The organism is Corynebacterium hesseae, from assembly GCF_037850265.1.
Lineage (GTDB): Bacteria > Actinomycetota > Actinomycetes > Mycobacteriales > Mycobacteriaceae > Corynebacterium > Corynebacterium hesseae.
The window spans coordinates 282,366-397,708 of the sequence record NZ_CP137211.1 but is presented as its reverse complement, the minus strand read 5'-3'; the positions used below and the strand labels follow the sequence as shown (position 1 = coordinate 397,708).

Here is a 115,343-nt window from a genome sequence, read left to right as displayed (position 1 = left end):
GTTGATTCTGCTGTGGGCGGCGTGCGCGCCGCGGAAGGCAATGCACGTGCAAATTGGGTCTGAGGACGCGTCGATGTGGCTGCGCGCGGTGGATATTGCCCGCGTGGCGTCGGCGACGGCGCGGCGGGTGCCGGGAACTGTGGCGGCGCGGAGTCGGGCGAAGATTTCACAAGGCCGCTCTCAGATCACGGTGACCGCGACGGGCGATACTGACGACGCCCAGCTCAAGGCCCGCGTCACTGAAGCCGTAACGGCGGCGCTTGCGGCGATTACCCCGCCCCCAGACATCACCGTGGTGATTGAAAATGATGAGGAGGTTGCCAATGTCTAAGACGCTCGCGGGTATAGACCGCACGATTCTCGCTGTCTTGGGGCTCCTGCTCATAGCATTGGGCGCGTGGCCGATTCTTATACACTTCGAGGTCCCCTTCGCCACATATTTGGCGTCCTGGGTGGACCACGATACGTGGGCTGGTTTGCCGGAACAGTCATGGTGGCCGTATGCGCTGTGCTTGGCGACGATCATCTGCAGCCTCGCCGGCCTGTGGCTCGTCATTAGCAACCTGCGGCACCATCGGTTTAACGCGGTGCCCTCGGATGCCTCCGATGAGGAAGGCGCGATTAAAACGGAGATGTCTGCGATTGCGGGTGCGGTGGCGGATACCCTCGCGGCGGTAGAAGGCGTTGAGAAGGTTTCGCGGCTCGTGGCCTACGACCGCTCGCGGCCGACGCTGCAGTATGAGGTGTTGGCGGATCCTGATACACCCTTACTGCGTATCAAGGACGCCATTGAGGTCAATGACAGTGACTTCCGCGCTGCGTTTCCCGGCATGGATGTGGATACGCGGTACAAGGTCCACTTCACGAAGGTCCAGTCAGCCTAAGCGCAGCGCACGCGTTGCGCCTTTAAGCCCCTCACCTGAGGGGCTTTTCTTATCCCTCCGCTACCCGCGACCAGGTAGTTTCTTCTTCCGGTTGCGGGGCCCACGGTGCTGTTTTAGTCTCTGTGCTCATGGGGGATATTGAAACCTACATCCGCCTACGCAATTCGGGGATTGCGCTGGTGGAAAACATTCCTGGCTCACCCGATGAGCTCCGCGCGCTCGGTGCTTCTGCTTCCGATGCCGCCGAACTTGCAGGCCTACACCAGGTTTATTTCGGCCCCACCCGCTTTAGCGGCAAGCAACGCAAAGCCCGCCACGCAGCGCTCACCCAACGCCACAGCCTCGGCACCCTCACCCTCATCGAGTCCTACACCGCAAAGGTGAAGAAAACCCTCGACGCCTGGAACCTGCGAGTCAAACTCGCCGCCACACCCGCACACCGTATCCCCACCGTCGCCGCCACACACCTGAAAGAACTACGCTCTAAACGCATAGCCAAACCAGGCGTACGCATCACCTACCGGGAACAAGGCCCCAACACACTCTCCATTACTGACGATGCCACCACGATTGCCAACATGCGCGGCGTCCTCGAATCCACCAACACCACCGACCTGCTTCAAGCCGCCAACGACGTCTTCTTCAAAGAAAGCACCGGTTCCAAGCCTGCGGTGCGTACCCAAGTCATCGTCACCCTGAACGAGTTGGACCAGATCATCAACGGCGACGGCGACGAGATCGAACTCAACCTCACTAACGGCGGGCGAATGACCGGGGCGGAATTCCTCACCCACAAGTTTGCCGAAATAGGGTATGCCACCATCGTGCACCCCATTGAAGGACCCATCGACACCTGGCGGCTATCACGAGGGGCAAACTTCAAACAACGCCTTACCCTGCATGCTGAATTCCACACGTGTTCTAGACCAGGCTGCAATAAGCCCGCTGATTACTGCCAAGTGCATCACCTCATCCCCTGGCAGGCAGGAGGCTACACCAACATCAAGAACCTGACGTTCTTGTGCGCCTACCACAACGGCATCAATGATGATGACCCGCAAAGGCCTACCGGACGTGGCTACATGTACCGCCTCCACACCGGGGTCAGCTTCATCCCGCCCTGGGGCACACCAATCACCGCAATGCCCGAATACCAAGAAGCACTAGCCAGACTCAACACCGAACAAGCAGGGCAGCCACCAGAGGAACCACCCGACAGCAGTTAACGCCCACAGCCACCACACGCAGCAACGGCAGAAAGGAAACAGCTAACCACCAGTGACAACACTGCCACCCGCGGACCACATCAAGGCACGCGGGCATATCGGCGATCCTTGAGCACAAGTCACGCGCTTCCCGCCGGGAGTTAAGCCCTTAAAGGGCCAAACCCGCCAACCGGATAAAGGCTAACGGGCACATCGGTGATCCCTAGTCGCGGTCAATGTCAAGACGCCCACACACGCGGATTACTCGGAGGAGCTCCACGGCTCAGACTCCGCGAGGATGAGTTCCTTTATGGTGCCGAACGTGTGCATGGTGCCGCGTGAGAGGTGGACACGGAAAGGTTTTCCGACTTCCCCCTCCTCGATGCGGTGCCATGAGAAATCGGTACGGACAAGCTCTCGATTCTTGCGCTCGATGATGTGCAGGCCGTGGTCGAGGAGGATTGTTTCCGCGTCAGTGCGGATGAACCACACGCGGTCCCCCACGCTGCGGCGCTTGAGGCCTGAAAGGGCTCGATGGTCCTCGCGCAGGCGGGTGACGGACTCGACAACACCGAAGCGGTGCTCAAAGCCCTCGGCATCAGTTATAACGAGCGGCCGGCCTGGACCGACAGGGCGCAGCGCGGAAACCCGCCACGCCACCGGCTGCCCACACTGGCCATCCTTAGAGACCGGGCGCACAACCGCCACGCAATCGGACGGAGAAGTGGGCTCGATGTTCGCCCGGTGTTGAGTCGGGGCTGGTGCGGTGGACGGCTGCGTCGAGGTGGATGCGGTAGGCGCCTGAGGAGCCAACGTCACCCGGTGAGACGGCGTGATGACGAGCCAGAGGCCTTCGGTGACGAGGTTGGCGTCGAGAGGCACAAGCGGTGGGTGGACGGCAGCCATGGATTCCAAGCGGGCCGTGAGGTCGTCGTCAGGCACGCCCCAGCCGTACCCTTCAGCCGCCAGCATGCCGAACAGGGTTCCCAGGGGAAGATCCGGCTGGCCTTCCCACGCAGCGCGCAAGGCGGCGAGGGTGCGGTCAATGCGGGTTGGGTCAAACATGACTCCTAAGCCTAGTCGGCCCGCGATCACCAAAGCCGCCCAACCCCAACAGGGATTGAGCGGCTTTCAGACCTGCTAATCAGGAAGGGCCTTAGGCCCTAGCGAGAATTAGTCGAGGATCTTGGTAACGCGGCCAGCGCCGACGGTGCGGGAGCCCTCGCGGATAGCGAAGCGCAGGCCCTCGTCCATAGCGACCGGCTGGATGAGCTCTACGGACATCTCAACGTTGTCGCCCGGCATAACCATCTCGGTGCCCTCAGGCAGCTTGATGACGCCGGTAACGTCGGTGGTGCGGAAGTAGAACTGCGGACGGTAGTTGTCCATGAACGGGGTGTGGCGGCCGCCCTCTTCCTTCTTCAGGACGTAGACGGAACCCTCGAACTTGGTGTGCGGGGTGTAAGCGCCCGGCTTGATGACAACCTGGCCACGCTCGACGTCCTCACGCTTGGTACCACGCAGAAGCAGACCACAGTTGTCGCCAGCCTCGGTGTAGTCCATCATCTTGCGGAACATCTCGATACCGGTAACGGTGGTGGAGGTAGCCTTGTCGCGGATACCGATGATCTCAACGTCCTCGTTGACGTTCAGGGAACCACGCTCAACACGGCCGGTAACAACGGTACCGCGGCCGGTAATGGTGAAGATGTCCTCGATCGGCATCAGGAACGGCTTGTCCAGCTCGCGCTCCGGATCCGGGATGGAGTCATCGCAAGCCTGCATCAGGTCAACGATGGACTGTGCCCACTTCTCGTCACCCTCGAGAGCCTTGAGAGCGGAGATGTGAACGATCGGAGCTTCCTCGTCGTAGTCCTGCTCGGCGAGCAGCTCGCGGATCTCCATCTCGACGAGCTCGATGATTTCCTCATCGTCAACCATGTCGCACTTGTTCAGTGCAACGAGGATGTACGGAACGCCAACCTGGCGAGCGAGGAGCACGTGCTCACGGGTCTGCGGCATCGGGCCATCGGTTGCAGCAACAACCAGGATGGCACCGTCCATCTGAGCAGCGCCGGTAATCATGTTCTTGATGTAGTCGGCGTGGCCCGGGGCGTCCACGTGTGCGTAGTGGCGCTTCGGGGTGGAGTACTCAACGTGGGAGATGTTGATGGTAATACCGCGCTCCTTCTCCTCAGGAGCCTTGTCGATCATGTCGAAGGCGAAAGCGGTGTTCTCCTCCGGGTAAGCGTCAGCCAGAACCTTGGTGATCGCTGCGGTGGTGGTGGTCTTGCCGTGGTCGACGTGTCCGATGGTGCCGATGTTCACATGCGGCTTCGTACGCTCGAACTTCTCCTTTGCCACTGTTTGTCCTCCTGGACTCTATGGCGGCTACGTATTTCGCAGCCACGTGGTTTGTATTGCCATTGGCACTTCGAGCCGAAGCTCATAAGCGCTAATGACGCTTTCTTACGTGCCAGTTACACGATCCTAGATTTATGCCGCAGTTTTTTCAAACTGCCCAAATAGGAGGTAACCCCGCCCATCAGGTGCGGACGTTGACCCTCGACAAGAATCAATTTAAAGGATCCTGGGAGGGTAACGGCCGGCTCAACGCGCAAAATGTTTACGCACTCAGCGGACCGCTACCTCCCCAGCGCTGGGGCTGGTGCCTACTGGCGAAGACTACCAGCCCCACAAGGCAGGGAGTCCATCGGACCCCCTTAAACCTTAGGCCTTGGCGCCGGTGCGCTCCTCGATGATGGCCTGTGCCACGGAGGACGGAACCTCAGCGTAGGAATCGAAGACCATGGTGAAGTTTGCACGGCCTGCGGTGGAAGAACGCAGGTCACCGATGTAGCCGAACATCTCGGACAGCGGAACCTTAGCCTTAACCACCTTCGCACCGGAGCGATCCTCCATGGCGAAGACCTGGCCACGACGGGAGGAGATGTCACCGTTGACGGTGCCCATGTACTCCTCCGGGGTCACGACCTCAACGGCCATGATCGGCTCGAGCAGAACCGGCTTTGCCTTGGCGACGGCCTCCTTGAGGACCTGAGAACCGGCCAGCTTGAAGGCCATCTCAGAGGAGTCGACGTCGTGGTAAGCGCCGTCCTCAAGGGTGGCCTTGATGTTCACCAGCGGGAAGCCAGCGACGAAGCCGTACTGCATAGCGTCCTGGATACCAGCGTCGACGGACGGGATGTACTCCTTCGGAACGCGGCCACCGGTGACGGCGTTCTCGAACTTGTAGGTTGCGGACTCGCCCTCTTCCAGCTCTTCCGGATCCGGGTTGTAAGGCTCGATGGTGACGATGACCTTTGCGAACTGACCGGAACCACCAGTCTGCTTCTTGTGGGTGTAGTCCAGGGACTCGACCTTCTTGCGGATGGTCTCGCGGTAGGCAACCTGCGGGTTACCGATGTTTGCCTCAACCTTGAACTCGCGCTTCATGCGGTCCACCAGGACGTCGAGGTGGAGCTCGCCCATACCGCCGATAACGGTCTGGCCGGTCTCTTCGTCGAGCTCGACGGTGAAGGTCGGGTCCTCGGCAGCCAGCTTCTGAATAGCGGTACCCAGCTTCTCCTGGTCGGCCTTGGTCTTCGGCTCGATGGAGACCTTGATAACCGGGTCCGGGAAGTCCATGGACTCCAGGATGATCTGGTTGTCCTTGTCACACAGGGTGTCACCGGTGGTGGTTTCCTTCAGACCAATGACGGCGTAGATGTTGCCGGCATCCGCCTGCTCCACCGGGTTCTCCTTGTTGGCGTGCATCTGGAACAGCTTGCCGATGCGCTCCTTCTTACCCTTGGTGGAGTTCATAACCTCGGTGCCCGGCAGAACCTGACCGGAGTACACGCGGGTGAAGGTCAGCTGACCGAAGAACGGGTGAGCAGCAATCTTGAAGGCCAGTGCGGAGAACGGGGACTCCACGGACGGCTTACGGGTGATGACCTCATCCTCGTTGCCCACAGCGTGGCCGGTGATCTCACCGACGTCGAGCGGGTTCGGGAGGTATGCCACGACGGCGTCGAGAAGCGGCTGGATGCCCTTGTTGCGGTAAGCGGTACCACACAGGACCGGGTAAATCTCAGAGGCGACGGTCATCTTGCGGATGGCGGTCTGGATTTCTTCCTTGGTCAGTTCCTCGCCACCGAAGTACTTCTCCATGAGGGCCTCGTCGGACTCAGCAACGGCCTCGAGCAGCTTCTCGCGGTACTCCTCGGCCTTCTCCTGCAGGTCGGCCGGGATCTCCTCGATGGTGGGCTCGGCGCCGGTCTCAACCTTGCCGCGCCAGGTGACGGCCTGCATGTCGATGAGGTCGACGACGCCGTCGAAGTCATCCTCAGCGCCGATCGGCAGCTGCAGAACCAACGGCTTAGCGCCGAGGCGGTCGATGATGGTCTGGACGGTGAAGTAGAAGTCCGCACCCATCTTGTCCATCTTGTTGACGAAGCAGATACGCGGAACGTCGTACTTAGCGGCCTGACGCCACACCTGCTCGGACTGCGGCTCGACGCCTTCCTTACCGTCGAAGACGGCAACAGCACCATCGAGAACACGCAGGGAGCGCTCAACCTCAACGGTGAAGTCAACGTGGCCCGGGGTGTCGATGATGTTGATCTGGTTGTTCTTCCAGAAACAGGTAACGGCGGCGGACGTAATGGTGATGCCGCGCTCCTTCTCCTGCTCCATCCAGTCGGTGGTGGAAGCACCGTCGTGGGTCTCGCCGACCTTACGGTTGATGCCGGTGTAGAAGAGAATACGCTCAGTCGTAGTGGTCTTACCAGCATCGATGTGAGCCATGATGCCGATGTTGCGGACCTTGTTCAGGTCCTTAAGCACTTGTTGTGCCACAGTAAATACCCCAACTTAATTGTCGTCGACGCCCGAGCCAGCTTGTGACCGACTCACATAGAATGACGTCTTCATGGATAGGTCTTGGTCTATTTTGCCACGTCCGGGCTTTCGCGTCAGCGTGAGGTCGCAGGGCTTTAAGCCCTACGCCATAAAAAATGGCCCGAACAACGCTATTAAGGTTTAGATTCCGCACCGACTAGCGTGCGCTGCTCCGCCGAAGGGAGCGCGTGCACGCACTGTCAGCGCAGGTAAACGATGATATCGCTGTTCGAGCCATAATGCCGTGTGGCGGGTTATACCGCAGGTATTACCAGCGGTAGTGGGCGAAGGCGCGGTTGGCCTCAGCCATCTTGTGAGTATCCTCACGACGCTTAACGGAAGCGCCCAGGCCGTTGGATGCATCGAGAATCTCGTTTGCGAGGCGCTCGATCATGGTGTTCTCACGACGCTGGCGGGTGAAGGTCACCAGCCAACGCAGAGCCAGGGTGTTGGAACGGGCGGGCTTAACCTCAACCGGAACCTGGTAGGTAGCGCCACCAACACGGCGGGAGCGAACCTCGAGGTCCGGGCGGATGTTGCCCAGGGCCTTCTCCAGGGTGCCGACCGGATCGGTGCCGGTCTTCTCGCGGCAAGCCTCGAGAGCACCGTAGACGATGCGCTCAGCGGTGGACTTCTTGCCGTCCTGGAGGATCTTGTTGACGAGCATGGTGACCTGCTCGGAGTTGTAAACCGGGTCCTTAACTACAGGACGCTTCGGTGCAGCATTCTTACGCATTGTTGATTACTGTCCCTTCTTTGCGCCGTAGCGGGAACGAGCCTGCTTACGGTCCTTCACGCCCTGGGTATCCAGTGCGCCGCGGATAATCTTGTAGCGAACACCCGGGAGGTCCTTCACACGACCACCGCGGACGAGCACCATGGAGTGCTCCTGCAGGTTGTGGCCCTCGCCCGGAATGTAGGCGGAAACCTCGATACCGGAGGTCAGGCGCACACGGGCAACCTTACGCAGAGCCGAGTTCGGCTTCTTCGGGGTGGTGGTGTACACGCGGGTGCACACGCCACGGCGCTGCGGGGAGCCCTTCAGGGCGGCCGTAGCAACCTTGGCCTTCTTGTCGTGGCGGCCCTTGCGGACCAGCTGCTGAATAGTTGGCATAAATCTAGTCTTTCTCTATGACTTCGGCTTGAACTGACCGCTTGACTCGCCCAAACATGCAAAAATAGGGGCTCTTCTCCGGGGCCCTACCGCATGTCCAGAACGCTTCTCAACCAGATGCCGGCTGAGATGTCGATCAGACTTTTCATCCATAAAGATGAAACCTTGGACAGACTACCACCAGCGCGCTGATCTGCCCAAATCCGGCTTGTGGCTCCTCCAGTTGCTTCAGCAGCCGGCGCGAACTAGCGCCACTCCCAGGTCAGGTCCGCGTCTACTGCGCGCTCGGCAAAGTGCTCTTTTTCCTGCCGCTCCCACGTTTCGAACCACTCTTCATACCCGGGGTCACGCTCAAGGGCGCGCTCGCGGCGCTTCTCGCGGGGGCCGTCGATGCGCACGGTCACCACGCAGCCACGCTGCTTGGCGACGTCCACGGTGGCCTCCGTGACTGAACCCACGCCCTCGACGATCAGATCATCGCGCTCATCCAAGCTGGCCCAATCCTTCGGCGCGTTGGCCTCCCAATCCCAACGCCAATACCCCGGGTTATTCTCGCGCAGCACTTGCTCCGCCACCATGGCGGAGCCTTCTTCCAACCCGTGCCAGCCGGGGTAGAACTCGTCCAGGTGGACTACCCGCCACCCAGTACGCTCCGCCAGGGCCGCAGCGGTCCAGGTCTTGCCGGCGCCGGAGGGGCCGTCGATAAGCACGGTGACCGGGCGCATCGGGCGCTTGCGCGCTGCCGCGAGTGACAGCACATCGTTTAAGAGCCTGTCCATCTCCGCGGCATGAGTTTGGGCAGTGTCCTTACCGCCTTCCCGATGGTCCGTGCGGTCCGTGTCCTGCATGTGTTCTTTCACCACTTCTGGGTACGTCTAGCGTGCAGCGTTGCGAGAGTTCGTCCTAGAGTCCGAAGAATCTCCAGGACCCACTGAGAACCGAAACTACCACCGGAAGCGCCGCGAGGCCCGCTCCCACCGCCATGGCCAGCCAGTCCCGCACGACTAGACGGGAGGGCCGCGCCCACGTGCGCTGGCCACCGCCCGGCGGGGTGCGGCCAAACCCGCGCGCCTCCATCGCCGTGGCCAGCTTGCCTCCGCGGCGCAGGGCTAGCACCAACAACCCGAAGGACATGGTGATGAGGTGCTTGATGCGGCCTTCGTCGCTCAGCCCACGCGCACGCCGCGCCATGGCGAGGTACTGCCAGTCGGATTTGAACAGCGTCATCATGCGCACCCCGGCCACCGCCCCAATGACAAACCGGGAGGGTAGCTTGAGGATTTGGGAGAGGGCGTCGCCAAGCTCTGTCGGGTCAATATCCCGCGCCAACACCACCATGGGCAACGCCACCGCCAGCACACGCAAGGTGATGGCGAGGGCCAGCTCCAGCGAGTTATCCGTGACCGTCATCAGCCACCAGCTGAAGTACTCCCGCCCGCCGGGCTCCCCGTAGAGCAGCATCGAGATTCCCGACAGCGGCGCAATAAGAAAGAGGAACCACCCTGCCTTAAACAACCGCGTCCACGACACCCCACACAGCGGCGCGAAGAGCAACGTCATTCCCAAGGACACGGCCGCGGAGACCCAATCCACGGAGAGCAACAAGGGCGTAACCCACACGAACATCAGGAAGATGCGCGTTAGCGGATTCATCCGGTGCAAAAGATCTGTACTAGCCACGGCTCACCTCCACTCGGTGGTCACCCAACGCAGAAATGAACAACGGATCATGGGTCACCGAGGCAATCGTCGTCCCCTCATCCGCCATGCGCCGCAGCAACCACACCAGCTCGGTGAAGGTGTGGGGGTCTTGGCCGAAGGTGGGCTCATCAAGAAGAAGCACCTCCGGCGCCGTGACCAACGCCGTGGCCACGGACAGCCTGCGCTTCTCCCCTCCGGACAGCGTAAACGGGTTGGCGTTGAGCACATGCCCCAGGCGCAACGACTCCACGAGCTGATCAATCCGCTTCTCTGGCACCTCGCGGCGCATGACCCGGGGTGCCACGCGCAGTTCCTCCGCCACGGTGCGGGCGACGAACTGGTGCTCGGGGTTCTGGAAGACGAACCCAATGCGGTCCGCCAGGTCCCGTGACTTCCACGTCAGCGGCGAGCCCTTCAGCCCCCGCCTCACGTACTCTGCCACACCAATCTCACCTGACTTTGCGGGAAGCAACCCCGCCACCGTCATCAGCCACGTGGTCTTGCCCGCACCATTCGGCCCAGTAATCACCGTGGATTTCCCCCGCGGCAGCCTAAAACTGCGCGGTGGACCGAAACGGGTCACCAGGTCGGTGCTCCACAACGCCGCCGATTCCGGCACTCCCCCAGCGCTGCTTGACGACGTCTCCCCGTCCCCCCGCGCCTGCGGCAGGCCGATCACCGAACGCTGAGCGACAACGCTATCCACCGGACCGTCAGCGACGATGCGCCCGTCCTTGAGCTCAATCGCGCGGTCGAGTACCCCTTCCCACGCCGCGTGTTGATGCTCGACCACGATGAGAGTCGCGCCGGTGCGCTCCACCATGGTGGACACCGCCTCGATGACTTCCAGCGCGCCTTCTGGGTCGAGGTTCGCAGTGGGTTCATCGAGCAGCACCATGCCCGCCCCCATCGCAATAACACCAGCTAAAGCTAGGCGCTGCTTCTGCCCTCCGGAGAGACGCTCCGTGGGGAACGACAAGTCAACATCAGGACCCACCATCGATAGCGCCGCAGACACCCGCTGCCAAATCTCAGGACGCGGATAAGCCAGATTCTCGCAGCCAAAGGCCACGTCATCACCAACGCGTGCAGCAATGACCTGCGAGTCTGGGTCCTGCAGCACCAGCCCCACCGGGATCGTGCGCCCTGGCGGCTCCACATAACCGGACGCATCCTCCAACAAAATCTCGCCGACTCGCGTACCTTCATCATCCCCGCCGAGCACACCCGCTATGGCCGCGAGCAGCGTGGACTTTCCTGAACCGGAATCACCACACAGCAGCACCTTCTCCCCCGGCTCAACCACAAGGTCGATATCCGCCAGCGCCGGCGCACGCCTACCCGCATGCGTCCAGCCATAGCCGCGGGCGACAAGTTTGGTTGCCCCCGTTGACATACCTCCTGGCACACCCGCACCGCCGCCGGGCCCCACACCCATGTTCTTCATGAGCGGTGCTAGGCGCTGTGCTGTTCGCGGCCGACTGCGAAGCGGTCTAGGGCGCCGGTCTTGGCCAACGCGTTGACGACAACATAGCCCACAGCACCCGCCAAAATGGCTCCAGAGATGCTCAGCGTCACCAGGTAGATGAGGTTGAATTGCAGGGTCTTGCCCAGGTTTCCGGAGGTAAACAGCTCCAGCACAAACGCGCCCCAGCCCGCAGCCATGCCGCCAAGCATCGCAATGACTAGACCAAAACGGCGGTACAGGAAGATAGCCAACACAATCTCCACGCCTATGCCTTGCGCGATACCGGAGTACACCGTGCTCGGGCCCCATTGGGATCCCAGCACCGCGGACACGATGGCTGCCAGCAGTTCCACGTAGAGCGCCGCGCCCGGCTTACGGATAATCAGGCCACCGATGACGCCACCAATCAACCAGATACCAGTAGCGATGCCTCCCAGCCCCGGGGTCAGCGCGTCCATGGCCTCGAACCAGGCGTATCCCACCGTGTTCCATACCAGGAACACGAAACCGCACGCCACGCCCAGCACGGAGGCCACGACGATGTCAACGATGCGCCAATTCAAGCTGCGCGGTGCAGCAGCACCAGCCGCAGATGCTCCATCAACGAATCCACCATGAGATACAGAGTTCATTTTTCCTCCCTTTCGCCGGCATTATCCGGATCAGGTTCGACGGTTTGCCGCTGCAGCGCGACATCTCAGCCTCCCCGCACAACGACGCTGCGACCCCCAAATGAATAACTTGGGGATAAACGCAGTGAAGGTATACGAGGAAGCACCCGTGACGATGTTTATTTTTCGTTTATGCATAGCCGCCGGGTCCCAAAAAGCAGCGGCTCAGCACGCTTAATAAGCCTTTATAAGCACCGTTAGCTTAGCAAGCCACAGTTAAGAGGGCACATCTACCTCTGCCGGAAGAGAGAGCTGCACCGAGCAGAAAAACGAACGTACCCCGCCGCGTCCTCTGACCTACGCGACGGGGTAGCTGCACACCGACGTCGAAGACCCCGGCGGCCATGAGCCTTTGCTCGAATCAGCTTAAGGAAAGGGAAAGCTTCGGCAAAGACCCAAGACTAGGGAAATAACTTAATGCATTTCGGAATTATCGAACAAAGTAACTCGAGCTCTAACGAAGAGCTCAACGAAGAGTTAGATGGAGCAGGCCACGCCGTCGAAGTCAAGACCGCGACCGCAGTGCCCCACTCCATCACTCTCGAGTTGGAGGGGAGGTTAACGCACCTCCCTAGGCGGTGGTTTTAGAGGAACCACATCCTGTGACGCTCCTACTTGGAGGAACCGGTGGAGGAGCCTCCACCAGCACCCGGTGCACACGCATCAGCGATAAGGCCGATAGCCAAAGCACCAGCAGCAATCAGAGCCACAGCACCAGCAACCTGCTGATACTCAGCACCGAAACGCTTCAGCTGCGCATCAATACCAGCAACCTTGCCAGCCAGCGGACCATTAAACACACCAGCCTGCTTCTGCAGCTGAGTATTCAGATTCTGAATCTGCTTGTTAATCGGAGCAACAAAATCCTTCAGACCCGGAATATTCATCTGGGAAGCCAGACCAACCGGAATCAGGAACAGCAGCGGGATACCAACACCCAAACCAGTGTTGATGCAACGCTGGGACAGGTTCGACGACAGGTCAGAGGAACCAGATCCATCGGACGAAGCACCCGGCTTCTCAACCTCAACGACTACCTTGTCGATCTCCTTGCCGTCCTTGTCCTTGACAACAACGACGACCTTGTCACCAGGCTTAGCGTCCTTATCGACGTCGACAATCAGCTTGCCGTTCTCATCGATTTCAGCCTTACCCGGACCCTCGGTCTCAACCGTGGTGCCGTCTTGCACCTTGCCACCGTTGTTCGGGATCTCAACCTTGTCACCAGGCTTACCGGAGCCGTCCTTCCAGTCAGGCTTCTCAGTCTCCGGAGCCTCAGGCTTCTCAACCTCAACTTCTACGCGGTCGATCTCCTTGCCGTCCTTGTCCTTGACAACAACGACGACCTTGTCACCAGGCTTAGCGTCCTTATCGACGTCGACAATCAGCTTGCCGTTCTCATCGATTTCAGCCTTACCCGGACCCTCGGTCTCAACCGTGGTGCCGTCTTGCACCTTGCCACCGTTGTTCGGGATCTCAACCTTGTCACCAGGCTTACCGGAGCCGTCCTTCCAGTCAGGCTTCTCAGTCTCCGGAGCCTCAGGCTTCTCAACCTCAACTTCTACGCGGTCGATCTCCTTGCCGTCCTTGTCCTTAACAACGACAACAACCTTGTCACCAGGCTTAGCGTCCTTATCGACGTCAACAATCAGCTTGCCGTTCTCATCGATTTCAGCCTTACCCGGACCCTCGGTCTCAACCGTGGTGCCGTCTTGCACCTTGCCACCGTTGTTCGGGATCTCAACCTTGTCACCAGGCTTACCGGAGCCGTCCTTCCAGTCAGGCTTCTCAGTCTCCGGAGCCTCAGGCTTCTCAACCTCAACTTCTACGCGGTCGATCTCCTTGCCGTCCTTGTCCTTAACAACGACAACAACCTTGTCACCAGGCTTAGCGTCCTTATCGACGTCAACAATCAGCTTGCCGTTCTCATCGATTTCAGCCTTACCCGGACCCTCGGTCTCAACCGTGGTGCCGTCTTGCACCTTGCCACCGTTGTTCGGGATCTCAACCTTGTCACCAGGCTTACCGGAGCCGTCCTTCCAGTCAGGCTTCTCAGTCTCCGGAGCCTCAGGCTTCTCAACCTCAACTTCTACGCGGTCGATCTCCTTGCCGTCCTTGTCCTTAACAACGACAACAACCTTGTCACCAGGCTTAGCGTCCTTATCGACGTCAACAATCAGCTTGCCGTTCTCATCGATTTCAGCCTTACCCGGACCCTCGGTCTCAACCGTGGTGCCGTCTTGCACCTTGCCACCGTTGTTCGGGATCTCAACCTTGTCACCAGGCTTACCGGAGCCGTCCTTCCAGTCAGGCTTCTCAGTCTCCGGAGCTTCACAGACCTCGTTCTGCGGGGTCGTGTAGGTCCAGGTCGTCTGAGCGCCCTCCGGGAAGGTGAAGCCCTTGGCCGGGGTTGCCTCGACCTTGACCGTCTGACCGTACTCGTAGACGTACTTGCCTTCAGCGTCCGGAGTCAACTCCTTACCCTCGACGGTCACCTTGTACTCGACACCCTCGGTCTCTTCAACGGTGACGAACGGCGGAACATCACAAGATGCCGGGTCATCAGCAGATGCACCCAGAGATGGGTTGTTCTCCTTCGGGGCAACAGGCGTAACCGGGGTAGCGTCCTTCTCGGTCACCGTAACGGTGACGTCAACGTTGTCCTTAGAACCATCTGGGTAGGTCACCTCAACCGGAACAGTGATCTTGTCACCAGGGTTAGCATCCTCAGGGATGGTGACCTTGATGGAACCGTCCGGATTGACGGTCGCGCCTTCAGGGGTGTCTGCACCTGGGCCGAAGGTGGTGCCGCTAGGAACGTCGACCTTGTTGTTGTCGCCGTCCTTGAAGGCCGGAGCGTCAATATTGACGTCCTCGCCAGGCTCGCCGGTGCCACCATTGTACTCAGGCTCATACTTCTCGTTGTCCGTAGCCTCGGGAGCGTCCGGCTGCTCAACCGTAACGGTGACGTCAACGGTGTCCGTAGAACCATCCGGGTAAGTCACAACAACCGGAACAGTGATCTTGTCACCCGGCTTAGCATCAGCCGGAACCGGAACAGTGATCTCACCGGTAGCCGGATCAACCTTCACACCATCAGGTGCATTGTCACCCGGGGCGAACTTGGTGCCCTCAGGAGCAGTAGTCGGGTTGCCATCCTTGTCCTTGAACTCAGGAGCCGGAACCTTGACATCATCGCCCGGCTTACCAGAACCATCCTTATAACCAGGCTCGAAGGTCTCATTGTTCTTAGCGTCCGGCTGCTCAACCGTAACGGTGACGTCAACGGTGTCCGTAGAACCATCCGGGTAAGTCACAACAACCGGAACAGTGATCTTGTCACCCGGCTTAGCATCAGCCGGAACCGGAACAGTGATCTCACCGGTAGCCGGATCAACCTTCACACCATCAGGTGCATTGTCACCCGGGGCGAACTTGGTGCCCTCAGGAGCAGTAGTCGGGTTGCCATCCTTGTCCTTGAACTCAGGAGCCGGAACCTTGACATCATCGCCCGGCTTACCAGAACCATCCTTATAACCAGGCTCGAAGGTCTCATTGTTCTTAGCGTCCGGCTGCTCAACCGTAACGGTGACGTCAACGGTGTCCGTAGAACCATCCGGGTAAGTCACAACAACCGGAACAGTGATCTTGTCACCCGGCTTAGCATCAGCCGGAACCGGAACAGTGATCTCACCGGTAGCCGGATCAACCTTCACACCATCAGGTGCATTGTCACCCGGGGCGAACTTGGTGCCCTCAGGAGCAGTAGTCGGGTTGCCATCCTTGTCCTTGAACTCAGGAGCCGGAACCTTGACATCATCGCCCGGCTTACCAGAACCATCCTTATAACCAGGCTCGAAGGTCTCATTGTTCTTAGCGTCCGGCTGCTCAACCGTAACGGTGACGTCAACGGTGTCCGTAGAACCATCCGGGTAAGTCACAACAACCGGAACAGTGATCTTGTCACCCGGCTTAGCATCAGCCGGAACCGGAACAGTGATCTCACCGGTAGCCGGATCAACCTTCACACCATCAGGTGCATTGTCACCCGGGGCGAACTTGGTGCCCTCAGGAGCAGTAGTCGGGTTGCCATCCTTGTCCTTGAACTCAGGAGCCGGAACCTTGACATCATCGCCCGGCTTACCAGAACCATCCTTATAACCAGGCTCGAAGGTCTCATTGTTCTTAGCGTCCGGCTGCTCAACCGTAACGGTGACGTCAACGGTGTCCGTAGAACCATCCGGGTAAGTCACAACAACCGGAACAGTGATCTTGTCACCCGGCTTAGCATCAGCCGGAACCGGAACAGTGATCTCACCGGTAGCCGGATCAACCTTCACACCATCAGGTGCATTGTCACCCGGGGCGAACTTGGTGCCCTCAGGAGCAGTAGTCGGGTTGCCATCCTTGTCCTTGAACTCAGGAGCCGGAACCTTGACATCATCGCCCGGCTTACCAGAACCATCCTTATAACCAGGCTCGAAGGTCTCATTGTTCTTAGCAGCAGGAGCAGCCAAGTCAAACTTCGCAGGAACCTCACGGGATATCGGGTCAGCCCCCTCACCAGGGGTCCAAGTAACCTTTACGAGGGCCTCGGTTTGGCCTTCAACCTGCTTATCTGCAGGCCACGTGACATTGCCGGTCTTCGGATCAATCTGCAGTCCGAGTTTCTTGGCTGCGGCAGGATCTACAAACTCAAAGGTTGCGCCTTCCGGCATTTTCTCAACGGCTTCAGTCTTCGGGTTGTCGAAGGACGGCTTTACTACAAGGTCCTTTTCCTGCGCCGTTCCCTTAGTCTCGTCGTACTTCACAACGGTCGGGTCAGCCAAGAAGGAGTCGGCCAAAAGGAGCGTGCCCGTTGGCTTGCCCGAGGCATCGGCGGCGAAAACCTGTGAAGAGTACACCGTCGGCTTCGACAGGTCGTTCGGCACGGTCAGATCACAAGATTCCAACTCACCAAGCTCATTGGCGGTCACGGTGCAAATCTCACCAGTCGGCTCACCGTCCGCGAACCACTGAATGGCGTACTGCTGGTTGGGAACCAAGCCCGTGGTCTTCGACTTAGCGGTATCACCCGGGGCCGCAATGGCGGAGCGGTTATCGTAGTTGAACACGTCGTGGATCGGGCGCGGAGTTAGCAGCGCGAAGTTCTGGACAGAAATATTCGCTGACTCAAGCTCGATACCAAGATTTCCGCCATGGGAGGGCTGGAACATGTTGTCCTGGTAGTTACCCATCCACAGATCACGATTGTCACCAACAACCGGATACAGGTACATGTAGTCCGAATTGATGTGGCGGTGACGCTGCCCCAGAGTACCGTTCCACTGCATCAGGCTGCCGTGCGCTTCATCCTGTGCGGAGACGACCTTGCCCCATTCCTCATCGGTAGTCTTTTTGCCCTTTTCGTCGTGGCTAACACCGTACAGGCCAGCAAACGGAAGGTAGAAGGACCCGTCATCCTTTACATAGGCAACGCGAGATTCTGCGATGTGGGAGCCGGGGCCGTGCTCAGCCTGGTATTTGTCGACGATTTCCTTTTGTGCAACACGGAACTGCTCACGGGTGTAGTTTTTGTTCGCGGCCTGCCAAGCATCAAACTCGCGAGCCACTTCGTCGTTGACATACGAGCCGACAACCTTGACATTTGTAGCTGCGCGATCGGTAGATCCCTTGAAGTACTGGTTCGAAAGCGATCCACCGGCCTCGTTGTTTTCCCACCAGACATTGCCGCGCGCGGTGCCATAAAGACCACCTTCGGGCCACTTCTTATCGGCAGTCGGCGCCTCGGTCCACTCAGATTCAGGCTTTGCAAGCCACCCATCCACATTCGGACGCTCCTGGAATACAACCTTGCCGTCCACGATGCGGTTAATGCCGGCAGTGAAGTCCCAGGTCTCCCACTTACGGGTCAAACGGTTATGGAAGCGACCGCTGTACATGTCGCCACCGGCTGCCAATGTGTACTTGGAAGGATCTGGGTTCTCAGCCCAGGTGCGTACCTGGAATTTTTCATCACCAGCCAGTTTGAACTCGATTGGGTTACCCAGGCCGTCCTTCGGTGCCTTGGACAGGTCAAAGACGAACTTACCTTCAGAGTCCGAGGTGGTGTAGTAGATTGGCGAGACTTGCCCCTTGCCGTTGACGTACTGCAAGAAGACCTTGACACCGGGCATAGATTCGTCAGCTTTATTTTGAGCCTCCGGACCTGAATCACGATCCAGATAGACCGTGCCTTGATAGCCCTGCTTCTGACCCCAAGTGCCGTCTGCCTTAATGGCAGTGGCCTCCGAGGTGCCTCGGGTATCTACACTGCGATCCTGACCGGCTGCTGCCTCCTGAGCGATAGCAGCCGGCGAAGAAGCCGGGCTGACTACCGGGTGGACGAAGGGCGCAACCATAGCGACGGAAAGAGCGGCGGCTGCAATCGTCGTGCCGCGGCGACGAGCAGAACCGTTGAAACTCTTCATATCCATGAAGAATCCTTTCATGAGAACGATTAGGGAATCGGTCAGCAGTCCGCCCTCGGTTAGATTTGGAAGCATCTTCAGCGTTCCTGAAGGCAAACTGGACTCAACCTGAGACGTTACCCGCCCCCGCCACCCTCTGCAAGGGCAAAATTTGCCCATGATTAACGGTGTCCATGCACGTCTTGGCTATTCCGTTGATGAGAAATTCTAAACTTGCAGGCCACAGGCAGCCCCAATGTTCATGGTGCTCACAGGGTTCTTTATGTTTGTAACTTTGGCCCCAAATAAAATACCCCCGCCACTACCCTGTTTAAGGGGGCAGTGACGGGGGCAACGGAAAGACAGCCTTTATTGGTTAACTTCGGCGCGCCTCACGCGGCTTTACACCTAGAAGGTGTAGTCCTCCTCCAGCGGGACAGAAGCACCGGTGAACTCACCGAAGCCATCGTCGCCGTAGATGGAATCACCGTAGGTCGGGATGGAATACGCAGCATTGCGTGCGGCCTCAGTCGGCTTGACGCTGATGTTGCGGTATCGGGAAATACCCGTACCAGCCGGAATCAGCTTACCGATGATGACGTTCTCCTTCAGACCAATAAGCTGATCCGAGCGCTTGTTGATGGCGGCGTCGGTAAGCACGCGCGTGGTCTCCTGGAAGGAGGCCGCAGACAGCCAGGACTCCGTAGCCAGCGAGGCCTTGGTAATACCCATGATCTCACTGCGGAGCTGAGCCGGCTGGCCACCCTCAGCGACCTGAGCCGCGTTAACCTGCTTGGCCTCAGAGAGGTCAATGAGGTTGCCCGGCAGCAGGTCGGTGGTACCGGCGTCGATGACGGTACCGCGACGCAGCATCTGACGGATGATGATCTCGATGTGCTTGTCGTGGATGGCCACACCCTGTGCACGGTAGACGGCCTGAACCTCGTCGATGAGGTGCTTCTCCACACCGCGGCGGCCGAGGACCTCAAGCACGTCGTGCGGGTCAGCCGCACCGCGCATGAGGCGGTCACCGGTGGTGACGTGGTCACCGTCGCGCAGCGAGCGCTCGATCATGGCATCCGGGTTGGACTCCATCGGGCGGCGGACCTGAGCCAGGCCCTGGCGCTTCGACAGCTTCTCGTAGACCACGTTGTCGGAGCCATCATCCGGGGTGATGGTCAGCGTCCAGAAGTTGCCCTCATCGGACAGAGACACGGTGCCATCGACCGAAGCGATAGGAGCGCGGTTCTTCGGGTTACGGGCCTCGAAGAGCTCCTGAACACGCGGCAGACCGCCGGTAATATCGCCACCGACACCACCCTGGTGGAAGGTACGCATGGTCAGCTGGGTACCCGGCTCACCAATCGACTGTGCGGCCACGATGCCGACTGCCTCGCCGATATCGACGAGCTTGCCGGAGGCCATGGACTTGCCGTAGCACTTGGCGCAGACACCAGCCGGGGTCTGGCAGGTCAGCACGGAGCGGACCTTGATCTCCAGAACGCCCGCATTGACGATCTTGCGGCTGAGCTCCTCGGTCAGGTCGGCGCCTGCCTCAGCGATGACCTCGCCGTTTTCATCCTTGACGTCGTTGGCCACGACGCGGCCGGATGCGGAGGTCTCCCACAGCTCGTGCAGGTCGTAGGAGCCTTCGGCGATCTCGACACCGAGCGGGACGCGCACGCCCTGGCGGGTGCCACAGTCCTCTTCGCGGACGATGACGTCCTGCGCCACGTCCACCAGACGACGGGTGAGGTAGCCGGAGTCAGCGGTACGCAGAGCGGTATCCGCCAAGCCCTTACGGGAACCGTGCGAGTTGTTGAAGTACTCCAGAACCGACAGGCCTTCACGGAAGGAGGTCTTAATCGGACGGGTGATGTAGTCACCCTTGGAGTTCACAACCATGCCCTTCATGCCGGCCAGGGTCCAGATCTGACGCATGTTACCGGCAGCACCGGACTTCACGATCATCGGAATCGGGTTGTCGTCGGGGTACAGCTCCTCGACGGCGTTACCCACGGTGTCCGTGGCGTCTTTCCACAGCTCAACCAGGCGGTCGTAGCGCTCGCGCTCGGTCAGAGCACCCTGCTCCCAGTACTTACGCTCGATGCGCTCGGCTTCCTTCTCGTAGGACTCAAGCACCTCGTGCTTATTCGGGAGGACCAGCACGTCGTGCATGGTGATGGTCACGCCGGAACGGGTGGCCCAGTAGAAGCCAGCGTCCTTCATCTTGTCCAGAACCTGGGCAACGGTAATCATCGGGTACTTCGCGGCGAGGTCATTAATGACGTCACCGAGCAGCATCTTGTTGCCAGCGCCGCCCTTACGGACCATGACGCCCTCGAGGTACGGGTAGTTCCACGGCAGCAGGTCGTTGAACATGATGCGGCCCAGGGTGGTCTCAGCGAGCCATGCCTGGCCCTTCTGCCAACCATCCGGGAAGTGCTCTGCCTCGATGTCTGCCGGCGGGCGCAGGTGGGAGATGCGGACCTTGATCGGGGCCTGCAGGCCCAGAACGCCGCGGTCGCGAGCCATGATGGCCTCCGCGTAGGAGGAGTACACGCCCTGCTCCGGACGGTCCTCCGTGGCGGGGCGATAACGGCCCTCGCCACCGATCTCGTCCTCACCCTTGTCCATGGTGAGGTAGTACAGGCCGGTAACCATATCCAGACGCGGCATAGCCAGCGGCTTACCGGAGGCCGGGGACAGGATGTTGTTGGAAGCCAGCATGAGGACGCGTGCCTCAGCCTGTGCCTCGGCGGACAGTGGCAGGTGGACTGCCATCTGGTCACCGTCGAAGTCGGCATTGAAAGCCTCACAAGCCAGCGGGTGCAGCTGGATGGCCTTACCTTCGACGAGCTTCGGCTCGAAGGCCTGGATACCCAGGCGGTGCAGGGTCGGTGCACGGTTCAGCATCACCGGGTGCTCGGAAATGGCCTCTTCGAGGACGTCCCACACCTCGGGGCGCTGGCGCTCCACCATGCGCTTGGCGGACTTGATGTTCTGCGCGTAGTCGTTTTCTACCAGGCGCTTCATGACGAAGGGCTTGAACAGCTCCAGGGCCATGAGCTTCGGCAGACCACACTCGTGCAGCTTGAGCTGCGGGCCGACGATAATCACGGAACGGCCGGAGTAGTCCACGCGCTTACCCAGCAGGTTCTGGCGGAAGCGGCCCTGCTTACCCTTGAGCAGGTCAGACAGGGACTTCAGCGGGCGGTTGCCCGGACCGGTGACCGGACGGCCGCGACGGCCGTTGTCGAAGAGGGCGTCGACGGACTCCTGCAGCATGCGCTTCTCGTTGTTCACGATGATCTCGGGAGCACCGAGGTCGATCATGCGCTTGAGGCGGTTGTTGCGGTTGATCACGCGACGGTAGAGGTCGTTGAGGTCGGAGGTGGCGAAGCGGCCACCGTCCAGCTGCACCATCGGGCGCAGCTCCGGCGGGATCACCGGGATGGCATCGAGCACCATACCGGCCGGGTCATTGCCCGAGCGCAGGAAGGCCGCGACGACCTTCAGGCGCTTGAGGGCACGCATCTTCTTCTGGCCCTTGCCGTTGTTGATGATCTCCTTGAGAACCTCAGCCTCAGCTTCGAGGTCGAAGTTGCGGATGAGGGTCTGGATGGCCTCAGCACCCATGCCGCCGGTGAAGTAATCCTCGTAGCGGTCAACGAGCTCTTCGTAGATGGTCTCATCGATGATCATCTGCTTCGGAGCAAGCTTGATGAAGGTGTTCCAGATTTCGTCGAGGCGAGCAACCTCGCGCTCACCGCGCTCGCGGATGTGCTGCATTTCCTTGTCGGCAGCGTTCTGGACCTTGCGGCGGGCGTCGGCCTTGGCGCCGGCGGCCTCCAGCTCGGCCAGATCCTGCTCGAGCTTGGCAGCGCGCTCAGCGATCTCTGCCTCGACGTCATCCTCCACGTCCTTCTTCTCCAGAAGCATCTCTGCTTCCAGAGTGGACTGGTCATTGTGGCGAGCTTCCTCGTCCACGGAGGTGATGATGTTGGCAGCGAAGTAGATGATGCGCTCAAGGTCCTTCGGAGCCAGGTCCAGCAGGTAGCCCAGGCGGGAAGGAACGCCCTTGAAGTACCAGATGTGGGTAACCGGCGCGGCCAGCTCGATGTGGCCCATGCGCTCACGGCGCACCTTGGACTTGGTCACCTCGACGCCACAGCGCTCACAGATGATGCCCTTGTAGCGCACGCGCTTGTACTTACCGCAGGAGCACTCCCAGTCACGGGTCGGGCCGAAGATGCGCTCACAGAAGAGGCCGTCCTTCTCCGGCTTGAGGGTGCGGTAGTTAATGGTCTCGGGTTTCTTGACCTCGCCCTTGGACCAGCGACGGATGTCCTCGGCCGTGGCCAGCCCGATGCGGAGCTCGTCGAAGAGATTTACGTCAAACACGTAATGTCTCCCTTTCATCCCCCGTCAGGGGGAAGTTGATGGCTTTGTATGTAGGTGGTGTTTCGTTATGCCCGCCGCCAGTAAATGCGGCGGACCAAGAAGCTAGGCGATGTCTGCGTCGGAGCGCTCGTCGCGGGACAGGTTAATGCCCAAGGACGGAGCGCCGTCCATGTCATCATCGTCGGAGCCAGACAGTTCCATCGGGGTGCCGTCGGTGGAGAGAACCTCCACGTTCAGGCACAGGGACTGCAGCTCCTTGAGGAGGACCTTGAAGGACTCCGGAATACCCGGATCCGGGATGTTGTCACCCTTGACGATGGCCTCGTAGACCTTGACGCGGCCGACCACGTCGTCGGACTTGATGGTCAGGAGCTCCTGCAGGGTGTAGGCAGCGCCGTATGCCTGCATTGCCCACACCTCCATCTCACCGAAGCGCTGGCCACCGAACTGTGCCTTACCACCCAGCGGCTGCTGGGTAATCATGGAGTACGGGCCGGTGGAGCGGGCGTGGATCTTCTCGTCGACGAGGTGGTGCAGCTTGAGCATGTACATGTAGCCGACGGAAACCGGGTACATGTACGGCTCGCCGGAGCGGCCGTCGAAGAGGCGGGCCTTACCGTGCTCATCCACCATGACGTCACCATCGCGGTTCGGCTTGGAGGAAGCCAGCAGGCGGGAGATCTCCTCGTTGGTGGCACCGTCGAAGACCGGGGTTGCGGTCAGAGACTCCGGCGGGACGTCGTACAGCTCTTCCGGCAGGGTCTTGAGCAGCTCGGCGTTGGCCGGGTCCTCGGTGTCGATCTTCCAACCGGCGTGTGCCAGCCAGCCGAGGTGAACCTCGAGAACCTGGCCGATGTTCATACGACGCGGCACACCGTGGGTGTTCAGGATGATGTCCACCGGGGTGCCATCCTCCATGAACGGCATATCCTCCGGCGGCAGGATCTTGCCCACAACGCCCTTGTTGCCGTGGCGGCCGGCGAGCTTATCGCCGTCCTGGATCTTGCGCTTCTGAGCCACGTAGACGCGGATCATTTCGTTGACGCCCGGGGCTAGGTCGTCGTCATCCTCGCGGGAGAAGCGGGAGACGCCGATGACCTTACCGGTCTCACCGTGCGGCACCTTCATGGAGGTATCGCGGACCTCGCGGGCCTTCTCACCGAAGATGGCGCGCAGGAGGCGCTCCTCCGGGGTCAGCTCGGTCTCACCCTTCGGGGTGACCTTACCAACGAGGATGTCGCCCGCGCGGACGTCGGCGCCGATGCGGACGATGCCGCGCTCGTCGAGGTCACGCAGAACGTCATCGGAGACGTTCGGGATCTCGCGGGTGATCTCCTCCGGGCCCAGCTTGGTATCGCGAGCATCGATCTCGTGCTCCTCGATGTGAATCGAGGTGAGGATGTCCTCCTCCACGATGCGCTGGTTGAGGATGATGGCGTCCTCGTAGTTGTGGCCTTCCCACGGCATGAAGGCAACCAGCAGGTTGCGGCCGAGGGACATCTCACCGTTGTGGGTACCGGGGCCGTCGGCAAGCACCTGGCCTGCCTCGACGCGCTCACCCAGGGAGACCAGCGGGGTCTGGTTGTAGTTGGTGTTCTGGTTGGTGCGCTCGAACTTGCGCAGCATGTAGGTATCGCGCTGGCCCTCGTCATCCATGATGGTGATGAGGTCGGCGGTGACGTTCTCCACCACGCCCGCCTTCGGGGTGATGATGAGGTCACCAGCATCGTAGGCAGCGCGCTGCTCCATACCGGTGCCCACGTACGGGGCCTCGGAGCGCACCAGCGGCACGGCCTGGCGCTGCATGTTCGCGCCCATGAGGGCACGGTTAGCGTCGTCGTGCTCGAGGAACGGAATCATGGCGGTAGCCACGGAGACCATCTGGCGCGGGGAAACGTCAACGTAGTCAACGCCGGCGGCGTCGGTCACGCCGATATCGCCGTCCTTGAGGCGGACCTCGATGCGGTCGCCGGTCAGGGTGCCGTCGGCAGCCTTCTCAACCTCGGCCTGCGCGATGGCGTAGCGATCCTCTTCATCGGCGGTGAGGTACTCCACCTGGTCGGTGACCTTGCCGTCCACAACCTTGCGGTACGGGGTCTCGATGAAGCCGAAAGCGTTGACGCGGGCATAGGAAGCCAGGGAACCGATCAGACCAATGTTCGGACCCTCAGGGGTCTCAATCGGGCACATGCGTCCGTAGTGCGAAGCGTGAACGTCTCGCACCTCGATGCCGGCGCGCTCACGGGACAGACCGCCCGGGCCCAGCGCGGACAGGCGACGCTTGTGGGTCAGGCCGGACAGGGAGTTGTTCTGGTCCATGAACTGCGAGAGCTGGGAGGTACCGAAGAACTCGCGGATAGCGGCGGAGACCGGGCGGACGTTAATCAGGGAGGTCGGGGTAATCGACTCCGCGTCCTGGGTGGTCATGCGCTCGCGGACGACGCGCTCCATGCGGGACAGGCCCACACGGACCTGGTTCTGGATGAGCTCACCCACGGTGCGCAGACGACGGTTACCAAAGTGGTCGATGTCGTCGGTGTGGATGGCGATCATCTCACCGTTCGGGGCCTTCATCTCACGCTCACCGGCGTGCAGGCGCACGAGGTACTCGAGGGTGACGGCGATGTCTTCCTCGGTCAGGGTCATCAGACCGTCGTGGTCCCCGCCCAGGCCGAGCTTGCGGTTGACCTTGTAGCGGCCAACCTTGGCCAGGTCGTAGCGCTTGGCGCGGAAGAAGGAGTTATCCAGCAGTGCCTGCGCGAGGTCTCGCGTGGGCTGCTCGCCCGGGCGCTGCTTGCGGTAGATCTCCAGCAGAGCCTCGTCGGTGTTGGCCACGCCATCGGACTCGAGGGTGGACATCATGAGCTCGGAGAAGCCGAAGCGCTCCTTGATCTGCTCCTCGGACCAACCCAGGGCCTTGAGCAGCACGGTGACCGGCTGGCGACGCTTGCGGTCGATGCGCACGCCAACGGTGTCGCGCTTGTCGACGTCAAACTCGAGCCACGCACCGCGGGAAGGAATGACCTTCACGGAGTGCAGCGGGCGCTCGGTGGACTTGTCGATGGTCTGATCAAAGTACACACCCGGGGAACGCACGAGCTGCGAGACGATAACGCGCTCGGTGCCGTTGACGATGAAGGTGCCCTTCTCAGTCATCATCGGGAAATCGCCGATGAAGACGGTCTGGGACTTAATCTCCTGGGTGTCGTTGTTGATGAATTCTGCGGTGACGTACAGTGGCGCCGAGTAGTTGATGTCCTTCTCTTTGCACTCGTCCACGGTGTTCTTCACCGGCTCGAAGCGAGGCTCCGACAGGGACAGGGACATGTTGCCCGAGTAATCCTGGATCGGAGAAAGCTCCTCGAGGATATCCTCAAGGCCGCTCGTCACGCGTGCGTCTTCGCCGCGCTCTGCCTGCTCGCGCTCGCGCCACTCGGGGGTGCCGATGAGCCACGCGTAAGAATCGAGTTGTAGATCAAGGAGGCCCGGGACAGCGATGGGCTCGCTGATTTTAGCGAAGGAGTATCGCTTCGGGGCTCCAGGGATGTTGGCCACTGACTTGGTCTGGCGGGAGACTGCCAAGATGGGTCCTTCCAGTACCTCTGGCGGATTGCCTCCCCACCCTGGCCGGTGAGGTGCAAAACCGCTGGTAGATTTAGCATTCGGTCTGCTGTGGAACGACTGGGTTTAGAATGCACAAAATCACCTTGTCAAGTCGGTTTTGCCATCACCGCTCGAAAGGCTAAATGTGCACTAAAGATCCAGATTCCAGCGCAACGAAATAGCCTATAGCATAATGGCGGCCTTGTAAAGGCGAAACGTGCCGCCGGCGTGTCGCTTCGGAGATCCGCAGGCGCGGACCTCTAGCACGCGCGGCTAGCGGGAGTGGCGGTTGGTGGGACGGCGAAAAGCGCCCAGCGCCCCAAGCAGCACCAGAACGGCGCCGATGCCGAGGCCACCCCAGCGCACCCACTGCCCCACAGCATTCCGCGGGAAGCGCTCAGCTTGCTGGAGCAGCTCCGCGCGGGATTCCTCATCGGTCGCACCGTTGAAGGCGAACTGCACTTCGCGCTCATTGCCCTCGCGGTCTGCCCAGTAGTCCTTGATATCGACGTCCATGCCCACGACGAGTCCGGTGGCCTGGTCCACAAAGAGGTCCCGCGTTGCTGCGTGGAAGAGGTAGCCCTGCTCGGTGGAGCCGTCCTCATTGCTCAGCGTGGTGGTCGTGCTACCGGCATAGAGAGTAGCCACGTTAGTGGGCTCAACCTCCTGGTGATAGCGGTAGACCGTGCGACCGTCGATATCAAGGGATTCCTCGAAGACGGCGTCGGCCGCCTTGCGCAGGACCGGATCGAAGACCGGGTAGGTGGTCTGCTCAGCATCGGCGGGCAGCTTGAGCCAGTAGCCCTCGACGGGCACCTCCGCCGTGGGCGAGCCCATGGTGTGGGAGAGCGCCGCCGGGCCCGTGGCCTCACCGCTAAGGCGATCGACGGGGTAGTTCCACACGCGGGCAAAGCTCAAGTCCTCCACGTTGCCCGTGCCGCCGCGGATGGCAGACTCCCCCACTCGCAACGTTGCGGTGTCCTTGTCCGCCGGATCCTGGATGTCCAGGTTGAGCTGATAGGTCATCGGCCCCTCGTACTGCGTAACGCCCTCTTCGGACAGCGCCTGCGCGGTGGCGCTGTCATCCTGCATCGTCCACGTGGTGTCCTTGATATCCAGCGGCAAGCGCGGGCTAAAGCTCAAGAAGCTCGACGCCGCCAGGCCGGCGGCGATCAGCGCAACGCCGAGGCCGAGCAGGAGGACGGAGAAGATGCGGGACTTGGGCAGCATGGTGGCTTATCCTACCGATTCGTTTGTTCAAAACACATTTCCCCGGAGGGTGCGTTTCAGTTTTACGCAGCTACGGTGAGACTGCACCGACCCCGAAGTGAGCGCAAGTCAACTGATTCTATGAGTGAGAGTCGACTTCTTCTTTGTGATTCCACGGCACGATGGCGCTGACATCAGTGGTCTGGCGAGCTTTCCACAGATCGTATTCCTCTTGGAGTCCGAGCCAGAACTCCGCGGAATTCCCAAAGTAAGCCGACAAACGCAAAGCCATATCGGCACTGATCCCGAGCGCGCCGCGGGTGATTTTGGAAACTTGGGAACGGGTGGTGCCAATGTCACTGGCCAGGCGATACTGGGTGATACGGCAGGGTTTGAGGAATTCTAGGAGAAGGATCTCTCCGGGATGTGGAACGGGAACAACATCAACATGAGTGCGTTCTTCAGTGGTAGTCGATAAAGTCAACGTCAACAGCTCCTTCGGGTGTCCACTTGAATATGATGCGCCACTGCGAGTTGACGCGAATTGAGTAGTAGCCCTCAAACCCACGCCAATAGTGTCTCTTTTTGACCCTAGTGTCAAGATCTGACACGCAATCCTTAGAATCCGCTGGGCCATCAGAGTCCCAACAAAACGGGAACAACCCCGCACCGCGTAAAAGCGGAACGGGGTTGTTGGCGCGCAGCGAGTGCGCTGCGCGGGAAAGCTGAGTAGTTCAGGTGAATTACTTGAGCTCGACGGAAGCGCCAGCCTCTTCGAGCTTAGCCTTAGCAGCCTCAGCGTCGTCCTTGGAAGCACCCTCGAGGATAGCCTTCGGAGCGGACTCAACGAGCTCCTTAGCTTCCTTCAGGCCCAGGCCGGAGACGATCTCGCGGACAGCCTTAATAACGCCGATCTTCTTAGCGCCAGCGTCGGTCAGAACGACGTCGAACTCGGTCTTCTCTTCCTCAGCAGCACCGCCGGCAGCCGGGGCACCAGCAGCAACGGCAGCAACCGGAGCAGCGGCCTCAACGTCGAAGACCTCCTCGAATTCCTTAACGAACTCGGAGAGCTCGATGAGGGTCATTTCCTTGAAAGCTTCAATGAGCTCGTCCTTGGTGAGCTTAGCCATGATTGGCATCCTTTCTCATTGTGCCTGGCCGCGCTAAGCGGCCAGAAAAGTGTGTGTGTTTAAGTTGTGCGCCTTTAGTTGGCGTCTTAAGCTTCCGCAGCCTTCTTGTCCTGCAGGGCCGCAGCGGTGCGGACCATCTTGGTTGCAGGAGCGTTGAATACGGCGGCAGCCTTTGCCATAGAACCCTTCATGGCGCCAGCCAGCTTTGCGAGAGTGGTCTCGCGGTTGTCCAGCTTGGCGATGGCCTCAACCTGGTCGGCAGACAGAGCGTCGCCGTCCATGTAGCCACCCTTGATAACGAGTGCCTTGTTGTCATCAGCGAACTTGGTGATGACCTTCGCAGCATCCACTGCCTCGCCCTTGATGAACGCAATAGCGGTCGGGCCAGTCAGCTGCTCGTCAAGACCCTCGATGCCAGCTTCGTTGGCAGCGATCTTGAAAAGGGTGTTCTTGGCGACGGAGTACTCAACGTCAAAGCCGAGGTTGTTACGCAGCTCCTGGAGCTGACCCACGGTCAGGCCACGGTACTCGGTGAGCACGATGGAGTTAGCGCCTTCGAGCTTCTCCTTCAGCTTTGCCAGGTCTGCGGTGTTCTTCGGGTTTGCCATTTTCTACTACGCCTCCTTTCGAAACATCTCTTGTGTTTTCCGCCGGGACCTTTCCCACCTCGGTTGTCGTTAACGACAACCGAAATAACAAAAGCCCCGTGCAAGAGCACAGGGCGCGCGCGGAAATCCGCGGTAATTCGCAAAGTGTCTCCTGCGTGGGCCGCCCTCTAGAGCGAGGAACCTTCGATCCGATATTCCGGATGACCGACGGTCTTCGGTGAACTTTGACGCGGCCTCAGCGGGCCGTTCAAACTTCGCTAGGTACTCTACAGCCCGCACGGGCCAACTCCAAATCGCGGTCCTGGGGCTTTGCCTTAGTGCCCTTTAGTTCTTGAGCACACCGCGCGGAACGATGACGGGGGCATCGCTGCGAGGATCCTCCCAGATGTCCACATCGATGCCATAGGCCGCCGCCAGGACCTCTTTCGTCAACGCCTGCTGCGGCGTGCCCCGCGCGATGATCTCGCCGTTGTTCATGACCACCATGGTGTCTGAGAACTGCCCAGCCAACATGAGGTCGTGCAGCACGACGACGACCGTCTTCCCAGCGCGCGCTTGCTTGCGGACGAGCTCCAAGACACCCATCGCGTGGGCGGGATCGAGGAAGGTCGTGGGCTCGTCGAGAAGCAGCACCGGCGCGTCCTGAGCCAAAGCCAACGCGAGCCACACCCGCTGACGCTGGCCACCCGACAGCGCCGCGATATCGCGGTCGATGAAATCGGTGATGCCTGTCTCCACGCAGGCCTGCGCGATGATCTCGTGGTCCTGCGCTGACAGTCCCCTTCCCCACCCAAGGTGCGCGTACCGCCCGCGGGCGACGAGCTCGCCGACGCGCAGCCCATCCGGCGCCATCGGGTGCTGGGGAAGCAAGGCCACATGGGCCGCCGCTTCCTTCGGGCTCATGGAATGCACATCCAACTCGCCAATGCGCACGCTTCCCTGCCGAGGGCGAAGAATCTTCGACAAGGTCTTCAGCAACGTCGATTTCCCGCAGCCATTGGGGCCGATCAGCGTGGTGACCTCCCCTGGTTGAGCCGCGAGGTCAACCCCGGAGAGAATATCTTTCCCGCCCTGATAACCGGCATGGATGCCTTGGGCTTTCAGCTCGCAACTGTTCATGATTTTCATCCTTTCCGCCTTGCGGCATTCCACACCACGATGACCAGGGCGGTGCCGCCGATCACTGAGGACACAGCACCCACCGGCGCGTCCATCGGGAGCGCCCCGGCCACCACGGCGCAGGCGCTTAAGAGTGCCGCACCAGCAGCGCACGACACCACCGGCGAAGGAGTGGGGGTTCGGGCGATCATGCGTCCGAGGTGTGGGGCCAGCAGCGCGATAAAACCGATGGGCCCCGCCACGGATACGGTCACCGCGCATATTCCGGTGGCCGCAATGAGGAGCGCGGTGCGCGTCCGCGTGATGTCCACGCCCAAGGAGAGTGCCGAGAGATCATCATGGGCTAGAAGCGGCAGTTCCCGGGCATGCCACGAACCAAGCAACACGAAAGGCGCCAGTCCTACGAGAAGCGGAACAATGACGTCCACCCGTACAAAGCCCGTGGTTCCCGCCAGCCACAGCTGAGACTGTGCCGCACGGAGGAGCTCCGCAGCGCGCAAGAGATAGGCCACCATGGCTTGAAACAGCAGTGATAGCGCGATGCCGACGATGACGATGCGGTTGCTCGTGCCGATTCCCCCAAGCACCACCAGAAGGATGGCCGCCAACACCGCCCCCAGCAGCGCGAGCCCCGCCCGCCACCAGAACACGGAGACACCCTCTGCGAGAAGCGGCCGGGACATCACCGTCCCGATGACCACCATCACCGAAGCCCCACCGGTCACGCCAAGGATGTCGGGGGAGGCCAGCGGATTACGCGACATCGACTGCGTCCACGACCCCGCCAGTCCGAGCGCGGCGCCCACGATGAGGGTTGCTAGCGCTACGGGCATGCGCAGATCCCACACGACGCGGATTTCGCTTCGGCTCCCACCACCGTTGAGGATCTCCAGGACGCGCAGCGGACTCAGCCCCACGGGGCCTTGCCCGAGCATCAGGACGTAAGAAACTGCCGCGACCAGCACAAAGAAGCAGGTGGCTGACCATATCCATATCCGGCGCTGCCGTTGTTGGGAACGCAGGCGCTTGGCGACGCCCCCCTTCACCCCATCACTCATAGCTTCTGCTCCCCTCGGCGCACGGCCCAGATGAGGAAAGGTGCGCCCACGAAAGCTAGGACGATAGACATCTCCAACTCCGAGGGGCCAGCGATAAGCCGGCCTAAGATATCCGCAGCCAGCACGGAACAACCGCCCAGCAGCGCGGCGGGGGCAATCATGGCGGCAACCGCCGGACCTGTACACCGCCGGAGGAGGTGGGGGACGGCAAATCCCACGAAAGCGATGGGGCCTGCCGCAGCGGTAGCGCATCCGGCCAAGACAACTATGCTTAAGGCCGCGCCACGGCGCGCCAGTGCCGGCGAGCCGCCCAAGGCAACCGAAGACTCCTCACCCATGGCCAATAAGTCGAGCGGGCGCGCCACACGTGCGGCAATGATGAGCCCGACGAGCAGACCGCCGGCTGCAATCGCGACCTCCCCGGGGCCGCGCCCAAACGTGGAGCCGATGGTCCAGCGGCGCATGCTGTCGAGCACATCCGTGGAATACAAGCCGATCAGCATGGCGCCAGAGCTTAAGGCAGCCGATACTCCTGCACCCACGAGGAGCAGCGTCAGGGAATCAGGAAACCGCCGGGAAACACCCAGAACCACTACCGTGGCCAAACCGGCTCCCACCAGGGCGAGCGCCGTCCGCATCCCCAGCGAGGTGGCAAGACCCAACGCCGTCCCGAGCGCAACAAGGAAGGAAGCTCCCGCAGTGATACCAATGAAGCCGGGATCGGCCAAGGGGTTCTTGGTCCACGTCTGGGCGATGACACCGGAGACCGCAATGGCTGCACCCGCGAAGTACGCCAAGAAGGTGCGCGGCATACGCAAGTCCCACACGATATTTTCTATCTCCGGCTGGCTTTCATGGAGGAAGGCGGGAAGGAGCTCGGACATGGCGATGGACCGCGATCCCACCATCAGCGAGCAGGCGAGGAGAAGCAGTGAAACCACAACCAGAGCGCTGGTGAGGAGCACGCGTCCCCTCCCCCGCGAATCTAGTTCGCCGCGGGTGGCCCCGGCGTTTCTCGGTAATGCGAGCACTTAGAGTTGCTCTTCAAATTTATCGACAGCCCAAGGAATGGTGAGCGGGTTCGGCATGCTCATGGCGTTGCCGGTATCCGTTTCTAGGTAGCGGACGCGGCCATCCTTGACCACGTCTAGGCCTTGGAACGTCGAATCCTTCTTCAGCTCGTCGACTGCACCGTTGTAATCCAAGACGAACAGGTAGTCCACGTTGTTGAGCTGGGAGTAGTTCTCTGGGGCGTAGTCCACGAAGAAGCTCGAGCCATCACCCTCCAGCTCCTGCGGAATCTCAAAGCCAAGGTCTTCGATGAATTGACCGCGGCCATCATCGGAAGTGTAGAGGCCCAGCTTTCCGTCATAGGGCATGACGATGGCCGCGCGTTTGCCGTTAAGCTCCGGGTGAGATTCCTTGAATTCATCGAAGGAGCCTTGCGCCTTGTCAATAAGCTTGTCACCCTCCTCTTCCTTCTCCACGGCAGAGGCGATGGTCTTAACCTGCTCTTCCCAGGGAACCTGCCAGTCTTCGAAGCCCTCCGGCTTGATGGTCAGCGGCGCGATCTCCTCGAGGGATTTCTGTGCTTCCTGGTCCACTGCCTGATTGACAGCAATGATCTGCGTGGGGTCCGAAGCCGTGACCTGCTCAAGAACATCGGCCGTGAACCCGGAAGCGGTGTTATAGATAACCTCAGGCTGGGCATCTCCCAGAAGTTCTTTCGCCCATGGGCCCACACCGGAGGGATCACCATCACCCTGCGCTCCCCAGGGCGCTACGGCAACGGGGGTGATTCCGAGCGCGAGGACAGTATCGGCGTCGCCAAGCCCCAGGCTGGCAACCCGCACCTCCTCAGCGCTGCCTGCACCCGCACTGTCCTCACCGCTTCCGCGCGAGCACCCTGTCAGAGCAATCGCTGCCGCCGAGACAATCGCGAGCACGGCTTTCGCACGCCGGTGGATAACAACCATGGAATTAACCTTTCCTTCGATGGGAACGAGCACACAAGCCGTCACACCCCTAATCTACTTGAGGCAAGCCTAACCTCTGCTTTATGATGGATTCAAATTTCCCTTATACCTAGGAACAATTCCTTTGACGCATCACCGCTTATTACCCGTTACCCTCGCCGGGAATACCCGCCTCAAGCCGCGACTGCACCGCCTTACTTTTCACTCGCCCGCCTTCGGCTCCTACCCCCTCGCCGGGCCTGATGAGTATTTTGGGCTCCTCATGCCCCAGGACGGGCAGGAGTTTTCGTCCTTCCCAGTTGAGGATGCCAATGTGCGCGCCGCCGTCACTGGCTTGCCTGACGACGTTCGCCCGGCGTTGCGGTGGTACACAATTCGCAGGCTCAACCACGAAGCCTGCACCATCGATGTCGACGTGGTGACCCATGGCGATAATGGTCCGGGCTCGCGGTGGATCCGCAAGGCCCAGCCCGGGGATACCGCCGGAATCTATACGGGGCAAGCACGGTGGCAGGCACCCAAGAAATCACAGCTGTTGCTCGCGGACGCCTCCGCTCTCCCAGCACTGTGGCACATCCTGGAGCACTACGAAGCCTTCTCACCGCAAACCTTGAGCGGCGTCGACGTCGTTGCACTAATTGCAGACGACTCCGAAATTGAGGACGGCTTTGAGAAGACCTGGCGCGGCAAGGTTCGTTCACTCACCATGGTCGCCGCCCCGCACGAGGAACACAGCGCACGCGCCGTTCAGCTTCTTAGCTCTCGTTTCTCCGCGGATACAGCGCCGGATTCAGTGTGGGTATCCGGCGAAGGGGACCTGGCCAAAGAAGTGCGCTCTTTGGCGGTGCACGACTGGGGAGTGCCGCGCGAGGACGTCATCTGGTCCGTGTACTGGATGAACGGCAAGCCGCGGCCTTAAATCCTTCGCACGCATCTAGTCCTTTAACCGGCGGTGGGTAGCCGGTGAATAACACGGTGCGCTGCCACATGGTTCCCATCAGAAGGTTCCAGTCAAGAGGTTTCAGTCAGAAGGTTTACTTGCCCCCAAACGAACCTTCTTCGCTCCCCCAGATGGTTTGTTTGCCCCCAAGAGAACCTTGTGACTAGAACCATCTACATCCAGCGCCCGCGCTTGCCCCAGGCCTGATGCATCTCCGCTCAAGCCCATGTCCCGAATCCAAGCAGGGAGCACCTGGGGCACACACAGCACAACGCGGGCCCCGGATAATTCCGGAACCCGCGTTGCAAGGGGTCTTGACTATCAGGCGGTTTCTCACGCCGCCCGCCCTGCAAGACTCAGGGTGTTCTCTCTATCTCTCATGCGCCTCTCTCAAACGCACAAGGATTATTATGCGATACATTCCTTGAAAGCCCATCGAACCTGCCTGTATTTTACCTGTCAGTGGTTTTTAGCCCTCTGACCTGTACAAATAATTCGACACGCAAGGAAAAAGGCAATAAAAAATCCCGGCTCGTGAATGAGCCGGGACCTTTACGCCGTTAACACAGACATCAATTAGTCGGTGTAGTTCTTCTCCACGGAAGCATCGACCGGGATGCCCGGGCCGGAGGTGGTGGAGATGGTGATCTTCTTGGCGTAGATACCCTTAGCGGAGGACGGCTTCAGACGCAGGATCTCGTCGTACAGCGCGCCGTAGTTCTCAGCCAGCTTCTCAGCGTCGAAGGAAGCCTTGCCGATGATGGCGTGCAGGTTCGAAGCCTTGTCCACGCGGAAGGAAATCTTACCGCCCTTGACGTCAGCCACAGCCTTGGTCACGTCAGCGGTCACGGTGCCGGTCTTCGGGTTCGGCATGAGACCACGCGGGCCCAGGACGCGGGCAACGCGGCCGACCTTGGCCATCTGATCCGGGGTAGCGATAGCGACGTCGAAGTCGATGTTGCCCTCGTTGATAGCAGCGATCAGCTCTTCGGTGCCCACGATGTCGGCGCCGGCAGCCTTAGCGGCCTCAGCGTTGTCGCCCTCAGCGAAGACGGCCACACGGACGTCCTTACCGGTGCCGTGCGGCAGGGAAACGGTGCCGCGTACCAGCTGATCAGCCTTGCGCGGGTCAACGCCGAGGCGGAAGACTACGTCAACAGTAGCGTCGAAGTTCTTGGAGGAGGTCTCCTTGGCCAGCTTGGCGGCCTCGATCGGACGGTACTGGCGGGAGCGGTCTACCAGCTCAGCGGCAGCCTTGTATGCCTTGGACTTGGTGCTCATAAGTGCAATTCCTTTTCTTGGATTGATGTGGTGATAGCGGGCCGAAGCTGGCCCTGCCACGCGCGATACAGAACGTATCGCGCATTAAATCGAATTATTACTTAGCCGGGATTCCGTCAACGGTGATGCCCATGGAGCGAGCGGTACCAGCGATGATGCGGGCGCCGTTCTCGATGTCACGAGCGTTGAGGTCCTCGAACTTAGTCTGTGCAATCTCCTTGCACTGATCCCAGGTCACGGAGCCAACCTTATCGGTGTGCGGAACGCCGGAGCCCTTCTTGATGCCAGCGGCCTTGAGCAGGAGCTTCGCTGCCGGCGGGGTCTTCAGCTTGAAGTCGAAGGAACGGTCCTCGTAGACGGTGATTTCCACCGGCACGACGTTGCCGCGCTGTGACTCGGTCGCAGCGTTATAAGCCTTGCAGAACTCCATGATGTTGACGCCGTGGGCACCGAGTGCCGGGCCGACCGGCGGAGCCGGGTTAGCAGCGCCTGCTTCGATCTGGAGCTTGATCAGGCCAGTGACCTTCTTCTTGGGAGCCATCGAATTACCTCTTTCCTGTGGTACCGGAGTGCCGCCACGATGAATAACAGCGCCCCGTCCGGATGCTCACGCGTTGTGGGCCACCGGAGGATGAACGTTTGAACATGCGCAAAAGCGCACGGCGTTCAAGTTTAGAACACCGTGCGCCCAGCTCAAAATCGCTTTTTAGGAGATGCGCTCGATTTCCGTCGGGGACAGCTCCACCGGGGTCTCACGGCCGAAGATGGACACCAGGCCCTGCATCTTGCCGGTCTCCGGGTCGATCTCGGAGATGGTGGCGGACACGGAAGCCAGCGGGCCGGACAGGATGGTAACGGCCTCGCCCACCTCGAAGTCGTGAGCATAAGCCTTCGCGGCCTCCTTCTCCGGCATGGCAACAACCTGCTCGCCCTCGGAGTCTGCGGCGGAAGCCTCCGGGGAGACCGTCGTGTCATTCGGCATGAGGAACTTGGCCACGTCGCGGATCTTCACCGGGGTGGCGTTGCCCTCGTTGCCCACGAAGGAGGTCACACCGGGGGTATCGCGGACGACGGACCACGCAGCGTCGTTAAGCTCCATGCGCACCAGCACGTAGCCCGGAAGCAGCTTGCGCTTAACAACCTTCTTCTTGCCGTCCTTCTTCTCCAGAACCTGCTCGACCGGCACGACGACCTCAAAGATGGAATCCTCCACCTCGAGGGTCTGGGCGCGCATGTCCAGGTTGGTCTTCACCTTGTTCTCGTAGCCGGAGTAGCACTGGATGATGTACCACTTGCCCGGCTGCTTCTTCAGTTCGCGGGTGAATGCGCGCAGGCGGGTCTTGTACTCGGCGTCGGCGGCAGCGGCATCTGCTTCAGCGCTTGGCGACGTCTCCCCCGCTCCCTCAGCCTCAGCCTCGTCCGAGCCGCCGCCGAGGGCGGCCTCAGCGGCCTTGGTAGCAGCTTCCTTCTCGGCGGCTTCCTTCTCCTCGGCAGAAAGCTCCTCCTGCGGCTGCTGGGTTTCCTCAGTAGCCTCGACCGCTTCCGCGGCCTGTTCCTGGACGTTATCAATCATGGCCTGCTCGAGGGAGGTGCCAGTGTTTTCTTCGCTCATTGTCTGCTACTCCAAAATTGTGTTCATTCTTCTAGTCCCCAACCAGGTTACCCGGCGGGACTAGGGCAAAAAGTATCCCGCCGTTTCCCCTAGTCGAGCTAGCGGGAAGGCGGCGGGATGAAAGTATGAAATTAGTTTACTAAGGCGCGAGGATTGCTTCAACTCCGAGGCCGGTCAGCGTGTCTACGCCCCACACCAAGGCGGTGAGGACGATGAGGAAGGCGAAGGTCACGAGGACGTACTGCAGCATTTCCTTGCCGGTAGGCCAGACGACCTTCTTCATCTCAGAGACAACCTCGCCCGGGAAGGACCCGACGGAACCGCCGAAGGAATCTTCCTTCTTGTCCTCGACGCGTACGACGCGCTTGTCGGTGTAGGAATCGGTAGAGGTGGTCGCTGCGCCAGAGAGCTGACGCTTGCCGGTTGGGCGCGGAGCCCCGGTGCTCGGCTGCTTTTCATCGCTCACGGCGATTCCCTCCTTGAAGTGATGTGGCAGGGGCGACAGGACTCGAACCTGCAACCTACGGTTTTGGAGACCGTTGCGCTACCAATTGCGCCACGCCCCTTTGCGTGCCCTTTTGGGACAACGCACAACCCTACCAGAACGATGATTCCCCATGGAAACCACGTGCCGTATAAGGCTGGGAGTCGGTAATGAAAAAGCGCCCGTGTGCGGGCGCTTTTCTTTCCCGGTAGCGATGGCGAGAATTGAACTCGCGACACAGCGATTATGAGTCGCTTGCTCTACCACTGAGCTACACCGCCATATTCACCTTCTGGGACCTTCCAGAAACATGAATGGAGCCCCCTGACAGAATCGAACTGTCGACCTTTTCCTTACCATGGAAACGCTCTGCCGACTGAGCTAAGGGGGCACAGCCTCTTTGAGTAACGGACTTTCATCCGCTGTGCTCTCGTTGAAGCCTTGAAAAGATTAACCCGAAACGCTTAAACAACACAAATCGCCAGGATGGGACGTATTTTTAGGGCTTTTAAGCGCCCCAAGAACGCACCAAAACAACCACCGTGCCGAGCAGACGACAACTAAGCCGGGTACACGACCGTTCAATCGACGGAGCGACATTTCGATCAAATAGCGTCCCAATTTCTCGATGCTCGGGCCCCTTATTTGATCGAAATGACCCTTAACCCTCCCTTAGCCTTATGCCGCGGCCGGGCCGGGGATCGAAAAATCCCGCAGACACATCTTTGCGTCTGCGGGATTCATTCTGTGCCAGGTAGAAGATTCGAACTTCTGAAGGCAATGCCGGCGGATTTACAGTCCGCTCCCTTTGGCCGCTCGGGCAACCTGGCATGCACTCTTGAGTGCGGTTATGTACTTTACTACGAAGTCCCGCCCGACATGCAAATCGCCTGGCAGGAGCACCTATTAGCCCACGCGCTGGACCGTGTAGTCCGCCAACTGGCGCAGGGCTTCGCTGGCCGTGCATTCGGGCAGCAGGGAAAGCTGGTCTTCGACCACGCGCAGGTACGCGTTGACGTCGGCAAGCGCCTTGTCCCGGCCGCCGGACTTCCACAGCAGGTCGATGGCGCGCTTCACGGAGGCGTCATCGGTCAGCGGGCCCGTCAGGAGGGCACGGAGCTCGTCGCCGACCTCACCCTCCTCCTCCAGGGCATAGAGCACTGGCAGGGTGAACACGCCCTCGCGCAGGTCCGTGCCCGGGGTCTTCCCCGACTCCTCGGGATCGGAGAAGATGTCGATGATATCGTCGACGATCTGGAAAATCATGCCCACGGCCGCACCGATCTGTCGCAGCGCCTCGCACTGCTCCGGGCCGGCGCCAGCGTGGTAAGCACCCAGATAGCCGGCGGAGGCGATGAGCACCGCGGTCTTTTCCCGGATGACCGCCGTGTAATGCTCCACAGCATTAGCTTCGCCAGCACCGATGGTTTCGCGCATCTGGCCGGTGACGAGCTCCTCGAAGGTCTCCGCGAAGTGCTCCACCGTGTGGGTATCCAGCTGGCTCATCAGCCGCGAAGCGTGCGCCAAGAGGGCATCGCCCGCCAAAATAGCCACCGAGTTGGTCCAGCGGAAATTCGCAGAATCCACGCCGCGGCGGCGCTCCGCTTCATCCATGACATCGTCGTGATAGAGCGTGGCCACGTGGACCATTTCCACCACGGTTGCTGCCTTAATCACCTCGGGCGATTGCGAGCGTTCACCAAACTCGGAAGCCAGCAACGCCATCATCGGGCGGAAACGCTTGCCCCCAGCCAGGGAGAGGTGGCGCACCTTGTCTTTGATGAAGTCCTGCCCGCGGTCGAGCTCCGTATTCAGCAGGTCCTCTACAGCAGCCATCCCGGCGTTGATACGCTCGGTGAGCTGCGCATCCCCCAAGTCCACGTGCTTGGCGTGAGTTTGGCCGTGTGACATTAAACGTGTTCCTTTAAGCTCAAAAATCCTAGTGTTTACCTACCGTAGCCCATGGCACGGCCCTCAACACACTTGTGGCCACTATCCCGTGCAATGATAGTCCCCATGTCGGAGCAGATCGATTCCACCCTTGTTGACGTCGCCATCGTCGGTGCCGGGCCCGCTGGCGCTGCCGCCGCTATCCACGCCGCGCGCGCTGGCCATGACACACTGCTTGTCGACGCCTCCCCCTTCCCCCGCGACAAGACCTGCGGCGATGGGCTGACCCCTCGCGCCATGCACCAGTTGGAGCTCCTCGGCATCGAGGTCAACGCCTCCTACCGCAACCGCGGGCTCAAGCTGCACGGCTTCGGCGGCACCGTAACCGCCCCGTGGCCGTCGACATACCCCTCGCAGGTGGGAACGGCTCTACCGCGCTATGAATTCGATGCGCTGCTCGTTGAGGCCGCTCAAGAAGCCGGCGCGCAGCTTCTCACCGGCTCGGCAACGGCCCCGCAGCTCGAGGGCAACCGGCTGGTGGAGTTCTCCGTGGGCAAGCGCCGCGTGCGCGCGCGGTGGGTCATCGTGGCCGATGGCGTGCGCTCGACCTTTGGCAAGCAGCTGGGCCGCACCTGGCACCGAGAGGAGGTCTACGGCATCGCCGCGCGCGCCTACGCCGATTCGCCCCACGACGGCGAGGAGTGGATGCACTCCCACGTGGAGCTCAAGGACCCTGAGGGGGTCGTACAACCCGGGTATGGCTGGATCTTCCCGCTGGGACAGGGGGTCAACATCGGTTTGGGTGCGCTCTCCACTGCCGCCCGCCCGGCTCGTCTCAACACCAAAAAGGCGCTCGATTTCTACGCTGAGCAGCAGCGTTCGGAGTGGAGCTTGGGCGAGCTGCGCAATGTCACCTCGGCGATGCTGCCCATGGGTGGCGCGGTGTCCGGGGTGGCCGGCGCGAACTGGATGCTGATTGGTGACGCCGCCGCCTGCGTCAATCCGCTCAACGGCGAGGGCATCGATTATGGCTTGGAGACGGCAGCACTAGCCGTGGAGATGCTCGGCACTAAGGACCTGACCTTAGCGTGGCCGGAGCGCCTGCGCGCCGAGTACGGCGAGGCCTTCCTGCTCGCCCGCACCGCAGCGCGCCTGCTGACTTACCCGCAGTTCCTGCCGCTGGCCGGACCTGTGGCCATGCGCGGACCCATCGGCCGCATGCTCATGCCGGCCGCTGCGCGGCTGATGGGCAACCTCATCACCGACGAGGACAAGGACCTGCTTGCCCGCGCCTGGCGGCTGGCGGGCGGGGCGGTCTCCACGCTGCGCCGCGATACTCCCCTTTGGGCCTAAGGCCTTTAGGCCGGCTTCACCGCGGAGTGCAACGCCACGATGCCACACGTCAGGTTGCGCCAGCCCGCCTGTTCCCAGCCGTTGCGGTTGATGGCGGCGGCTAGCTCGTGCTGCTCCGGCCACGCGCGGATGGATTCTGCGAGGTAGATATAGGCCTCCGGGTTGGAGGAGACCACCTTGGCAATCGGCGGCAGCAGGCGGGTCAAATACTCCTTGTACACGGTGCCGAAGACCGGGATGACCGGCTTGGAAAACTCCGCTACCGCCAGGCGCCCGCCGGGTTTGGTCACGCGCGCCATCTCCCGCAGGCCCAGCTCGAAGTCGTGGATATTGCGCAGACCATAGGAGATGGTCACCGCATCGAAGGTGTTATCCGCAAAAGGCAGGCGCATTCCATCGCCGGCCACCTTGGACACATCGCGCTCCGCGCCAGCCGCGAGCATGCCGAGTGAAAAATCACAGGCCACGCACCACGCGCCGGACTTGGACAGCTCCTCCGTGGAAACAGCCGTTCCGGCAGCCAGGTCGAGGACCTTCTCCCCCGGCTGCAAGTTGAGCCGCTCGCGCGTCAAACGGCGCCAGCGCGCGTCCTGACCAAAGGACAGCACCGTGTTGGTGATGTCGTACTTCTTGCCCACCGCGTCAAACATGCGCGCGACATCGTAGGGCTTCTTCTCCAGATCTGCCTTAGACACAAGCGCCTAGTCTAGGCCACGCGCGCCCCCAGGGCGCGAGCGGCCCAGCGCGGCAGCTCCGGGCGCTGGCCCAAAATGGTCAGCGGCACCTCGCGGACACCCTCCAGAACTTCCTCGTAGTAGCCCAGCAGCTGCTCACAGAGAGCCGGCCAGGTTTTGGAGGCAATCGACTTCCGGGCGTTCTCCCGCAGCTCCTCGTGGACCTCCGGGTTGAGCAGAGCGTCCACTGCGTTGGGGAGATCCTCGACGAACGTGGGGACGTCGAGAAGCAGCCCGTTATAGCCCTCCTCAATGAGGTCCACCGGGCCGCCCGCGCGGGGGCCGATGGTGGGCACGCCCGAGGCCTGCGCCTCCTGGATGGCCTGGCAAAAGGTCTCGAACTCACCGGCGTGGACGAAGATGTCCAGGGATGCATAGGCTGCGGCGAGTTCTTCGCCGCCCAGCGCGCCGGTGAACACCGCGTCCGGCAGCTGTGCCTCCAGCAGCGGGCGCTCTGGGCCATCACCGACGATGACGAGCTGGATGTCCTCGCGACCGTTAAGCGCGGACAGGCGGTGCACGCCCTTCTCTGCGGCCAAGCGGCCCACGAAGCCAACGATCTTCTTCTTCCCCGTGGGCTCCCACTCGCGGCGCAGCGCCGCCGAGCGCTTCGAGGGGTGGAAGCGCTCCGAGTCCACGCCGCGGCCCCAGTGGCGCACGTTCTTGATGTGGTGCTTCTCCAAGTCACTGATGGTGAGCGAGGACGGCGCGAGAGTCATCTGGCAGGCGTTATGGATGGTGCGCAGCCACTCCCATACCCCATAGGCCAGCGCGGAAGCGTGGTACTTGGTGGCGAAACCGGCCACATCGGTCTGGTACAGCGCCACCGCCGGAATGCGCAGCTGGCGTGCAGAAAATGCTCCCGCCGCTCCCAGGACGAAGGGGCTGGCCAGGTGGATGATGTCCGGTTTGAACTCCCGCAGCGCCTCATCCACCGCGGAGGTAGGAACGCCGACCGGGAGCGAATCCACCAGCGGCACACGCACGGTGGGCACGCGCACGATGGTGAACCCGAGGTAATCGGGGATCTCCTCCTGCCCGTCCCGGGCGCCGGGAGCGATGACAATGGCCTCGTGGCCGTGCTCGTGGAGGTGTTCGAGGACACGCAGCACGGAGTTGGTCACTCCGTTGACATTAGGCAAGAAGGATTCCGCGACGATGGCTACACGCATGCGCCCCATCATTCCTTTTCTGAGTGCTCGGTTGGTAACGCACGTACTAAATTCCGGTTAATTTTCCCGCTCCCCCACCAGCACGCGCCGGCAATCAGGGTAGCCACGGCCGCGGAGGACAGCGCCGGAATAATCGACAGCGTCCATTCCCGGCCCTCTACCTTGACCAAGTCCGGGTTGCTCTTGGCGTAGAGCACCCACACCTGCTGGCCTTCTCCCAGCCCAGTGGGATAGAGCAGGCCGGTGGGCGGGGTGTGATAGATCCCTTCGGAGTCCTGAAAGTCCACGAAAGTACGCAAGGTGCCGACATCCGTCACCGTGGCCAGGGCGCGCCCGGGGTTGGCGCCGATGGTGCGGTCATTGAAGAAGGGGCCGATCACCATACCCGCCATGCCCACTAGTGCAGCGACATAGAGCACCAGGATCAGCTGGCGCACTCGGCGCCGCGGCATTTACTGACCCACCTTGGCGTTCAGAGCCTCCTGCAGCGCGCGGCGCGAGGACCGGGTGGTGTGTGCCTCCACGACGGTGATGCCGGTGGAGTATTCCTTGAGGTCTGCCAAAACGTCGAGCAGCTCCTGTGCCGAGCTCACCTCGCGGTGCTCAGCGCCGCAGGCTTCCGCCAGCTTGGCGACGCCTACCCCATGCGGCGTTCCAAAGGCCCTCTCGAAGGAGGGGCGCAGGGGCTCACGGCCTTGTTCAAGCACCTCGAAGATGCCGCCGCCGTCGTCGTTTGAGACGACGATGGTGAGGTTCTCCGGGCGCGGGTTGTCCTCGGGGAGGATGAGGGAGGTGGCGTCGTGGAGGAAGGTGACATCCCCCATGAGGGCGACGGTGCGCGGGGCGCGGGGCGCGTCGGCCTCGCGGGACTGGGTGGCCAGCGCGATGCCGATGGCCTGCGCGATGGTGCCGTCGATGCCGGCGGCCCCACGCGGCGAGTAGGTTTCCACGCCGTCGAAGGGCAGGCCGATGAAGGAGGCATCCCGCACCGCGTTGGAGGCACCCAGGACGAGGGTGTCGCCGACGGCGAGGGTGTCCCCCACCGCGGCGGCGACGTGGAGGCCGGTAAAGCCGATCTCGGGCTTGGTGGCGTCCTCGCCTGTGGCCTCCGCGAGGACCTCGCGCACACCCTCGGCCGCCATCTGCGCGGCCCCTTCACAGATCTTCATCCACTCGCGCGTGGGCTCGCCGCTGGTCTTGACGGTGGTGCCCAGCTGTGCAGCCGCACCGCGCGGGTTGGTGAAGTCCTCCGTGCGGGACAGGCAGATGAGGTCGATATCGGGATCGCTGATCAACGCCAGGACGCCGCGGTGCAGGGTGGGGTGGCCCACGACGATGACCTGCTCCACCTTGGTGTTGACCACGTAGTCATTGGCGGAGACTTGGGCGCGGCGGAAGAGGTGCGCCGCGGCCGGGTGCACCGGGTGATAGGGGGCGGGTGCAGTGGGCTCGGCAATGGTGGGGACGTCCTCCAGCCCCTCGACCTCCCAGGCCTCATCGCCCGCGATGACGAGCGTGTTGCGGCTGAGATCGACGGCCACCTCGCCGTGATTGGACCAGCGCGGGGTGCGCGCACGGTGCTGCGTGTAATCCGTCGGGGTGCTGGGCAGCTCCTCGCCCACGAGTGGGGCATCGAAGGCCACGTTGATGTGCACCTGGCGATCATTCAGGAAGCGCTCGGCAATAAACGGAACATCACTAGTGCTCTCCACCTGGGTGGTCTCTGCGTAAACCCCGAAGATGCCTGGCTGCTCGATGGTCTGGGAGGCCCCCGTGCCCACCAAGCGGGCCGGGCGGTCCGCGCTGATCACCGCCAGCGGGGTGTGCGAATAGTGCGCCTCCACCATCGCGGGCAGCGTATTGGCCACCGCGGTGCCGGAGGTCATGACGATGCCGACGTGCCTGCGCTGGACGCGAGCCAAACCTAAGGCGGCGAATGCGGCCGAGCGCTCATCAATGCGGGTATGCACGCGAATATCGCTGCGCGCAAGCAGCGCCAAAGACAACGGCGCATTGCGCGAGCCTGGGCAGAGGACGATGTCAGTCAGGTGACGCGAAAGCTGGGCTGCCAGAGCTTCGGCCAGCTGCATCGACTCCGGTTGTGAGGCTGCAGAGTTCTCAGCATGCGGCTCAGTATTAGGCATTGTCTGCACCGCCCGCACCGGGTTCGCCGTTGCCCGACTCTAGTTGCTCGAAGAGATCGTTGAGCAATCCATCCAGATCGGATTCTCCCTGGTCCAGTTGATCCTGGATCTCCGGCGGCAGATCCGTTGGAATCTCCGGTGCGATCTCCGTGGGGATGTCGGTGGGAAGGTTATCCCGCGGCGAATTCTTGGTGGTGGTCACCGTGGTGGGGACCTCGGTGGTCACGGTCTCGGTGACCGGCTCCGGGGCGGGCTTATCGGCATCCGCTGCCGCACCGCGCCACAGGAAAAACAGTACGCCGGCAATAACGACGGCGATGGCGGCAATGGCAGCGAAAACATAGGCCAGGGCTCCCCCGCCCTTCTTCGGTTGCTCCACCTGGTAGCTCGACGGGACGGGGTCGTACTGCGGCTGCTGATAATCCTGGTCATAGCCCTGCTGATAGGGCTGGCCAAAGGACTGCGTGCCCTGGGAACCGGGCTCCGGGAAGTGCTGCTGGGGGCGCTGCGGCGGCTGCTGCTGCGGCGCGCCGAACTGGCGGGTTTCATTCTCACCGGTGACGCGGCCGAACTGCCGCGTCTCGTTGTCACCGTTGTTGTGGGTCATGGGATTTACCTTATCGTGCACCCTTACCACTTAGCACCCGGCCGGTGGGGGTTAGTCCCGCGGCGACCTCGCCCGGCGTGCCATCCGCCACGATCTTTCCGCCCTCCGTGCCAGAGCCCGGGCCCATCTCAATGACTCGGTCCGTGCCGGCGATGAGGTGTCGGTCGTGGTCTGCCACCACGACGGTGTGGGAGGCATCCACCAGCGAGTGCAGCTCAGAAATAAGTAGGTCGATATCGGCCGGGTGCAAACCGACGGTCGGCTCATCCAACAGGTAGACGGTATGGCCCCGGCGCGAATTGCGGGAGCGCTGCAGCTCCGTGGCGAGCTTGATGCGCTGGGCTTCACCGCCGGAAAGCTCCGGGGCGCCCTGGCCTAAGCGCAGGTAACCCAGCCCCACCGCTTCCAGTGTTTGGAGCGCGTGGAGAATCGGTGCTTCATCCGCAAAGACTTCCAGGGCTTCTTCCACCGTGAGGTCGAGGATGTCCGCGATGGTCCGGCCCTGCCAGCGGATGGACAAGGTGTCATCGTTATAGCGCTGCCCCTGGCAGTCCGGGCACTGGGTATAGGAGCCGGGCAGGAAGACCAGCTCGACCTCGATCTGGCCGGCACCACCGCAGGTATGGCACTGGCCTTGCTTGACGTTGTAGGAAAAGCGCGAGACCGTCCATTTTTTCTTCTTGGCCTCCGGGGTGGCGGCGAAGAGCTTGCGCACGTTGTCGAAGAGGTTGGTGTACGTCGCCACCGTGGAGCGCGGGGTTCGGCCAATTGGCTTTTGGGTAATGGAGACCACGCGCTTGACCTGCTCCGGGCAGTCCGGGCCAGTGAGCGTGTCCTGGAGCGCGGCCAGCAGCGTGGATTTGCCGGATCCTGATAGCCCGGTAATGGCGGTGAACTGACCAAGCCCGAAGTCCACGTCAAGGCCATCGATGGTGTGCGAGTGTACCTTCCGCAGCGCGATATCCCCGTGTGCCGGGCGCGCATCGGCCTTGGGCGTGGGGCGCGGGCGGGCCAAGGCACGCGCGGTGGGGGTATCGGCGGAGTCCGCGGCCGCAATGTAATCGGCAACGGGACCCGAGTACACCACCTGGCCGCCGCGCTCACCGGCGAGCGGGCCGACGTCCACGATCCAATCGGCGTGCTTAACTAGCTCCATGTCGTGCTCCACCAGCAGCACTGAGTTACCCTCCGCGATGAAGCGCCGGCACATGTCGAGCACCGCGCCCCTCTCCACCGGATGGAGGCCCGCTGACGGCTCATCCAGGACATAGGTCACGCCATAGAGCCCTGAGCGCAGCTGCGCGGCCAGGCGCAGGCGTTGGACCTCACCGCCCGAGAGTGTCTCCGTCGGCCTATCCAAGCTAAGGTGCCCAAGGCCGAGTTCCAGGGCCGATTCAAAGGCGGGGAGAAGCGCTTTAAGCAGCAGGTCTTCAGCGTCATTCGGTTGCGGCTTTTGGGCTTTGAGGAGCTCGAAGGCTTCGCTGAGCGGGAGGGCATTAAAACGGTCGATAGGCAGCCCGGCATAGGTAACCTTGAGCGCCTTGACCGTTAGCCGGCGCCCCTGACAGGTATCGCAGCGGCGGGTTTCCATAAAGCTCAAGACGCGCGCGCGAAGTGTGTCCGACTTCGTCTCCGCATAAGTCTTGGTCAGGTAGCTGGCCACGGAGCGCCACGTGCCCTCATAGTTGCGCTGGATCTGATCCGCCCCGCGGCGCGGCTTGACGGTGACTACTGGGCGTTCCTCGGTGAAGAGGATCCATTCGCGGTCCTTCTTCGGCAGCTGCTCCCACGGCGAGTCCAGGTCATAGCCCAACTCCTGGAGGATGTCGTGGAAATTCTTGCCCGCCCAGGCCCCCGGCCACGCAGCAATCGCACCATCCTCAATGCTCAAGCTAGGGTCCGGCACCATGGAGGCCTCCGTGGGTTCATGTACCACGCCGGTGCCCTGGCACTCCGGGCACATGCCCTCCGGGGTGTTGGGTGAAAAGGAGTCGGAGTACAGGCCCTCCGGGTTGTCACCGCAGCGCGAGTAAAGCAGGCGCACGGAATTGGACATGGCGGAGATCGTGCCCACCGTGGAGCGCGCGCTGCTTGTCGACGCCGACTGCTGCAACGCCACCGTCGGCGGCAGCCCCTCGATGCGGCCGACCTGCGGGTCCACCGCCGAGGCAATGAGGCGGCGGGCGAAAGGCGCGACGGACTCGAGGTAGCGACGCTGCCCTTCGCCATGAATGGTGCCGAAGGCAAGAGAGGACTTACCGGAGCCGGACACCCCGGTCACGGCCACGAGCTGGCCGCGCGGGAGGTCCACGTCGACGTTGCGAAGGTTGTGCAGGTGCGCGTCTCTCACGGAAATGGTCATGCCCGCCAGCCTACGCTGCACCCCGGACATGGACCGTGAGCTGTATTTTTAAAGGTGCGGCCAGCACTGACGCACGCGCTCGAACCACCAGTCGCGCCGCGCAGCCGGTGCCGCCAGTGCGCTGAGGCGATCCGGGTCGGGGGCGAGGGATTCGGCGCGCAAGAAACCGTCGACAAGCTCGCGCGGCTCCGTCACGTCCTCCAGGAACAGCGACCCCGTGGCCAGACCCGCGGCGGCCGGGGTGACGTCGATGTCCTCGTCGTCATAGATCTGCGGCAGCGCGGCCACCGCGGCCAAACCCATGGAGATTCCCACCGAGGTGTCCAGGGCGGAGGCAACCGTGATGTCCATGTGGCGCTCGCGCAGGTGGGAGGCCACCTCGAGCACCTTGCGCACACCACCCAGCGGCGCCGGCTTGACCACGGCGACGTCTGCCGCCTGCAATTCCGCCACGCGGTAGGGGTCGCTGGCCTTGCGGATGGACTCATCTGCCGCCACGCGCACGAAAATCCCGGCGCGCATGAGCTGGGTGCGCACCTCCTTGAGCTCCTCGACGGTCCTGCACGGCTGCTCCATATAATCCAGCGGCATCATCTCCTTGGCCGCGGTGACGGCCTCTTCGACGCTCCAGCCGCAGTTGGCGTCGACACGCAGCACCGGCACGCGGCCCTGCGCCTCGATGTAGGCGCGGACAGCGTGAACGCGCGCGATATCGTCCTCTAGGGTCTGCCCCTTCTCCGCCACCTTGATTTTGAAGGTGCGGCAGCCGGGATAGCGCTCCATGACCTCCGGCACCTGCTCGGCAGGAACCGCAGGGACGGTGCCGTTGACTTCTACCCACTCGCGCACGGGTTCCGGAAAGCCTTCGTAGGCCGCTTCCAGCCCGGCGGCGAGCCAGCGGGCGGATTCCTCCGCCCCGTACTCCAGGAAGGGGGCGAACTCACCCCAGCCCGCGGGGCCATCGATAAGCAATGCTTCCCGGGTCGTAATGCCACGGAACTTCACGGCGAGTGGAAGGGAGACCACGTGGGCGCGGTCAAGGACGTCATCAATGTGCATGACGTTCATCGTACGTGTGGGGGGGTTGAGCGCGACACCTGTCATAGCCGGTGTTACCTTTAAACAGTAAGTGGATATAACCAGAAGAAGGATCTTTACATGCTCTACCTTCTCATCGCGCTACTGGCCATCGCCGCAGTTGTCTACCTCATCTATAAGAAAGTCCACGCCGCGGCCTCCATCTTTGCCGTTGGCGTAATCCTGCTCATGCTCGCCGCTCTCACTGGGCGCGCGGACTTCCGAACCACAGAAATTGAAGCGACCGGCAATGCCTTCTACGACCAGCTGCTCGTCGTGGACGCGCTGTTCAAGTCGCGCTTCTCCGGCATCGGTATGGCGATTATGGTGCTCTTCGGCTTTGTGTCCTATATGCGCCACATCGGCGCGGATGCCAAGACGGTCGTGGTGCTCTCCTCACCGCTCAAGCGCTTCAAAGGCTCCTACTGGCTGGTCCCAGTGGGCTTCATCCTGGGCACGCTGCTCTCACTGGTGATCCCCTCGGCCGCAGCGCTTTCCCTATTGCTCGTGGCCACGCTCCTTCCAGCACTCATCGCTGCGGGCCTGACACCCCTGACCGTGGGCGCCATCGTGGTGACCTCCTCCACCATCGTTCCCACCCCGCTGGAGGCCGGCCTCATTCAGGGCGCCGATCTCACCAACATGACTCCGACGGAATTCGTCTACGGCGCCGTCGCCTACGCCACGGTTCCCACGCTGCTCATCACGGCCTTCGTCCACATGTGGTGGCAGCACCGCTGCGATAAGGCGGATGCCCGCAAAGCCCTGGCCTCCGGTGAAGTCACCGCTGACTCGATGTGCGATAAAGCCACTGAGGAAGCCATCGCCCGCGCCGCCTCCCTGCCGGGTTACTACGCCGTGCTCCCGCTCATGCCGCTGCTGCTCATCATCATCTCCGCCATCCTCAACCGCATGGGCGTTATCCCCTTTGAGGGCGGCATCCTCCCGGTGACCGTGGTCTCCCTGTTCATCGCGATGATCATCGAGTCCATCCGCAAGCGCACCGTCACGGGTGCGGTAGATTCCATCTCCAGCTTCTTCAAGGGCATGGGCGAGGGCGCCGCGGGCGTCGTGGCCCTGCTGGTTGCCGCCGCCGTCCTGGTGGAAGGTATTACGCAGATGGGCGTCATTGACATGCTTATCGACGCCGCCGAAGGCTCCTCCGGCGCCGCCGTCCTCATCGTCCTCATCTTCGTCGCCGCCACCGCCGCGATGGCCGCACTCACCGGCTCCGGCACCGCGCCCTACTTCGCCTTCTCTGAGGTAGTGCCCAACCTGGCCTCGCAGACCTCCATCCACGCCCCGCAGATGCTCACCGCCATTTGGGGAACGTCCAACCTCATGCGCCAGGTCTCCCCGGTCAACGCCGCGGTGCTCATTGTTGCCGGCGCCATCAAGGTCAACCCCATCCAGCTGGTCAAGCGCACCTCCGTGCCCATGATTGTGGCGACGGTGCTCAACACGCTGTTTGCGTTCATGTTTATTGGGTAACACTCCCCGGCTGTGGCCTTAGCGCCCCTTTAAACCACCATGCGGGGCGCTAGGCTACACCTCATGCGAAAACTCTCTACTCTCTCTTTACTCGTTGCCGCCGGAATTGCATTGAGCGCCTGCGGCGATACTTCTGACTCCTCTACACCTGCTAGTGAGGCTTCTGCCGACAGCCAATTAACCTCCGTTGTGGCCCCAGTGACTGCCTCCACTTCCGAGGCCCCCGAGGACAGCGGCCCCGCGCCGACTCTTAACGATGCCCCGAGCGGCACTCCCGCCGCGGACGACAACGCCAACCCCAACCCGGGCGGCCACAACATCAACGTCGGACAAGTCGGCGGTGCATGCGGCTATACCAATCAAGGAGACAAGATCCACGCAGGAGAAAACACCTCCTGTGAGTTCGCCGCCGCTATGTTTGATGAGGCCATCAAGCACACCTTCACCTGGTCGCAGCGCAGTTCTACCGTGAATGGCTCCTACAACACCCGCATTTCTGTAGCGAGCCCGGCGACAAAGCAGAGCTACGACCTGTATTGCGCCATGGGCTCTGACACTCGAACTTTCTACTGCGGCATCGACGGCGACAACTCTGTCTACGCCAGCTTTGAAGAGGCCAATAGCCAGACGTGGACCAACCGGCTGTCTACCGAAGGTCAGCCGTAGCGAGCAACCGAACATGACGTACATATCGATCAAATAAGGCCCCAGATCATCGAAGTTTTCGGCCGCTATTTGTTAGAAGTGTCACGCCGCCAATGCGAAGCCTCCTGCCTGCCGTACAATTGCACAGACAATCAATCCCATTAAGGGTTAAAGGAGGAACCATGCTACTTGCTGAAGCCTTGGCCGAACGCGCCCAGGCGCAGGAGCGCCTCAACTCGCTGAGTGACCGACTCGCGGCAACCGTCCGCATCCAGGAAGGCGATGAACCGGATGAGAACCCGACGGATCTCCTCCGTGAGCTGGAGGGCGTAACCAAGCGCATCGATGAGCTCGTCATCGCGATCAACGCCACGAACACGGCTACCGCGTTCGACGATGAGATCACGCTGATGGAGGCACTCGCACTTCGTGATGGACTGCTGCGCAAGCGCCGCATCTACCAGGGGTTGGCAGAGCGCGCGGGTGCGCGCCACGACCGCTACTCCCGCTCGGAGATCAAGTTCGTGGCCACCGTGCCCGTGCCGAAGCTGCGCGAGCGCGCCGATGATCTGGCCCGCCAGTACCGCGAGCTCGATACCCGCATCCAGCAGCTGAACTGGAATACGGAACTGATAATTAAATAGCGACTGCCGCTAGTTGTGCCGCATTCTTGCGGCACGTAGTCATGTCGTTCGACATGTAGTCACGTCGCGCGCCTCATGCGCGCGACGGTAGCCCACACTCTTCGCAGCGAGCGCAACCCTTACTGGGCAGGGAAAAGTCCAGTGCTTCTCAGGCGCCTTCGTAGCGCAAGAAGGCAGGGAGGTTCGATTCCGTCCCACTGTATGGTGTACCGCGCTGGTACGGAGTACACGTGCACATTGACGGGGATAATCCCGCAGTATTGTTTATTGTTTATCACCGCCGCGCTGGGCGGAGAGTGTGGGTGAGGGTTGGGAATGGGGACTATACTTCCGGCGCACTGCTTTCCAATTAAGCTGGTGTGCCATGAGCGAGCAGAAGAATTACAGCACCGATAATCCGTTCAAACCGGAACTCTGGCGCCCCGTCGAGGGCTTTGAGGCCCTGACGGATATCACCTATCACCGGCTCATCAGCGACGGCCCAAAGCCACAGCGCAAGGACGGCATCGTCCGCATCGCCTTCGACCGCCCCGAGGTGCGCAATGCGTTTCGCCCGCACACGGTGGATGAGCTCTACCGCGCGCTGGACCACGCGCGCCGCACGCCAGATGTTGGCACGGTGTTGCTGACCGGCAACGGGCCCTCCCAAAAGGACGGCGGCTGGGCGTTTTGCTCCGGCGGTGACCAGCGCATTCGCGGCCGCTCCGGGTACCGCTACGCCACCGAGCACGCGCACGATGACGCGACTGCCGACGAATCCACCGTCGACACCGCCCGCGAAAAAGTTGAGGGCGGCCGCCTGCACATCCTGGAGGTCCAGCGCCTCATCCGCACCATGCCCAAGGTGGTCATCGCCGTGGTTAACGGCTGGGCCGCCGGCGGCGGGCACTCCCTGCACGTGGTGTGCGATATGACCATTGCCTCCCGCCAGGAAGCCCGCTTCAAGCAGACCGACGCCGACGTCGGCTCTTTCGACGCCGGCTATGGCTCGGCCTACCTGGCCAAGATGGTGGGCCAGAAGTACGCCCGCGAGATCTTTTTCTTGGGACGCACCTACGACGCGCAGCGCATGTACGAGATGGGTGCCGTCAACGAGGTAGTTAACCACGCCGAGCTGGAGGACGCCGCCATCCAGATGGGACGCGAGATCAACATGAAGTCCCCCACCGCCCAGCGCATGCTCAAGTTCGCCTTCAACCTCACCGATGATGGCCTCATGGGCCAGCAGGTCTTCGCCGGCGAAGCCACCCGCTTGGCTTATATGACCGACGAAGCCGTCGAGGGCAAGGAATCCTTCCTGGAAAAGCGCGAGCCCAACTGGGATGACTTCCCGTACTACTACTAGTTCCCCCAAGGAGAGCCTGACGTGCTTTATTTTTCCATTGCCCTCGCGGCCATCGCGCTCGTTGCCGTCATCGGTTCCCGCGTGTGGATGCTGCGCCACATCCAGCAGGCCCAAAAGGATGGTGAGCGCCCCTTCGATCAGGAGGATGAGCTCATCAACCCTTACGAACACCGCGGGCGGTAACCTAGCTAACCGTGACCATCCTCTCCCCTCTGCCTGTCAATCCACATGACCCCGCCGCCATCCTCCCTGATCTGGAAGCGGCCATCGCAGGACAAGCCACCTTCCTGCCCGCCCCTGCAGAGGACCGCACCCGCGCGCAGCTCCTGCGCAACCACATGCGCGCAGGAGAACCTATTGATTCCTCCATCGCGCTGGTCGTGGCCACCTCCGGGTCCACGGGCACGCCGAAAGGCGCGCAACTCACGGCCGCCAACTTGGTCTCCAGCGCCGATGCCACGCACCGCGCTCTCGGCGGCACCGGCCAGTGGCTGCTAGCCATGCCTGCCTCCCATATCGCGGGCATCCAAGTATTGGTGCGCTCCCTCGTCGCGGGAGTGGAGCCGCTGTGCCTTGATCTCTCAGAAGGGTTCTCCGTCCCTCATTTCGCCCGCGCCGCGCACGAGCTGGCCGCCACCGGGGATCGCTCATACACGGGACTGACCCCCATGCAGCTGGCCAAGGCCATGGATTCGCTAGTGGGAATCGAGGCCCTGCGCACTTTTGATGCCATCCTCGTCGGAGGTGCTGCCACCCACCCACAGTTGTTGGACTCTGCGAAAAAGCTGCGCATCAACATCGTCACCACCTACGGTTCCTCAGAGACTTCCGGCGGCTGCGTCTACAACGGCCGTCCCCTCGATCGCGCTCTTGTTCGCATCGGCGACGAGGGGCGCATTTACCTTGGCGGGCCCATGATTGCGCAGGGCTATCGAAACGTGGACTCAGATGCCTTCATGGTCGATGAGTCCGGTACCTCGTGGTTTGCTACCTCCGACGCCGGCGCGCTTCACGACGGCCACCTCACCGTCACCGGGCGCCTCGACAACATCCTGAACACCGGCGGGCTCAAGCTCCACCCAGAGCAGCTCGAGCAGCACATCCTTCGCGTGCCGGGAGTGGACGGCGTGTGCGTGGTCGGCATCCCCCACCCACGCTTGGGACAGATGATCGTCGCTGCCTATACCGGATGGGCGGATGTCGGCGATATCCTTGTGGCTCTCGACGATAGTGGCCTTCCCCGGTGGCAAATCCCCAAGGACTTCAAGCGCCTGGCCCAGCTCCCCACCACCGGTCCCGGCAAGGTTGACCGCCTCGCCGTCGCCCGCATGTGGGACAGCTAAGCCTCCGCTTCGCCAAAGCTGCGTACGGCAATGCCGCGCGCAGCGGATTCCCCGAGGGGGAAGTGTGAACCTTCATCGACGGCAACCTCGAGCACACCCGCAACCGAAGGGGCAACGACGGTCAATTCTACTCCCGGCCGCACTCCATATTTATCCAGGTAGCGCAAAAATTCGCCATCAGCGTCAGTGACCTGCTCCACGGTGACGGGGGTCTGCGCGGGGACGTCGATAAGCGTAATGCGCGAGACCGGCTCGGCAGTGCCATCCGGGGCAGGTATGGGATCACCATGCGGATCGCGGGCGGGGTTGCCCAGGAAAGAATCAAGACGTTCAACGAGCCTGTCGGACGTCGCGTGCTCTAGCATTTCTGCCTCATCGTGCACCTCATCCCAGGTATAGCCCAGAGTGCGCACGAGGAAGGTTTCCAGGAGCCGATGCCGGCGCACCATTGCCACAGCCAGCCGCCGGCCTTCCTCAACAAGCCGAACACCGAAGTAGCGTTCGTGTTCCACCAGCCCCTTCGCGGCCAGGCGCTTGACCGCCTCCGACGTGGTGGGCAGCTTCTGCCCCGCCGCTTTAGCTAGGTCCCCCAGCGGCATCGCGGTATTAGCGCCCTCTTTCTCCTCATAGGTCCAGAGGATCTTGAGGTAGTCCTGGGTGCGTTCGGGCAGCTCGCTGATGTGCATACCCCCATCGTAGTTCAGCCTATTGCTTCCAACGGTTTCAGCACTTATGCTCTTTCAAGTTCAATCTGTTGAACATCGACATTCACTTTTAATAAGAGAGGTTTCCCGTGAAGAAACTTATTGCGCTTCCCCTCGCTTCCCTCGTGGCTGCCACCGCGCTGACTGCCTGCACCAGCAGCGACTCCGCCGAAGCCCAGGACGACAATCTGACGATCTTCGCCACGACTGGTTACTTGGCTGATGCGGCCGCCAATATCGCCCCGGACGCCGACATCACCACCATGGTCGGTCCCGGCGGCGATCCGCACACCTACCAGCCCACCACGCGCGATATTGAAAAGATGCAGGACGCCGACCTCGTCCTCTGGAATGGCCTTCACCTCGAGGCGCAAATGGTGGACCAGCTCTCCTCCCTCGGTGAGAAGCAGCTAGCTGTCGGCGAACAGCTCGATACTGCTGACCTTCTGCCGTGGCCCGAGCAAGGTGACAAGGGCGAAAAACTCTACGACCCGCACATCTGGAATAGCCCCGAGCTGTGGAGCCAGGTCGTCGATCACATCGGCACCAAACTCGGCGAAATCGACTCTGACAATGCCGAAGACTATGCCGCGGCCGCCGATGAATATGAAGACAAGATTGCAGCCGCGCATGACAAAGCGGCTAAGGAACTCGAAAACGCCTCCCCGCGCGTCCTCATCACCGGCCATGACGCCTTCAACTACTTCGGCAAGACCTTCGACTTTGAAGTCCAAGCCACCGACTTCGTGACCACCGAAGCCACCAAGTCCGCCACTGAGATCTCCGAGCTCGCGGATACGATCGCGGAGAAGAAGGTCCCCGTTATCTTCCAAGATAACCAGGCGAACCCACAGGCCATCACTTCTCTCAAGGAAGCCGTAGAAACCCGCAACTGGACAGTCACCATCTCGGATGAAGAGCTCTTTGCCGATACCCTCGGCCCGGAAGCCCCAACCGATACCTACCTCGGAGCCTTCGAACATAACGCTAGCGCCGTGGCGAAAGCACTAAGCTAATGCTCAGCGTAGGAAACCTCACCGCCGGCTATCCCCGCACGCCGGTGCTTCACGACGCCTCCTTCACCCTCACCCCCGCGACTATCACCGGGCTGGTGGGTGCGAACGGGTCGGGAAAGTCTACTCTGGTCCGCACGCTGGTAGGGCTCCTTCCGCCTCTAGCCTGCGGGTCGATGACCTTCGATGGCGTCGATCTGGCACATTTTCGGCAGCGTCTCGGATATATGCCACAACATGCGGATATCGACTGGAATTACCCTGCCACCGCCTTCGACATCGCCCTGATGGGCCGCACCGCCGGGCTGCGCTGGTGGCAGTGGCCCAGCCGCGCTGACAAAGACGCCGCTCACGCCGCGCTTTCCCGCACCGGAATGCAGGCACACGCGCAGCTGCCGATTTCCGCCCTGTCTGGTGGTCAGCGCCAGCGCGTGTTGTTGGCGCGCACGCTCGTTAGCGAGCCGGAATTCATCATCCTCGACGAGCCCTTCGCTGGTGTCGATGCCGCGAGTCAGCGCGCCATCATGGATGTACTCAAGGAACTGCGCGAGAACGGCGTGACCATCCTGCTGGTGCATCACAACCTGGCGGAGGTCGCCGACTTTTGCGATGAGGTCCTCATGGTCGGCCACGGCCGGCTCATTGCTGCTGGCCCCACCGAGCAGGTACTTACCGAGTCCGCCATTGCCGACATGTTTTCCCTGCCATCATGAACCCACTCGAGCTTCTTCAGAACTACACCTATACCCAGGCACTCCTGGGCACCGTGCTCATCGGTGGCTGCGCTGGCGCGCTAGGCCCACTGGTATATGTTCGCCGCACCAGCCTGCTGGCCGATGCCATCTCGCATTCTTCCCTGCCTGGACTGCTCACCGCCTTCCTCGTGGCCACCGCCATTGGCTGGGACGGGCGAAATGTCTGGCTTCTTTCTTGCGGCGCCCTGCTCACCGGAACCCTCGCGGTGGGGTGCATTCACCTCATCCCGCGGTTAACTCCCCTGGGGCAAACCACTGCGATGGCGGCCACGCTAACCACATTTTTCTCGGTGGGAATGCTGCTCATGCAGTATATTTCCCGCCGACCATTGCCTGGCAAGGCCGGAATCCAGGATTATTTGCTGGGAAATGCCTCCACGCTCACTCGCGCGGATGTACGGTCCACACTCATCATCGGTGGCTGCGTGCTGCTTTTTCTTTTCCTCATTCACACCCGGCAGGCCGCAGTCACTTTTGATTCAAGTTTTGCCCAGGTAGCCGGCATCCGCACCTCGTTCCTCAACGCGGCTAGTTTCTTCGCCCTCACCGCCATCACGGTGCTCGGCGTCAAAGTCGTCGGCGTAGTGCTCATGGTCGCCGTGGTCATCAGCCCTGCCGCCGCTGCCCGCCCCTGGACCACGCGCTTGCTACCTTTCATCGCGCTCTCCGGGTTCTTCGGCGCGGCCACCGCTGCTCTCGGCTGCTATGTCTCCATTGCGCACGGCCCGCTGCCCACCGGTCCGGTCATCGTCCTGGCTCAGGCGGCGCTCGTCACTATCAGCCTCACCAGTAGAAAGCTAGCCTCATGACCCTCGCCGCGACCGCTTGTCTCCTTGCCGTTCTGACGGCCTTGGCCTGTGCTATCCCCGGCACCTTTGTTGTCCTCAAAGGCCAGGCCATGCTTATCGACGGCATCGGCCATGCCGTCCTTCCCGGAATTGCCGTCGGCTACCTCTTTACCGCAGATCTAGATTCACCCATCTTGCTCGTTACCGCGGCCGCTGGCGCCTTGGTGGTGGCGTTGGGAACTGACGCACTACAGCGCAGCCCGCTGGTGACTGCTGATTCCGCCCTCGGATTGGTCTTTCCCGCCCTGTTTGCCGCCGGAGTCATCCTGATTTCTACGCACATGAGCCACGTGCACCTTGATGTCCACGCCGTTCTCGTCGGTGATCTCAACCTCGCGGCCTTCTCCAATCCCAACTATTGCTACATCATGGCCGCAGTGCTGGGTATCAATGCTCTCTTCCTCGCCCTTACACTGCCGCGTTTATCCGCCACGACTTTTGACGCCGATTTTTGTGCCGCACGCGGGGTGCCCACGCGCGTTCTTCACATCATATTTATGACCGTGGTTGCCTGCACCGCCACCGCCGCCTTTCACGCTGCCGGTGCCATGCTGGTCATCGCTCTCATGGTATTCCCGACGATGACCGCGCGGCTGCTTACTCAGCGCGTGCCCACGCTGGTGTTGACCGCCTGTGGCGTTGCCGCTATCAGCGCGGTCGTGGGATTTTGGGTTGCCTATGTCCTTGACGCGGCTACCTCTGCCGCAATGACAGTCACCAATGCCGTTATTTTCGTTGCAGTGCTCATCATCTACCGCTTTCGCCAACGCACCAGCTCATTGCCGCAGCACACCACACCAGTGGCACAATAGTGAGCATGTCTGCCTATTCCGCCACTCCTGCCGATTGGCTCCAGGGTGCTCGCCCGCACACCTGGGCCAATGCCTTTGCTCCCGTTATCGCTGGTACCGGTGCCGCTGCCGCGGCCCACGGCCTGCACTGGGGCCGGGCGTTGCTGGCGCTCATCGTGGCCTGGGCGCTTATCATCGGCGTGAATTACGCCAACGATTACTCCGATGGCATCCGCGGCACCGATGATGACCGCACCGGCCCCCAGCGGCTTACCGGGGGCGGACTGGCCAAGCCGCAGCACGTCAAGTTCGCTGCTTTCGCTTGCTTCGGCGTGGCGGCTATCGCGGGCATTTCGCTCTCCCTGGCTGCCAACGCGGCTTGGTTCATCCTCGTCGGCGCTGTGTGTATCGCCGGCGCCTGGTTTTACACCGGTGGCAAGAATCCCTACGGCTACCGCGGGTTCGGAGAAATCGCCGTTTTCGTGTTCTTCGGGCTCGTCGCGGTCCTAGGTACCGAGTACACACAGGCCGGCCGCATCACGTGGACAGGCCTTGCCTTAGCCGTGGGTATCGGCGGTATGAGTGCGGCGGTAAACCTGGCCAATAACATCCGGGACATCCCCTCCGATGAGGCCACCGGCAAGATCACCCTGGCTGTGCGCCTGGGTGATAAGAAGTCCCGCACGCTATTCATGACCCTGTTGCTGCTCCCGGTGTTGCTCACCGTGGGCTTGGCCTTCGATTCCTGGGCAGCGCTGGCCTCCCTGCTCTACTTCCCCCTCGCACTGGGCGCTATCCGCACCGTCAACCGCGGTGCGCGCGGACCCAAACTCATCCCGGTGCTCGGTATGACTGGCCGCGCGATGCTGGTATGGGCGGTTGTCAACGCAGTAGCGCTGGCTCTGGTTTAGCCTCTGATTTAGCGGCCAGCCAGCTCCTCCTGGACCCACTTCTTGTGGGCCTTGCGCTGCGCGGAGTACTCCGCCAGGGATTGGGTTGCTTCCACGCGCCACGTGGAAAAGAGCAGCATGGACAGTGGCAGCGCCACGAACAACGCCAGCAGCGCGGAAACCAGCAGCGGAAAGGTCTGGAGCACCGCCATCGCCAGTAGCTGAATCACTACAGTCAACACGATAAACAGCACCACACGGGCCGCGCCATACTTCCACAAAGCGACGCGGGAGCGGCGCTTGAGCGCGGGGTCCGGCTGGGGCGGGTCGGGGTTCTGGGAGGCGTTGGTGGTGTTTTCTGTCTGGCTCATAATTCTCACTTTTGCTTCGCGGGCATTCCGTAGAATACAACGCATGGGTCGATTGATACTACTACTCTTGTTTGTCCTCGCGGCAGTCCTCGTCTGGAAGGCTTTTGGTCCGTCGAGTTGGAATAAGAAGGTGCAGCAGGCGCAGCAGCCGCAGCGCCCGGCAATCAAGGGCCCCGATGATGACGAGGAATTCCTGTGGAACCTAGAGAAGCAGCGCTTCAAGGAGCGCCGCGCCAAGGAGCGGGAGGCCCAGCGCAAAGAGGAAGAACGCCGGCGGCGCTCACAGGGGCAGCAGGAGCCCAAGGCCCCCGAGGACAAGGACATTGAAGGCAAAGACTCTAAGGGGAAAGAAGCCTAGTCCTTCGGCACGAAGGTCATCTCGAGGCCGAGGGCCTCGGCCACCGCAACGACCTTTTCCCAGCGCACGCCAGAGCCACCGTGCTCAATAGTATGCAGCGTGGAGCGCGAAATCCCGGCCTTCCCAGCCAGGTCCTGTTGCAGGATGCCCAGCTCGCGACGGCGCTGCGCAAAGCCCTCACCAAGGGCGATGAGCTGAGGGTTATCGCCCGCCGGTTTGCCGGGCTTGTGCCGCGGCTTATGGATATCCGCCATTTAGTTCAGCCCCGCATAGGAGTGCAGGCCGGAGACAACCATGTTGATGAAGAACAGGTTGAACACCATGAGCAGCATCGCCGCGATGTTGATGTAGGGAGCAGCCTTGCGGAAGGCCGGCGTGGCACGGGCGTGCAGGTAGGCCGCGTAGAGTATCCAGGTGGCGAAGGACACGGTCTCCTTCGGGTCCCAACCCCAGTAGCGGCCCCACGCGGACTCGGCCCAAATAGCACCCAGCACGATGCCCAGGCCCAAGGTCGGCAGCGCCACTACGCCCAAGCGGTAGGCCAGGCGGTCCAGCTTCTTAGCTGAAGGAAGCGGGCGGGCAAGCGCGCCGAAGAAACCGGATTCAACGCCTTTAGGCTGGAACTCACGCAGCACGCTGAGCAAAGAAGCGATACCGGAGACCACGCCGATGGATGCGCCCAGCGAAACCACGGTGACGTGGATGGGCAGCCAGTGTGACTGGAGCGCCGGAACCACCGGAGCGGATTCCGCATAGAGCTTGGTGGAGCCGTAGAACATCAGCGCCAGGATTGGCGTGAGCAGCCACGGCCACAGGGTGCGCCACTCCTTGCGCTGCATGGCAATGGTTGCCACCACCATGGCGCCGGCGGTCACCATGAGCATGTACTCGTAGAGGTTGCCAAACGGGAAGCGGCCGGTAGCCAAACCACGCAGCACGATGGCTGCCAGGTGCAGGGCGATGCCCAGCCACAGCAGCATCTGCGTCATGCCACCGAGCTTGTCGGCGTTCTCCTGCTTCTTCGCCAAATCATCGTCTGCGGTGCTGGACACTGGGGGAACGTCGCCAAGCACGGCGCCATCTGCCGAAGCCCCCACGGTGGCGAGCTCACGCTGCTGCGGTGCAGCTGCGGTACGGGCGCGCATGGCCTCAATGATGCTCTGCATCCGGCCGTAGTACACCAGGGACAGCACCAAGGCGAGCGCATAAACGACGAACGCGGTTTGTACCGCGATGTCTGAGAAGTTGGACAGATTCTGATCAACCTGCATGAGTGGGAAACCTTGCCTTCACAATCGTGCCTACCCCGTGCGCCACGCACGAGGCTGCATGAACGGAGAGATTTATGGTGTCCATAAGGCTACCCCCTTTTCCCAGCTGTATCCAACTTTTGAAGGATACGGTCCGCGCCTTTAGTCGGCGGAGTAGAGTTCGTCCTCCTCCACATCATCGGGATCCGGCAATTCCAAAAGCTCGCGGTGCAGCTTATGGAACTCCTCAGACCAGCCCGCGCGGTCGGTGCGGGCAAGCCCGCCCATCTCGATATCGGTACCGCCGTTGGCACCCGGGCGGATGCGCACCCAGACGCGGCGTCGCTTGATCACCAGGGAGCCGACGAGCGAAACCAACATCACGAGAGCAGATACCAGCACCCAACCCTGGAAGGGGTCATAGGACACCTGGTAGTTCGCAAACTCGGAGGCACCGTCGAAGGTAACCTTGGTGCCGTCGTCCAGCGTGACCGATTCACCCTGGGTCAGGTTGACGCGGTCGATCTTTTGCAGCTGGCCCGAGTGGACCAGGCTGGAATCGAGGGAGAAGAAGGACTGCGGCTTGCCCGTGTCCAGGCCGGCATCGCCGCGGTAGATATCGATAGCCACCGCCGGATCCAGCATCGCCGGGTAGGAAGATTGCAGCAGCTTACCGTTCTCACCGGACCACTCGGCGGTCGGCGCAAACAGGCCCTGGATAGCGATCTGGTTCTGGCGGCGCTCAAACAGGTCCGGGTACATGCCCGACGGCGGATCGAAACGCATCACGCCCGAGGAGAGGAAGAACGTGGTGTCATTGGGCTGGAACTGGATGGTCTGCGTGCGCTTTTCGCCGTTGGGCCACTCCACCGTCATCGTCGGCGCAAAACCATGGCCCTGCAGGTAGACGCGGTTGTTGTCAATGCGCAGCGGGTGGTTGACCTGCAGCTGGTAGTCCTCCCAGGTCTCCGGGTCCGTGAAGATATCATCGCCGGCGGCATAGGACACATCGGAGGTGAACATCTCCGCCTGGCCATTAGGCAGGTAGTCCGCGGTGAAGTCGTGGGCCTTAAAACAGAAGGGGTGGAGACCCGTGCCGTCGAAAAGCGGGCCTGCGCGGAAGGAGTCATAGACGGAGGTTGAGGTATTACAGAACTCCGTGGACTGCGGCTGCTCTTGGGTCTGACCCTGGGAGTTCTTCTCCGTCACCACGATGACCTGGCCCTCATAATGCACCAAGCGCCCGGCTGCCATGGTGAGCAGGATGGCCACGAGCGCGATGTGGAAGATGAGGTTGCACAGCTCACGGGCATAGCCGCGCTCCGCCGAGAAGGACTGGGCACCCGCGCGGTCCTTCTCCGGGGAAACCTCGCTTACGCGCCACTTCTTCAGCATGGTCTTGGTTGCCGCGGCGATCTCCTCCGGGGACTTTTCCGAATGCCCGGTGGCATTGAGCGGCATCTTTTCCAGATACTTCGGCGCGCGCGTCGGCGGTGTGCGGTAGGCCTTGTAGTGATCCCAGGAGCGCGGGATGATGCAGCCCACCAGAGAAATCATGAGCAGGACGTAGATGGCCTGGAACCAGACGGAGGAGAAGACGTCGAAAAGCTGCAGCTTGTCGTAGATTTCCGCAACCTTGCCGTTGGTCTCAATGAAGTCATTGACGTTGGATTCATTGAGCGAGCGCTGCGGCAGAAGCGAACCCGGAATGGCGGCGATGGCCAGCAGGAAGAGCAGCGCCAGCGCGGTGCGCATGCTGGTCAGCCAGTGCCAGGCCTTGCGGATATATCTCACGAAAAATCTCCTTTACAGCAGCGTCGCGCCATAGGACACGGTCCACTGGCGGATGGCGTTGATGAAATCTCCCCACAGCCCGGTCAGCAGCGCCAGGCCGACGAGGATCATGGCGATGCCCCCGGCAATCTGGATGGCGCGGGAGTGCGTGCGCATCCACGAAATGGTGCGCATGGCCTTAACAGAGCCCAGTGCCACGAGCAGGAAGGGCAGGCCCAGCCCCAGGCAGTAGCCGACGATGAGCAGCGTGCCGCGCACCGCAGTCATGCCCGCGGTGCCGGCGGAGACGGACAAGATGGCGGCCAGCGTGGGCCCCAGGCACGGCGTCCAGCCCAGGGCAAACACGCCGCCGAGCAGCGGCGCGCCCAGCCACGTGGTCCAGCGCCTCGGCGCCATGCGCGTGTCCTTCTGCAGCACCGGCACCACACCCATAAAGACCACGCCCATGAGGATGGTGATGATACCGCCGACGCGCATAAGGGTGTCCGCGTTGAGCCGCAGCGCCGAGATGGCGCCGAAGACCGAAACCGTGGCCAGCACGAAGATGACGGTAAAGCCCAGCACGAAGAGTGCTGCGGCGCCGACGACGGCCCACTGCCGACGCTTGCCCACGCCGACCCCGAGCTCCTCGTCGTGGGTGACCTCACCGCCGACCACGGAGGCCAGGTAGGAGATGTAGCCGGGCACCAGCGGCACCACGCAGGGTGAGGCGAAAGATACCAGCCCGGCGGCGGCTGCGGCGAGGATTCCTAGCAGCAGCGGGCCGGCCGCGGCGGCGTCGGCAAAGCTCTGCCCGATTCCGTCAGCGGCTAGGATCACTGTTCTTTCTCCAGCTCGTCCACGACGTCGAGGACGTCCTGCTCCGTGATCTCCGTGAGGAAGACCGCGGCCGGGCGGTGCTGCTTGTCCAACACGATGGTGGTGGGCACCACGGAGGTGGGCACGCCGCCGAGCGCTGCGGCCGTCTTAAACGGCGGGTCGTAGATGGACGGGTACTCCAGGCCGTTATCGGTGAGGAAGTCCCGGGAAATCTCCGGGTTGAAGTCCTTGACGTTAATACCCAGTACGGTGCCTACCTTGCGCTTTTGCAGCTCCGCGTGGATGGCCTGGAGGTCATCCGATTCGGAGCGGCACGGCGCGCACCACTGACCCCAGGAGTTGAGGACGACGATCTGGTCTTTGAAATCCGAAAGCTTGATCGTCGTGGACTCATCCCGCAGGTCCTCACCGGAGAAATCCTTGAGCGGCTTGCGGTCTTCCTCCGCATAGCGGATGGTGGTCTGCCCGCCGGGCGAGATGAACTCGAAGGTGCCGCCGGAAGCCACGGCGTTCTGCGCGTTTTCCTCGCTTTGCGAGCAGCCAGCCAAGGCAAACACAGCAAGGACACCGGCCGCGGCGGCGCGGATAGTTCTGCGTCCCATTAGATGTCCTGCGCCGGTTCGGAGTAGAAGATATCGATGATCTCGCGGTCACGGTAGACCAGCGAAGTCACCGAAGCCAGCGCGCACGTGCGGTCCCACGGCGCGTGGGCCAGGCGCTTGCCCAACACGGTGCGCTGCACCATGACGATGGGCAGCTGATGGGAAACCACGATGGCCTCGTGTCCCTCGGCCTTGGCGCGGGCGCGCTCGGCGGCGTCCATCATGCGCGCGGCGATCTCCTCGAAAGGCTCGCCCCACGAGGGCTCAAGCGGGTTGACCATGAGCGGCCAGCGCTGCGGGTTCCACAGCTGCGAGTTCCAGCCCTTGGTGCGCAGGCCCTCGAAGCGGTTGCCGGATTCGATGACGCCCTTATCGACGTCCACCTCCAAGCCCGTTACCTGTGCAATCGGCAGCGCGGTTTCCTGCGCGCGCTGCAGCGGCGAGGCCGCCAGGTAGGTCACGTCATGGCCTTCGAAGGCTTTCGCCGTGCGCGCGGCCATGGAATGCCCACGGGAGGACAGGTGGTAGCCCGGGATGCGCCCGTAGAGGATCTTATCCGGGTTATAAACCTCGCCGTGGCGGACGAAGTGGACGATGGTGGTGGACATATGCCTGTGTCTATCCCCTCAACATGGTTGGTTTTACTGCGGGCGCTGCGCGCTGGCAGCGGCCTTGGAGGCAGGCTTGAGAGCTGCCTCGATTACCTCAAAATCATTGTCCGTGAGCGCATCAGACACAAACCAGGTCTCGAAGGCTGACGGCGGAACGTACACGCCGCCCTCCAGCAGTGCGTGGAAGAAGGGTGCGAAGCGCCAGGTATCGGCCGCCTGCATATCGGCGAAGTTGCGGCCCTGGCCCTCGGCGAAGCGGATGGAGAACATCGTCTCCGCGCGCTGGATGTGGTGTGCCACTCCGGCGGCATCAAGTGCCGCCGTTATCAGGCTGGTCAGGCAGTCCGCGTTGGCCTGCAGGCGCGGGTACAACTCTTCGTTGGCCAGCTCCAGAGAGGCCAGACCGGAGGCCATCGCCACCGGGTTACCGGACAGCGTGCCCGCCTGGTAGACAGGGCCGGCGGGGGCGAGGGAAGCCATGACGTCGGCGCGGCCGCCGAAGGCAGCTGCCGGCAGGCCACCGGAGACCACCTTGCCGAAGGTCACCAGGTCACCCGCTACCCCATCGACGCCGAACCAGCCCTTGTAGGAGGTGCGGAAACCGGTCATGACCTCGTCGAGGATGAGCAGGGCGCCGTCGGCATGCGCGATCTCCTTGAGTGCCGCGTTGAAGCCCTCCTCCGGGGCCACGGTGCCCATGTTGCCCGCCGCGGCTTCGGCGATGATGCAGGCGATCTCTCCCGGGTGCGCGGCGAAGGCCTCGCGGACGGCGTCGAGATCGTTGTACGGGACGACGATGGTGTCCGCGGCCGAGGCACCCGTGACGCCCGGGGAATCCGGCAGCGCGAAGGTGGCCACGCCGGAGCCAGCCGACGCCAACAGCGCATCCACGTGGCCGTGGTAGCAGCCCTCAAACTTCAGGACCTTGGCGCGGCCGGTGAAACCGCGGGCCAGCCGCACGGCGGACATGGTGGCCTCGGTACCGGAATTGACCAGGCGCACCTGCTCCACCGCGGTGCGCTTGACGATGTGCTCCGCCAGCAACGTCTCGCCCTCGGTGGGCGCGCCGAAGGAGAGGCCATCGGCAGCCGCCTTCTGGACTGCCTCCACGATGGCCGGGTGGGCGTTGCCGTGGATCATCGGGCCATAGGAACTAACCAGGTCGACGTACTCGTTGCCGTCGATGTCCCAGAGGCGCGAGCCCTCGCCACGGGCGATGACGCGGGCTTGGCCACCCACGGATCCGAAGGCGCGGACCGGGGAATTCACGCCACCCGGGGTGACCTTCGTGGCGCGCTCGAACCACTCGGCGGACTGGGACGTATTCTGCTGATTTCGCTGGCTGGAGTTAGGCATAGCCCACATTGTATCGGTTTTAGCCCTATACAAAAGTTTGAGTCCCCTTGTGTCCTTCCGTCCTCCCTCCACTGCCTCCTAAGCGGCAGCAATCGCTCGCGCTGCGCGCCCGCTACTGTGGCGCTATGCTGGCAGCACACTGTTGATTCTGCCTTTCCTTATTTAAGCGCTGGGGTGCGCTGTGGAGAGGCACTACTTAAGGGGGATTCCCATGGCATCGCGCCGTTTTCTTGTCATTCTTGCCTGCCTTCCACTGTCTGCCTGCGCTGCCACTCAGGCAGAAACCGCTCCGCGAACCGAACCCAGCCCTACCACCTCGGCCCAACCAACGTCCTGGCAGCCGAATGCCCTGCCCCAGCCGGTCAACCGCTTTGGCGACACCACCTCTATCTCGCCCGCCCCGGCCGAACCGGAATCTGAAACCGAGGCGCCCGCGCCCGCACCCACGACCGTCGAGGCCCCCGCGCCACGCATCGAAGTAGAAACCGTCACCCTCCCCGCCCCGGCGCCCGCACCCCGTCCGGCCCCACCGCAGCGGCCCAAGCCCAAGCTGGAACTGCCCGAGCCCCCGCGGGTGCCCACGTCCATCCCCATCCCGCCAGAAGTCCAAGCCGGCCTCGACCGCATACCGACACTTCCCCCGCTGCCGCGCGCGGAGGATATACGCATCGATGTGCCCTTCTAAAAGGCGGATACCAAGTACGTTTCGATCAAATAGTGGCAGAAAAACGCCCATTTTCGGACCCTTAGTTGATCGAAACGTCGCCAATCCTCATGGCCTCACACCATCTAAGGGTAGACCCTGATCTACCTCCTATATTCCCCCGCTGTACATGACAGGAAGCATAGCCGGGAGTTAAGCTGAACCCGATTTTCAATGACGGCGTTTACCTGACAGTAAGGGACTCATGAACAAGAAAGCTCTCGGCATCACCGCCGGCGCTATCGCTGCGGTTCTCCTCGCAGGCGGTGGTGGAATGTACGCACTAACCAGCGGCTCCTCCGACATTCAGCTCACCGCTAGCGATGTCACGACAACCGCCAAGGAAGACCTCATCAGTTCCGTCTCCGCCACCGGCACCGTCTCCGCCGAGCGCGAGATTTCTCTGACGAGCTCACTGACCGGACCCATCCAGTCCCTAGACGCGAAGGTGGGTGACCGCGTCGAGGCCCAACAGCTGCTCGGCCGCATGGACACCACCGAAACCGAGCGCGAGCTCGAAGCCCAGCGCACCTCCCAAGAGGCAGGCAAGCTCGAGGCCGTCCACCAGATCGAGGACGCCCAGCTTCAGCTGCGCCAGCTTCAGGATTCCCTCGACCAGGGCCTCAACCCGGAGGTCAATAGCGCCCAGTCCGCCGTGAATTCGGCGCAGACCGAGTACGCCGAGGCGCAGCGCAAGCTCGACGATGCCCTCGCTACCAAGGGCGACCGCCCCGAGGTTGCCGAAGCCCGCGCGGCCGTCGAGCAGGCGCGCTCCGGGGTGCGCGATGCCGAGTCCAAGTCCTTCCAGTCCGCGCTGGCCTCCATCGGCACCGCCACCGAGGACCCTTCCGGCATCAACACCGCCAGCGCTTTCTTAAGCTACCTGGACTCCGATGAAGCTGTGCAAGACTCCGAGCGCCAATTGAAGGAATCCGAGGAATCCTATGGCCGCCTCCTCCGTGGCATCGACCGCGAGCTCGGCGAACAGCAGCGCGCCACCGCCGCTTCCTACCAGGCCGTCTCCGATGCCGAGCGTGCACTGCAGGCCAGCAACCTGGCCATCGAACACCAAATCGCCTCCCAGTCCCAAGCGGTGAACCATGCGGTGGAGACGGCGGCGTCGGCAAGCGCCAGCAACGCCAAGGAGAATGGGCCTCTGGAGTACACGCTCTCCCAGGCCGACCTGCGCTCCCCTCTGGCTGGCGTTGTCACCTCCGTCAGTGGTGAAGCCGGCATGCCCGCCGAAGGCCCCATCCTCACCGTGGCGGATGATTCCTCGCTGTTGGTGAAGTCCACGGTCAAGGAGGGTGACATCGCCCGCATCAAGGTCGGCGATGAAGTCACGTTCACCTCGCCGTCGAGCCCCGGCAAAGAGTACAAAGGCAAGGTCACCTTCATCTCCCCTACGGCCGAACAACCTGAGGTAGAAGCCGGTGCAGGTGGCGGCTCCGGCAAACCATCTGGTTCCACCAAGCCTGAGTTCCCCGTGCACATCCGCGTCGATGGCAACCGCGAGGGCCTGCGCCTTGGTTCCACCACCAAGGTGAAGATCATTACGGAGAAGGACAAGAACGCCATCACCGTGCCGCTCTCCGCCATCTATGAAGAAGACGGCAAGAAGAACGTCCTGGTCGTCGACAACGGCACTATCCAGGCGCGCGAGGTGAAGATCGCCAGCGAATCTGATTTCTCCGCCGCCATCGCCTCCGGCCTCAAGGAAGGCGAGACCGTCATCAGCCAGGCGGATACGCACAAGGACATGGTCGGCATGTCCGCCTCCGTCGATGGATCCGATGCTGCGGAAGAGAACGCATGAGCCGCCTCATTGAGATGCGGGGAATCGTCAAACGCTTCAACGAGGGCCTCGACAGCGAGCTGACTGTCATCCCCGGCCTCGACTTCAGCGTGGAGGAGGGCGAGTTCGTGGCCGTCGTGGGCCAGTCCGGCTCCGGCAAGTCCACGCTCATGAACATCATCGGCTTGCTCGACCGCCCCACCTCCGGCGAGTACCAGCTGGCTGGGGTGGATGCGCTGGCGCTTGGCGACGACAAACTGGCCTCCTTCCGCGGCCAAAAAATCGGTTTCATCTTCCAGAATTTCAACCTGATCGGCCGCATGTCCGCGCTGAAGAACGTGGAGATGCCCATGGTCTATGCGGGCGTTTCGGCTCACGAGCGCACCCAGCGCGCGCAAGAGCTTTTGGAGATGGTCGGTATGTCCGACCGCATGAACCACCTGCCCAATGAGCTCTCCGGTGGTCAGAAGCAGCGCGTGGCGGTGGCCCGCGCCTTGGCCAACCAGCCGGAGATTCTCCTAGCGGACGAGCCCACCGGCGCGCTGGATTCGCAGACCGGCCGCATGGTCATGGACCTCTTCCACGAACTGCACCGCACGCATGGAAAGACCATTTTGTTCATTACCCACAACCCGGAATTGGCTGATGAATGCAGCCGCACCGTCACGATGAAGGACGGGGTGTTGTCATGAATTTTGCTGAATCCACCAAGATGGCGCTGACCAGCCTGCGCACCAACAAGATGCGCTCGGCGTTGACTCTGTTGGGCGTCATCATCGGCATCGCCGCGGTCATCGCCATCGTCACGCTCGGCCACTCCTTGCAGTCTTCCGTGCAAAAGGATTTGGATAAGGTGGGTGCTAATAACTTCACCGTTCAGGTCAAGGAGCGCCCTGAGGAGGGCGAAGAGGAAGAAGCCGATGATCCCTTCATGGGCGGCGGCTTCGTCGAAGACGAGTCCTCCATGCTCACCCCGGACATGTTGGACCGCGCCAAGGAGGTCTTGGGAGATCAGATCGCCGGCATCAATATCGGCGAGTACAGCTCTTATTCCGGCGCCCTCGTGGTCGAGGGCGAATCCGGGGAGGAGACTGCCAACCTCCTGGTCCGCCCGACCAACCCGGACTATGTCTCCGGCTCCTCCTATTCCATCGTGGCCGGACGCTTCCTCAGCGAGGATGATATCGATTCCAGCCGGGCAGTGACCATGCTGGATAAGGAAACCGCCACCAAGCTTTTCGGCGCTCCTGAAGACGCCATTGGCCAATACGTGAGCTTTGAAAGCCAGGAGGCCTCTCCCCTTGAGCTCGCCGTTGTCGGCGTTTTTGAGGAACCGCAAACCGGGCCTTTGGTGGGCGGTGGCCCCAGCCAAACCGCCTTCGTTCCCTACCCGCTCGAGGCCGAGTTCTCCGATTCCCCGGGTGCTGGCACCGCCTTCAGCGAGGTCACCGTTCGCGGCAACCCGGACTTGGATAAGGCCGCGGTAGCCAGCAACCTGCAGCGCGTCTTCGATAGCTACTACAAAGACAACCCCGACTACATGGTCAAGGTATCTGACTTCAGCGATGACCTCGCGTCCTTGAACCAGATCTTCACCACGATGAGCCTGGTACTCGCGGCCATCGGCGGCATCTCGCTGCTCGTCGGTGGCATCGGCGTGATGAACATTATGCTCATCACCGTCACGGAGCGCACCCGTGAGATTGGCATCCGCAAAGCGCTTGGCGCACGCCGCCGTGATATCCGCATCCAGTTCATCACGGAGGCCATCGTGGTCTGCCTCATCGGCGGTCTCATCGGCATCGCCATCGGCACCGCAGCCGGCATGGCGGGTGCGGCCGCCATCGGCTCACTCGTAGCGCCGCCGCTGTGGGCGGTCATCCTCTCGCTGCTCTTCTCGCTGGCTATTGGCCTCTTCTTCGGCTACTACCCTGCCGGAAAGGCCGCGAAGCTGGACCCGATTGAGGCGCTGCGCTACGAATAGCAAAGCGTTCAGCCGAACCGGAACAAAAAGATAGCCCCAGCGATGCTGGGGCCAGAGCCTATTTGCCTTGCGGCTTGATATCCAGAAGCCTACTACGCAAGTACATAGGCATCCACTCACCGAACTATCGATTCTCCTTCGTCGTTTCAAACGACGACGCCTCCTAATGCACCACCTTCAGGCCCACGATCCCACCAATGATCATGGCCAGGAACAGCACCTTCCACACGGTTGCCGCCTCGTGCCCGGCGACGAAGGAGTAAATGACGGTGACCACCGCGCCCACACCGGCCCACACCGCGTAGGCCGTGCCCACGGGGATAGACTTCATGGCCCAGCCCAACCCGCCCATCGAAATGGCGCAGGCCACGAAAAAGATCACCGAGGGCCACAGGCGGCTAAAGCCCTCCGACTTATCCAGCGCCGCTGCCCACACAGCCTCAAAGGCGCCGGAGAAAATCAACACAAACCACGACATGGCCAGCCCTTTCTGGCCGTCTTGTCGCGTCACCGGGTACGGCTCCCTCGTCCGGGGCTCGCATAAATCGCGGCGAGCCTGCCCACAATAATGGCACACTGGGCGGCATGAAGATTGCATTCCTAGGTACTGGCCGCATGGGCACTGAGCTCGCCCGACACCTCCTCAAGAACCATGAGCTCACCGTTTGGAACCGCACCGCCGAGCGCGCGCAGCCGCTGGTCGAGTCCGGCGCTACCCTCGCCGATTCGCCCACCGCCGCCGTAGAGGGCGCAGAGGTCATCATTACCTCGCTCTTTGGCCCCGATGACATCCGTGAGCGAGTCATTGACGCCAACCTCATCCCGGAGGGCGTGACCTGGATCGATACCACGACCGTCTCCCCCGATGCCGCCCGCGAATTCGCTGCCGCGGTCGACTCTTATGTCCACGCGCCCGTCGTCGGCTCGCTAGGCCCAGCACGCGAAGGCAAGCTCGGCGTTTACGTGGGCACGCCTGACGACGACCGCCGCGAGCTCGCCATGACCATCGCCGAGCCGTGGGCCGATGAGAACAAGCTCATCGGCGTGGAGTCCGCCGCCACCGCGGCGATTGGCAAGCTCCTGGCCAACCTAGCACTTGCCGTTACCGCGGAGGGCGTGCTGGAAGCACTCCACCTCGGCGAGTCCGAGGGCCTCGATTCCGAGGTCATCCTCGAGATGCTCGACATCACCGGCCTGGCCTTCATGAAGAACATGAAGGGCCCGTTCATCACCGGCGAGCGCAACACCACTCCGGGTGACTTCACCGTGGATGCCCTGTGCAAGGACGCCAAGCTCATGGAGATGACCGCCAACAAGCCGCTGCCTGCAGTGGCCGCCGCCATCGAGCGCTTTGAGGAACAGCAGGCCATGGGCCACGGCGACCAGGACTTCTCCTCCATCTTCGTCTTCCGCAACAAGGGCTAGCCTCGAGAGCTAGGCACTGCGCTTTCCGACGAGCCCGCGCAGCACCTCCTCCAGCTGCGCGTTATCCCCCGTGTCCTGGCTGTGAAAGCGCGCGGCAATAAACTCCGCGCGTACGCGGCTATCACTCGCTAGCCGCTCCACATTAAGTTGGTATCCTGCCGCCGTAACCAGCGCATCAAAGAACACCGTCTGCGTACGGGTATTGCCTTCCCTAAAACTATGCACCACATTGAGCTCGCCCCACAGCTCCGCCAGCTTGGTCACAAACTCATCAATCTCTAGGCCACGCAGAAAATCATCCTTCGCCAGCCCCGCAAACAGCTTCTCTGCTGCCTTCGTCATTTCCGGCCCCGCCGGATAGTAGGCATGCCCAGCCTTAATCATGAACTGGTCTGTAGGGGCAGTCCGCTCTTCACCCGCCCAGTCATACACATCCTGAAAAAGATGTCGATGTATAGCCTTGAAGTGCGCGTAGTCAAAAGCACCTTCCACAGGTGCCGACTCCAACTCGGTTATCCGAAGAAATACAAGCTTTTCTTCCAAGATCCGTAGTTCTTCTGCGTCATCTAACCCCAAGCGATTCTTCAGAACCTTGGTCCCTGGAATGAAATAGCTCTCCCAGCCCCCGCTCATGTTTCTCCCCCGCGCTCTATTTCAGCGAAGCTCGCCGAACACGAGCGATAGCTTCGTCGGCAGATAATGTCCCTGCAGCCACCTCGCGGCCCAGCTGGCGCACGTACTCATCAGTCACATCGTGGCCTGCTAGACGCAACGCAGCATCGCTCAACGCTAACGGATCACGGTCGCTACTACTGCTTTCAATTTGAACAGGCTCCGACATTGCTATCCTCCCGAGTTTTCAACTACATTTTCTCTCATTTTAGCAGCTCATGACACCAATCCCAAGGGTGTTTCCCACCTCGAAAAGAACGTTCGGGGCGTGCATTTTGCTAAACTTCATAAATAAGTTTTAACTATTGTCTAGCCGCCCAATGTAAGGAGCACGCCGCCCAGCAATGCTTTCCATCGACGCCGATTATGGGCATTCCACGCCCCTTGGACATCTTGAGAAGGACTTCGCCCCAGGCCGCATCTATGGCCTCGCTGGGCCCAACGGTTCAGGTAAATCCACGTTGCTAGCCACGCTCGGCGGTGAGCTTGCGCCTCTCGAAGGCTCAGTAGAGTGCGACGGCCATCCCGTCGGCACGAAGGAGCAACCGGGTGCTGTACTTACGGTGGCTGAGCCGGTTTTCCTCCCCGACCTCACCGTGGGCGAGCACCTGGACTTGATAGGAAAGGCGACAGGGGTGGACGTCGCCAAGCTCTGCGAACTCTGGGCGCTTGAGCCTCTCCTCCCTCACCCCGCCTCGCGCCTGTCCTCAGGCCAGCGCCAGCGCGTGTTCCTGGCCGCACAGCTGTACCAGCCGGCGCGCGCAGTGCTTATCGACGAGCCCGAGCGCCACCTCGACGCCACCTGGACTGAGTTCCTCGCAAGCGAATTGCGCTACCTAGCCGACGAGGAGAATCGCTGCATCGTCGTGGCCACGCATTCCGACACGATCACCCAGGCCTGCGACGAGGTGGTGCAGCTGTGATGCGCACGCTATCCCGGCTAGGTGATGGCATTTGGTATCTCATCCTCGCCGGTATCGTCATCGGCTTCGGCTACACAGGATGGCAAGAAGTCAGCGCCGTCGTGCCTATCATCCCGGCGCGCATCACGCTGACTGGTGTCGCTCCTATTGCCGGCATCGTGGGACTGCTCGCTCTCATCGTGTTCGCCGAGACTCTTTATCCCCTACGGGCGCTCTCCCGGGAACGTTGGGTGTACGTTGATCGCCCACGCGGCAAACTCCGCGGTACCGACTGGATCACATGGACGCAGCTGATCGGGTTCGGGGTCTTAGGTCTCGGCATCTGCGTGTCCACCGGGCTATCCCCGTGGTTCGCGCTGACAGTCCCGGCCCTGCGTTTCGTCGTGGGGTGGCGCTCGTTCACGCTGGCTTCGCTTCTCAGCGCTGGGCATACGCGCCTGGTCGGTGGATCCGGCCTTGGTCTGCTTGATTCGGAGGTCACCTCTGATGCCATTGCGAGCCAGTCCGCCTGGATTCCTCGTCGCACCCATGCGCCCTCCACGTTGACGGGTCTCTTCTTCCGTCGTCTGGGACGACGGTGGTACATCGGCGTCGGTGCGCTCGCAGCCCTCGGCTTGACGTTGGGGTTCGCCCCACAGCTCGGGGCGCTGGCTATCGTCGGATTCATGTCCGCGTGGAGCATCGTCGGCGCGGCGGTTGGGCGCGCTGCCTCCTTCGGCCGCGTCAGCGACGATGCATGGCCCGACTGGGGCCTTCCCCTTATCGCTTCAGTGGGCACGGCGCTCCTTGGTGCTGGTGTCCTCCTCTTGGTGTGGAAGCTCTCCGCCATCGCAGTGGTGCTCATCATCGCCGGTCTTAGCTGGGCGTCGTTTAAGCGTTCCCGCCCGGCACAGGTAGACAGCATGTCCATGCTGGACAGCGGCGGCTTCGGTGTCTCCTTCTCCCCCGAGGTGCTGCACTACATTGCCCGCGGCGCCCTCGGTCTTGGTGTGGCGGCCCTTGCGCTGGGGTATTAGCCGGGCTAGTCTTTCGGGCATGAAGATTTTTTCCTAATTCGACGTCACACTTTTTACGCGACTTACTCGAAGGTGGATTTCTTCATGCCTATTTCTTTTTCTCATCTCACCGTCACCTGGCCCGACGGCACCCCCTGTTTCACGGAGCTCACCGGCACGTTTTCCTCGCACTTCACGGGCTTGGTCGGTGCGAATGGTTCCGGAAAATCAACGCTAGCCAAGGTACTTGCAGGCCTCATTGCCCCGACTTCGGGAACGGTATCCGCGGGCTCAGTCCTCTATGTCGACCAGGATTTAGGCCTCCATACGTCTAGCACCATCGCCGATGTCTTTGGCGCGACCGAAGTCCTCAACGCCATTGCCCGCATTGAGGCTGGCGAATACTCGGAAGAGCTCGCCGCCACTGTTGGTGAGCAGTGGGACTTAGCAGAACGTATTGAAGCAGCTCTCGACGCTGCGGGTATCCCCTTCCCCTTAGAGCGCACTATCGGAACACTGTCGGGTGGTGAAGCGGTGACCGTGGCACTGACCGCCGCATTCTTCCGCAAGCCGGATTTCCTCATCCTCGACGAGCCCACCAACAACCTGGACTCCTCATCACGCCAGCGCCTGCTCGAGCTCATTCGCACCGCGCCGATGCCGGTTCTCGTCGTCTCACACGACCGCGAGCTCCTCGCGCACGCGGATAGCATTGCGGAGCTCTACCACGGAACACTTCGCGAGTTCGAGGGAAACTACTCCTCCTACCGCGCAGCGATTGATGCCGAGCAGGATTCCGCGCAGGCCAAGGTCCGAGAGACCAAGGCCGAACACCGCAAACAAATCCGCGAGCGCGCCGCCATGCAGACCCGCATTGCGCGCGATGCCCGCCGCGGCAAGAACTTCGCCGCCTCGAAGCGCAAACCCGGCATGGCCATGGGCTTGGACAAGAACCGTTCTGAGCGCTCGGCCGCTGGGCGTTCTCAACAGGCCAACGATGCAGTGGCTGCCGCCCTGTCGGCTCATGACAAGGCACAGCGCGCGCTTCGCGACGACACCCATGTCCACATCGACCTCCCCGGCACTGAGCTGCCCGTGGGCACCCGCGTGCTGGTCAGCGATCTGCTCAGCATTACTGGCCCTGAGCGTGTTCGCCTCGCCGGGCCCAACGGCAGCGGCAAGACCACCTTCCTCAACCGCATCGCCCGCGGCGACGTCGAGTACGCGCTGCCCTGCGGATACATCCGCCAACGCATCGTCCTGCCTGAGGAGAAGTCGGTGCTCGACATCGTGCGGGAGGCCAACCCCAACGCGGACCCGCAGTTCCTGCGCGACCAGCTGGCCCAAATGCTCTTTATCAACGACAAGATCCACCAGCCAGTGGGCCAGCTTTCTGGTGGCGAGCGCTTCCGCGTCGAAATCGCCCGCGTCTTGCTCAGCGACCCAGCCCCGCGCTTTCTGCTTCTCGACGAACCGACAAACAACCTCGATATCCCCACCACCGATTGGCTGATTGAGGTGCTCACGAGCTACCGCGGGGCATTCATCCTGGTCAGCCACGACGAGCACGTGTGCGAGCAGCTCAACCTCACAACGACCGTTTCCATGGATGACTACAACTCGCTCCGTGAAACGGAATACCTTCTGCGTTCCCCTCGCAATGCAGAGCGACTACGTAACTCCATCGACCAGCTGAAGGCATCTGACAAAAGGCATCAGTCATAAGGCGTTTTCACGGCCCAAAACGCCTTTTGCGCATTGCAGATGGCGTTTTTACACCCAAAGATACCTTTTATCAGACGCCTTTTGCGGGACGCCCCTTGTGAGGCGCCCTTTGTGAGGCGCCACAAGGAGGGACAGCGAGCTAGCTGACGAGCGCCTGCGCGGCAGCGCGGGCGCCGGCGATGACGGCGGGCACGCCGACTCCATCGGCCCAAGCGCCGGCGGTGGCGATACCGGGGACGTCGGCAAGCGCGGCACGCACGGCGGCAACGGTAGCCAGGTGCTTTTCGTCATAGCGGGGGATGCCGCCGAACCAGCGCTGCGTGTAGATCTCCTCCACGCCGGCGGCGCGGCCGTCGAAGCCGGTGATCTTCTGCAGGTCATCAAGGGCATAGTCCACCAGGTCATCCTCCTCCGCGCGCACGAGGGCGTCATCGCCGAAGCGGCCGAAGGAGGCGCGCACGAGGAAGCCTTCGCGCTCGTTCAGGTGCGGCCACTTATTGGATGAGAGCGTGAAAGCCTTGGCGCGCACGCCGGGCTCGTCAGAGGCGACGAGAATGCCGGTGGCCTCCGGAAGGGAGTTGCCCTCCGGGTCCGTGGCGGAGGCGAAGTTGAAGCCGACGACTACAGAGGAGGCCAGCTGGACAGAAGACAACTCCTGGGCGGCCTCCGGAGCCACGGCCTTGAGCAGGCGCGCGGTCGTCGGAGCCGGGGTGGCAAAGAGCACGCGGTCGAAGGGGCCGATATCCCCCGGCGCGCCCTTGACCTCAAAGGCATCACCCTTACGCGTCACGCCCGAGACGAAGGTGTCCAGGTGGATCTGCGCGCCGGACTTCTCAGCCAGGGCTTCGTAGAGCTCGGCGTAGCCACCCTTGAAGGTGCCGAAGACGGAGCCTTCGGCCGGGCTGCGGCCGGACTCGATCTGTTTGATTGCCGCCGACAGGGTTACCGGGCCCTCTTTCGCCAGCGAGTCCAGCGTGGCCGCTAGGTGCGGAACCGTGGCGCGGAGGCCCAGGTCATCGGCCGTACAGGAGTACACACCGCCGAGGAGCGCGGAGACCACGTGGTCCACCACGTCATCGCCGTATTGCTGGCGCACGAGCTTGCCCACGGAGACATCCCCGCCGACTTCCCACTCAAAGGGCTGCTCGTTGGTGATGCGCTCATTGGTGGCAGCGGAGAAGAAGTCCTGCGGCGCGGAAGGAATACCCATGACACCGCCCTGTGGCAAGAAGTGCAGCTCGCCGCCGGTATACACGCGGGGGCGCAGCTGACTGTTGGGTTCCACGAAGGAATCCTCCAAGCCCAGCTCCGTGAAGAAGTCCACGGCATCTTGGCGGCGGCGGATGAAGGCCTCCGCGCCCATGTCCGTGGGGCCGCCGTTGAAAGCCACGGTGTGCAGCTTGCCGCCGATGCGATCGGCCGCCTCGAAAACATAAACCTCATGGGAGCCCTCAGTGTTGTGCTTGAGTTCCCACGCGGCGGTGAGTCCCGCCAGTCCAGCACCAATGATCGCGATTTTCATTTAGCCCTCCTCGTGGATGATGGCGACGGCGCGGGTGATGGCGTCGGCGTCGGTAGTCGGCAGAACCCCGTGGCCGAGGTTCCAGATGTGTCCCTTCACGTCGCCACGCTCCCTTGCGCGGGCGACCTCTGCCTTGATGGTGTGCACGCCCTGGCGCACCGCCTCCTCGCCGGCAAAGAGCAAGGCTGGATCAAGGTTGCCCTGCAGGATGTCTGCATCGACGCGTGCCGCGGCGGCATCCATGCTCACGCGGTAGTCCACGCCCATGACCTCCGAACCGGCCTCCGACATCGCGCCGAGCAACTCGCCGGTTCCCACGCCGAAGTGAATGCGCGGCACGCGGCCCTCCGCGGCTTTAAGGATCTGCGTTGAATAGGGCAGAACAAACTCGCGGTAGTCGCGCTCGTTGAGGTAGCCCGCCCAGGAATCAAAGAGCTGCATCGCATCGATGCCCGCTTCCAGCTGAAGCTGGAGGAAAGAGATGATCGTCGGGGTCAGGCGCTCCATGAGCTGGTGCCAGGTGTCCGGCTCGGAATGCATCAAGGCCTTGGTGCGCTCATGATTCTTCGAGGGGCCACCCTCAATGAGGTAGCTGGCCAAAGTGAAAGGCGCACCGACAAAACCGATGAGTGCCTGCTTGTCGGTGAGCTCGTTCAGAATGATCTCGATGCCCTGGCGCACCTCGGGCACGTCGACGTCGAGGATAGGCAGGTTCGCCACGTCCTCCTTGCTGCGCACGGGCGCATCCATGACTGGGCCGCGTCCGGGGACGATTTCCACGCCGACGCCCGCGGCCTTGAGCGGGACGACGATATCGCTGAACAAGATGGCCGCGTCGACGTCGTGGCGGCGCACTGGCTGCAGGGTAATCTCCGCCAGCAGCTCCGGCATGAAGCAGGAATCCAGCATGCTGATTCCCTCACGGACCTTGCGGTACTCCGGCAAAGAACGCCCCGCCTGGCGCATGAACCAGACGGGCGGACGGGACGGGGTGCGGCCGGAAGCGGCCTCAATAAGCGGCGCGGCAGACAGACGAGACATACCGTCCATTATGAATCAAAAGTTGGAGTGGGCGCCAATCAGGAATTCTGCGCCCGACGGGCCTTAATGAACGCCGTCGAGTCTGGATGAAAGAGGAAGAAGATTCCCACCATGAGCGCCATCGGAATGAGCAACAAGAGCAGCCCGCCCACGCCGGCAATCAGCGCCGCTATGCTGACGAACATGGCATAGGCGGAAACCGCGGTAATGATGCGGCGCGCCCACACCGAACCGTTTGCTAACTGCGCGGAGCACGCCGCAATGATGACAGCGCTCACCACATGAGAAATGGCAGCAAAGCGCGTATTGAAACGGATATAGCCCACCTGCTCTGGGCTGAGTTCGGGGTTGGTCACCGAGCCATAGGAGCCAAAGAGTCCCACCATTCCGGCGGTCAACATCACAACGGCGGCAACCACAAAGACCCAATAGGAGATGCGCAGCTGGGAAGGCCAGGTGGAAAGATCCTGCTCGCCCTGCTTCTTAGGGCGGCGCGGACGGCGATTATAGTCCGCGGGGCCGGGGCGGTCATTCATCGCTTGCCGTCCTTGTCTCTTTCTTTCTCCTTGTCCTTGTTTTTCTTCTCGCGCTCCTCCAGGTTTTCCTGACGGCGCTGCTCTTCCATCTCCTTGCGCATCTGGCGCATCTGTTCCATCTCGCCGGTGTACTCAAGAACTTCTTCCTTGGAGGAGAAGATCAAGCCCATGACGGCGGCCACGCCGACGAGGATCTGCACGCCGCCATCGAGGACGAACAGCCAGTCCGGAACGCTCGCCCCAGCGGGGCTGCTCATGAAGACGATGAGCACGCGGAAGGCGAAGTAGAGGGAGAAGGCGAACCACAGGCGCCGGCCGGTGCCGGCCGCCGAGGAGTTCTTGTGGATCAAGCCCAGCATGATGCCCAGCAGGACGACGATGGCGAGCGATATCAGCGAGCTGAACGCCACCGAGCCATAGCCCACGAGTTGCACGAGGGCATCGCTGACGTCCTGCCCAGACTTTTCCGCTGCGGACTCCGCGGTGGTGCGGGCCTGGGCAAAGAGCTCGTCCCGGTTCAGAAGGGTCAGCACGATGCTCAGGACTAGGTGCACCACCTCAAGCACCAAGGCAACGGCCCACACCTTGAGCATGAGGGAAACGGCTTCGGTGCGAGTGGCCTTCTCCTTATCCGGCTCCTTGTCCTGCTTCGCCGGCTTCTGCGCCGACGAAGCCGTGTTCGGGCTGAACGTCACGATTCTCCTTTTACTTGAGCAAGCGGGCGGCGTCCGTGGCGAAGTACGTCAGGATCTGGTCCGCGCCCGCGCGCTTGAACGCAGTCAAGGACTCCAGCATAACGGCCTCACCATCGATCCACCCGTTCTGGGCGGCTGCCTGAATCATCGCATACTCGCCGGACACCTGGTACACGGCTACCGGCACGGAGGAGCGCTCCACGGCACCGGCCAGCACATCGAGGTACGGCAGGCCAGGCTTAACCATGACGATGTCCGCGCCTTCCTCGATGTCCAGGTCCACCTCCAGCATGGACTCGCGGAAGTTGCGCGGATCCTGCTGGTAGGTGCGGCGGTCGCCCTCCAGGGAGGAGCCCACCGCATCGCGGAAGGGACCGAAGAAGGCGGAGGCGTACTTGGCGGAATAGGCCATGATGGCCACGTCCTCGTGGCCGGCCTCGTCGAGGGCCTCGCGGATGGCGGCAATCTGGCCGTCCATCATGCCGGAGGGGCTGACCATGTGCGCACCAGCGCGGGCCTGAGAGCGGGCCATGTCCTGGTAGAGCTCCACGGTTTCATCGTTGAGCACGCGGCCCTTGTCATCGATCACACCGCAGTGACCGTGCGAGGTGAACTCATCGAGGCAGGTATCCGCCATCACGATGAGGTCATCGCCGAACTCTTTGCGCAGCTCGGCAATCGCAACGTTGAGGATGCCCTGCGGGTCCCAAGCCACGGAGCCGGTTGCATCCTTGTCTTCCTCACGCGGCACACCGAAAAGGTCAACGCAGGTCACGCCGGCGTCAAGTGCCTCGTGGGCGGCGCGCTTGAGGGAATCCAAGCTGTGCTGCGCCACTCCCGGCATGGAGGGGATCTCGCGGGCTTCATCCAGACCATCGACGACGAACATCGGGAGGATGAGGTCGGAGGGGCGCAGCGACGTTTCCGCAACCAAGTCCCTAAAAGCCGGGTTCTGACGCAGGCGGCGGGGGCGGCGAGCAATGCTCATGAGTAAAAACTCTCCTTTGAGCTACGAGAAAATCAAAAGTACTTTCTCGACTCTAGTCGCCCCTAATCTGCCTTCCCAGCAGTGGTCGACGCCGACTTCTTGCGCGAGCGGCGCTTCTTGCGCGGAGCAGGCAGGTTGCCGGCGGCGCGGAGGGCGGCGACGTGGTCAGCGAGGGCGTCGACAAGCGTCGGCACATCCGCAACCTCCGGGACCACGTCCACGCGCAGCCCCACCTCCTCGGCCGCCGCCTTGGTGGAGGGGCCGATGCACGCGATGATGGTCCGGGCATGGGGCTTGCCGGCGATGCCGACGAGGTTGCGCACCGTCGACGGCGAGGTAAAGGCCACCGCATCGAAGCCACCGGACTTGATCATGTCGCGGATCTCCGCCGCCGGCGGGGCCGCGCGCACGGTGCGGTAGGCCACCACGTCATCGACTTCCCAGCCCAAGTCCAACAGGCCGTCCACCAGAGTCTCGCCGGCGATATCGGCGCGCGGCAGCAACACGCGGCCCACGGCGTCGATGTCCTCAACGTAGTTGGGGAAGACCTCCACGAGGCCCTCGGCATTCTGCTTCCTCGCCGGCGGCAGAAGCTCCGGGACCATGCCCTTGGCGCGAATCGCATCGGCGGTCTTCTGCCCCACCGCCGCCAGGTGCACACCGGCGAAGTCGCGGGCATCGAGGCCGAGTTCCGCAATCTTCTTCCACACCGCGCTCACCGCATTGACGGAGGTGAACACGACCCACTTGTAGCGGCCTTCGACGATGCCCTTGATGGCGCGATCCATCTGCGCCGGGTTGCGCGGCGGTTCCACGGAGATAGTGGGCACCGACTGCGGAATGGCACCGTGGCCAGCCAGGCGGGCGCTCATCGCCGCGGCCTGCTCCTTCGTGCGCGGCACGAGCACGCGCCAGCCATAGAGCGAACGGTTCTCCCACCAGGAGTACTTCGAGCGATCATCAAAGCTGCGGCCCAGCGTGACGACGAGCTCGCCCGGCAGCTCAGCGTCGAGCTTGCCCAGCGTGCCCAGAGTGGTCTCGTGGGTGCGCTGCAGACGGGTGGTTCCGTGGACGGTGACGTAGGCTTCCGTCTCCGCGGGCATCCCGCGCTCCACCAGCTCGGCGGAAATCACCGGCAGGTCATCTGCCGTGGCCTGCAAAACCAGCGGCTGCGTCGCAGAGGCCAGCGCGTCCCAATCCGCACCTTCGGTGATGTCGGCCTCGGTATAGGTCGCACCGAGAGCAATACCTGCAAAAGACGGAACCGTCGAAGGCAGGGACATGCCCGGGACCACCTGGAATTCCATGCCCGCATTGGCCACGGCGGTGATTTCCGCCTTGATGGACTCGCGGTTGAGCGGGTTTCCGGTGACCAGGCGGATCACGTCGTGGCCCTCTGCGCGCTCGAGTGCTGCACGCAGTTGCTTGACGACGTCCCCCTCGACCTCCTCAAACACCGCCGCCGTCGGCGGGGCTGGGCGTGGCGGCTTGCGGCGCGCGCCCGCTTCCTTTGCGGCGGCGCAGATACGCTCGTACTCTTCCTCGGCGGCGTCGAGAAGCTCCTGCGGAACCGGCACTTGCTGCGCCACCATGTCGCGCACGCCTTGGGACACGGCGGCGTCGGTAACAACGTTGGCTGTCGTCTCCAGAACCTCGCGGGCGCGAACGGTCAGCAGGTCGGGATTGCCTGGGCCGGCACCGACGAAGACGACTTTGCCCAGATCAGACTTACCCAGCTCAGGCTGGGTATCCGGCACGGCATTGCTCATAAGGTTCTTTTCTAGTTTGTGGATTCCGAGTGCCCCGGCGCCACGCGTGGCAGGCGCGGGAAATGGAGACAAGAAAGCCCCTCACTCGCGAGTTAAGGGGGCCTAAATCATTGCTCTCAATGATTGTGTGCTAGATACACACTAAAGGAAAAGGCCCCAAAGCAAAAATTACGTGCGATTACTCCGCTGCCAGGAGGTCTGCAGCTCCCTGCGCGAAGAGCTCCTCGGAGACCGCGCGCCCCAATTCTTCTGCCTCGCTGGCCTCGCCCTGGGCCTGAGCGATGAGCTGACGAGAACCATCGAGGGCGAAGACTCCGCCGCGCACGACCAGTTGCTCGCCCTCCCAATGAGAGACCGCGGCAACCGGCGCGGTGCAGCCCGCTTCTAGCCGGGAGAGCACGGTGCGCTCGGCGCGGGTGGCGGCGGTGGCGGGGGCGTCGGCAAGCAGGGCAATGGCCTGTGCAGCCTCCGTTCCCTTCACTGCCTCGATGGCCAGCGCGCCCTGTGCCGGGGCGGGCATGAAAACCTCCGGGTCGAAGACCTCGGTGGCGCGATCGGCATAGCCCGCGCGCACGAGGCCGGCGTAGGCCAGGAGGACGGCGTCGAGCTCGCCACCGGTGACCTTGCCCATGCGGGTATCGATATTGCCTCGAAGTGGGCGAATGTCAAGGTCCGGGCGCAGCGCCCGCAACTGGCTGATGCGGCGCGGCGCGGAGGTACCTACGCGTGCGCCCTCCGGCAGCTCCTTGAGGGTCAGGCCATCGCGGGCGATAAGCGCTTCGCGGATGTCCTGGCGCTGCGGAACCACAAGGTCGAAGCGTTCGTCGGCAGCCGTGGGCAGATCCTTGAAGGAGTGCACCGCGATCTCGCACTCGCCGCGGGCAACGGCCTCACGCAGGGCCTGCGTAAATACGCCCACGCCGATGCGCTCCACGGGCGCCATGTTGACATCCCCCTGCGTGGTGACGATGTGCAGCTCTGCCTCATAGCCTGCCTGCTGCAGCCACTCCTGCACGTGCCCCGACTGCGTGGTGGCCAGGAGGGATCCTCGGGTGCCGATCGTCAACATCTATGCGTCCTTTTCTTCCTTAGTGCTTTCCGCGGCTTCCATCTGCGCGGCATCCGGCAGCTCCGCCACGTCAATGGCCACACCGCTGCCCTCTAGCTGGAGCCCAAAGAGTTCCTGCAGCGCGGTCTCGTGGCTCACCGTTCCGGAGTTGGCTGCGAGCTTCTTCGCACGAACCGTGGGCTCATGGAGCAGCTTATCTGCAACGCGCTTGAGAGCACGGTTGATGTCTCCCATCTGGCGCTCATCCAGCTCTGGGTGCTTCTGCTCCAGCCGCGCTACCTCGCACTGAACCAGGTTCGCTGCCCGCTTGCGCAGCGCCGATACCGCCGGGACGACGTCGCGGACGCGCTGCTCGGAAGCATAGGCTTCCAGCTCTTCATTGACGATGCGCCGCGCCTGCGCGTGGGGGCTTGTGCCGGCGGCAAGGTCAGTATCGGCCGCCTGCAAAGAATTACTCAGCCTCTCGATGTTAACGAGGTCGACCCCCTCGACATCTGCTACCGCATCATCGATATCGCGCGGCAAGGAGAGATCCACGAGCATGAGCTCGCGGTCGGCCACGTGGTAACGCTCGACGTCGGCCGCTGAAATGGTGAAATCCTGGGCGCCCGTGGCAGAAATCGCCATGTCCACATCGTGCAAAGCCTGGGCGCGGTGCGCGAACTCAACGACGTCCGCATAGACGCCCGCTTCATGGGCATGTTCCGCCACGCGCTGGGCGCGAGCCAGGGTGCGGTTCGCAATAACCAGGTGTGCTCCCAAGCGCCCCGCGTGGGTTGCCGCTAGCGAGGCCATTGCACCCGCCCCCAAGATCAGCACGCGCTTGCCGTCGAGATCGTCCGTGCCCATGCGGCTCAGGGCCTGATCGAAAGCGAAAGAGACCATGGAGGATCCCGCCTCATCGATCTCGGTTTCGGAATGCACCCGCTTGCCGGTGCGCAGCGCGGACTGGGCCAGCGCGTGGATACGCGGCCCGACGGTTCCCTGCTCGACAGCGAACTGATAGGCGGTACGGACTTGACCGATGATTTGCTGCTCACCTACCACCATCGAGTCCAAGCCCGAGGCCACCATCATGAGGTGCTCAGCGGCGGCGTCGGCATAGCGAACATAAAGGTAGGAGCGCAGTTCCTCCTCCCCCACGCCGGAGACTTCAGCGAGGTTGCGCACGACATCCTGCACGCCGGTGTGGAAGGAATTGGTAACGGTGTAGACCTCCAGGCGGTTGCACGTGGAGATAATCATCGCCTCGCTCAGCGAGCCTGCCGACACCATGGCCCGGCACGTATGGTTCTGCACGGTCTCGTCCATGCTCAGCTTTTCCAGCAGCGCCACCGGCGCCGACTGATGCGACATGCCCACGACGAGCACACTCATGCACTACCCTCCAGTTGTTTATCATCCCTTTGGATGACATAGATCATCCAAAAGACTACTAGCCTTCTGCTTGTTTCCGAAACTCGCGGGAACGCCGAAGAAAACTACTGCACCAGCGCCTGCGCTAGCTCCTCGTTGTCCACTTCCCAACAGGAGAATTCCTCCCCATCAATCACTACAACGGGGACGCGATCACCATATTCCATGGCCAGCTCCGCATCCTCATCCACCGTGCGCACGTTAAGCTCCGCACCAGCCTGCTGGACCACCGGAGTAATCTGCTCGAGCACTCGCGCGCAGGAGCCACACGTAGTACGCACCATCAGCTCGACGACGTGGGACATAGAAACTCCTCGATAGGACGTAGAACGGTTCGCGGTTTACTATGGACACGTTAGTCTGCCCGCCCTATGAAAGCTGAACTCGTGCCCCTCCCCCTGCCTCCCGGTATGCCCGATTCTCCCCGCGAGTTCCTTGCCAACTGGACCGCAAGCAGGGGAAACCTACGTAACTTCTTGGAGCAACAGGCCTTTGCCCCGCTGGGTGAGGAGCACCAGCGGGCGGCAGGTGAGGCATCGGCAGCTGCGGCGGTGGAACATCTCTTTGGCATTGACCTGGATGCGTTTTCCTCTGGCGTGGATTCCGTCCGGGGATCCTTCGAATCGGCGGGTTCACGCTCCATCACTGAGCCCGACCCAGACATCCCCCAGGACGTTGGCGCCGCCGCCTTCTTCGACGTGGATAACACGTTGATCCAAGGCTCCTCGCTCGTAGCCTTCGCGCTGGGGCTTGCGCGCCGCCGCTACTTCAAGCTTTCTGAGATCCTTCCCATCGCGTGGAAGCAGCTCAAATTCCGCGTCTCCGGTTCGGAGAATGCCGCGGACGTAGCCGCCGGGCGCGTGCAGGCGCTCGAGTTCGTCAAGGGCCGCTCGGTGGATGAGATGGTGGCCCTGTGCGAGAGCATCGTGGACCAATCCATGGCACGCAAGGCCTACCCGGGCACGAAACAGCTAGCCCAGATGCACCTCGATGCCGGCCAGCAGGTATGGCTGGTTACCGCAACCCCCGTGCAGCTGGCGCAGATTCTGGCGCAGCGTTTCGGTTTCACGGGTGCGCTCGGCACCGTGGCGGAAGTAAAAGATGGCCGCTTCACCGGCCGCCTCGTGGGCGATATCCTCCACGGCTCGGGCAAGAAGCACGCCGTGGCAGCACTGGCTACCTTGGAGAACCTCGACCTTGAGCGCTGCACCGCCTACTCCGACAGCTCCAACGACGTCCCGATGCTCTCCATGGTGGGAACCCCCGTGGCCATTAACCCGGATTCCAAGCTGCGCGATATCGCGGAGGAAAAAGGCTGGCTCATCCGCGACTACCGCTCCGTGCGCAAGGCCGTGCGCACCTATGGCCTCCCGGCGCTGGCCACCGCGCTCTTTTCCTATGGAAGCTGGCGCATGGTGCGCCGCTAGCTACTGTTCTGCTGCTTGGTGCGCAGCATATCCATGCACATGACCGCACCGATGAGCCCCGCATGCTGCTGCGGGTCGAGCCCCGGCGCGATGCTGAGTTTGTAGGTATTCTTCCCGGCTAGGAACCGTCCCACGCCTGACCATTCGTTGCGGACCTCCGCCAGCGGCTGACCCTGGCTGGTAATCGTGATATTCCAATCCCAGACATCGCCTTCAATTTCAATCTCTGGGAAGCCTTCCATCTCCAAGGTCAGGCGCGTCTTTAGCAGGGAGAACTTCTTGGTCACCACTGCCATGGGCTTCTCGACGCCCGGCAAATACACCTCATATGTATCCCGCACGAAGTTCGGCGGATCCTTGATCACCATGAGCGGTTGCTGCGGATTGCCCTGCTCATCCGTGAAGGCAACCTCGAGGCTGCGGGAGGCATTGAAGAACATGTCCTTCATGCTCGACGACTGCACGATGGTGCCCACGGGCACGCCTTGTTCATCGGCGATCAGGAACTGATCCTGCATGAAGGACTTTGTCTGTGAGATAACCAGGTTGTCAAGGGTCAAGAGTCTAGGCAACATAGTTCGCCATCATACGTACGCAGCGGACGCCTGTGGGGCCGGAAGACAATACTCCCCACTGATGCAAAGAGGGCGCTTGTATGTCTCAAATACCTCGAGGAAATACCTACATTCCCCAGGTCATAGTAGATGTCCGGGGCGTGTTTTATAGTGCGCGTAGAACATACAAGCGACACCATAAACCTGGGGGACACCGTGAACACCGCCACTCAAACCGCCTACTTTTCCCATATGAACCCTGACTGCGCCCTCGCCGTGGAGCGCAGCGCCGCCCGCCGCGCGGACTATCGCTCTTGGGTAGCTGCCATGCCAGAGCTCGATGAGGATTTTGATGTTGCGTGCCAGAGGCTCGTCGCCAAGCTTGGCGTCGGTGACTACACCGTGAGTGAATGCTGCCTGGCCGTGCACCGCCTCACGGAGCTACCGCAGGTCAAGGCCCTGCAGGACAGTCAGTTTCTGTTGGACATGAAGGCACTCATCACCATCGACCGCACCCTGACGAAGCTCGGCAAGCTACCTCCGGAAACGCTCGCGCTTATCGACGATGCCCTGGTCGATTACTTCACCCCCACCTCCCCGAATCAGGTCTTCCCTACACCGGCGCAGATTGGGCGCAAGGTGCGCGATATTTGCAAGAGCATCAATAAAGCTTTTACCTTCCGCGATTCGCCGAAGAAGGACTCTTATACTTTTACCGATACTGGCAAGCGCGGCATCCTTGAGCTCAATACGGACAGTGCCACGGGGATGATTCTGGATGGCTACATCAAACAGGCAGCGAAGGAGAACGGGCTCTCGCAGGCTGATGCCCTAAAGAAGCTCATCGCCGGCAGCATCTCTCCGCCCGCGACCATCATTCTGCACACCTACCAAGCCAGTGATATCGACAACGCTCCCACCTTCATCCAAGGGTACGGATGGACATCGCAGGACATGCCCGCCACACGCACGCGCGACCTGTCCTCCCAGCCGCCGGAATCAGCCAGCTACATAGCTTCAGAGCTCATCCGCAAATATGTGGAAGGCCGCGATGGCACCTGCCGCGCACCGGGCTGCAACCGGCCCGCCTACCTATGCCAGATGGACCACCGCATCAACTATGCCGACGGCGGCGCCACGCACCCGCGCAACCTGGCCAGCCTGTGCCAACACCATCACAATATGAAGACTGATGGGCGCGCGCACTACATCATGGACCCACACACCGGGGATATGGTGTGGCTCTACGAGGATGGGACGTGGGCAACGACGGAGCCGACCGGCCCGCTGGCAAAGAAAGCGAAGCGTTGGGCACAGACGGTAGCCCAGAAAATCACGGCCACCCGCGAGCGCGCCCAAGAGGAAGCTGCCCAGCAGGAAGCTACGGAAGCGCAGGCCGCTGCCAAGGAACCCCACACTCCAAGCGCACCGCAGGAAGACATTCCGTTCTAAGCGGCTCCGTCGTCTAAAACGACGTCGTGTGAAACGACGGAGAGGTCGTCTGAAATGACGGATAGAAAGGAGAATAGATAGCAGAAACTCCCCGCCACGATCCTAAAAAGGACCATGCGGGGAGTTGCAGGCGAAGCTTTACTTGCCCAGCTTACGACGCTGAACGCGGGTGCGGCGCAGCATCTTGCGGTGCTTCTTCTTGGACATGCGCTTGCGACGCTTCTTGATGACAGAACCCATAGCAGGTTTCCTCACTTTCGGTATCAGTACGTACGTAACCCGGCCGGCAACGCCTGGAACAAAACCACCCACGGTGCACTCGAGGCGGTCCCCGCGAAACAGGGAGACGCAGGCATGCCAGTGCCGAAACGAATGTTCACTATCTTACCTAGCGGCCTGCCCAGCACCAAAACTAAGGGCAGCGCCCACCGCCGTGGACCGCGAGGGGTCCGCAGTGGTGGGCGCTGCCAGAAAGAGGTGAACGCTAGGCTCCGTATACGGAAGCCTCAAGGTATTCCTTGACGGCGGATTCGTGAACGCGGAACGAGCGTCCCACGCGCACGGCCGGCATGTCACCTGCATGAACCAACCTGTAGACCGTCATCTTGGAGACACGCATGATCTCCGCAACTTCGGCGATGGTCAGGAAAGTTCCCTTATCTTCATTCGTCATAGTTTATTTAACCCTTCAGCACGTGACGCGCTGTAGGCTTCCCCTCCCACAGGACTATCACGCACGCGCTCCTGCCAGCTTAGCGTGAAACCTGTGACTAATGCGACCCAAGAGCTAATTTTTTCCTCTTTCGCACCGCTGCTGCCCTTCAAGCCCGTGTGGCAACACGTGCCACAGGGCTCCCAGGGCGACGGGAAGTTTTAGGCAAGTTCCTGCGCACGCTGGGTGCAGGCTTCAGCGGCTCGGAAGAACGCACCCCGCAGGCCAGACTCCTCGAGCTCGCGAAGAGCGGCGGCAGTGGTTCCCCCCGGGGAGGTCACCCCTGCGCGCAAAGCAACCGGATCCTTGCCGGATTCAGCCAGCATCGTTCCGGCGCCTTGTGCGGTGCGGGTGGCTAGCTTCTCGGCAACATCGCGGGTGAGGCCGAGCTGCACGCCGGCGTCGATCAGCGCCTCCGTGACTAGGAAGTAGTAGGCGGGCGCGGAGCCGGCTAGAGCGGTAGCAGCATCGATGTGCTTCTCCTCAATGACAGCAACCTCGCCGACAGCCTCCAGGAGCTTGACCACGCCGTCGAGATGCTCCTCCGTCACGTGGGTGCCGCCCGCGCAGGTGCACATACCCTTGCCCACCAACATGGGGGTGTTCGGCATGACGCGGACGACCGGCACGCCCTCCCCAGCGGCCTTCTCCAGGGTCTCGAGAGTTAAGCCGGCTGCCATGGACACAACCACGGCCGTCTGTGGGATGTCGAGGCCCTCAAGAAGCTCCACGATGGCATAAGGCTTCACGCAGGCGAAGATGTAGTCGGCGCCGTCGATAGCCGCGGGGTTAACGCTCGTGACGCTGACGCCGTACGCGCTCTTCAGCTCCTCGCCGCGCTCAGTGCGGCGGTTGGTCACCACGATGTCCGCGGCATCATAGCCCGCATGCACCAGCCCAGAAACGAGGGCTTCGCCGATTTGTCCTCCACCAAGTACTGCAATTTTTGTCATGCTTTCCAGGGTGCCAGAAAGGCCAGGACGCGGCCACCAATCAACAGGGCTGCTCGCACGCTATCCTCACACATGCAAAAGGCATCTGCCAGAAGGCGTTTTCTGCCCTGAAGATGCCATTTACAGCAGGATAGATGGCGTTTTCAGGGGCAAAGATACCTTCTGGCAGATGCCTTTGAGAAGATGCCTTTTGGGCTGGTGCTTACATCACCACGAGCAGCGGGCCAAAGGTCAGCACGAGACCGGCCACGGCTGCGAGGAACATGGACAAACCGTCGCGGCTCGTGCGGAGTGCGTGGACGATTCCGACGATGACGCCGGTGACAACAACACCGAGTACCACGACGACCAAGCGGTCAAAGCGGTCCCAGAGAATCTCAAAGCCCTTGAACACGATGGCGCCGAGCACGATGCCCACGAGGGCGAGCAGGACGACGGCGAAGGGGTTGAGCTTGCCCTCGTCCTCCTCGTCATAGTCCTCGTCGTACTCTTCAACATCATGGTCGACTGCCTCGAGTTCACCCGTGGTAAAGGTGTCATCCTCGGCCTTGTCATCGACTTTGTCGTTGGCCTTTGGCTCAACCTTTTCCTCGGTCTTCAGCTCAGCCTTTGACTCGACCTTTGACTGGGCCTTGTCTTCAGCCTTCTTGGGCTCGTCCTTGACCTTCTGGATTACGCGCGTGTCCTCGTCAGAGGGCTGGGAAGGCTTGGACTCAGATTCGGTTGGCTTCTCCGCAGGGGCGGCGGAGTGAGACTTATCAGCGTCCTTCTGCGGGGCCTCCTGCTGAGGTGTCTCTTGCTGAGGCTTCTCCTTCTTCTCCTTCTTCGGCGCAGGAATAACCGGGGCCGGCTCATCGATGGAGACACTCGAGTGCTTAGCCTCCGCCGGAGTTGCCTTGACCTTTTCGAGATTGCCGGTCAGCTCCGCAACCGAGATGCCGCCTTCGTCAAGGCTCCGGCGATGGCGGCGCGAGCTCTTCTCCTCGCCAGATCGGTCCTTCGCGTTACGGGCCAGCAGCTCCGCAACTGTCAACTGTTTCTTGTCAGCCACGTTTCTTTCCTATTCCAGTCCCTTATCGGTACGGCGCAAAATGACACCTTCTCGGAGAGCCCAGGGGCAGATCTCCAACTTTTCGATTCCCAGGGCACGCATGCTCGCCTCCGCCACTAAAGCGCCGGCGACGATCTGATGCGATCGGGTAGAACTTACACCCTCAAGGTCCGCCCTGTCAGCTGCAGTCATGCGGGAGATAAAGGAAATCAGCTGACGCAGGCCCGGAGCTGTGAGCGTGCGCTTCACATAAGGGCCCGCCGAGGACGGCGCAGCACCGGTCAATCGGGCCAGCGTGCGGAAGGTTTTGGAGGTACCCACGGCCAACCCCGCAGGGCCCAGCGCGCGCATCTTATCGGCGACGCCGGCCAGCTCCGCATCGATGTAATCCCGCAGCAGGTTCACCTTGGATTTCTGCGGAGGATCGGTATCGAACCAGTTGTGAGTCAGACGGCCCGCTCCCAAATCGAGGGAGAAAGCCATTTCCGGATGCTCGTCGGTACCGGTGGACAGCTCCAGCGAGCCACCACCGATGTCGAGGTTGGTAATGCGGCCAGCGGACCATCCATACCAACGGCGGGCAGCCAGGAAGGTCAACCGAGCTTCCTCCTCGCCCGACAAGATCTCTAGGCGGACGCCGGTTTGTTTCTCAACTTCGTCGAGAACCTTGGCCGAGTTGGTGGCCGAGCGCACGGCAGAAGTAGCAAAGGCAATGAACTCGTCACAGCCCAGCTTGTTGCCCAACTCAGCGGCTTCACCCACGGCGGAGATGAGCTTCTTCATGCCCTTCTCATGGATGTTGCCGTCTTTGTCTAGCTGTTCCACCAGACGCAGCGGGGTTTTCCAATCGCTCATCGGCGAAGGCCGCCCACCGGTTGCGGCATCGACCGCAACGAGGTGGACGGTATTACTTCCGACGTCTAATACACCTAATCGCACGCCTCTACAGTAGTAGGTCTACCGTGGGTAGGTGTGAATCGCCCGAAATCAAAAGAAGTTTACCTGGGTTTTCCGGCCTCCTCCCCCGCGGCGGCTTCCATTATCGCCGGCCGCGAAAAGGCCCCCGACTTCCCCAGAGAGTGGTTCGAATTTACGGATCCGCACGATCCACTCCACGTCTTTTCCATCGACCTGACCTGGCTCGAATCGCACTATGCCTGCCAGTTTGGGACGGAGAGGTGCCACGGCATCGATAAGCAACAGCCCGACGTCGGCTGCTGCGTGCACGGCGCATACATGGCCGATGAGACGGATCGAGAGCAGCTTCGCGACGCCGTCGCCCGCATGCCCGCACGTTTCTGGCAGCACCGCCCAGAGGGGGTAGATGAGTTCCTGAAGCACGGTGAACCCGAGGAGCTGGAACCGTGGCTGGAGTGGGATGAACTCGACGGCGATGATGGCGAGCCGGAACCGGCGCTGAAGACGCCGCTTGTCGCCGGCGCCTGCATCTTCGCCAACCGCGCCGGCTGGCCCACGGGCGCGGGTTGCGCTATCCATCAGTGGGCGCTCGACGCGGGGGAAGAGCTCACCGTGGTCAAGCCCGAAGTGTGCTGGCAGCTGCCGATTCGCCGGCACGAAGACTATGAGGAGCGCCCCGATGGGGAGGAAATCCTACGCACCACCATCGGTGAGTACGACCGCCGCGGATGGGGCAACGGCGGCGAGGACTTCGATTGGTATTGCTCGGCCGATCCCTCGTGCCACACCGCGGAAGAACCGCTATGGAAGTCGCAGAAGACCGAGCTGATCGCGCTACTCGGCGAGGAGTGCTACGAAATCCTGGCCAAGCACTGCGAGGCCCGGGCGCGCTCCGGAGTCGAGTTCCCGCGGCACCCAGCGGACCCTGGCGCTTAAGCCTCGAACTTGTATCCCAGGCCGCGCACCGTCACGAGCTGCTGCGGGTGGGAAGGCTCGGCCTCGATCTTGGAGCGGAGGCGCTTGACGTGGACGTCGAGAGTCTTTGTGTCACCCACGTAGTCCGCGCCCCAAATCCGGTCGATGAGCTGACCGCGGGTCAGCACGCGCCCAGAGTTGCGCAGCAGGTACTCGAGGAGATCAAACTCCTTGAGCGGCATGGAAACCGGCTCGCCGGCGACAAGCACGGTGTGGCGCTCCACGTCCATGCGCACGCGGCCGCCTTCCAGAATCTGCTCGTCGGGCTCCTCCTCACCGTGATCGGAAGAGGCATCGTTACCGCGGCGCAGCACCGCGCGGATGCGGGCGATGAGTTCGCGAGAGGAATAGGGCTTGGTTACGTAATCATCTGCGCCCAGCTCTAGCCCCACGACCTTGTCAATTTCAGAGTCGCGCGCGGTCACCATGATCACCGGCACGGAGGATGTCGCGCGCAGTTGCTTGCACACGTCCGTTCCGGACATACCCGGCAGCATGAGGTCCAGCAAGACGATGTCCACGTGGTTCGCTGCGAACTGTTCTAGCGCGCTGGGCCCGTCCGGGGCGAGGAGAACGTCGAATCCCTCCTTTCGGAGGAGGAAGGCGAGGGGATCGGCCAGCGACTCTTCATCTTCAACGATGAGGATGGTGGTCATTGCGCTTTATCCTTTCGACGAGCGGCTACGCGCGCCACGGCGCGCTGTAAACCAGGGGCGGCGGAGCTGACAGCCCCGTCTTCTATATTATCCCGATGAATAAGATTATCTGCTGGCTTTTCTTCCGCGTAGATAGGGAGCTCGATTGTGAACGTCGAGCCAGTTCCGGGGCGTGACCACAGTTTGATATTGCCGCCGTGATTAGCCACGACATGCTTCACAATGGCCAGACCAAGGCCGGTTCCACCGGTCTGCCGGGACCGCGCCTTATCCACGCGGAAGAAGCGCTCAAAGACCCGCTTCTGGTCTTCTGGAGCAATGCCGATGCCACGGTCGGTGACGCGGATGTGGACGACCTTTCCGCCGACGACCTTCTGTGTAACCGACACCGGCATCTCATCCGGCGAATAGTGGATGGCATTTGAGATGAGGTTGGAGATCGCCGTGACCAAGAGGGACTTGTCCCCCATGACCTGGACCCCCTCGGAATCACCGCGGGTGAGCTGATTGTGGTGGGAATCGGCGGCAAGCTGGTTGCGGGTAATGGCCTCATCGATGATCTCATCGAGGTCGAGCGGCTCCATTTCCGGGAGCGCCTCCGCGCCCTGCAGTTTAGACAAGGAGATGAGCTCGCTGACCATGTCGGCCATACGCGCCGCTTCCTTCTGCACCTTGCTGCCGAAATACTCGACGTGCTCGGGATTCCCGGTGTCCTCAAGGAGGGCCTCAGCCAGCAGCGCGATGCCACCCACCGGGGTTTTCAACTCGTGGGACACGTTGGCCACGAAGTCACGGCGAGCGGATTCCATGCGCACCGACTCGGACTCATCGGTGCCGTAGACGATGACGAAGCGATCGTCGTTCAGCGTCAGCGGCTGGACCACCGCACGCACCTGAATCACGCGATTTCCGGTGCGCCGCTTCGGGATAGAAAGGTCCAGCGTTCGGGTCTCTTTATCCTCGAAAACCTCCTGCGCTACCTTCCACAGATCGGGGTTCACCGCCCGGTCGTGCACCATCGACATCTCATGGGAGGCAGGGTTAGAAAAAATGATCTCTTTGGACCGCGAGAGCACGGCCATCCCGGCTGGAGAGCCGGACACGGCGAGGTGCAAGACCTGGCTAACGCTGGTGACCTGGTTCGCATCCGCATCACGGACGCGGCGGCGCACCAGGCGCTCGCGGACCCGGGTGATCACCGGTATGGCCAGGCCGCAGGCCACCACGCCGGCCAGGAAAGCTAGTACCAGTTCCACAATCATTCACGCCCCTACAAAGAATCCCCAAGGAGTATAGGCTCCTTGGGGATCGTGCGCAGCAGGTAGCGGTTTTCGGCTACTTCTTGCCACCCTGCGCGGCCACGGCGGCTGCACCAGCAGCGGCAGCCTCCGGATCCAGGTAGGTGCCACCCGGGTTCACCACGGAACCGTCTTCGGCGATCTCGTAGACCAGCGGGATGCCCGTCGGGATATTGAGGCCGGCGATCTCCTCATCGGAGATCTGATCCAGGTGTTTGACCAGCGCGCGCAGGGAGTTACCGTGTGCGGCGATGAGAACGGTCTCACCCTTCTTGGCGCGCGGGAGGATCTCCTCCTCGAAGTAAGGAACGAAGCGCTCGACGACATCCTTCAGGCACTCCGTACGCGGAACCTGATCCAGGTTGGCGTAGCGCGGGTCACCGGCCTGGGAGTACTCGGCGCCGTCCTCCAGCTCCGGCGGCGGGGTGCCGTAGGAGCGGCGCCATGCCATGAACTGTTCCTCGCCGTACTTGTCCTTGGTCTCGGCCTTGTTGAGGCCCTGCAGTGCGCCGTAGTGGCGCTCGTTCAGGCGCCAATCGCGCACGACCGGAATCCAGTGGCGGTCTGCGGCATTAAGCGCAATGTTGGCCGTGCGGATGGCGCGGCGCAGGAGGGAGGTATACACGACAGTCGGCAGAATGCCCTGTTCCTTGAGCAGCTCGCCGCCACGCTTGGCCTCACCCTCACCCTTGGCGGTGAGGTTGACATCAACCCAACCGGTGAACTGGTTGGACTCGTTCCATTCGGACTGTCCGTGTCGAAGTAGAATCAGCTTTCCGTTACTCATAAACACCAGCATGCCACGTTTTTCGGCGGCCCGCCTGTGAACCCGAGCACATCACCCCTAACTGTGGGTTTATGCCCGCTTATGTGGGATTAGTATCCGATTGCCCGGCGCGCGTGGCAGTCCGGAATCTCAATACTCATCGCGTCGGCGTAGATGTTCTCCAACTGGGCGGCGGCCGCCGCCCAACTGAACTGCTGGGCGTGATCGACGGCGGCTTCGCCCATGGCGATGCGGCGGGGGTCGTCGTCAAGCAACTGCTCCAGCGCATCCGCCCAGTCTTGCGCCGAATGGGAGTGGACGAGCAAGCCCGTGTCACCATCCGCGACGGCGATGGGCAAGCCACCGACGGCCGCCGCCACCACGGGCGTTCCGGAGGCCTGCGCTTCCATGGCCACCAGCCCGAAGGACTCGTTATAGCTGGGCACCGCAACAATATCCGCGGCCTGATAGATGGCTACGAGTTCCTGCGGCGGGCGCGGGCTCAGGAAGCGCACGACGCGCTCCACCCCCAGCTCGCGAGCCAGATTGTGGTAAGTATCCGGCGAGGAATTCGCCCCCGAGGCGCCACCACAGACGACCACACGCAGGCGGCGATCCGGATCGCGCTCCATCAGCTCCGCCGTTGCGCGAATAAGCACATCAGGGCCCTTGAACTTTTGCAGGCGGCCCACAAACGCCACCACCTTGGTGTGCAGCGGGATACCCAGCTGGCGGCGCGCACGCTCCGTCATGCGGTCGGTGCCCGGGGTGTAGAGATCCGTGTCCGCACCCGGGGAGACCACAACGATATTGTCCGGCGATGCATCGTAGTGCTCGATCAGATCGCGGGTCTCCTGGGCTGTATTAACCACCAGGATGTCAGCGTTATCCACCAGCTGCTGTTCGCAAATGCGGCGCGCCTCAGTCTCTGGGGTGTCATCGAGCGTGCGGTGCACGTTCTTCACCGCGGCCAGCGTGTGCGCGGTGTGGACGAGGGGGATGTCCCACAGATCGCGCAATAACCAGCCCACCTGACCGGAGAGCCAATAGTGAGAGTGGATGACGTCATAGTCCACCTCAAAACAGCGCGCGAAGTTATAGATCCCGCCCGTAAACGCAGCCAACTGGGTGGGCAGCTCTTCCTTGCTCAAGCCCTCATAGGGCCCCGCCACAATGTTGATGACGCGCAGGCGCTCCTCGACGCCCACCACCTCACCCTGGCTGGGGCGCGTGGCGCGGGTAAAAATATCGACCTCCACGCCGCGGCGTGCGAGCTGGCGAGCAGTATTGAGAACGTAGACGTTCATGCCGCCCGCATCCCCGGAACCGGGCTGCTCAAGGGGCGAGGTATGCATGGAAATCATCGCGATGCGCATAATTTCCCAGTGTATCCCGAAACGACCCGCGTTATACTGGCCCGTACCTTAACCTACGCGACCGAAAGGTGAATCGATGTCGGCATACGAGTCCAAGGCGTGGCTCCAGTACTACCCAGAGTGGACACCACACAGCCTGGAATACGGGGACACCACGCTTCTCGACGTTTACGACAACAACCTCGCGCTCCACCCCGACAAGCCGGCAACCTACTTCTTCGGCCGCACACAAACCTACGCCGAGCTGGACAAGCAGGTCCGCCGCGCCGCCGCCGGCCTGCGCGCCTTCGGAGTGCGCCCGGGGGACCGCGTAGCCATCGTCGCCCCCAACTGCCCGCAGTTCATCGCCTCCTTCTGGGCCGTGCTCAAGCTGGGCGCCATCGCGGTTTTACACAACCCTCTCTACACTGCCCACGAGCTGGAGGGCCTGTTCCAGAACCACGGCGCACGCATCGCCATTTCCTGGGATAAGACGGCCTCCACCTTGGAGAAGCTGCGCCCGACGACCTCCCTGGAGACCGTCGTCTCCATCAACATGATCAACGCGATGCCGACTCCGCAGCGCTTGGCCCTGCGCCTGCCTATCCCGCCACTGAAGTCCAAGCGCGATCAGCTCACCGCCCCGGCACCGAACACGGTGCCGTGGGAGTCCCTCGTTGGCAACGCCATTGGCGGCGATGGTTCTGACGTCCTCACCCCGGAGGACGTCACCAAGGACACCACCGCGCTCATCCTGTACACCTCCGGCACCACCGGCAGCCCCAAGGGCGCGGAGCTGACCCACGGCAACCTTTTCTCCAACCTGCTCATGGGCAAGCACTGGGTCCCAGGCCTGGGCGATTCCCCGGAGCGCATGCTCGCTGCGCTCCCTTTCTTCCACGCCTACGGCCTGACCATGAACGCCACCTTGGCGCCGCTCATCGCCAGCGAATTGGTTCTGCTGCCGAGCCCGCAGATGCCGCTCATCATGGATCTCATGAAGAAGCACACCCCGACCTGGGTGCCGGGCGTGCCGACTCTGTACGAGCGCATCGTGGCGAAGGCGGAAGAAGATGACGTCTCCCTGGACGGCGTGCGCGCGGCCTTCTCCGGAGCGTCGACCCTGCCGGTCAATACCGTGGAGAAGTGGGAGAAGTACACCGGCGGCATGCTCGTGGAGGGCTATGGCCTGACGGAGTGTTCGCCCATCATCGTGGGTAACCCGATGAGTGACGCCCGCCGCCCCGGCTACGTGGGCATCCCCTTCCCGGATACCGAGATTCGCATTGCCAACCCGGACAACCTTGATGAGACCATGCCGGATGGCGAAGAAGGTGAGGTGCTGGCCCGCGGCCCGCAGATCTTTAAGGGCTACTTCGGCGATGAGGAAGCCACAGAGAAGGCCTTCCACAATGGCTGGTTCCGCACCGGCGATATGGGCGTGATGGAGGAAGACGGCTTTATCCGCCTGGTCAGCCGCATCAAGGAAATCATCATCACCGGCGGATTCAACGTCTACCCCGGTGAGGTTGAGGAAACACTGCTGGATCACCCAGACGTGGCGGAGGCAGCCGTGGTGGGTCGCCCGCGTTCGGACGGTTCGGAGGACGTCGTAGCCTGCATCGTGCTTAACGACGGCGCCGCGCTCGACCCCGAAGGCCTCAAGGACTACTGCCGCGAGCGCCTGACCCGCTACAAGGTGCCGCGCACCTTCTACCACTTCGAAAAGCTGGCCACCGACCAGCTGGGCAAGATTCGCCGCCGCGAGGTTCAGGCGGATCTGCTCGAGCGCCTCAAAGCGGAGAAGTAGCACTCCATAGCCCCGGAACCGATCCCTGCGTGATAAACGCACATCACCGGGGCTATTGATTTATCCCGAAAAGATTTCGTTACTGCAAGCAACTTTGCAAAGATTTGCGAGACTTCCGTCACAAATTAGTTATACTGTTTCACACATAACAAGTTTGACCACCTAAGGAGTTCGCGAACATGACCGAAGCCCCTGCTCAGGCCTCTTCCGCCTTTGAGACGAAAGCCTGGCTCCAGTACTACCCTGAGTGGACTAAACCTAATCTGGACTACGGCACCGAAACGCTTTTGGACTCCTACCGAGAGACCGTGGAGGAATTCGGCGACAGGCCGGCGACGTGGTTCTTCGGTCACCAGATGACCTACCGCGAACTCGATACCCACGTGCGCGCCGCCGCAGCGGGCCTCAAGGCCTTTGGCATCCGTCCTGGTGATCGCGTCGCCGTAGCACTGCCCAACTGCCCCCAACACGTGGCGGTGTTCTACGCCATCCTGAAACTGGGGGCGACCGTCGTGGAGCACAACCCGCTCTACACCGCGGCTGAGCTCGAGCCCCTCTTCCAGGATCACGCCGCCCGCGTGGCCGTGGTCTGGGATAAGGCGAGCCCCACCTTTGAGAAGCTGCGTGATTCCACACCGCTCGAAACGATTGTTACGGTCAACATGATCGAGGCCATGCCGCGCCGCAAGCAGCTGCTGTTGCGCTTGCCGCTTCCCTTCATCAAGGACAAGCGCGCGGAGCTCTCAGTTGCCGCTCCCAATACCGTGCCGTGGAACGTGCTCACGGGGCGCGCCATCGGCGGGCAGGGCTACAAGCTAGAGGATGCGAAGGTCGATCTCAATGACACCGCACTTATTCTCTACACATCCGGAACCACCGGCAGGCCCAAAGGCGCGGAGCTGACCCACTCCAACCTGTATTGCAACATGAAGATGGCGGAAGCATGGGTCCCCGAATTGGGCAACAAGGCCGAGCGCATGCTCGCCGCCCTCCCCCTCTTCCACGTCTACGGCCTCACCCTCATCGCCGCCCTCGGCGTACACATCGGCGGTGAGCTGGTCCTCACCCCCGCACCGAAGGTTCCGCTGCTCCTCGACATCATGAAGAAGCGCCTCCCCACCTGGATGCCGGGCGTGCCCACGATCTACGCCAAGGTCATGGAAGCAGCCCAGGAACAAGGTATCGATCTGCACGGCATCGAGAACAGCCTTTCGGGCGCAGCGGCGCTACCGGCGGAGATCGTTGAGGAATGGGAAACGGTCACCGGCGGCCTGCTCGTAGAAGGCTACGGGCTCACGGAAACCTCGCCGATCGTGGCCGCGAACCCGCTCAACAAGAACCGCCGCCCCGGCTACATCGGCATCCCCTTCCCGGATACCGAGGTGCGCATCGGCAACCCGGACAACCTCGATGAAACCCAGCCGGATGGCACCGCGGGCGAGCTCCTCGTGCGCGGACCGCAGGTATTCAAGGGCTACTTCAACATGCCGGAAGCCACCGAGCAGGCTTTCCACGACGGCTGGTACCGCACGGGCGACATGGCAGTTATGGAGTCCGATGGCTTCATCAAGATCGTCTCCCGCATCAAGGAAATGATCATTACCGGCGGCTTTAATATTTACCCGGCCGAGGTGGAAGACGTGATCCGCCAGCACCCAGACGTCACCAACGTGGCCGTCGTCGGCCGTCCGCGCGCGGATGGATCCGAGGACGTCGTAGCCTGCATCATCCTGGAGGATGGCGCGGTGCTCGATCCGGAGGGCCTCAAGGATTACTGCCGCGAGCGTCTGACCCGCTACAAGGTGCCGCGCACCTTCTACCACTTCGAGCACCTGGCCTCTGACCAGCTGGGCAAGGTCCGCCGCCGCGAGGTACAAAAGGACCTTTTGAAGCTGCTCGGAGAACAGGCACCGGCCTAGGCAGCCCGGTCGATATAACGCATGGCACGGCCGGGGTTGAAGGTTCGGTAGAACGCTTCACCAACCCGGACAAGCTGGCTCACCAACGCACTGAGCTGCCAGTCCAGCTGCTCATCGGTATAGCCCCACTTCGTGGGAATACGGGCCGTGGTCACCAGGACGAGATCCTGCTCTTCGCCGCCATCGAGGTTCACTACCTCGATGCGCGCTGAGTAGGCGTACTGGTCGCCATTCATAAACTCAGCCCAGCGCACGAGCGCATCAAGGTCGCAGGCACAGCGGCCGGAGGGAGTGACGAGGCTGAGCTCAATATCTCCGGATCCATCACGCGCGGCTTCAATAGTGATCGCGTGTTCATTGATAAGGATGCTCACCGCCCCATTCCGGTGATCTACTACATGGACGGGCGTGCCGACCATCGCCAGGCGCTTAGCTCGCTCGTGGACCCGCCACATCCCCACTACTGAAACACCATAAGCTTCACTGAAATAGTGGGGAGAGACCGGCTTGATCCCGGCCCCTTTGCGCGGCTTCGAGGGATGCTCCGGAAACTGCTCATCCAGGCGGGCGAAGACCGCAGACATCTCGGCCGCATAGCCCGCGATAATGCTCTTGAGCTGAGCATTCGTGGCCGTCGACGGCAGATAAGGCGGCGCGAAGATCCGCAAGTGGGTGTGCATGTCGGAGCTTCCACAGGGCTCGGCCACGAGGTTGCCGGAGATTCCACCGCCGTTGAGATCGTTGACCTCCATGCGCAAAGGCTGCCGGTCCGGATCGAAGCACACGGCGCCACCCCAATACCCGAGCACGCAGAGGCCGCCCATCTCCTCGTTGACGTCGATGCTTAAGAATCCGCCGGCAATCTTGATGGTGGGCAAGCCGGTTGAGGAATCCTCCTCAAGCTTGCCTGCCAGCTTGGTCATGGTTTTGATAACTCGGCTCTTGCTAATCCGAGCCGGTGTCTTGATTGTTTTCTCAGTTGCTGATTGAGACATTGTCCCCCCTTGATTTTCTTTTCTCTATGCTGCGCGAACCGTTGCTGAGCCACCCCGCTCCTCCCCGAGCCGCCGCAGTGAGGCCAAGAATACAAAAGGTTGCGCAATTTCGCGCGGCGGGACCCTAAAGAGTGCACCCGCGCCCAAACGTGAGAAAAACCTCACATTTTCCGCGCGGGAGACACCTATGCGCAAGGGCTTCGACTACGGTGGCTCATCATGATTGTTCTGTAGGGCTAACTAAGTCTGCCCGCAGCTCTTCATCACACTGTTCCCCATCAGCTCAAAAGAGGAAAGATGCCTGTAACTATGCTGCATTCCATGCCCCGCCCGGCCGTGCTTTTCGCCGGACAAGGCTCCGATTGGCAAGGTTTCATCGCCACCGCCGCGCAGACTGCCGCCACTGCCGAATCCCTACGTGAGGCCCTCGCCCAAGCCCGCAGCCTCACCGGCCCCGCCGCACGCACCATCGCCTCCACCTGCCCCGGCGCGCTAGAGCGTCTCGAACAACTCATCGCTGGTTCCACCGAGTCCAGTCCCCTCGACGCGCTGCCGGCGGTATCCATCCCGGGCATCGTCCTGGGCCAGATTGCCGCCATCGAGCAGCTGCGTGACCTAGGCGTCGACATCGATGAGCGCGCTGGGCATTCGCAGGGAAGCTTGGGCGCGTTGGCCGTCGACAAGCCGGCGCACGCCCTCGCCCTAGCCATCCTGATGGGCACCGCAGCCAGTGCTGTCAAGGGCTCCGATCCGCGCTCCCAGATGCTGTCCATCCGCGGCCTGGAGCGCAGCTTCGTCACTGAGCACCTGCACGGCACCGCCGCCATCGCCGTGGTCAACGGCCGCCGCCACTTCGCGCTTTCCGGCAGCCCGGAGGACCTGGCCGCCACCCGCACCGCCATCGAGGAGGCCGTCAAGGGCTTCAACGCCGAGCTGGAGAAGCGCACCATCGGCGGCGATGAGCACAGCCCGCGCTTCGATGAGCTACCCGTGGCCCTCCCCTTCCACAACCCGGTTTTGGCCATGGCGGCCGAGCGCACCGTGGCGCTGGCGCAGAAGTGCGGCCTCGACGCCGATGAGGCCCGCGCGCAGGCCGAGGCCATCCTGGTCAACGAACACGATTGGCCGGCTACGCTGGCTGCGCTCAACTCCGAGCACCTCATTGTCCTGGACCGCGCGCTGACCATCCTCACCCGCCGCGTCGTGGAGGGAACGGGTGTCACGGTGATCTCGGCCGCCACCCCGCAGGAGCTCAATGCGCTGGCCACACCAGGCACTGAACTGCCCAAGGCCCTCAACTACGCCGACTTCGCCCCGCGCACCATCGAACTCCCGAACGGGCGCACCTATACCCAGACCCGCTTCTCCGATCTCACGGGCCTGTCCCCCATCATGCTGGGCGGCATGACGCCGACGTCTGCCGATGGTGAGATCGTCGCCGCGGCAGCCAACGCCGGGCACTGGACGGAGATGGCCGGCGGCGGCATGTACTCCGATGAGGTCTTCCGCTCGCACCTGGCCACCATGGAAAAGCACCTGCGCCCCGGACGCACGGCACAGTTCAACACCATGTTCTTCGACCGCTTCCTGTGGAACCTGCACTTTGGCCAAGCGCGCATCGTGCCCAAGGCCCGCGCCGCTGGTGCGGCTTTCAACGGCGTGTGCATCTCCGCCGGCATTCCGGAGGTAGAGGAAGCCGGCGAACTGATGGACCGCCTCCACACCGACGGTTTCCCCTTCATCTCCTTCAAGCCCGGTACCGCAAAGCAAATCCGGGATGTGCTGGCTATCGCCACGGCCTACCCGGAGGACCGCATCATCATGCAGGTCGAGGACGGCCACGCCGGCGGCCACCACTCCTGGGTCAACCTGGATGACATGCTGCTGGATACCTACGCCGAAATCCGCCAGCACCCCAACGTTTACCTGGCAGTCGGCGGCGGCATCGCCTCTCCGGACCGCGCCACCTCCTACCTCACCGGCGAGTGGGCGATAAAGCACGGCCTGCCCGCTATGCCTGTCGACGCCGTCTTCATCGGCACCGTCGCCATGGCCACCAAGGAAGCTAAGGCCACCGATTCGGTGAAGGACCTGCTGGTCAATACCACCGGCATTTCCCCAGAGGACAATGATGGCTGGGTCGGCCGCGGAACCGGAGCGCATGGCGTGGCGTCCTCCCAGTCCCACCTGCTGGCGGACATCCACGACCTGGATAATTCCTTCGCGGCGGCCTCGCGCCTGATTACTTCCCTGAGCATCGAGGACTACCCGGCGCACCGCCAGGAGATCATCGATGCCCTGGCCAAGACCTGCAAACCCTACTTCGGCGATGTGGAATCCATGACCTACGCCGAGTGGCTGGAGCGTTTCGTGGAGCTGGCCCACCCGTTCGTGGATCCCAGTTGGGATGACCGCTTCCTCGATCTCCTCCACCGCGTCGAAGCCCGCCTCAACCCGGCGGACCACGGCCAGATTGAAACCCTCTTCACCAGCGTTGAGGACGTCCACGATGCCCCGCGGGCCGTCGCCAAGCTGCTGGCCGAATACCCCGCCGCGCGCAGCACCGAGGTCTCCGCGCGCGATGCCGCCTGGTGGATTTCGCTGCACTATAAGCACGTCAAGCCCATGCCGTGGGTACCGGCCCTGGACGGTGACCTGAAGTCCTGGTTCGGCAAGGACACCCTCTGGCAGGCCCAGGATGAGCGCTATTCCGCCGACCAGGTGCGCATCATCCCGGGCCCCGTAGCCGTGGCCGGCATTACCAAGAAGAACGAGCCGGTGGCAGAGTTGCTCGCCCGCTTCGAGCAGGCCACCACGGATGCGCTGCTGGAGCAGGGCTCGACCCCGCAGAAGGCCTTCTCCCGCCTGAATTCCGCCGCCGATGAGGCCGAGTTCCTGCGTACTTCTCCTACCCTGCTGTGGCACGGCCACCTCATGGCCAACCCGGCTTATGAGATGGATGAGAACGCCTTCGACCTGCGTCAGGATGCCGAGGGCAACTGGGAGATCGTCATCACCGCGGACTCCTACTGGGATGACCTGCCGGAGGAGCAGCGCCCCTTCTACGTTCGCGAGGTCACCGTCCCAGTGGACTTGCCGGAGGATGTAGCCACGGGTGGCTCCCCGGTGGTCTCCGAGGAGCGCCTACCCAACTCCGTCTTCACCCTCTTGGAGGGGCTGGCCGGTGTCGGCTCCACCGCGGAGCAGGGCGATGAGATTACGGAGATGCCCACCGTCGAGTCCGGCTACTCCTTCCACTTCCCTGCTTCGCTGCTCTCCGCACACAGCGCGGTGACCTGCGGCGATGCCGCAGCCGAGAAGGCCGGCACCCCGGATGTTCTGGTCGGCCCCTGCTGGCCGGCCATCTATGCCGCGCTCGGCTCCGGACGCCTGGAGGATGGTTACCCGGTCATCGAGGGCCTGCTCAACGCGGTGCACCTGGACCACGTCATCGACGTGCGCGTACCGCTGGAGCAGCTTGCCGACGGCCGCCAGATCGACGTCACCTCCTCCTGCACCGCCATCGAGGAATCCGTCTCCGGGCGCATCGTCACGGTCGAGCTCGAGCTCAAGGATCACGCTTCCGGTGGCATCGTGGCCACGCAGCTGCACCGCTTTGCCATCCGCGGCCGCGCCACCGGCACCGCCGCACCGAGCCAGGCACCGGAGTGGGGCGGCGGTAAGTCCGCCACCAAGGTGGTGCCGACCCCGCGCTCCTTCGTCGACCGCGCCACCGTCACCGCCCCGCAGGACATGACTCCCTTCGCGCTGGTCTCCGGTGACTACAACCCGATTCACACCTCCTATAACGCGGCCCAGCTGGTCAACCTGCAGGCACCGCTGGTGCACGGCATGTGGCTCTCGGCCGCCGCACAGCAGGTGGCCGGACGCCACGGCCGCGTGGTGGGCTGGACCTACTCCATGTACGGCATGGTGCAGTTGGGCGATGACATCGAGGTCACCGTCGAACGCGTCGGCCGCAAGGGCATCCACCAGGCCCTCGAGGTCACCTGCCGCATCGAGGGCGAGGTGGTCTCCCGCGGACAGGCCCTGCTTGCCGCACCGACCACGGCGTATGTCTACCCCGGCCAGGGCATCCAGGCCGAAGGCATGGGCAAGGGCGACCGCCAGGCCTCCCCGGCAGCGCGCGAAGCCTGGCGCCGCGCGGATGCGCATACCCGCGAAAACCTGGGCTTTAGCATCCAGAAGATCATCGATGAGAACCCAACGGAGCTCACCGTTCGCGGCACCACCTTCCGCCACCCACAAGGCGTGCTGCACCTGACCCAGTTCACGCAGGTGGCCCTGGCCGTGGTGGCCTATGCCCAGACCGAGCGCCTGCGCGCCGAGGACGCCCTGGCCCCGACCTCCTACTTCGCCGGCCACTCCCTGGGCGAGTACACAGCGCTGGCCTCGCTGGCGAATATCTTTGACCTCGAAGGTGTCATCGACATCGTCTACTCCCGCGGCTCCGCCATGGGCAGCCTGGTCCCGCGCGATGCGGAGGGCAACTCCGAATACGCCATGGCGGCACTGCGCCCGAACATGGCCGGCATCGACGGCGACAACGTCGACGCCTGGGTGGCTGAGGTCGCCGCAGCCACCGGCGAGTTCCTGGAGATTGTTAACTACAACATCCGCGGCCAGCAGTACTCCGTCGCCGGCACCAAGAAGGGGCTCAAGGCCCTGGTGGACAAGGCCAATGCCATCGCCCCACGCGCGGCGGTCATGATCCCGGGTATCGACGTTCCTTTCCACTCCCGCGTGCTGCGCGAGGGTGTTCCGGCCTTCGCCGAAAAACTCGACGAGCTCCTGCCGCAGGAGCTGGACCTCGATGCCCTGGTGGGACGCTATATCCCGAACCTGGTGGCCCGCCCCTTCGAGCTCACCCAGGACTTCGTCGACGCCGTGGCCCCGCTGGCACCCTCCGGCAAGCTGGATGGGCTGAAGGTGGAGGACCTCTCCGAGCACGAGCTCGCCCGCCTGCTGCTCATTGAGCTGCTGTCCTGGCAGTTCGCCTCACCTGTGCGCTGGATTGAGACCCAGGAGCTCCTCTTCGGAAAGGTCGAGCAGATCATCGAGGTCGGTCTGGCTTCTTCCCCGACGCTGACCAACCTGGCCACCCGCTCGCTGGCCGTCGCCGGAATCCCGGAAGGCACCATCCGCGTGCTCAACGTGGAGCGCGACCAAGAGCAGGTCATGCTTGCCGACGTCTCCGAAGCCCCCGCCGCCGCACCGGCTGCGGAATCCGACGCCGAAGAGGCACCGCAGGCGAGCGAAGCACCAACCGAGACTCCGGCTGAGGCAGCGCCGACTGCACCGACTCCTGCACCTACCGCCGCAACTGCGAGCGACGCCCCCGAGCTGCGCTTCGGTGCGGCGGAGGCCATCATGGTGCTCTTCGCCTTCCAGAACAAGATTCGCGTGGACCAGATCGCGGACTCCGACACCGTGGAGGAGCTGACCAACGGCGTGTCCTCGCGCCGCAACCAGCTGCTCATGGACATGTCCGCGGAAATCGGCGTGCCGGCCATCGATGGCGCCGCCGATGCCGACGTGGCCACGCTGCGCGAGAAGGTCGCCACCGCCGCCCCGGGCTACTCCGCGTTCGGCCCGGTGCTGGGTGAGGCCGTCGGCGCGCGCCTGCGCCAGCTCTTCGGAGCCGCGGGCCTTAAGCCCACCGCCGTGGCGGACTACGTCACCGGCACCTGGGGACTGCCCGAATCCTGGGTTTCCCACGTCGAGGCGGAGATCCTGCTTGGCTCCCGCGAGGAGGACTCCGTGCGCGGCGGCTCGCTGAGCACCGTGCCGGCGAGCGCCACCTCGAAGTCCGCAGCACACGAGCTGATCGACGCCGCCGTCCAGGCCGTCGCCGCTACCCACGGTGCCTCCGTATCCAAGGGCGCTGCCGCCGGTGGTGCCGGTGGCGGTGCCGTGGTGGACTCCGCTGCTTTGGATGCCTTCGCCGAGACCGTCACCGGTGAGAACGGCGTGCTGGCTACTGTCGCCCGCCAGGTTCTCTCCCAGCTGGGCCTGGACTCCGAGCCTGAGCTCATCGAAGCCCCTGATACCACCGTCATCGATGCCGTCGAAGCTGAGCTCGGCTCCGGCTGGCTCAAGTCCGTCACGCCTTCCTTCGATGCCAACAAGGCCGTGCTTTTCGACGACTCCTGGGCCATCGCCCGCGAGCGCCTCGCCCGCCTGGCGCTGGGCCAAGCCGAGTACCCAGTGGACAGCTTCCGCGGTGCCGGCGAGGACCTAGCGCGTCAGGCCCGCTGGTGGAAGCGCGAGGATATCGCGAAAGCCGCCATGGACACCGCCCCCGGCGCGTTTGCCGGTGAGGTTGCCCTGGTCACGGGTGCCGCCCCTGGTTCCATCGCCACCGCGCTGGTGGAGCGCCTGCTGGAGGGTGGTGCGACCGTCATCATGACCGCCTCCCGTGTCAGCCAGGCCCGCAAGGAATTCGCGCGCACGCTCTACGCCGAGCACGGCGCTGCCGGTTCCGCCCTGTGGCTGGTCCCGGCGAACCTGTCCAGCTTCCGCGATATTGACGCGCTCATCGACTGGATTGGCACCGAACAGCGCGAGTCCGTGGGCAACGAGGTCAAGGTCCTCAAGCCCGCGCTGACCCCGACGCTGGCCTTCCCCTTCGCCGCGCCGAGCGTGTCCGGCTCGCTGGCGGATGCCTCCGGCACCACCGAGACGCAGGCCCGCCTGCTGTTGTGGTCCGTCGAGCGCACCATTGCGGGGCTGGCGAGGTTGAGCCAGGGGGACGTCGACAAGCGCTGCCACGTTGTCCTGCCAGGCTCGCCCAACCGCGGCACCTTCGGTGGCGACGGCGCCTACGGCGAGGTCAAGGCGGCACTCGATGCCATCCTCAACAAGTGGAAGGTCGAGGCCGGCTGGCCGCAGGGTGTCACCCTGGCGCAGGCCAAGATCGGCTGGGTGGCTGGCACGCACCTCATGGGCGGCAACGATGGGCTGGTACCCGCCGCTGAGAAGGCCGGAATCAAGGTCTGGAGCCCGGAGGAGATTTCCGCCGAACTCATGGATCTGGCCAGCGCCGACTCGCGCGAGCAGGCAGCTCACGCCCCGGTGGAGAAGGACCTCACCGGCGGCTTGGAAGGCTTCTCCCTCACCGAGCTCGCTTCCGGTGCGGAGCCGACTAACGTCGTTCCGCACGAGGAGAACAACGCCCCCGCGACCATCACCGCGCTGCCCAACCAGGTGCAGGCAGTACAGCCTGGCCTGGAGGAAGAAGTTGGCCAGGTCACCACGGACCTGGAGGACATGGTGGTCATCGCCGGCATCGGCGAGGTCTCCTCATGGGGTTCCGGCCGCACGCGCTTCGAGGCCGAGTTTGGCCTGCAGCGCGATGGTTCCGCGGAGCTCACCGCCGCCGGTGTGCTGGAGCTGGCCTGGATGACCGGACTGGTGGAATGGCGCGAGGATCCACACCCGGGCTGGTTCGTGGTGGAGAGCGATGAAGAGATCGCCGAGGAGGACATCTTCGAGCGCTTCCGCGATGAGGTCGTCGCACGCTCCGGCGTGCGCACGCTGACGGATAAGTACCACCTCACCGACCGCGGCTCCATCGACCTGACCACCGTCTTCCTGGACCGCGACGTCACCTTCACCGTGGATTCGGAGGCCACCGCCCGCGATATCCAAGAAGCGGACCCGGAGTTCGTCAGCATCGCCGAAGTGGACGGCGAGTGGCAGGTCACCCGCCGCCAGGGTGCCACCGTTAAGGTGCCGCGCAAGGCCACGCTGACCCGCACCGTCGCCGCGCAGATGCCGGATGACTTCGACGCCGCCAAGTGGGGAATCCCAGAGCACATGCTTGATTCCCTGGATCGCATGGCGGTGTGGAACCTGGTCAGCGCAGTGGATGCCTTCACCCAGGCCGGCTTCTCCCCGGCGGAGCTGCTGCGCTCCATCCACCCGGGCCAGGTGGCCACCACACAGGGCACCGGCATCGGTGGCATGGAGTCCCTGCACAAGGTCTTCGTCACGCGCTTCCTCGGTGAGGAGCGCCCGTCCGACATCCTGCAGGAGGCCCTCCCGAACGTCATCGCGGCGCACACCATGCAGTCCCTCGTGGGCGGCTATGGTTCCATGATTCACCCCATCGGTGCCTGCGCTACCGCAGCGGTGTCGATTGAGGAGGCCGTGGACAAGATTGCCCTGGGCAAGGCCGACGTGGTCGTGGCCGGCGGTATCGACGATGTCCAAGTGGAATCTCTCCAGGGCTTCGGCGACATGAACGCCACCGCGGAGACCGCAAAGATGACCGCCAAGGGAATCGATGATCGCTTCATCTCCCGCGCCAATGACCGCCGCCGCGGCGGCTTCCTCGAAGGCGAGGGTGGCGGCACGGTCCTGCTAGTTCGCGCCTCACTAGCAGCCGACTTAGGACTGCCGGTGCTCGCAGTGGTCGCGCACGCCGCCTCCTATGGCGACGGTGCCCACACCTCCATCCCGGCCCCTGGCCTGGGTGCGCTGGGTGCTGGCCGCGGCCGGGAGAACTCCCGCCTGGCGCGCTCGCTGCGCGGTCTCGGCCTGACCCCCAACGACGTCAGTGTCCTGTCCAAGCACGACACCTCCACCAACGCCAACGACCCCAACGAGTCGGAGCTGCACTCCCTGCTGTGGCCGGCGATTGGCCGCAATGAGGACCAGCCGATGTTCGTCATCTCCCAGAAGACGCTCACCGGGCACTCCAAGGCGGGTGCCGCGCTCTTCCAGACCGGCGGCATCATCGACGTCTTCCGCACGCACCGCATCCCGGCGAACGTGTCCCTGGACTGCGTCGACCCGCTCATCGCCCCGAAGGCGCCGAACCTGGTGTGGCTGCGCTCCCCGCTGGATCTCGCTGCGGCGGGCCACAGCGTGAAGGCCGCGGCGCTGACCTCGCTTGGCTTCGGCCACGTCAGCGCGCTCATCGTTTACGCCCACCCCGGCGTGTTCGAGCAGGCCGTGTCTCAACAGCGCGGGGCGGACGCCGCCGCCTCGTGGCGTGAGCACGCCGAGCAGCGCCTGCGCGCCGGCCGCGCACACTTCGAGGCCGGAATGCTGGGCCGCGCCCCGCTCTTCGAGGTCATCGAGGGCCGCCGCCTACCGCACGCCGACGCCAAGGTGATGATTGACGGCTACGGTCTCGTCGACGCCGACAAGGCCGCGGAAATCTCCATGCTCCTCGACGCCGATGCGCGCCTAGGCAGCAACGGTGAATTCTCGAGTGTGTAGCCGTTAGCTAACTGGCTGGCCAGACCAGCCAGTAGTAGATAGAGCTCAGGCCCGCTTCTTGAAAAGGGGAAGCGGGCCTGAGCTTTTTGTAGCCGCCATCGAATCGGCCACTACGTTTCAGCTAACGCTCGACCAACTTTTGCTTCTCAACTCCGTTAATCTTTTCCACGCATCCACTGGCATACGAAGCATAGAACCGTATCAAGCGTCTTTAACAAAGCAGTGACTCACGATAAGAGTTATCCGGCGCATTGCGCTCGCAGTCCACCGGGATAACTACTATCCCGGTAAACTAAGATATCGATCTACCGGGATAAGTCATATCCCCAGTGCGTCGAGCGCATGAGAGGAGTCAGCTGTGGCAAAGACAGTCGAATTGGAATGGATCCCTGCTGATGGCAGCGGTCTTTCTCGACGCGCCAAGCAAGGCGGGAAGTATTATGCTTTTGTTCCCGATCCCCTCGCAGGTATGTCGTTGAAGCTTCCGTCCGAGCTCTCGCGACGTATCGTTCGCATCGAGCGGGAGATTCACAATCTTGGGATGAGAGACAATACCCACTCGCTTGAAGGAGTTGCGCGACTCCTGCTCCGTTCTGAGGCCGTCGCTTCCTCCCGGATCGAGGGAATCGCTCCCAACTCCGACAAAGTAGCCATGGCGATCCTCGCGCGTGAATCAGATTCCGGAATTCGGGGTTTCAAAGAATCCGCAACAGCTGTCGCCCGCAATGTCGCCATCCTCGACACCATCAATGCAGACTTGGCTTACAAAGACGAGCTGGTCCTGGATGACATTGTTGCAATGCAGACTGCACTCGTTGCAGAAAAGCCTTTACAAGGAGTACGTACTACTCAAAACTGGATTGGCGGGTCTGACTATCACCCCATCGGTGCGGCTTTTGTCCCCCCGCCTCCTGTAGAAGTCCCAAGACTCCTCGACGATCTCATTGAATACTTCAACGGGGCAGACCACGCCGCGCTCGTTCAAGCAGCGCTCGTTCATGCCCAGTTCGAGACCATCCACCCATTCCCGGATGGGAACGGGCGCGTGGGACGAGCCATGATTCACGCGCTTTTGCAGCGCAGAGGGCTCACCGATGCTGCGGTTCTCCCCGTCAGTATGGTTCTGGCAACGCTCGGTGACCGTTACGTCGACGGACTCACGAAATTCCGCGAGGGTGACGTGCTGGCATGGATCTCTTTCTTCGTCGAGGCTGCACAAGTCGCCACCACCAAAGCAGCTGAACTTGCGGATAGCGTCGCCGCCCTAGAAGCAGAATGGATGGACAAGGTCAATCACCACCGCACTGCGCAAGGAAGCAAGCGCGCATTGAAATCGAATTCGACGGAGTTCCAACTGCTCAAGAAGCTTCCTGCCATGCCTTTGGTCACGGTGCCCATTGTGAAGTCCGAGCTGGGGATTTCATCGACAAGCACGGCCCGAGACGCGCTCGATTCACTCACCGAGGCTGGCATTCTGCGTAAGAAAGTCATCGGTGCGGGCGGGCTTCTCGGTTACTTCGCTGACGATGTTTTCATGTTGGTCGACGATGCTGAACGCCAACTCGCTTCGACGCAGTTTAATACTCGGCTTTCACCTCCGACCAACCGAGCAGTTCCAGCCCTTCGCAATAAATAAGCAGTAATCAATAGTGGTCACCTACTTCGTTTCCTTACATAAGGCAAAGCGTCGTGCTGATGCGACGCTGCAGGAGGGGGCATCGGAAAGCTCAAAAGAGACCGTCACTAAAAATGACGGTCCCATCATGGCGCAGGTTAGGTGCCCTTGACGTTGAGGATCTGGCGCAGGGTGTGCTTGACCTCAACGAGCTGGGCGGCATCGGCCATCACGCGGTCGATGTCCTTATAGGCGTCCGGAATCTCATCGACGAACTCGGCGCCGGGACGATAGACGATCCCTTCCATGCGTGCGGCAAGGTCCGCCTCGGTGAAGCGGGCCTTGGCCTGGGTGCGCGACATGACGCGACCCGCGCCGTGCGGCGCAGACTTGAGGCCCGGCGGGTAGCCCTTGCCTTCCACGACGTAGCTAGCGGTGCCCATCGAGCCGGGGATGAGGCCGCGGTCGCCTTCGTCCGCCTTGATGGCGCCCTTACGCGTGAGCCACACGTTCTTACCGTAGTGGTTCTCGCGCTGGGTGTAGTTGTGGTGGCAGTTGATGCGCTCGAGCTCGAGGGCCTCGCGATCCGCGCCAGACCAGGTGGCGACGCAGTCGAGGAAACGATCCATCATCTCATCGCGGTTGAGCAGCGCAAAGTGCTGTGCCCAGTGGAGATCCGCAATGTAAGAGTCGAACTCGGGCGTGCCCTCGACGAGGTAGGCCAGGTCCTTGTCCGCGAGCTGGATCCAGTGCTTCTCGCAGTGACGCTGCGCGGCCTTGATGTGCTTCTGGGCAATCTTGTTGCCCACGCCGCGCGAGCCAGAATGCAGGAACAGCCAGACGCGGTCGGATTCGTCGAGACACAGCTCGATGAAGTGGTTGCCGCCGCCCAGGCTGCCCAGCTGCTGACGCCAGTTTTTGGAGTGGCCGAGATCCACGCCGGTGTCCTGGGCCAGCTGCGAGAGCTCGCGCGTGCGGGCCTCGGTGCGCGGGTCCATGATCCAACCGTTGTAGTTTCCGGGCGAGAGCGGAATGGAGTCTTCGACCGCGGTGCGCAGGTCCTCGAGAGCGAAGTCCTGGATCTCCGCGTGCGTGAGGTGGGTCCGGACGGCAATCATGCCGCAGCCGATGTCCACGCCGACGGCCGCCGGGATGACGGCACGCAGCGTGCCGAAGACGGTGCCGACCGAGGAGCCCTTGCCAAAGTGGGCATCAGGCATGAGCGCCACGTGTGGGTGGACGAAGGGCAGGTCAGCGACGAGTTGTGCCTGCGCCACCGTCTTGTCTTCAACAATGGAGGCGAAGTTGTGCAGGCGCATAAGAGAGCCTTTCTCTGCGTTTGCGTAACGCAGTTCGTGAGAAAGGGCCTGCTTGGGCGGCTGACTTGTGAGTTGTGCGCGCGGGTCGCGCGGCTGGCACCAACGTCCGGGATAAGCAGGGCCGCTTTCCCGGGAAATGGTCAAGTCAGCCTGTTAGAAGAGTTGCTTAAAGAGGCGTCCTAGCGGCTGATTGTTATGGGTCATCATCGCGGTTCGCCTCCTTTATGCTTTCTTGTTCTTCTTCTTTCGGGCTGTTAGTGCTGCGTGTGAGCCT

Annotated in this window: 97 protein-coding genes, 4 tRNA genes and 1 riboswitch (1 of these 102 only partly in view); of the genes, 32 read left to right on the top strand and 69 right to left on the bottom strand. The window is 62.3% G+C overall.

Annotated features, from left to right (window positions below; translation table 11 throughout):
* From R3O64_RS01910 to R3O64_RS01900, 3 genes are all read left to right on the top strand, one after another.
* Positions 1-331 carry the 3' portion of a DUF6286 domain-containing protein gene (locus tag R3O64_RS01910; protein WP_339017182.1) on the top strand. It extends 245 nt beyond the left edge of the window, so the window shows 331 of its 576 coding nt (coding positions 246-576); the start codon falls outside the window, past its left edge; the stop codon is at positions 329-331.
* Positions 324-884 (top strand): hypothetical protein, encoded by a 561-nt coding sequence (locus tag R3O64_RS01905; protein WP_070521772.1) that lies wholly within the window; start codon positions 324-326, stop codon positions 882-884. Before R3O64_RS01910 ends, R3O64_RS01905 begins: the two co-directional genes overlap by 8 nt.
* Before the next feature lie 128 nt (positions 885-1,012).
* Entirely contained in the window at positions 1,013-2,110 is a 1,098-nt protein-coding gene (locus R3O64_RS01900; RefSeq protein ID WP_339017181.1) for an HNH endonuclease signature motif containing protein, read from the top strand.
* A 240-nt stretch (positions 2,111-2,350) separates the two neighbouring features.
* On the opposite strand, the gene R3O64_RS01895 is transcribed toward R3O64_RS01900, so the two are convergent.
* The 21 genes from R3O64_RS01895 to R3O64_RS01795 all read right to left on the bottom strand — a co-directional run bounded on the left by R3O64_RS01895 (position 2,351) and on the right by R3O64_RS01795 (position 33,501).
* Positions 2,351-3,154: a hypothetical protein gene (locus R3O64_RS01895; protein ID WP_339017180.1), complete on the bottom strand. Its 804-nt coding sequence runs from the start codon at positions 3,152-3,154 to the stop codon at positions 2,351-2,353.
* A gap of 108 nt (positions 3,155-3,262) precedes the next feature.
* Positions 3,263-4,453, bottom strand: a complete 1,191-nt coding sequence (gene tuf / locus R3O64_RS01890) for an elongation factor Tu (RefSeq protein ID WP_070521778.1) — start codon at positions 4,451-4,453, stop codon at positions 3,263-3,265.
* A gap of 366 nt (positions 4,454-4,819) precedes the next feature.
* Entirely contained in the window at positions 4,820-6,949 is a 2,130-nt protein-coding gene (gene fusA, locus R3O64_RS01885; RefSeq protein WP_070530489.1) for an elongation factor G, read from the bottom strand.
* Between the two features lie 310 nt (positions 6,950-7,259).
* On the bottom strand, positions 7,260-7,727 hold the full coding sequence (gene rpsG / locus R3O64_RS01880) for a 30S ribosomal protein S7 (RefSeq protein WP_070521784.1): 468 nt from the start codon (positions 7,725-7,727) through the stop codon (positions 7,260-7,262).
* Between the two features lie 6 nt (positions 7,728-7,733).
* Positions 7,734-8,105: a 30S ribosomal protein S12 gene (gene rpsL, locus R3O64_RS01875; RefSeq protein ID WP_005286791.1), complete on the bottom strand. Its 372-nt coding sequence runs from the start codon at positions 8,103-8,105 to the stop codon at positions 7,734-7,736.
* A 245-nt stretch (positions 8,106-8,350) separates the two neighbouring features.
* Complete coding sequence (locus R3O64_RS01870; RefSeq protein WP_339017179.1) at positions 8,351-8,953, bottom strand: isopentenyl transferase family protein; 603 nt, start codon at positions 8,951-8,953, stop codon at positions 8,351-8,353.
* A gap of 55 nt (positions 8,954-9,008) precedes the next feature.
* A complete protein-coding gene (locus R3O64_RS01865) occupies positions 9,009-9,758 on the bottom strand; it encodes an energy-coupling factor transporter transmembrane component T (protein WP_339017531.1) in 750 nt (249 codons plus the stop codon).
* 19 nt (positions 9,759-9,777) lie between these two features.
* Positions 9,778-11,202: an ABC transporter ATP-binding protein gene (locus R3O64_RS01860; RefSeq protein WP_339017530.1), complete on the bottom strand. Its 1,425-nt coding sequence runs from the start codon at positions 11,200-11,202 to the stop codon at positions 9,778-9,780.
* Positions 11,203-11,261: 59 nt separating this feature from the next.
* Positions 11,262-11,906 carry an ECF transporter S component gene (locus R3O64_RS01855; RefSeq protein WP_101735805.1) on the bottom strand — a complete coding sequence of 215 codons (645 nt, stop codon included), beginning with the start codon at positions 11,904-11,906 and terminating at the stop codon, positions 11,262-11,264.
* Positions 11,907-12,556: 650 nt separating this feature from the next.
* Positions 12,557-18,421 carry a YPDG domain-containing protein gene (locus tag R3O64_RS01850; protein WP_339017178.1) on the bottom strand — a complete coding sequence of 1,955 codons (5,865 nt, stop codon included), beginning with the start codon at positions 18,419-18,421 and terminating at the stop codon, positions 12,557-12,559.
* A 381-nt stretch (positions 18,422-18,802) separates the two neighbouring features.
* On the bottom strand, positions 18,803-22,798 hold the full coding sequence (locus R3O64_RS01845; RefSeq protein ID WP_070520942.1) for a DNA-directed RNA polymerase subunit beta': 3,996 nt from the start codon (positions 22,796-22,798) through the stop codon (positions 18,803-18,805).
* Between the two features lie 102 nt (positions 22,799-22,900).
* Positions 22,901-26,380 (bottom strand): DNA-directed RNA polymerase subunit beta, encoded by a 3,480-nt coding sequence (locus tag R3O64_RS01840; protein WP_070520944.1) that lies wholly within the window; start codon positions 26,378-26,380, stop codon positions 22,901-22,903.
* Positions 26,381-26,674: 294 nt separating this feature from the next.
* Positions 26,675-27,631: a DUF3068 domain-containing protein gene (locus R3O64_RS01835; protein ID WP_339017177.1), complete on the bottom strand. Its 957-nt coding sequence runs from the start codon at positions 27,629-27,631 to the stop codon at positions 26,675-26,677.
* Positions 27,632-27,749: 118 nt separating this feature from the next.
* The gene (locus R3O64_RS01830; protein WP_339017176.1) at positions 27,750-28,094 is read right to left on the bottom strand and encodes a HigA family addiction module antitoxin; all 345 of its coding nucleotides are present in this window, start codon (positions 28,092-28,094) and stop codon (positions 27,750-27,752) included.
* Positions 28,072-28,221 carry a type II toxin-antitoxin system RelE/ParE family toxin gene (locus R3O64_RS01825; RefSeq protein WP_339017175.1) on the bottom strand — a complete coding sequence of 50 codons (150 nt, stop codon included), beginning with the start codon at positions 28,219-28,221 and terminating at the stop codon, positions 28,072-28,074. The genes R3O64_RS01830 and R3O64_RS01825 overlap by 23 nt, the downstream gene beginning before the upstream one ends.
* Positions 28,222-28,353: 132 nt before the next feature.
* A complete protein-coding gene (gene rplL, locus R3O64_RS01820) occupies positions 28,354-28,740 on the bottom strand; it encodes a 50S ribosomal protein L7/L12 (RefSeq protein ID WP_070520955.1) in 387 nt (128 codons plus the stop codon).
* Positions 28,741-28,826: 86 nt separating this feature from the next.
* Positions 28,827-29,348, bottom strand: a complete 522-nt coding sequence (gene rplJ, locus R3O64_RS01815; protein WP_070533886.1) for a 50S ribosomal protein L10 — start codon at positions 29,346-29,348, stop codon at positions 28,827-28,829.
* A gap of 324 nt (positions 29,349-29,672) precedes the next feature.
* Positions 29,673-30,467 carry an ABC transporter ATP-binding protein gene (locus R3O64_RS01810; protein WP_154761926.1) on the bottom strand — a complete coding sequence of 265 codons (795 nt, stop codon included), beginning with the start codon at positions 30,465-30,467 and terminating at the stop codon, positions 29,673-29,675.
* A gap of 5 nt (positions 30,468-30,472) precedes the next feature.
* On the bottom strand, positions 30,473-31,525 hold the full coding sequence (locus R3O64_RS01805) for a FecCD family ABC transporter permease (protein WP_144676301.1): 1,053 nt from the start codon (positions 31,523-31,525) through the stop codon (positions 30,473-30,475).
* A complete protein-coding gene (locus tag R3O64_RS01800) occupies positions 31,522-32,490 on the bottom strand; it encodes a FecCD family ABC transporter permease (RefSeq protein WP_239248799.1) in 969 nt (322 codons plus the stop codon). Before R3O64_RS01800 ends, R3O64_RS01805 begins: the two co-directional genes overlap by 4 nt.
* 66 nt (positions 32,491-32,556) lie before the next feature.
* Positions 32,557-33,501: an ABC transporter substrate-binding protein gene (locus R3O64_RS01795; RefSeq protein ID WP_339017174.1), complete on the bottom strand. Its 945-nt coding sequence runs from the start codon at positions 33,499-33,501 to the stop codon at positions 32,557-32,559.
* Positions 33,502-33,625: 124 nt separating this feature from the next.
* On the opposite strand from R3O64_RS01795, the gene R3O64_RS01790 reads away from it, so the two are divergent.
* Entirely contained in the window at positions 33,626-34,420 is a 795-nt protein-coding gene (locus R3O64_RS01790) for a siderophore-interacting protein (protein ID WP_070683596.1), read from the top strand.
* Positions 34,421-35,017: 597 nt separating this feature from the next.
* Here R3O64_RS01790 and rplA read toward each other — a convergent pair.
* From rplA to R3O64_RS01745, 9 genes are all read right to left on the bottom strand, one after another.
* Positions 35,018-35,722: a 50S ribosomal protein L1 gene (gene rplA / locus R3O64_RS01785; protein WP_239248801.1), complete on the bottom strand. Its 705-nt coding sequence runs from the start codon at positions 35,720-35,722 to the stop codon at positions 35,018-35,020.
* 97 nt (positions 35,723-35,819) lie between these two features.
* Positions 35,820-36,263, bottom strand: a complete 444-nt coding sequence (gene rplK, locus R3O64_RS01780) for a 50S ribosomal protein L11 (protein WP_070520976.1) — start codon at positions 36,261-36,263, stop codon at positions 35,820-35,822.
* Positions 36,264-36,428: 165 nt separating this feature from the next.
* Positions 36,429-37,334, bottom strand: coding sequence for a transcription termination/antitermination protein NusG (gene nusG / locus R3O64_RS01775; protein WP_070520979.1), 906 nt, complete (start codon positions 37,332-37,334; stop codon positions 36,429-36,431).
* A gap of 139 nt (positions 37,335-37,473) precedes the next feature.
* Positions 37,474-37,800 carry a preprotein translocase subunit SecE gene (secE, locus tag R3O64_RS01770; protein WP_070520982.1) on the bottom strand — a complete coding sequence of 109 codons (327 nt, stop codon included), beginning with the start codon at positions 37,798-37,800 and terminating at the stop codon, positions 37,474-37,476.
* 24 nt (positions 37,801-37,824) lie between these two features.
* A tRNA-Trp gene (locus R3O64_RS01765) sits at positions 37,825-37,900 on the bottom strand.
* Between the two features lie 127 nt (positions 37,901-38,027).
* Positions 38,028-38,099, bottom strand: a tRNA-Met gene (locus R3O64_RS01760).
* A 34-nt stretch (positions 38,100-38,133) separates the two neighbouring features.
* Positions 38,134-38,209 (bottom strand) — tRNA-Thr (locus R3O64_RS01755).
* A gap of 357 nt (positions 38,210-38,566) precedes the next feature.
* Positions 38,567-38,648, bottom strand: a tRNA-Tyr gene (locus tag R3O64_RS01750).
* Positions 38,649-38,724: 76 nt separating this feature from the next.
* On the bottom strand, positions 38,725-39,729 hold the full coding sequence (locus tag R3O64_RS01745; protein ID WP_070533895.1) for a polyprenyl synthetase family protein: 1,005 nt from the start codon (positions 39,727-39,729) through the stop codon (positions 38,725-38,727).
* A gap of 93 nt (positions 39,730-39,822) precedes the next feature.
* Between R3O64_RS01745 and R3O64_RS01740 the strand changes: the two genes are divergently transcribed.
* The gene (locus R3O64_RS01740; RefSeq protein WP_339017173.1) at positions 39,823-41,061 is read left to right on the top strand and encodes a geranylgeranyl reductase family protein; all 1,239 of its coding nucleotides are present in this window, start codon (positions 39,823-39,825) and stop codon (positions 41,059-41,061) included.
* Positions 41,062-41,066: 5 nt separating this feature from the next.
* On the opposite strand, the gene R3O64_RS01735 is transcribed toward R3O64_RS01740, so the two are convergent.
* The 7 genes from R3O64_RS01735 to R3O64_RS01705 are packed head-to-tail and all read right to left on the bottom strand — an operon-like array spanning position 41,067 to position 49,148.
* Positions 41,067-41,756: a demethylmenaquinone methyltransferase gene (locus R3O64_RS01735; protein ID WP_339017172.1), complete on the bottom strand. Its 690-nt coding sequence runs from the start codon at positions 41,754-41,756 to the stop codon at positions 41,067-41,069.
* Between the two features lie 11 nt (positions 41,757-41,767).
* Positions 41,768-42,967 (bottom strand): glycosyltransferase family 4 protein, encoded by a 1,200-nt coding sequence (locus R3O64_RS01730; protein ID WP_070686704.1) that lies wholly within the window; start codon positions 42,965-42,967, stop codon positions 41,768-41,770.
* A gap of 8 nt (positions 42,968-42,975) precedes the next feature.
* Positions 42,976-43,419 carry a DUF3592 domain-containing protein gene (locus tag R3O64_RS01725; RefSeq protein WP_144676289.1) on the bottom strand — a complete coding sequence of 148 codons (444 nt, stop codon included), beginning with the start codon at positions 43,417-43,419 and terminating at the stop codon, positions 42,976-42,978.
* Positions 43,420-45,111, bottom strand: coding sequence for a 2-succinyl-5-enolpyruvyl-6-hydroxy-3-cyclohexene-1-carboxylic-acid synthase (gene menD / locus R3O64_RS01720; RefSeq protein WP_339017171.1), 1,692 nt, complete (start codon positions 45,109-45,111; stop codon positions 43,420-43,422).
* Positions 45,104-45,718: a hypothetical protein gene (locus tag R3O64_RS01715; protein WP_143335266.1), complete on the bottom strand. Its 615-nt coding sequence runs from the start codon at positions 45,716-45,718 to the stop codon at positions 45,104-45,106. The genes menD and R3O64_RS01715 overlap by 8 nt, the downstream gene beginning before the upstream one ends.
* Before the next feature lie 10 nt (positions 45,719-45,728).
* The gene (locus R3O64_RS01710) at positions 45,729-48,080 is read right to left on the bottom strand and encodes an excinuclease ABC subunit UvrA (protein ID WP_339017170.1); all 2,352 of its coding nucleotides are present in this window, start codon (positions 48,078-48,080) and stop codon (positions 45,729-45,731) included.
* Positions 48,081-48,128: 48 nt separating this feature from the next.
* Positions 48,129-49,148, bottom strand: a complete 1,020-nt coding sequence (locus R3O64_RS01705) for an o-succinylbenzoate synthase (RefSeq protein ID WP_339017529.1) — start codon at positions 49,146-49,148, stop codon at positions 48,129-48,131.
* Positions 49,149-49,238: 90 nt separating this feature from the next.
* On the opposite strand from R3O64_RS01705, the gene dcuC reads away from it, so the two are divergent.
* The 6 genes from dcuC (at position 49,239) to menE (ending at position 54,625) form a co-directional block, all read left to right on the top strand.
* Complete coding sequence (gene dcuC, locus R3O64_RS01700) at positions 49,239-50,648, top strand: C4-dicarboxylate transporter DcuC (RefSeq protein WP_070533911.1); 1,410 nt, start codon at positions 49,239-49,241, stop codon at positions 50,646-50,648.
* Between the two features lie 63 nt (positions 50,649-50,711).
* Positions 50,712-51,314, top strand: a complete 603-nt coding sequence (locus R3O64_RS01695; protein WP_269948784.1) for a hypothetical protein — start codon at positions 50,712-50,714, stop codon at positions 51,312-51,314.
* Between the two features lie 161 nt (positions 51,315-51,475).
* The gene (locus R3O64_RS01690) at positions 51,476-51,937 is read left to right on the top strand and encodes a DIP1984 family protein (RefSeq protein WP_070596766.1); all 462 of its coding nucleotides are present in this window, start codon (positions 51,476-51,478) and stop codon (positions 51,935-51,937) included.
* 364 nt (positions 51,938-52,301) lie between these two features.
* On the top strand, positions 52,302-53,282 hold the full coding sequence (locus R3O64_RS01685; RefSeq protein WP_070596767.1) for a 1,4-dihydroxy-2-naphthoyl-CoA synthase: 981 nt from the start codon (positions 52,302-52,304) through the stop codon (positions 53,280-53,282).
* Between the two features lie 21 nt (positions 53,283-53,303).
* Positions 53,304-53,465 (top strand): hypothetical protein, encoded by a 162-nt coding sequence (locus R3O64_RS01680; RefSeq protein WP_168164088.1) that lies wholly within the window; start codon positions 53,304-53,306, stop codon positions 53,463-53,465.
* An 11-nt stretch (positions 53,466-53,476) separates the two neighbouring features.
* Complete coding sequence (menE, locus tag R3O64_RS01675) at positions 53,477-54,625, top strand: o-succinylbenzoate--CoA ligase (protein ID WP_339017169.1); 1,149 nt, start codon at positions 53,477-53,479, stop codon at positions 54,623-54,625.
* On the opposite strand, the gene R3O64_RS01670 is transcribed toward menE, so the two are convergent.
* A complete protein-coding gene (locus tag R3O64_RS01670; protein WP_046647781.1) occupies positions 54,622-55,311 on the bottom strand; it encodes a metal-dependent transcriptional regulator in 690 nt (229 codons plus the stop codon). The genes menE and R3O64_RS01670 overlap by 4 nt on opposite strands.
* A 107-nt stretch (positions 55,312-55,418) precedes the next feature.
* Between R3O64_RS01670 and R3O64_RS01665 the strand changes: the two genes are divergently transcribed.
* From R3O64_RS01665 to R3O64_RS01645, 5 genes are read left to right on the top strand one after another with little or no spacing between them, the layout of a single operon-like run.
* On the top strand, positions 55,419-56,345 hold the full coding sequence (locus R3O64_RS01665) for a metal ABC transporter substrate-binding protein (protein WP_070521016.1): 927 nt from the start codon (positions 55,419-55,421) through the stop codon (positions 56,343-56,345).
* Positions 56,345-57,055 carry a metal ABC transporter ATP-binding protein gene (locus R3O64_RS01660; protein WP_010189751.1) on the top strand — a complete coding sequence of 237 codons (711 nt, stop codon included), beginning with the start codon at positions 56,345-56,347 and terminating at the stop codon, positions 57,053-57,055. The genes R3O64_RS01665 and R3O64_RS01660 overlap by 1 nt, the downstream gene beginning before the upstream one ends.
* Complete coding sequence (locus R3O64_RS01655; protein WP_010189752.1) at positions 57,052-57,906, top strand: metal ABC transporter permease; 855 nt, start codon at positions 57,052-57,054, stop codon at positions 57,904-57,906. The genes R3O64_RS01660 and R3O64_RS01655 overlap by 4 nt, the downstream gene beginning before the upstream one ends.
* Complete coding sequence (locus tag R3O64_RS01650) at positions 57,903-58,757, top strand: metal ABC transporter permease (protein ID WP_010189755.1); 855 nt, start codon at positions 57,903-57,905, stop codon at positions 58,755-58,757. Before R3O64_RS01655 ends, R3O64_RS01650 begins: the two co-directional genes overlap by 4 nt.
* Before the next feature lie 5 nt (positions 58,758-58,762).
* Positions 58,763-59,647, top strand: coding sequence for a 1,4-dihydroxy-2-naphthoate polyprenyltransferase (locus R3O64_RS01645; protein ID WP_070534067.1), 885 nt, complete (start codon positions 58,763-58,765; stop codon positions 59,645-59,647).
* An 8-nt stretch (positions 59,648-59,655) separates the two neighbouring features.
* On the opposite strand, the gene R3O64_RS01640 is transcribed toward R3O64_RS01645, so the two are convergent.
* Positions 59,656-59,997 (bottom strand): DUF4229 domain-containing protein, encoded by a 342-nt coding sequence (locus R3O64_RS01640; RefSeq protein WP_070533925.1) that lies wholly within the window; start codon positions 59,995-59,997, stop codon positions 59,656-59,658.
* A gap of 43 nt (positions 59,998-60,040) precedes the next feature.
* Here R3O64_RS01640 and R3O64_RS01635 point away from each other — a divergent pair, with 43 nt between their 5' ends.
* Positions 60,041-60,355, top strand: a complete 315-nt coding sequence (locus tag R3O64_RS01635; RefSeq protein ID WP_070521026.1) for a hypothetical protein — start codon at positions 60,041-60,043, stop codon at positions 60,353-60,355.
* Here the strand turns inward: R3O64_RS01635 and R3O64_RS01630 are convergent.
* The 7 genes from R3O64_RS01630 to hemL all read right to left on the bottom strand — a co-directional run bounded on the left by R3O64_RS01630 (position 60,352) and on the right by hemL (position 66,796).
* The gene (locus tag R3O64_RS01630) at positions 60,352-60,609 is read right to left on the bottom strand and encodes a helix-turn-helix domain-containing protein (protein ID WP_070533927.1); all 258 of its coding nucleotides are present in this window, start codon (positions 60,607-60,609) and stop codon (positions 60,352-60,354) included. The genes R3O64_RS01635 and R3O64_RS01630 overlap by 4 nt on opposite strands.
* Positions 60,610-61,626 (bottom strand): c-type cytochrome biogenesis protein CcsB, encoded by a 1,017-nt coding sequence (ccsB, locus tag R3O64_RS01625; protein WP_144014868.1) that lies wholly within the window; start codon positions 61,624-61,626, stop codon positions 60,610-60,612.
* Between the two features lie 141 nt (positions 61,627-61,767).
* Positions 61,768-63,399, bottom strand: a complete 1,632-nt coding sequence (locus R3O64_RS01620) for a cytochrome c biogenesis protein ResB (protein WP_070624561.1) — start codon at positions 63,397-63,399, stop codon at positions 61,768-61,770.
* Between the two features lie 12 nt (positions 63,400-63,411).
* Positions 63,412-64,218, bottom strand: coding sequence for a cytochrome c biogenesis CcdA family protein (locus R3O64_RS01615; RefSeq protein WP_070521038.1), 807 nt, complete (start codon positions 64,216-64,218; stop codon positions 63,412-63,414).
* Positions 64,215-64,820: a TlpA disulfide reductase family protein gene (locus tag R3O64_RS01610; RefSeq protein WP_070521042.1), complete on the bottom strand. Its 606-nt coding sequence runs from the start codon at positions 64,818-64,820 to the stop codon at positions 64,215-64,217. Before R3O64_RS01610 ends, R3O64_RS01615 begins: the two co-directional genes overlap by 4 nt.
* A complete protein-coding gene (locus R3O64_RS01605; RefSeq protein WP_070521045.1) occupies positions 64,820-65,428 on the bottom strand; it encodes a histidine phosphatase family protein in 609 nt (202 codons plus the stop codon). The genes R3O64_RS01610 and R3O64_RS01605 overlap by 1 nt, the downstream gene beginning before the upstream one ends.
* 33 nt (positions 65,429-65,461) lie before the next feature.
* Entirely contained in the window at positions 65,462-66,796 is a 1,335-nt protein-coding gene (gene hemL, locus R3O64_RS01600) for a glutamate-1-semialdehyde 2,1-aminomutase (RefSeq protein WP_339017168.1), read from the bottom strand.
* 202 nt (positions 66,797-66,998) lie between these two features.
* Between hemL and R3O64_RS01595 the strand changes: the two genes are divergently transcribed.
* The 4 genes from R3O64_RS01595 to R3O64_RS01580 all read left to right on the top strand — a co-directional run bounded on the left by R3O64_RS01595 (position 66,999) and on the right by R3O64_RS01580 (position 71,269).
* The gene (locus R3O64_RS01595; protein ID WP_070521052.1) at positions 66,999-67,472 is read left to right on the top strand and encodes a hypothetical protein; all 474 of its coding nucleotides are present in this window, start codon (positions 66,999-67,001) and stop codon (positions 67,470-67,472) included.
* Between the two features lie 223 nt (positions 67,473-67,695).
* Complete coding sequence (locus tag R3O64_RS01590) at positions 67,696-69,306, top strand: HlyD family efflux transporter periplasmic adaptor subunit (protein ID WP_070521055.1); 1,611 nt, start codon at positions 67,696-67,698, stop codon at positions 69,304-69,306.
* Positions 69,303-69,977: an ABC transporter ATP-binding protein gene (locus R3O64_RS01585; RefSeq protein WP_070521058.1), complete on the top strand. Its 675-nt coding sequence runs from the start codon at positions 69,303-69,305 to the stop codon at positions 69,975-69,977. The genes R3O64_RS01590 and R3O64_RS01585 overlap by 4 nt, the downstream gene beginning before the upstream one ends.
* On the top strand, positions 69,974-71,269 hold the full coding sequence (locus R3O64_RS01580) for an ABC transporter permease (RefSeq protein ID WP_070521059.1): 1,296 nt from the start codon (positions 69,974-69,976) through the stop codon (positions 71,267-71,269). The genes R3O64_RS01585 and R3O64_RS01580 overlap by 4 nt, the downstream gene beginning before the upstream one ends.
* A 163-nt stretch (positions 71,270-71,432) precedes the next feature.
* Here the strand turns inward: R3O64_RS01580 and R3O64_RS01575 are convergent, their stop codons facing one another.
* Entirely contained in the window at positions 71,433-71,747 is a 315-nt protein-coding gene (locus R3O64_RS01575) for a DMT family transporter (RefSeq protein WP_070521062.1), read from the bottom strand.
* An 11-nt stretch (positions 71,748-71,758) separates the two neighbouring features.
* Positions 71,759-71,829, bottom strand: a riboswitch (guanidine-III (ykkC-III) riboswitch).
* Between the two features lie 25 nt (positions 71,830-71,854).
* Between R3O64_RS01575 and R3O64_RS01570 the strand changes: the two genes are divergently transcribed.
* Entirely contained in the window at positions 71,855-72,694 is an 840-nt protein-coding gene (locus R3O64_RS01570; protein ID WP_070533936.1) for an NAD(P)-dependent oxidoreductase, read from the top strand.
* Between the two features lie 9 nt (positions 72,695-72,703).
* Here R3O64_RS01570 and R3O64_RS01565 read toward each other — a convergent pair whose 3' ends face one another.
* On the bottom strand, positions 72,704-73,327 hold the full coding sequence (locus R3O64_RS01565) for a Fic/DOC family protein (RefSeq protein WP_070533937.1): 624 nt from the start codon (positions 73,325-73,327) through the stop codon (positions 72,704-72,706).
* A 383-nt stretch (positions 73,328-73,710) separates the two neighbouring features.
* Here R3O64_RS01565 and R3O64_RS01560 point away from each other — a divergent pair, with 383 nt between their 5' ends.
* The 3 genes from R3O64_RS01560 (at position 73,711) to R3O64_RS01550 (ending at position 77,009) form a co-directional block, all read left to right on the top strand.
* On the top strand, positions 73,711-74,289 hold the full coding sequence (locus R3O64_RS01560) for an ABC transporter ATP-binding protein (protein ID WP_070533938.1): 579 nt from the start codon (positions 73,711-73,713) through the stop codon (positions 74,287-74,289).
* Positions 74,289-75,305 carry an ABC transporter permease gene (locus R3O64_RS01555; protein WP_070533939.1) on the top strand — a complete coding sequence of 339 codons (1,017 nt, stop codon included), beginning with the start codon at positions 74,289-74,291 and terminating at the stop codon, positions 75,303-75,305. The genes R3O64_RS01560 and R3O64_RS01555 overlap by 1 nt, the downstream gene beginning before the upstream one ends.
* 84 nt (positions 75,306-75,389) lie before the next feature.
* Entirely contained in the window at positions 75,390-77,009 is a 1,620-nt protein-coding gene (locus tag R3O64_RS01550) for an ATP-binding cassette domain-containing protein (protein WP_070533941.1), read from the top strand.
* 139 nt (positions 77,010-77,148) lie between these two features.
* On the opposite strand, the gene R3O64_RS01545 is transcribed toward R3O64_RS01550, so the two are convergent.
* From R3O64_RS01545 to R3O64_RS01505, 9 genes are all read right to left on the bottom strand, one after another.
* Complete coding sequence (locus tag R3O64_RS01545) at positions 77,149-78,531, bottom strand: protoporphyrinogen oxidase (protein WP_070624567.1); 1,383 nt, start codon at positions 78,529-78,531, stop codon at positions 77,149-77,151.
* Positions 78,532-79,572: a uroporphyrinogen decarboxylase gene (gene hemE / locus R3O64_RS01540; RefSeq protein ID WP_070533947.1), complete on the bottom strand. Its 1,041-nt coding sequence runs from the start codon at positions 79,570-79,572 to the stop codon at positions 78,532-78,534.
* Between the two features lie 38 nt (positions 79,573-79,610).
* Positions 79,611-80,108, bottom strand: coding sequence for a tellurium resistance protein TerC (locus R3O64_RS01535; RefSeq protein WP_070521085.1), 498 nt, complete (start codon positions 80,106-80,108; stop codon positions 79,611-79,613).
* Positions 80,105-80,803 carry a hypothetical protein gene (locus R3O64_RS01530; protein ID WP_070521089.1) on the bottom strand — a complete coding sequence of 233 codons (699 nt, stop codon included), beginning with the start codon at positions 80,801-80,803 and terminating at the stop codon, positions 80,105-80,107. The genes R3O64_RS01535 and R3O64_RS01530 overlap by 4 nt, the downstream gene beginning before the upstream one ends.
* Positions 80,804-80,813: 10 nt before the next feature.
* A complete protein-coding gene (gene hemB, locus R3O64_RS01525) occupies positions 80,814-81,791 on the bottom strand; it encodes a porphobilinogen synthase (protein ID WP_070521091.1) in 978 nt (325 codons plus the stop codon).
* Positions 81,792-81,853: 62 nt separating this feature from the next.
* A complete protein-coding gene (locus R3O64_RS01520; RefSeq protein ID WP_269948797.1) occupies positions 81,854-83,560 on the bottom strand; it encodes a uroporphyrinogen-III synthase in 1,707 nt (568 codons plus the stop codon).
* A gap of 178 nt (positions 83,561-83,738) precedes the next feature.
* Positions 83,739-84,629: a hydroxymethylbilane synthase gene (hemC, locus tag R3O64_RS01515; protein WP_070521096.1), complete on the bottom strand. Its 891-nt coding sequence runs from the start codon at positions 84,627-84,629 to the stop codon at positions 83,739-83,741.
* Complete coding sequence (locus tag R3O64_RS01510; protein WP_154736755.1) at positions 84,630-86,006, bottom strand: glutamyl-tRNA reductase; 1,377 nt, start codon at positions 86,004-86,006, stop codon at positions 84,630-84,632. It lies immediately after the preceding gene.
* 104 nt (positions 86,007-86,110) lie between these two features.
* The gene (locus R3O64_RS01505) at positions 86,111-86,350 is read right to left on the bottom strand and encodes a glutaredoxin family protein (RefSeq protein WP_339017167.1); all 240 of its coding nucleotides are present in this window, start codon (positions 86,348-86,350) and stop codon (positions 86,111-86,113) included.
* Positions 86,351-86,416: 66 nt separating this feature from the next.
* Here R3O64_RS01505 and R3O64_RS01500 point away from each other — a divergent pair, with 66 nt between their 5' ends.
* Complete coding sequence (locus R3O64_RS01500; RefSeq protein ID WP_230310910.1) at positions 86,417-87,472, top strand: HAD-IB family hydrolase; 1,056 nt, start codon at positions 86,417-86,419, stop codon at positions 87,470-87,472.
* Here R3O64_RS01500 and R3O64_RS01495 read toward each other — a convergent pair.
* On the bottom strand, positions 87,469-88,047 hold the full coding sequence (locus R3O64_RS01495; protein ID WP_070521105.1) for an LURP-one-related/scramblase family protein: 579 nt from the start codon (positions 88,045-88,047) through the stop codon (positions 87,469-87,471). The genes R3O64_RS01500 and R3O64_RS01495 overlap by 4 nt on opposite strands.
* Positions 88,048-88,278: 231 nt before the next feature.
* Here R3O64_RS01495 and R3O64_RS01490 point away from each other — a divergent pair, with 231 nt between their 5' ends.
* Positions 88,279-89,478 carry an HNH endonuclease signature motif containing protein gene (locus R3O64_RS01490; RefSeq protein ID WP_339017166.1) on the top strand — a complete coding sequence of 400 codons (1,200 nt, stop codon included), beginning with the start codon at positions 88,279-88,281 and terminating at the stop codon, positions 89,476-89,478.
* A 138-nt stretch (positions 89,479-89,616) separates the two neighbouring features.
* Here the strand turns inward: R3O64_RS01490 and R3O64_RS01485 are convergent, their stop codons facing one another.
* The 5 genes from R3O64_RS01485 to R3O64_RS01465 form a co-directional block, all read right to left on the bottom strand.
* Positions 89,617-89,718 carry a 30S ribosomal protein bS22 gene (locus R3O64_RS01485; RefSeq protein ID WP_003855542.1) on the bottom strand — a complete coding sequence of 34 codons (102 nt, stop codon included), beginning with the start codon at positions 89,716-89,718 and terminating at the stop codon, positions 89,617-89,619.
* 244 nt (positions 89,719-89,962) lie between these two features.
* Positions 89,963-90,151, bottom strand: coding sequence for a helix-turn-helix domain-containing protein (locus tag R3O64_RS01480; RefSeq protein ID WP_010189818.1), 189 nt, complete (start codon positions 90,149-90,151; stop codon positions 89,963-89,965).
* Positions 90,152-90,351: 200 nt separating this feature from the next.
* On the bottom strand, positions 90,352-91,143 hold the full coding sequence (gene proC, locus R3O64_RS01475; RefSeq protein ID WP_070521108.1) for a pyrroline-5-carboxylate reductase: 792 nt from the start codon (positions 91,141-91,143) through the stop codon (positions 90,352-90,354).
* 202 nt (positions 91,144-91,345) lie between these two features.
* A complete protein-coding gene (locus tag R3O64_RS01470; protein ID WP_070521111.1) occupies positions 91,346-92,194 on the bottom strand; it encodes a hypothetical protein in 849 nt (282 codons plus the stop codon).
* A gap of 9 nt (positions 92,195-92,203) precedes the next feature.
* Positions 92,204-93,133 carry a Ppx/GppA phosphatase family protein gene (locus tag R3O64_RS01465; RefSeq protein ID WP_083303757.1) on the bottom strand — a complete coding sequence of 310 codons (930 nt, stop codon included), beginning with the start codon at positions 93,131-93,133 and terminating at the stop codon, positions 92,204-92,206.
* Between the two features lie 33 nt (positions 93,134-93,166).
* Between R3O64_RS01465 and R3O64_RS01460 the strand changes: the two genes are divergently transcribed.
* Entirely contained in the window at positions 93,167-94,048 is an 882-nt protein-coding gene (locus tag R3O64_RS01460; protein WP_070533966.1) for a hypothetical protein, read from the top strand.
* Here R3O64_RS01460 and R3O64_RS01455 read toward each other — a convergent pair.
* The 4 genes from R3O64_RS01455 to mshA form a co-directional block, all read right to left on the bottom strand.
* A complete protein-coding gene (locus R3O64_RS01455; protein ID WP_070521121.1) occupies positions 94,045-94,743 on the bottom strand; it encodes a response regulator transcription factor in 699 nt (232 codons plus the stop codon). The two genes, R3O64_RS01460 and R3O64_RS01455, sit on opposite strands and share 4 nt — an antisense overlap.
* Positions 94,740-96,005 carry a sensor histidine kinase gene (locus R3O64_RS01450; RefSeq protein WP_070521124.1) on the bottom strand — a complete coding sequence of 422 codons (1,266 nt, stop codon included), beginning with the start codon at positions 96,003-96,005 and terminating at the stop codon, positions 94,740-94,742. Before R3O64_RS01450 ends, R3O64_RS01455 begins: the two co-directional genes overlap by 4 nt.
* Before the next feature lie 73 nt (positions 96,006-96,078).
* On the bottom strand, positions 96,079-96,828 hold the full coding sequence (locus R3O64_RS01445) for a phosphoglyceromutase (RefSeq protein ID WP_070521289.1): 750 nt from the start codon (positions 96,826-96,828) through the stop codon (positions 96,079-96,081).
* A gap of 89 nt (positions 96,829-96,917) precedes the next feature.
* Positions 96,918-98,183, bottom strand: coding sequence for a D-inositol-3-phosphate glycosyltransferase (mshA, locus tag R3O64_RS01440; protein WP_070533967.1), 1,266 nt, complete (start codon positions 98,181-98,183; stop codon positions 96,918-96,920).
* Between the two features lie 76 nt (positions 98,184-98,259).
* Here mshA and R3O64_RS01435 point away from each other — a divergent pair, with 76 nt between their 5' ends.
* Both R3O64_RS01435 and R3O64_RS01430 read left to right on the top strand, forming a co-directional pair.
* A complete protein-coding gene (locus tag R3O64_RS01435) occupies positions 98,260-99,972 on the top strand; it encodes a long-chain-fatty-acid--CoA ligase (RefSeq protein WP_070533968.1) in 1,713 nt (570 codons plus the stop codon).
* A gap of 179 nt (positions 99,973-100,151) precedes the next feature.
* Positions 100,152-101,891 (top strand): long-chain-fatty-acid--CoA ligase, encoded by a 1,740-nt coding sequence (locus R3O64_RS01430; protein WP_339017165.1) that lies wholly within the window; start codon positions 100,152-100,154, stop codon positions 101,889-101,891.
* Here the strand turns inward: R3O64_RS01430 and R3O64_RS01425 are convergent.
* On the bottom strand, positions 101,888-102,814 hold the full coding sequence (locus R3O64_RS01425) for a hypothetical protein (RefSeq protein WP_339017164.1): 927 nt from the start codon (positions 102,812-102,814) through the stop codon (positions 101,888-101,890). The two genes, R3O64_RS01430 and R3O64_RS01425, sit on opposite strands and share 4 nt — an antisense overlap.
* A 369-nt stretch (positions 102,815-103,183) precedes the next feature.
* Between R3O64_RS01425 and R3O64_RS01420 the strand changes: the two genes are divergently transcribed.
* Positions 103,184-112,135, top strand: coding sequence for a fatty acid synthase subunit beta domain-containing protein (locus tag R3O64_RS01420; RefSeq protein WP_339017163.1), 8,952 nt, complete (start codon positions 103,184-103,186; stop codon positions 112,133-112,135).
* A gap of 358 nt (positions 112,136-112,493) precedes the next feature.
* A complete protein-coding gene (locus R3O64_RS01415) occupies positions 112,494-113,771 on the top strand; it encodes a Fic family protein (protein WP_070561553.1) in 1,278 nt (425 codons plus the stop codon).
* 137 nt (positions 113,772-113,908) lie between these two features.
* Here the strand turns inward: R3O64_RS01415 and R3O64_RS01410 are convergent, their stop codons facing one another.
* Positions 113,909-115,069 carry an RtcB family protein gene (locus tag R3O64_RS01410; RefSeq protein ID WP_154761906.1) on the bottom strand — a complete coding sequence of 387 codons (1,161 nt, stop codon included), beginning with the start codon at positions 115,067-115,069 and terminating at the stop codon, positions 113,909-113,911.
* Positions 115,070-115,343 lie beyond the last annotated feature (274 nt).

Bases quoted from the DNA above. Each gene is read 5' to 3' on its own strand.
- R3O64_RS01905 (WP_070521772.1), top strand. From the start codon at position 324: ATGTCTAAGACGCTCGCGGGTATAGACCGCACGATTCTCGCTGTCTTG.
- R3O64_RS01900 (WP_339017181.1), top strand. From the start codon at position 1,013: ATGGGGGATATTGAAACCTACATCCGCCTACGCAATTCGGGGATTGCG.
- R3O64_RS01895 (WP_339017180.1), bottom strand. From the start codon at position 3,154: ATGTTTGACCCAACCCGCATTGACCGCACCCTCGCCGCCTTGCGCGCT.
- rpsG (WP_070521784.1), bottom strand. From the start codon at position 7,727: ATGCGTAAGAATGCTGCACCGAAGCGTCCTGTAGTTAAGGACCCGGTT.
- rpsL (WP_005286791.1), bottom strand. From the start codon at position 8,105: ATGCCAACTATTCAGCAGCTGGTCCGCAAGGGCCGCCACGACAAGAAG.
- R3O64_RS01870 (WP_339017179.1), bottom strand. From the start codon at position 8,953: ATGCAGGACACGGACCGCACGGACCATCGGGAAGGCGGTAAGGACACT.
- R3O64_RS01865 (WP_339017531.1), bottom strand. From the start codon at position 9,758: ATGAATCCGCTAACGCGCATCTTCCTGATGTTCGTGTGGGTTACGCCC.
- R3O64_RS01860 (WP_339017530.1), bottom strand. From the start codon at position 11,202: ATGTCAACGGGGGCAACCAAACTTGTCGCCCGCGGCTATGGCTGGACG.
- R3O64_RS01855 (WP_101735805.1), bottom strand. From the start codon at position 11,906: ATGAACTCTGTATCTCATGGTGGATTCGTTGATGGAGCATCTGCGGCT.
- R3O64_RS01850 (WP_339017178.1), bottom strand. From the start codon at position 18,421: ATGGATATGAAGAGTTTCAACGGTTCTGCTCGTCGCCGCGGCACGACG.
- R3O64_RS01835 (WP_339017177.1), bottom strand. From the start codon at position 27,631: ATGCTGCCCAAGTCCCGCATCTTCTCCGTCCTCCTGCTCGGCCTCGGC.
- rplL (WP_070520955.1), bottom strand. From the start codon at position 28,740: ATGGCTAAGCTCACCAAGGACGAGCTCATTGAAGCTTTCAAGGAAATG.
- rplJ (WP_070533886.1), bottom strand. From the start codon at position 29,348: ATGGCAAACCCGAAGAACACCGCAGACCTGGCAAAGCTGAAGGAGAAG.
- R3O64_RS01810 (WP_154761926.1), bottom strand. From the start codon at position 30,467: ATGAACAGTTGCGAGCTGAAAGCCCAAGGCATCCATGCCGGTTATCAG.
- R3O64_RS01805 (WP_144676301.1), bottom strand. From the start codon at position 31,525: ATGAGTGATGGGGTGAAGGGGGGCGTCGCCAAGCGCCTGCGTTCCCAA.
- R3O64_RS01795 (WP_339017174.1), bottom strand. From the start codon at position 33,501: ATGGTTGTTATCCACCGGCGTGCGAAAGCCGTGCTCGCGATTGTCTCG.
- rplA (WP_239248801.1), bottom strand. From the start codon at position 35,722: ATGAGCACCAAGTCCAAGGCATACAAGGCTGCCGCTGAGCTGGTAGAC.
- rplK (WP_070520976.1), bottom strand. From the start codon at position 36,263: ATGGCTCCCAAGAAGAAGGTCACTGGCCTGATCAAGCTCCAGATCGAA.
- nusG (WP_070520979.1), bottom strand. From the start codon at position 37,334: ATGAGCGAAGAAAACACTGGCACCTCCCTCGAGCAGGCCATGATTGAT.
- R3O64_RS01745 (WP_070533895.1), bottom strand. From the start codon at position 39,729: ATGTCACACGGCCAAACTCACGCCAAGCACGTGGACTTGGGGGATGCG.
- R3O64_RS01740 (WP_339017173.1), top strand. From the start codon at position 39,823: ATGATAGTCCCCATGTCGGAGCAGATCGATTCCACCCTTGTTGACGTC.
- R3O64_RS01730 (WP_070686704.1), bottom strand. From the start codon at position 42,967: ATGCGTGTAGCCATCGTCGCGGAATCCTTCTTGCCTAATGTCAACGGA.
- R3O64_RS01725 (WP_144676289.1), bottom strand. From the start codon at position 43,419: ATGCCGCGGCGCCGAGTGCGCCAGCTGATCCTGGTGCTCTATGTCGCT.
- menD (WP_339017171.1), bottom strand. From the start codon at position 45,111: ATGCCTAATACTGAGCCGCATGCTGAGAACTCTGCAGCCTCACAACCG.
- R3O64_RS01715 (WP_143335266.1), bottom strand. From the start codon at position 45,718: ATGACCCACAACAACGGTGACAACGAGACGCGGCAGTTCGGCCGCGTC.
- R3O64_RS01710 (WP_339017170.1), bottom strand. From the start codon at position 48,080: ATGACCATTTCCGTGAGAGACGCGCACCTGCACAACCTTCGCAACGTC.
- R3O64_RS01705 (WP_339017529.1), bottom strand. From the start codon at position 49,148: ATGAACGTCATGCACATTGATGACGTCCTTGACCGCGCCCACGTGGTC.
- dcuC (WP_070533911.1), top strand. From the start codon at position 49,239: ATGCTCTACCTTCTCATCGCGCTACTGGCCATCGCCGCAGTTGTCTAC.
- R3O64_RS01695 (WP_269948784.1), top strand. From the start codon at position 50,712: ATGCGAAAACTCTCTACTCTCTCTTTACTCGTTGCCGCCGGAATTGCA.
- R3O64_RS01690 (WP_070596766.1), top strand. From the start codon at position 51,476: ATGCTACTTGCTGAAGCCTTGGCCGAACGCGCCCAGGCGCAGGAGCGC.
- R3O64_RS01685 (WP_070596767.1), top strand. From the start codon at position 52,302: ATGAGCGAGCAGAAGAATTACAGCACCGATAATCCGTTCAAACCGGAA.
- R3O64_RS01670 (WP_046647781.1), bottom strand. From the start codon at position 55,311: ATGCACATCAGCGAGCTGCCCGAACGCACCCAGGACTACCTCAAGATC.
- R3O64_RS01660 (WP_010189751.1), top strand. From the start codon at position 56,345: ATGCTCAGCGTAGGAAACCTCACCGCCGGCTATCCCCGCACGCCGGTG.
- R3O64_RS01655 (WP_010189752.1), top strand. From the start codon at position 57,052: ATGAACCCACTCGAGCTTCTTCAGAACTACACCTATACCCAGGCACTC.
- R3O64_RS01650 (WP_010189755.1), top strand. From the start codon at position 57,903: ATGACCCTCGCCGCGACCGCTTGTCTCCTTGCCGTTCTGACGGCCTTG.
- R3O64_RS01645 (WP_070534067.1), top strand. From the start codon at position 58,763: ATGTCTGCCTATTCCGCCACTCCTGCCGATTGGCTCCAGGGTGCTCGC.
- R3O64_RS01640 (WP_070533925.1), bottom strand. From the start codon at position 59,997: ATGAGCCAGACAGAAAACACCACCAACGCCTCCCAGAACCCCGACCCG.
- R3O64_RS01635 (WP_070521026.1), top strand. From the start codon at position 60,041: ATGGGTCGATTGATACTACTACTCTTGTTTGTCCTCGCGGCAGTCCTC.
- R3O64_RS01630 (WP_070533927.1), bottom strand. From the start codon at position 60,609: ATGGCGGATATCCATAAGCCGCGGCACAAGCCCGGCAAACCGGCGGGC.
- ccsB (WP_144014868.1), bottom strand. From the start codon at position 61,626: ATGCAGGTTGATCAGAATCTGTCCAACTTCTCAGACATCGCGGTACAA.
- R3O64_RS01610 (WP_070521042.1), bottom strand. From the start codon at position 64,820: ATGGGACGCAGAACTATCCGCGCCGCCGCGGCCGGTGTCCTTGCTGTG.
- R3O64_RS01605 (WP_070521045.1), bottom strand. From the start codon at position 65,428: ATGTCCACCACCATCGTCCACTTCGTCCGCCACGGCGAGGTTTATAAC.
- hemL (WP_339017168.1), bottom strand. From the start codon at position 66,796: ATGTGGGCTATGCCTAACTCCAGCCAGCGAAATCAGCAGAATACGTCC.
- R3O64_RS01595 (WP_070521052.1), top strand. From the start codon at position 66,999: ATGGCATCGCGCCGTTTTCTTGTCATTCTTGCCTGCCTTCCACTGTCT.
- R3O64_RS01590 (WP_070521055.1), top strand. From the start codon at position 67,696: ATGAACAAGAAAGCTCTCGGCATCACCGCCGGCGCTATCGCTGCGGTT.
- R3O64_RS01585 (WP_070521058.1), top strand. From the start codon at position 69,303: ATGAGCCGCCTCATTGAGATGCGGGGAATCGTCAAACGCTTCAACGAG.
- R3O64_RS01580 (WP_070521059.1), top strand. From the start codon at position 69,974: ATGAATTTTGCTGAATCCACCAAGATGGCGCTGACCAGCCTGCGCACC.
- R3O64_RS01575 (WP_070521062.1), bottom strand. From the start codon at position 71,747: ATGTCGTGGTTTGTGTTGATTTTCTCCGGCGCCTTTGAGGCTGTGTGG.
- R3O64_RS01570 (WP_070533936.1), top strand. From the start codon at position 71,855: ATGAAGATTGCATTCCTAGGTACTGGCCGCATGGGCACTGAGCTCGCC.
- R3O64_RS01565 (WP_070533937.1), bottom strand. From the start codon at position 73,327: ATGAGCGGGGGCTGGGAGAGCTATTTCATTCCAGGGACCAAGGTTCTG.
- R3O64_RS01560 (WP_070533938.1), top strand. From the start codon at position 73,711: ATGCTTTCCATCGACGCCGATTATGGGCATTCCACGCCCCTTGGACAT.
- R3O64_RS01555 (WP_070533939.1), top strand. From the start codon at position 74,289: ATGCGCACGCTATCCCGGCTAGGTGATGGCATTTGGTATCTCATCCTC.
- R3O64_RS01550 (WP_070533941.1), top strand. From the start codon at position 75,390: ATGCCTATTTCTTTTTCTCATCTCACCGTCACCTGGCCCGACGGCACC.
- R3O64_RS01545 (WP_070624567.1), bottom strand. From the start codon at position 78,531: ATGAAAATCGCGATCATTGGTGCTGGACTGGCGGGACTCACCGCCGCG.
- hemE (WP_070533947.1), bottom strand. From the start codon at position 79,572: ATGTCTCGTCTGTCTGCCGCGCCGCTTATTGAGGCCGCTTCCGGCCGC.
- R3O64_RS01535 (WP_070521085.1), bottom strand. From the start codon at position 80,108: ATGAATGACCGCCCCGGCCCCGCGGACTATAATCGCCGTCCGCGCCGC.
- hemB (WP_070521091.1), bottom strand. From the start codon at position 81,791: ATGAGCATTGCTCGCCGCCCCCGCCGCCTGCGTCAGAACCCGGCTTTT.
- R3O64_RS01520 (WP_269948797.1), bottom strand. From the start codon at position 83,560: ATGAGCAATGCCGTGCCGGATACCCAGCCTGAGCTGGGTAAGTCTGAT.
- hemC (WP_070521096.1), bottom strand. From the start codon at position 84,629: ATGTTGACGATCGGCACCCGAGGATCCCTCCTGGCCACCACGCAGTCG.
- R3O64_RS01510 (WP_154736755.1), bottom strand. From the start codon at position 86,006: ATGAGTGTGCTCGTCGTGGGCATGTCGCATCAGTCGGCGCCGGTGGCG.
- R3O64_RS01505 (WP_339017167.1), bottom strand. From the start codon at position 86,350: ATGTCCCACGTCGTCGAGCTGATGGTGCGTACTACGTGTGGCTCCTGC.
- R3O64_RS01500 (WP_230310910.1), top strand. From the start codon at position 86,417: ATGAAAGCTGAACTCGTGCCCCTCCCCCTGCCTCCCGGTATGCCCGAT.
- R3O64_RS01495 (WP_070521105.1), bottom strand. From the start codon at position 88,047: ATGTTGCCTAGACTCTTGACCCTTGACAACCTGGTTATCTCACAGACA.
- R3O64_RS01490 (WP_339017166.1), top strand. From the start codon at position 88,279: ATGAACCCTGACTGCGCCCTCGCCGTGGAGCGCAGCGCCGCCCGCCGC.
- R3O64_RS01485 (WP_003855542.1), bottom strand. From the start codon at position 89,718: ATGGGTTCTGTCATCAAGAAGCGTCGCAAGCGCATGTCCAAGAAGAAG.
- R3O64_RS01480 (WP_010189818.1), bottom strand. From the start codon at position 90,151: ATGACGAATGAAGATAAGGGAACTTTCCTGACCATCGCCGAAGTTGCG.
- proC (WP_070521108.1), bottom strand. From the start codon at position 91,143: ATGACAAAAATTGCAGTACTTGGTGGAGGACAAATCGGCGAAGCCCTC.
- R3O64_RS01455 (WP_070521121.1), bottom strand. From the start codon at position 94,743: ATGACCACCATCCTCATCGTTGAAGATGAAGAGTCGCTGGCCGATCCC.
- R3O64_RS01450 (WP_070521124.1), bottom strand. From the start codon at position 96,005: ATGATTGTGGAACTGGTACTAGCTTTCCTGGCCGGCGTGGTGGCCTGC.
- R3O64_RS01445 (WP_070521289.1), bottom strand. From the start codon at position 96,828: ATGAGTAACGGAAAGCTGATTCTACTTCGACACGGACAGTCCGAATGG.
- mshA (WP_070533967.1), bottom strand. From the start codon at position 98,183: ATGCGCATCGCGATGATTTCCATGCATACCTCGCCCCTTGAGCAGCCC.
- R3O64_RS01435 (WP_070533968.1), top strand. From the start codon at position 98,260: ATGTCGGCATACGAGTCCAAGGCGTGGCTCCAGTACTACCCAGAGTGG.
- R3O64_RS01430 (WP_339017165.1), top strand. From the start codon at position 100,152: ATGACCGAAGCCCCTGCTCAGGCCTCTTCCGCCTTTGAGACGAAAGCC.
- R3O64_RS01425 (WP_339017164.1), bottom strand. From the start codon at position 102,814: ATGACCAAGCTGGCAGGCAAGCTTGAGGAGGATTCCTCAACCGGCTTG.
- R3O64_RS01420 (WP_339017163.1), top strand. From the start codon at position 103,184: ATGCCTGTAACTATGCTGCATTCCATGCCCCGCCCGGCCGTGCTTTTC.
- R3O64_RS01410 (WP_154761906.1), bottom strand. From the start codon at position 115,069: ATGCGCCTGCACAACTTCGCCTCCATTGTTGAAGACAAGACGGTGGCG.